Here is a 111,191-nt window from a genome sequence, read left to right as displayed (position 1 = left end):
TCAACGCCGGCCGCGGCAACCCGAACTGGACCGCCACCAGCCCCCGCGAGGCCTTCCACGCGCTCGGCTACTTCGCGCTCTCCGAGTCCCGCCGGGTGTGGACCGCCGACGACCTCGGCGGCATGCCCGAACTGAAGGGCTCCGGCGCCCGCTTCGACACCTTCGTACGGCAGCACCCCGACCTGCCCGGCATCGAACTCCTCCAGAAGTCGGTCGAGTACGCCGTCGAGCGCTTCGGCTTCGACAAGGACGCCTTCGTCCACGAGCTCACCGACAGCTCCATCGGCGACAACTACCCGGTGCCGGACCGGATCCTCACCCACACCGAGCAGGTCGTCCGCGGCTACGTCGAGGACGAGATGTTCGACCGTCGGCCGCCCGAGGGGAACGTCTCGTACTTCGCCACCGAGGGCGGCACCGCCGCCATGTGCTACGTCTTCGACTCCCTGATGAAGAACGGGATCCTCGAGAAGGGCGACCGGATCGCCCTGATGGTGCCGGTGTTCACCCCGTACATCGAGATCCCCGAGCTCGACACGTACGAGTTCGACGTCGTCCACGTCAACGCCTCGCTCTTCGCCGAGACCGGCGTCCGCGAATGGCGCTACCCGGAGGAGGAGGTCGCCAAGCTGGAGGACCCGTCGGTCAAGCTGCTCTGCCTGGTCAACCCCTCCAACCCGCCGTCCCTCGCGCTGAGCCGGCGGGTCGCGAACCAGCTCAAGGACATCGTCGCCGAGAAGAACCCGAACCTGGTGATCGTCACCGACGACGTCTACGGCACCTTCGTCCCCGGCTTCCGCTCGGTCGCCGCCGACCTGCCGCGGAACACGCTCCTCGTGTACTCGTACTCCAAGCACTACGGCGCCACCGGATGGCGGCTCGGCGTCATCGGGCTCAACGACGACAACGTCATCGACCGGATGATCGCCGACCTGCCCCCCGCCGAGAAGGAACGGCTGAACAAGCGGTACGGGACGCTCTCCCTGGACCCGGAGAAGATCAAGTTCATCGACCGGCTGGTCGCCGACTCCCGGCAGGTCGCCCTCAACCACACCGCGGGCCTGTCGCTGCCGCAGCAGGTCATGATGACGCTGTTCTCGCTCTTCGACATGCTCCCCGAGGGCCAGGCGTACAAGGAGCGGCTGCGGGCGATCGTCGGGCAGCGGCTCGACCTGCTCCTCGAAGGCGCCCGGATGAAGATCGCCGAGGACGACAAGCGGGCCGGGTACTACATCGAGCTCGACCTGCTCGCGGAGGCCCAGCGCGTCCACGGCCAGGACTTCGCCGACTTCCTGGAGAAGGAGTACGAGCCCGTCGACCCGCTGTTCCGGCTCGCCGAGCAGACCGGCGTCGTCCTCCTCAACGGCGGCGGCTTCGACGGCCCCGAGTGGTCGGTCCGCGTCTCGCTGGCCAACCTGGACGACCTCGACTACCTGAAGATCGGCCACCACCTGCGGGCGATCTTCGACGACTACGCCCAGGAGTGGAGGACCTCCCAGGGGGTCTGACGCGTCCGACGTACGGAGGAAGCGTGCCCCGGCCGGAGGTGGGGTGGTCCGGCCGGGGCACGCGGTGTGGGGGGACAGGGCGGCCTACTTGTAGGCGGCGAACGCCTTCGTGAAGGCCAGCGGCTGCTGGAGGATCGAGGAGCAGGTGGCGTCCGCGTGGTTCACGGCGCCGGCCGCGCACTGCTTGTCCCGGGTCGAGGACCACATCGACAGCCAGCCGATCCCCTTGGACCTGGCGAAGTCGACCAGCTGGGCGGCGTCGTCGACCGTGAAGACCTCGGTCGTGACGTCGTTCACGCCGATCATGGGAGTGATCGCGACCGTCTTCCAGGCGGCGGCGTCGGAGAGGCCGAGGACGCCCTTGATCTGCGCCTGGGTGGCGGTGGCGGCCTGGATCGCGTACGTGCCCATGTCGGCGCTGTAGGCCGGGCCGTAGTCCATCGCCATGATGTTGACCGCGTCGACCCGGACGCCGTTCCGCTTCGCGTCGGCGAGCAGGCTCACTCCGGGCTGGGTGAGGCCCTCGGGCATCACCGGCAGGGTGAAGGAGACGTTCAGTCCGGGGTGCTTCTGCTGGAGCTGGGCGATGGCCCGGGAGCGGCGGGTGTTGGCGGCCGTGTCGGGCAGCGCGGCGCCCTCGATGTCGAAGTCGACCTTGGTGAGCCCGTACCGGTCGACGACCTTGCCGTACGCCTTCGCCAGGTCGGCGGCGGTCGCGCAGTTCAGCGCCAGCTCGTGGCCGGCCGCGCCGCCGAAGGAGACCCGCACGTCGCCGCCCTTGGCGCGCAGGGCGCCGATCTGGGCGGCCACCTTGTCGTTCGCGAGGTCGGTGACGCCGCCCCACAGGGGGGCGCAGGAGCCGCCGGAGGTGATGAAGGCGAGGTTGAACTCCTTCACCCCGGTGGCGTCGGCGGTGGCGAGCAGGTCGTACGCCGGGTAGAGCGAGGTGTCGACGTAGGGGGCGTACCTGGCGGCGGTGACGGGGGCCCCGGTGCCGGTGGGGGTGGGCGTCGGCGTCGGGGTCGGGGTCGGGGTCGGGGTCGGCTTCGGGGTCGGCTTCGGGGGCGCGGTGGTGGTCGCCGTGGCCGTGGGGGTCGGCTTCGGGGGCGCGGTGGCGGTGGCGGTCGGCTTCGGGCTCGCGGTGGCGGTCGGGGTCGCCGTGGCGGTGGGCTGGTCGGTGGGGCGGCCGCTGGGGGTGGGGGCGGGGCCGCCGGCCGAGCAGGCGGCCTTGTTGATGAGGCAGCCGGCCGGGTCCCCGGCCTGTCCGGCCGCCGAGGTCACGAAACCGACGGTGACGGACCGGCCGGGGGCGAGCTGCCGGTTCCAGCTCGCGGGCTTCACGGTGACGTGCCGGCCCGAGACCGTGTGGTCGCCGTTCCACAGGGAGCCGATCGTGGTCCCGGCGGGCAGGTCGAACTCCAGCGTCCAGTCGGACTGGGCGGCGGACGTCTCGTTGGTGATCACGTACTGGCCGGTGTAGCCGCCGGTCCAGGAGGAGGTCCTGGTGTAGGCGGCGCCGACGGCGGCGGCCTGGGCGGTGCCCGTGAGGGCGAGGACCGTGCCTCCGGTGACGGCCGCCGCGACGACCGCGCCGACGGCCTTCGTACGGCCGCTGGTCCTGCGCCGGTGCCCGTTGCTGCCCATGCGTGCTGCCTCCGTGGTGCGGGGGTAGGGGGTGGGGGTGGGGGTGCGGTGTGGGGGTGCGGGCAGCACGCTAGCGCCGGGGATTCAGACAAATGCCTTGATACGGGCCGAGGTTGGGTTTCTTAGGCTCCGCTTAAGGCGGCCATCACCACGGGCAAAGGTTCAGCGCCCGGCGGCCTTGCGGCGGCCGGGCGGGCGGGGCGAGCGGCGGCCTCCGGAGCCGTCGGCGCGGTGGCCGGCGAGCCCGATCCAGACGCGTACCTCCGTGCCGCCGAGGACCGAGCGGCCGAGACGGACGTCACCGCCGGTGCTCTCGGCCATGCGGCGCACGATGTCGAGGCCGAGGCCCGTGGAGCCGGCCCGGGTGCCGCTGTTGCCGCGGGCGAGCGCGGCGTCCGGGTCGGCGATGCCGGGCCCGGCGTCGGAGACGAGGACGATGACCGCGTCGTCGCCGTTGTGGACGTCGACGGAGAAGGCGGTGCCCTCCGGGGTGTGCCGGAAGACGTTGCCGAGCAGGGCGTCGAGGGCGGCGGCGAGCTCGGGGCGCGCCACCGGGATCCGTACCGGACGCTCGACCCCGGCGAGGCGGACGAGCCGCCCCTCGTCCTCGGCGAGCGCGGACCAGAACTCCATCCGCTCGCGCACCACTTCGGCGGCGTCGCAGCCCGCGCCGGGACCGGTCGGCGCGGTGGTCTGCGGCTTGGCCTCGCGGGCGGTGCGGATGATGGTGTCGACCTCGCGCTCCAGCTGCTCGACGGCCGCCCGGGTCTGGTCGGCGGCGGGGCCCGAGCCGAGCGAGGCGGCGTTGAGGCGGAGCACGGTGAGCGGGGTGCGGAGCCGGTGGGAGAGGTCGGCGGCGAGCTCGCGCTCGTTGGCGAGGAGCTGGACGACCTGGTCGGCCATGGAGTTGAAGGCGACGGCGGCCGACTTGAGTTCGGGCGGGCCCTCCTCGGCGACCCGGGCGCCGAGCCGGCCCTCGCCGAGCTCGTGGGCGGCGCGGGCGAGGCGCTGCGCGGGGCGGACCATGCGGACGCCGAGCCGGTCGGCGACGGCGAGGGAGCCGACGATCAGGGCGACGCCGACCCCGGCGAGGACCAGCCAGGCGGTGGCGACGCCGTTGGTCACCTCGCCCTCGGGGACGAAGAGTTCGACGACCGCGACCTGCCCGGAGCTGATCGCGGTCGGCTGGAGCAGGGCGTAGCCGCCGGGCACCTCGGCGATCGAGGCGCGGCCGAGGGTGCGGGTGGCGGTCAGCTCCTCGGCTCCGGCCCGCCGGGTGCCGATCTCCAGGGCCTGGCCGTCGGGCGTGGCGGGCGGGACGTGCACGGCGAGCCGGCCGGCGGCGCCGTCCTCGGTGGTGGCGACGGCCTTCTCCAGCTCCGTCCGGTCGGTGGTGATCGCGAGGACCGGGGCGAGGCCGGCGCCGCGCCGCTCGGCGTTGGAGAAGGCCCGGTCGCGGGCCATCTCCTCGACGACGAGGCCGAGGGGGACGGCGAAGGCGATGACGACCATGGCGGTGACGGCCAGCGACACCTTCACGAGGGCCCATCTCACGGCCGGCGCTCCCGTGTCACCGCTGCTCTTCTCCGGGCGGTTCCAGCTTCACGCCGACGCCGCGCAGGGTGTGGAGGTAGCGGGGCCGGGCGGCCGTCTCGCCCAGCTTGCGCCGCAGCCACGACAGGTGGACGTCGATGGTCTGGTCGTCCCCGTAGGCCTGCTGCCACACCTCGGCGAGCAGTTCCTTGCGCGGGACGACGACGCCGGGCCGGCCGGCGAGGAAGGCGAGCAGGTCGAACTCGCGCCGGGTCAGGTCGAGCGGGACGCCGTCGAGTTCGGCCTGGCGGCGCAGCGGGTCGATGGCGAGCCCGCCGACCCGGATCTCGGTGGTCGGCGCGGGCTCCCCGGAGACGGCCCGGGAGCGGCGCAGCACGGCGGCCATGCGGGCGGTGAGGTGCTCGACGGAGAACGGTTTCACCAGGTAGTCGTCGGCCCCCGCGTGCAGCAGCCGGACGATCTCCGCCTCGTCGTCGCGGGCGGTCGCGATGATCACCGGTACGTCGGTGATGCCGCGCAGCATCTTCAGCGCCTCGGACCCGTCCAGATCGGGCAGACCGAGGTCGAGGACGACCACGTCGAAGCGGAGATGGGCGACCTCGCGCAGCGCCTCCAGGGCCGTACCGACGCTCCGCACCGTGTAGGAGGCTTCCGTCAGCTGCCGGATGAGGGCGGAGCGCACGAACTGGTCGTCCTCGACCACGAGCACACTTGCCATGGCCCGCACCGTACGCCATTCGGGGGACGCCGAAGCCACTCCGCACCTTCCGGTCCGCGCCGGACGGGCGTGGTGCACTATGGCCCGGATGCGAAGAGGACTCCTTCACGCCCTGGCCTGGGCGCTCGCCACCGGCGCGGCGGTCACGCTCTCCTGGTGGGGAGTGCACACCGTGCTGTCCGGCACGGTCTACGACCCGCCGCGCGCCCTGCCGCTGCCCGTCGGCTCGCCGGAGGACCTGGTGCCGGCCGAGACGGCGATCGGCGACCCGGTGACGGCCTCGACGCGCCGCCCGTCCCCTCCCTCCGCTCCCCCGTCGCCACCGTCGTCCTCGGCCTCCTCGTCGCCGTCCTCGCCGAGGACGGCCGCCGCGCCGTCCCCCCGGCCCGCGGCCCCGCCGCGGAGCACTCCGCCGCCGGCCACGGCCGCCTCGTCCCTGAGGACCACGACGGTGGACGGCGGCCGGGTCACCTTCGACCTGGGCGAGAGCTCCGCCGAGCTGGTCTCGGCGACCCCGGCCGCGGGCTGGCGGATGCAGGTGTGGAAGCAGCCGGCGTGGATCCGGGTGACCTTCACGCAGGGCGACCGCGAGGTGTCGGTCTTCTGCGTGTGGCACGACTCGGCGCCCCGGGTGGAGGTCGACGACCGCACGGAGTGACCGGCCTACCGGAAGACGGACGGCGGGGGTGCGGGTGAGGCCTTCGCGGTGGCGTCGGTGACGGCGGTGGCGCCGCCGGTGAAGTCGGCGAGGGCGCGGCCGTGTTCGACGCGGCCGGGGTGCGGGTCGGTGGCGACCCGGCGGGTGAGGTCGGCGACGGGGAGTTCGCGGCCCGAGGCGACGAGGACCGCGTTGCCGAAGCGGCGGCCGCGCAGCACGGTCGGGTCGGCGATCAGGGCGAGTTCGGGGAAGACGCCGGCGGCGGTGGCGATCTGGCCGCGGAGGTGGGCGAGCGGCGGGCCGTCGGCGAGGTTGGCGGCGTACGTGCCTCCGGGCCGCAGCGCGCGCCGCACCTCGTCGAGGAACTCGGTGCTGGTGAGGTGGGCGGGGGTGCGGGCGCCGCGGAAGACGTCCGCGATGATCAGGTCGGCCCAGCCGTCGGGGACCTTGGCGAGACCGGCGCGGGCGTCGACGGCGCGGACCCGGATCCGGGCGCCGGGGTCGAGCGGCAGTTCGCGGCGGACGAAGCGGACGAGGGGTTCGTCGAGCTCGACGACCTGCTGGGTGGAGCGGGGCCGGGTCGCGGCGACGTACCGGGCGAGGGTGAAGGCGCCGCCGCCGAGGTGGACGGCCTGGAGGGGGCGGCCGGGCGGGGCGGCGAGGTCGGCGACGTGGCCGAGCCGCCGCTGGTACTCGAAGGTGAGCGCGGCGGGGTCGTCGAGGTCCACGTGGGACTGCGGGGCGCCGTCGAGGAGCAGCGTCCAGGCGCGGGGGCGGTCGCGGTCGGGTATCAGTTCGGCGAGCCCGCCGTCGACGGTCTCGGAGACGGTGCCGGCCGCCGCCCGTTCGCTCTGCTTCTTCCTGGCCATCCGTCCATTATCGGCGCGTCCGGCGCGCGGCGTTCAGTGACAGCCGTCGGCCGCCTCGATGAGGCGGGCGGCCTCGCCGAGGGCGCGGCGCAGCACGGCGGGGTCGGTGACCGGGCCGGTGTCGCCGGGGGGCAGCAGCCAGCCGGCCGGGCGGGGCGCGTCCCCGGCGGGCTCGGGCAGTTCGGGGAGCTCGGGGAGGCGCAGGCCGCGCCCGGAGGTGCGGGTGCAGGCGCTGCCGGGGAGGTCCCAGGCAGCGGCGGTGCCGGGCGGGACGAGGAAGCCGAGGGTGTCGCAGGCGCCGTCGTGGAGGACGGGCCCGACGGCGGGGACGCCCCGGCGGCGAAGGATGTCGACGGCCTCCAGGCCCTGCCGGGCGGGCACGGTCACCAGGTCGCAGGGCTCGACGTCTCCGGTGCCGGCCGAGGTCGCGGCGGGCGCGGCGGGCGTCGCCGTCGTGGTCGCCGTCGTGGTCGTGGTCGTCTCGAAAGGCGCTGCGTTCTCGGACATGGACCCCTCCTCGCTTCCCAGAGGAGACACGTTCCGTCTCTCCCATACGGTTCAACGCCCGTGCGCGTCAACGGCTACGGCGGCACGCCGCCGCAAAGGATGGCAGTTCATGGCAGATCGCAGGCGAGATATCCGATTTGTAGCCAAACTCAGCGTACGCATCCGGTCACAGCAGGTACGTTCATGCCGCCGGAACACCCGGCAGCACCAGGAGAGGGCTCGGCCATGGCCATGTCACGGGCAGTTCCCAATCTCGCCTTCCGACGGCTCCGTGGGCAGCACTCCCCGGCGGAGTTCGCCGCCACGGTCCGCCGGGCGGCACGGGAGATCGGCGAACAGGTCGCGTGCGACGCCCGCTACATCGGGCGCGTGGAGGCGGGTGAGATCCGCTGCCCGAACTACGCGTACGAGCGGGTCTTCCTGCACATGTTCCCCGGCCTCACCCTCGCCGACCTGGGATTCTCTGCGCGGGAGGCGGTACGCGGCCGACGGCAGGCCGCCCCGGCCGGGGCCTCGGAGCCCCCCGCCCCCGCCCTCCCGACCCGGAACGATGAGGAGAGCGACGTGCTGCGTCGCGCATTCATGACGAGCGGCACCGCCACCCTGGCGGCCGCCTCCTGGGGACTCGGCTCCACCGCCGTCGCGATCCCCAGCCCCCGCGGCACCCACCGCATCGGCGAGGCCGAGGTGCGCGCCGTCGAGGAAGCCGTGCGGCAGATCCGCCTGCTGGACGACCGGCACGGCGCCGACGGCCTCTACAAGTGCGCCGCCCAGCCGCTCCGCAGCGCCTACCGCCTGCTCGACCAGGGCACCGCCGCCCGCCGCTCCACCGAGGACCGGCTGCTCGCCGGCGCGGGCGAACTGTCCCTCTCCGTCGGCTGGCTCGCCCACGACTCGGGCCGCCACGAGGACGCCCGCTCCCACTACGCCGAGGCCCTCGCCACCGCCCGGGTCTCCGGGGACGCGGCCCTGGAGGCGCACGCCTTCTGCAACACCTCCTTCCTCGCCCGCGACACCGGCCGCTACCGCGAGGCCGTCCGCGCCGCCCAGGCCGGACTGCGCGCCGCGGGGCCGCTCGACTCCCCCCGGCTGCTCGCCCTGCTCTCCCTGCGCGAGGCCGCCGCCTGGGCCGGACTCGGCGACCGCTCGGCCACCGAGGAGTGCCTCGGCCGCGCCCACGGCCACTTCGCCCGCGGCCACGCCGAACAGGACCCCGAATGGATGTCGTTCTTCGGCGAACCCGAACTGGAAGCCCTCGAAGCCCACTCCTGGGCCGCCCTCGGCGACTGGAGCCGCGCCGCCCGCCACTCGTACCGCGCCACCGTCCTCCAGCACCCCCGCTTCGCCCGCAACCTCGCCCTCTACCGCGCCCAGCTCGCCGGCAACCTCGCCCGCGCCGGCCGCCGCGACGAGGCGGAGGCGGAGGCGCGTCGGGTGGCGGAATCGCTGGACGGGATCGCGTCGGCGCGGATCAGGGGGCTGCTGGCCGAAACCCGACTCATCCTTGCGGGTGGGTGAGGGCGGCGTACTCAGCCCTCCAGGTGCCCCGTGTCGTTCCAGCGCTCGATCGCCGGGGCGCCGTACGCCCAGCCCAGGACCGACAGGCTCGTCGGGTCGAGGCGGATGCGGGAGGCGAAGGAGACAGGCTCGCCGAGCCAGCGGGCGCCGATGGAGCGGAGGATGTGGCCGTGGGCGAAGACCAGGACGTCGCGGTCGGCGGAGCGGGCCCACTCCACGATCTCGTCGGCGCGGGCCGACAGCTGGTCGAGGGACTCGCCGTCGGGGACGGCGTCGCGCCAGATCAGCCAGCCGGGGCGGAGCTCCTGGATCTGGGCCGGGGTGAGGCCCTCGTAGGCGCCGTAGTCCCACTCCATCAGGGCGTCCCAGGGTTCGGCGCGGTCGCCGAAGCCGGCGAGGGCGCAGGTCTCGCTCGCGCGGACCAGGGGGCTGGTGCGCACCTCGACGTCGGGCAGGCCCTGCCAGGGGCCCCGGTGGAGGCGCTCGCCGAGCAGCTTGGCGCCGCGTCGGCCCTCGTCGAGCAGCGGGATGTCGGTCCTGCCGGTGTGTCGGCCGAGGAGCGACCACTCGGTCTGGCCGTGTCGGGCGAGCAGGATGCGCGGTGCCATGGGCGGGACTCTCCAGAGATTGCGCGGATACGGGGGGGGACGGGCGCTCGCCGTCGGGCGCCCTGGAGGGTCTCTCCATCATCCCGCAGGTGTCGTCGGCGCGAACTCCCGGTGTCCCCGGGGCGGAAGCCGCCCGCGTTGTCGGTGCCGGATGGGAGACTTCCGCGGGTGAGCGCATCCCTGGACGACGGCGGGTCACGGCCGCCGCAGACGACCGACCCCGTGCCGACCCCGGCGAGCCGGCGCAGGACGCGGGAGAGACTCGCCGAGCTGCGCGGCCCGGCGGTCCCGCCGCGCCCGCTGGACGCGCGTGCGCTGGCCGCGCTCGCGGCGAACCCGGGGTGCAGGCGCCGCGCGCTGCTCGACGGCGCGGGGGTCGACAAGGGGGCGCTGGCGTCGAGGCTGGGTTCGCCGGCGCCGTTCGGGCAGTCGCAGTTCGCGATCGTGCGGGGCAACAGCTTCGAGGCGAAGGTGAAGGCGGACGGCGGGCGCGAGCTGCTGCGGCTGCTCGGTGTCGAGGACCCGGGGGCCGTCTCCGTACCGGATCTGTCGGCGTCCGGGCCCGAGGGGCGGACCGCGCGGACGGCGCTCGCGCTGCGCGAGGCGACGGCGGGCGACGGGTGGACGCTGCTCGACCATCCGCTGCTCACGCTCGAGGTGGCGGGCTCGCCCGTGCATCTGGAGCCGGACGCGGTGGTGGTGGATCCGGCCGGGCGGTGGACGGTCGTGGAGATCAAGTCGTTCCCGATGATCGACGGGGCGGCGGACGCGGCGAAGGTCGGCGCGGCGGCCCGGCAGGCCGCCGTCTACGTGCTCGCGCTCGAACGGGTGGCGGCGCTCACCGAGGGGGCCGAGGTCGGGCACTCGGTGCTGCTGGTCTGCCCGAAGGACTTCTCGAACCTGCCGACGGCCTCCGTGGTCGACGTGCGCAGGCAGCGGGCGGTGACCCGGCGGCAGCTGGGGCGGCTGACCCGGATCGACGAGATCGCCGACGCGCTGCCGGAGGGGCTGAGCTTCGATGTGAAGGGCTGTTCGGCGGAGGAGCTGTCGGCGGCCGTGGAGGCGGTCCCGCACGCCTACGCGCCGGAGTGCCTGGCCGCCTGCGAGCTCGGTTTCCACTGCCGGTCGCGGGCCCGGGAGGCGGAGGCGGTGCAGACCCTGGGCCGTTCGGTGCGGGGCGAGCTGGGCGGGCTGACCACGATCGGCGCGGTGCTCGCCGCCGCGCGCGGTGAGGAGGGCGAGCCGAAGGACCCGGCGGTGGCCGCGCTGCGCCGGGCGCAGGCCCTGCGGCAGGAGGCCCTGGCCGAGGCGGAGGCCGCCGCATGTCGCTGATCTCGCACCTGGCCCGGATGGAGGCCGTGCAGGCGGGCCGCGCGCAGCCGCTGGCGACCGTCCGGCACCGGCACCTCGCCGAGCGGCCGCTGGTCCTCGTGCCACTGACCACAGCGGGCGAGGCGGGCGCCCCGCTCGGCGCGCTGGTCGGCACCGACCCGGAGGAGCCGCGGCTGCTCGTGGTGGCGCAGCCGCGCGACCGGGAGCTGCGGTTCGCGTTCCTCGCCGAGCTGGCCGAGGAGGTGCTGCCGTACGTCGACGGGTTCGCGGACGCCGTCGAGCCGGTGGAGCGGAAGGACTCCGCGACCGGGGAGAAGGTCCAGGTCGAGCTGTGCCTGGACGCGCCGCAGCTGATCGTGCCGAGCCGGGCGGGGATCGAGTACGTACGGCTCCTGGGGCGGTCGACGCGGTTCCGGCGCACCGCCGAGCAGGACCCGGACGCGCCGTATCCGGCGCCGCCGCGCGTGCCGCTGCTCGGGCGCTGGCTGACGCATTACGGGGAGCGGGCCCGGGTGCCGGGCTCCTCGCTGCTGCTGGCGGCGACCGACCTGCTGAACCGGCACTGGGCGACCGGGCAGTCGTCCCTGGAGGACCAGCACCTGGGGGCGCTGCTCGCCTGGATCGACCCGCCGGAGGGCGAGTCCGGCGCCCGCGCGGCGTACCGGGCCGAGCTGGGGCGGGACGAGCGGGGGCAGCTGCTCTGCCCGCCGGCCGGGCCCGCGACCGACCCGGCGTTCGACAACCAGCTGCTGGCGCCGGCCGTCGAGGCGTACGACCGGGCCCGGCTGGCGGTCGGCGCCGCCGAGGACGGCGAGACGGCCGAGGCGGCCCTCGCCTTCCTGCACCGGGCCGAGCGCGAGGTGCGGCGGCTCGTCGTCTCGCAGCTGAAGCCGACGTGGGACGCGACGTGGCGGGCGCTCGGGCTGCTGCGGGGACTGCCGGAGGGGGCGCGGGTCGAGGACCGGTGGACGCGGGACCGGTGGTCGTTCACCGCGCACCGGGACCGGATCGCCGCCGGGGAGCCGCCGCAGCCGCGCCGCGACGACGCGGTGACCGCCGCCGCGAAGCTCGCGGCGCGCGAGCAGGCGCAGGGGCAGCTGGACGCGCAGGAGGCCCTGGACGATCCGCTGGTGCTCGCCGGGCGGCGGCTGTCCGGAGAGGCGTTCACCACCGAGGTCGCCGAGGTGGTGATGGCGTGGACGGAGTCGAAGCGGCCCGCGCCGCGCCCGCTGCTGACGGTCCGCACCGAGGACCGGCCGCACCTGGACCCGGGCGTGAAGGTGTACCGCTCGCTGGACGGGAAGCCGCAGTCGGCGGAGTTCGTGGGCCGCGAGGAGGACGGTGCGCTGGTGCTGCGGCTCCTCGACAAGATGGGCCGGTCGAGGGAGCCCGCGGAGGGCACGGTGCCGGAGAAGGGCGAGCGGATCGCCTGGACACTCTTCGAGCACGACACGCGCGTGGGGCCGAGGCTGCCCGACCCGGAGGAGACGCCGTGGACCCACGGCGGCCCGCCGCGCCACGCCGACACCGCCGAACTGCCCGACGCCGTGACCCCCGAGGACCTGCTGTGACCGTGTACGACCCCGCCGTGCTCGACCCGGCCGCGGCCGCCGCGCGGGCGACGGCGGAGATCCTGGAGTCCACGCTGCACGGCACCGCCCGGGGCGTCGTCGTCGACTCGCCGCCGGGCGCCGGGAAGTCGACGCTCGTCGTGCGGGCGGCGCTCGAACTGGCCGCCGCCGGGCGCCCCTTGATGGTGGTCGCGCAGACCAACGCGCAGGTCGACGACCTGGTGCTGCGGCTCGCCGAGAAGGAGCCCGGCCTGGAGGTGGGCCGGCTGCACTCCAGCGACGCGGACCCGTACGACAAGGCGCTCGACGCGCTGGAACACGTACGGAAGTCGGCGAAGGCCGGGGACCTCGCCGGGCTGCCGGTGGTGGTGTCGACGGCCGCGAAGTGGGCGCACGTGAAGAACGTGGAGCCGTGGGCGCACGCGATCGTGGACGAGGCGTACCAGATGCGTTCGGACGCGCTCCTCGCCGTGGCGGGACTCTTCGAGCGGGCCCTGTTCGTGGGCGATCCGGGGCAGTTGGATCCGTTCTCGGTGGTCGGCGCGGACCAGTGGGCGGGGCTGTCGTACGACCCCTCGGCGTCGGCCGTGTCGACGCTGCTCGCACACAATCCGGAGCTTCCGCAGCACCGGCTGCCGGTGTCCTGGCGGCTGCCGGCGTCGGCGGCGCCGCTGGTGTCGGACGCCTTCTACCCGTACACGCCGTTCCGCTCGGGCACCGGCCACGGCGACCGCCGGCTCTCCTTCGGCGTCGCCTCGGACGGCTCGGCGCCCGACCGGGTCCTGGACGAGGCCGCCGCCTCGGGCTGGGGCCTGCTCGAACTCCCCGCCCGGCACACCCCGCGCACCGACCCGGAGGCCGTGCACGCGGTCGCGCTGGTCGTGCGGCGCCTCCTGGACCGGGGCGGCGCGGCGGTCAGCGAGCGGTCCGACACGCCGGCGCCGCTGACCGCCGGCCGGATCGCGGTGGGCACCGCCCACCGGGACCAGGCGGCGGCCGTCCGCGCGGCGCTCGCCGCGCTCGGCGTGTCGGGGGTGACGGTCGACACGGCCAACCGCCTCCAGGGACGCGAGTACGACGTGACGGTCGTCCTGCACCCGCTGTCGGGCCGCCCCGACGCGACCGCCTTCCACCTGGAGACCGGCCGCCTCTGCGTCCTCGCCTCCCGCCACCGCCACGCCTGCGTCGTCGTCTGCCGCGCCGGCGTGACGGACCTCCTCGACGAACACCCCTCCACGGAACCCGTCCAACTCGGCGTCACGGTCAAGTTCCCCGACGGCTGGGAGGCGAACCACGCCGTGCTGTCGCACCTGGCGGAGCACCGGGTGCGCTGGAGGACCTGACCCGCCGGCCCCGAACAGCCGGACGGAGTCCGGCGCGCCGCCGCAGGCGGCCAGGGAATACAGCCCCCGACGACTGGGAGGCCAACCACGCCGTGCTGTCGCACCTGGCCGAGCACCGGGTGCGCTGGAGGGCCTGACCGTCAGGGGCGGTGGGCGGCGGCGCGGAGGACGGAGGCGCCGACGGGGGTCAGGGTGTGCAGGACGGTCGCGGCGTGGCGGCTGCTGGTGATGAGGCCCGCGTCGCGCAGGGCCGTGGCGTGGCGGCTGGCGGAGGCCGCGGAGACGCCCGCCGCGCGGGCGATCTCACCGGTCGTCGCGCCGGTGGCGGCGGCGCGCAGGGCAGCCGCGCGGGTGCGGCCGAGGAGGACCGTCAGGGGGGCGGAGGGCGCGTCGGCGAGGGGGTGGCCGGGCGGCGGGGCCGTGGCGTCCCGGCGCACCGGGTAGCAGACGACGGGCGGGAGGGCCGGGTCGGCGAGGCTGGTCGGGGTGCGCCAGCAGAAGTACGTGGGAAGCAGGGTCAATCCGCGACCGTCCAGGCGCAGTTCGCGGTCGGCGGGCGGGAAGTCCACCTGTAAGGACGGCGGTCGCCAGCGGATCGTGGGCCCGGCGCCGCCGAGCAGCCCGTGGACGCCGCCGTCGAGGAACCCGCGGCCGAGCACGGCCCGTTCGGCGTCGAAGCGGGAGCGGACGGCCTCCTCGTACGGGGCGATGACGGCGTCGTGGTACGCGCGCAGCACCCGCACGAGCTCCCTGCGGTCCTCCAGGCCGGTGAGCCGCGCGGTCCACGGGGGCGCGCCGACCGTGCGGTCGAGCCGGGCCAGCTCCTTCGCCACCCGCCGCGGGCAGGTCTCCAGGATCGCGTCGCACCCGGCGGCGAGGCCGTCGACGCCCCGCCCGGGGGTCAGGAAGTCGGGGAAGTAGGCGGCCCGGGGGAAGAGCGGCAGGAGGACGGTGCGCAGGGCCCGTTCGAGCCCCTTCTCCCGGAGCCGGAGCCGTACGGCCCTGAGCCAGCCCGCGTACGCCCAGCGGCCGTCGCGGGTCTGGAAGCGGTGCAGGCTGGTGGCGATCTCCCAGAACGGGTTGGGCGCGGCGGCGACCCGCACGGCGGCGAGGTCGGCGTCCCCGAAGTGGATGCGGAGCATCTCGTTCCCCCCGATGAGCTCGGCTTTTTCGGTCAGCCGCAACAGCATCGCCGGGGTGCGCCGGAATCCGTCATGGTTGGCCAACGGCGCAGGACCGTGGGCGTGTCCTCGCCGCGGAAACCACGAAACGGGAGGAAGAACCATGCGAACTCTCAAGAGCCGTACGGCAGTCACCCTCACCACGGGGGCCCTGGCACTCGCCGGGATCCTGGGCACGGCGGGCACCGCCAACGCCGCACCGACCCCGACCCCGGCCCCGGCCCCGCAGACGCAGCAGGTCGGCGAGGCCGGCCAGGTCCAGCCGCTCGCCACCTACAGCCGCAAGGTCTGGAAGACCGTCAACCTCCGGACCGGGCCGTCCAGGTCCTACGCGATCATCGGCAAGCTGTACGGGGGCACCTACTACACGGTCAGCTGCTGGAAGTACGGCGAGACCGTGACCGCCGAGGGCACCACCAACAACGTGTGGATCCGCGCGTACACCAACGGCCGCTGGGGCTACGCCAGCGCGATCTACTTCTCCGGCAACAAGTACGGGAACCTGCCCTCCAGCGCGCGGTGCTAGGACAGGCCCTGGTCCCCCGCCCGTGAGGCCGCCGCCGCCGCGAGGGCGAGGAGTTCGTCGACCGACCACTGGTCGTCGATGTGCTCTCCGTACTTCGCGGCGGCGATCCGCCCGTCCGGGGCGACGAGGAAGTCCGCGGGAAGGCCGGTCCGGCCGCCGGGCTGGGCGGCGGCCGGGAGCCGACCGCGGCCCCGGAACAGTTCCACGGCGCTCGCGCAGACGCCCCGGACGATGCCCGGCCAGCCCCGCGGGTCGAGCAGGGACCGGCGGTGCGCCTCGACGGCGAAGGCCGCGTACAGCTCCTTTCGGGGGTCGGCGACGACGGCGAAGGGGAGGTGGGCGACGTGCTCGCGCAGTTCCTCGGCGGGCGAGTGGAAGAACGCCACCTCCCGGATCCCGGCCCGCTCGATCTCCTCGTGGCGCCGGGCCACCGAGCGGAGGTGGAGGTGGCAGACGGGGCAGCCGGCGAAGCGCCGGAACTGCGCGTGGACGACGCGCCCGGGGTCCGGCACCACCAGCGACGGCCCGACGACCGGGGTGAGCGTCCGGACGGGGACGGTGTCGCCGGGCCTCAGTCGGGACCGGGCGGGGACGGGGGCGGGGACCGGCGTGGGGTCGTGTGCGGGGTCGGGGACCGGTGCCGTGTCGGGGGCGGGGGTCGGCCGGGGCGTGCGCATGGGTCACCTTCCGTGGGAGGGCTCGTAGGCGTACGACGTACTCCTAACGGTGTAGGCGTAGGGCGTACGCTGTCAAGCGCCATGCCACGACCCCGCTCCCTCACCCCCGAACGGCTCGCCGCCGCCGCGCTGGCCGTCGTCGACCGCGACGGCCTCGCGGCCCTCTCCATGCGCACCGCCGCCAAGGAGCTCGGCATGAGCCCGATGGGGCTCTACCGGTACGTCTCCGACCGCGAGGAGCTGGAACGGCTGGTCGTCGACCGGATCCTCGGGGCGGTCGACACGACCCCGCCGCCCCGCGACACGCCGTGGCGCGAACGGGTCGAGCTCATGACCGGGCGGCTGCGCGAGGCCGTCGCCCGCCATCCGGAGGCCGTCCCGCTCACCCTCACCCACCGCCACCGCTCCCCCGGCGGACTGCGCTGGTCGGAGACGGTGCTCGGCATCCTCACCGAGGCCGGGATCGACGGCCCCCGACGGGTGGTCGCACTGCGCGCGCTCCACGCGTACGTGACCGGGGCGATCCAGCTGGAGCACCGGGGCCCGCTGGCGGGGTCGGGTACGGAGACGATCGCCGGCCTGCCCGTCGACACCTTCCCGCTGCTGACGGCGACCGCCCGGGACGCCGGTGGCGTCACCCCCGACGAGGAGTTCTCCGGCGGGCTCCGGATGCTGCTGCGCGGCCTCGGGGGCTGACCCCGGAGGCGGTCTTGCGGGGCGCGGGAGAATGGGGGTGGTCCGGCGTCCCGGGCCTGTGCGGGTGCGAGGAGGAGCGGAAAGATGGCGGAACACCTGGAGCGGAGCGGACAGCGGCGGTTGCGGCCGGCGCCCCTGGTCTTCGAGCCTGCCGAGGCGACCGCCGATCCTGAGCACTTCTTCGACCTGGAGTCGATCGAGGACCCGAAGGAGCTGCTGGCCCGGGCGACCGAGCTGACCCTGGCGTTCCGGGCGGCGACGGACCGGGCGGTCGAGTTCCAGGCCGTGGCGGCGGCGCAGCTCGCCGATCCGAAGCGGTTCGACCGGCTGACGGCGGCGGACGTCGCCGAGCGGGCGGCGTGGACCGAGGACTACGCGCGGAAGATGATCGAGTTCGGGCGGGACCTGATCCGCGCGGAGGGGCGGCCCGCGGAGGACTGAGCCGCCCGGGGGAAGGGGAGAACGGGCGTTCGGCATATGCGTGAGGCCGTATGCGCCGGGCCTTATGCGGCGCGCACGATACTCCCCCGGGGTCGGCCCTGTCCGCCTTTTCGCGACTCCCGGCGTCCGGTCCGTCACCGGCGGTAGACCTGTTCCATGACGACGACGACCTGGCTGCGCGACGAGACCACCCCGTACACCCCGTACGGCGTCCTCCGCTTCCTGCGGGCGGGTGACGAGGACCGGCACCAGACGGCCCGGGTGACGGCGGACGGCGCCGCCTGGCTGGCGTCGGCGGCCGGCGGGGAGCCCGGGGCGGCGCTGGCGCGCTGGGAGGCGCGGCCGGAGTCGCCGGCGGTGCTGCCCTGCGGGACGGCCTTCGACGTCGTCAACGTGGACCCGGTCTTCGGGCGGCGGATGCTGGACCGGCTGTGGGAGGAGGGCCCGGGCTCGGGTCCGGTCGCCTCGCACCGGGGCCGGACGCTGCTCTTCGCCGCGCCGGGGACCGCCCAGCGGCTGCCCGCGCTCCTCGACTGGGAGGAGTGGGGGGAGGCCGTGCCGCGGCCGATCTGCCACGGGACGGGCGACGCGGTGACCGTGCCGCCGCTGGTGCCGGCCGGGGAGGAGTCCGCCGGGCCCCGGTGGCTGGTCGCCCCCGACACCCGCAGCCCGTGGCTGCCGGGGCCCGAGGTGGTGCTCTGGGCCTGCGTCCGGGCCGCCCGGACGGTTTCCGCGGCCGACGTGCGGGTATCGATTTTCGCTCCCGCGGGTGAGGGTGCTAATGTCTACGACGTCAGCAGGCGCCGCTAGCTCAGTTGGTTAGAGCAGCTGACTCTTAATCAGCGGGTCCGGGGTTCGAGTCCCTGGCGGCGCACAGACGGAGAAGGCCCCCTCGCGGAAGCGAGGGGGCCTTCTTGCATGTCCGCTTCAGTTCGCGCCCGGTGGGGTGATCTTCACCGTCCAGACGCCGGACCCGCTGCGGTCGGAGACCTCGACGCGGACGTCCGTGCCGGGCACGGTGAGCGTCTCGCCGACCTCCAGGGGGGCGTCCGCGAGCGGCGGGTAGACCGAGCGCTCCCAGCAGGCCTCGGTGTCCGGGTGGGCGTCGACGACCTGGACCGGGCCCTCGCCGGAGGCCGCGCGGGCCTCGACCCGGTAGACGAGGACGCCCTCGGTGCAGGTGTCGGCGTCGTTGCCGGTGGCGGCGCGGGCCTCGATCGCGAGGACGCTGTCCCGGCCCGTGCGGACGACGGCGAGCCGGGTGGAGCGGGCCGCGGGGGTCGCGGGGGCGGCGGAGACGGGCTCCAGGGCGACCACGCGCGGCTCGCCGCCCTGGACGCAGGTCACCTGGGAGCGGTCGAGCCAGCCGAGCTTCCACTTGTGCCAGCCGAAGGGGTCGGGGGCGAGGCCGAACTGGCTGCCCATGACGTCCCAGTCGCCCACATGGGTGTCCCAGTCGCCCTTGCCGTCGACCGGGCGGCGGTAGAGGTCGGGCAGGTCGAAGACGTGGCCGGTCTCGTGGGCGAGGACGTTCCGGTCCGGCGGGTGCCGCTCGAAGACAGTGACGACCCGCCGGATCTTCGCCCCGTCGGCCTCCAGCGGGCGCTCCAGGTTGACCACCTTGGTGGCGTCCGAGTCGACGCCGGGCGCGTCCGGGTCGGCGACCAGGTAGACGATGTCGTACCGGGAGAAGTCCACGGAGTCGTCGACCGCGGCGACCGCGTCCCGCAGGTAGTCGGCCCGCTTCCCGGCGTCCCAGTCACGCCGTATGTCGTACTCCGTGGACGGGTGGGGCATCGGCGTCCAGGCGGCGCGGGGGTGCGGGCGCAGGGTGAAGCGGCCGTAGGAGGCCCGCCGGAAGAAGTCGGTGGTGGCCGGGAAGTGGTCGGCGGTCAGCTCCTCCGGGGTGGTCAGCGGGGTGGCGTCCGGGAACGACAGGAAGATCATGACCGCGTCGAGCGTGCGCTCGGGGCGCGGATAGGAGCCGTTCCAGCTGTCGAGGCCGAGCGAGTGGTGGACGGCGGCACGGGGCAGGGCGCAGGGGCCGGCCGAGGGCGCGGCCACGGCGGGCCCGGCGACCAGGCCGGTGGCCGCGAGCGCGGCGAGCGCCGTGAACGAGGCGGCTCCGGCGCGCAGCCGGGAGCGCTCCACTCCCCCGGGTGGCTGCTGACCCTCCACGTGGACCTCCGGTTCGCGAGTGCGGGACACCTCCCCCACCTTGTGATGGTTCGCGGTGTTTCGCATGTTTCCGCTGCCCCGGTCGGGTGAGAGCGTGGCGTCCGGTGGACGCGAGGCGATCGCAGTCCACCTCACTGACAGTCACATTCGGTCATCCCGACGACGCCGTGCGTCAGACCCGGAAGGAATCGGTCGAGGGGGCGGCGCCCGGTGTCCGGACTCACACCGTCCGCGCCCCCGCTCGCCCGCCCAGGAGCTGGAACGGCCCCCCGGGCTGCCTCTATGATCGGCAGACTTGTCCGGAGGCCGACCATCCTGACCACATGTGAACGGCCCCCCAGCACCACGGGAGCGAGCGGTGAGCGGAACCCCCGAAGGACCGGCACACCCAGAACCGCCCGGCATCCCGCCGGCCCGCCCGGCACTCACGGAGCGTGAACTCCGCGACTACCGGGCCGCCTTCCGCGCCTCCCGGCTCGCCATGGCCCTCGTGGACCGGGACGGCCTGGTCGTCGCCGCCAACGACTCCCTCGGCGCCCTCCTCGGCACCGACGGCGCCGCCCTGCGCGAGCAGGCCGCCGCCGACCTCGTGGACCTCGCCGCCGACGGACGCACCTGGCACGCCTACCGCGAGGTGCTGCGCGGCCGCCGCTCCCGCTTCCGCTGCACCCGCCGGCTCAAGCACCCCGACGGACGCAAGCTGTGGGCCGAGGTCACCGTCGCCCCGGTCCCCGACACCGGCCGGGTGCTGCTCTCCGTCGCCGACATCAGCGAGCGGCGCGAGCTCCAGGCCCGGCTGCGCCACCTCCAGATGCACGACCCGGTGACCCGGCTGCCCAACCGGGCGCTCTTCTTCGAGCGCCTCTCGGCCGCCCTGGAGTGCGCGGCGGCGGAGAGCGTCGAGGCGGCCACCGGCGCGGCCGGGCCGACCGAGCCGGCCGGCGCCCCGGAGCCGTACCGCTCCCCCCACTCGTACCGGTCGTACCGATCACACAGCCATGGCAGAACAGGGCGGATCGGCCTCTGCTACCTGGACCTCGACGGTTTCAAGGCGGTCAACGACACGCTCGGGCACCGGGTCGGCGACCGGCTGCTCGCCGCCGTCGCCGGGCGGCTCACCGAGTGCGCCGACAGCGCCGGCTACACCCGCAGCGGCGGCCACCTCGTGGCCCGGCTCGGCGGCGACGAGTTCGCCGTCCTGGTCGAGGACTCCACCGGTACGGAACAACTCGCCGACCTGGCCCGCTCGGTGCTCGCCGCCCTGGAGCGGCCCTTCGACCTCGGCGGGCAGCGGCTCTCCGTCTCGGCCTCCATCGGCGTCGTCGAGCGCGCCGCCCCCGGCACCACCGCCACCGGCCTGATGCAGGCCGCCGACACCACGCTGTACTGGGCGAAGGCCGACGGCAAGGCCCGGTGGACGCTCTTCGACCCGGAGCGCAACGCGCACCGGATGACAAGGCAGTCGCTCTCCTCCACCCTCCGCCCGGCGGTGGAGCGCGGGGAGTTCGCCCTGGAGTACCAGCCGCTGGTCGATCTGGCCGGCGGGGCGGTGCGCGGGGTGGAGGCGCTGGTGCGGTGGAACCACCCGCAGTTCGGGGTACTGCCGCCGAATCGGTTCGTCGCGATCGCCGAGGAGGACGGCTCGATCGTGGAGCTCGGGCGGTGGGTGCTGCGCACCGCCTGCGAGCAGGCCCGGCAGTGGCAGAAGGACCATCCGCGCGAGCGCCCGCTCTTCGTGAGCGTGAACGTGGCGGTCCGCCAGGTCTGGGACTCCGACCTGGTGGCGGACGTGGCGGGGATCCTCGCCGAGACCGGGCTCGCCCCGCACCTGCTCCAGCTGGAGCTGACCGAGTCCGCGGTGATGGGCTCGGCGGGCCGCCCGCTCCAGGCCCTCCAGGCCCTCAGCGACATGGGCGTGCGGATCGCCATCGACGACTTCGGCACCGGCTATTCGAACCTGGCGTATCTGAGCCGGCTGCCGGTCTCCGTCCTCAAGCTGGACGGCTCCTTCGTGCGCGGCTTCCAGGACCAGGAGCACGCCAACCCGGCGGACGAGCTGATCGTGGAGGCGCTGGTGCAGCTCGCCCACCGGCTCGGTCTGACGGTGACGGCCGAGTGCGTGGAGACCGCCGGGCAGGCGGCGCGGCTGCGGCGGATCGGCTGCGACACCGGGCAGGGCTGGCTCTACTCGCGGGCGGTGGCCCCGGAGCGCATCGCCGCGATGATCGAGGGCACGACGCCGCTGCGGGTCTGAATCCGGAGGGGAACGCGCGGGCATGGGACTGCCCCCGGCCGGAGGGACATTCCGGGCGGGGGCAGCGGTTCATGCGGTGTCGCGCGGTGCGGTGCCACGCGGTGGTGCGGTCAGGGCCTCAGCAGGCGCCGAGGTCCTGCCAGACGCCCCACTCGCCCGTGGTGCCGGGGGTCTCGTTCTGGGTCCACCACTTGGCCTTGTACGTGCGGCCGTTGTGGGAGACCACGTTGCCCGCGTTGTAGACCGTGCCGGCGACGTAGGCCGGGACCGAGCCGCAGCCGGCCGGGGGCTCCGTGGTCGGAGGCGTGGTCGGCGGGGTGGTGGTCGGAGGCGTGGTCGGCTCCGTCGTGGGCGGCGTGGTGGGCGGCGTGGTCGGCGGGACGGTGGTGCCGCCGAGCGCGGTGTTGATCTGCTTCAGCAGGGTGACGTTCTCGTCCAGGCCGAGGAGGGAGTACATCATCGCGCCGGCCAGGCCGCGCTGCTTGCCGTAGTTCACCCGCTCCTGGATGGACTTCTGGTTCAGGCCGGTGAAGAACTCGCCGTCCTTGTAGAAGTACGAGGACTTGGCCTGGTCGTCCCAGAAGGTGGTCGACGCGTTGTCGACGACGCCGCCCAGCTCCTTGTAGTGGGCGATGCCGGCCTGCTGGCTCAGCGGGCGGGCGTTGGAGCCGCCGGTGGCGGTCTGCGCGAGGCCGTTGGTGGTGCCGGCGGGCACGCCCTTCCAGCCGCGGTAGTAGAACTCGTAGCCCAGCGTCAGCTTGTTCGCGGGGAAGCCGCCGGTGATGCCGTAGGTCGGGTTGCCGTCGATCCAGGAGTCGATGGCGGCGTCGATCGAGTACTTCTCCTGGCCCGGCGCGATCACGTCGGTCGGGTCGTTCGAGCCGGAGTACAGCGGGGACTGGTGGTACGTCGGCCCGTCGCCGTCCCAGGCGCCGTGCATGTCGTACGTCATGATGTTCGCGTAGTCGAGGTACGCGCCGATCTTGTCCGTCTCGATGTACTTGATCTTGTCCTGGCCGGCCGGGAGGGCCGCGGTCAGCAGGTACTTCTTGCCGCCGTCGGCCGCGCCGTACGCGTCGAGCTGCTTGCGGAACTCGGCGAGGAGCAGGGTGAAGTTCTGCTTGTCCTCGGGGCCGTAGTGGTTGCCCAGGTGGCCGCCGGAGGAGCCGGGGTACTCCCAGTCGATGTCGATGCCGTCGAAGATGCCGGCCGCGGTGCCCGCGCCGCCGAAGCCGCCCTCGACCGGGAGGTTGCCCTTGATGTACTGGTCGATGCAGGAGGAGACGAGCTTCTTGCGGCTCGCGTCCGTCTTGGCCGCGTCGTGGAAGTACTTGGAGTAGGTCCAGCCGCCGAGCGAGATGTTGATCTTCAGGTGGGGGTACTTCGCCTTCAGTTCCTTGAACTGGTTGAAGACGCCCACGATCGGCTGGTCCCACTTGTCGGCGACGCCGTCGACGGAGTCGGCCGCGGAGAAGGACTTCTGGTAGTCGGCGTAGGAGTCGCCGGCGCCGTCGCCCGCGTTCGGGTTGTTGTCGTCACCCGCGGCCTTGTTGGCCATGAAACACGTGAGGTTCGTCGGGTGGATGTTGCCGAACGAGTAGTTGATGACGTCGAGCTGGCTCGCGATGCCCCGCGTGTCGAGGTGCTTCGGGTAGAACGCGTTGCCGTACACGCTCCACTGGTCGTAGTACGCGATGCGCACCCCGCCGGCGGAGGCGGTGGTCGAGGCGTCGGCGGCCTGGGCGGAGCCGAGGCCCGCGGTGGCGGCGAGGGCGCCGGCCGCGAGGGCCGAGCTGAGCAGCGCGGCGATCAATGACTTACGGGGGTGCACGAGCGTCCTCCGATGGGGGGTACTGGTGGTGCCGTACAGGAGTTGGAGAAGTGATAGCCCCCGCATCAACGGCGCGTCAATGGTCTGAACCAGATTGAGGACTAGACCAATTTGAGGGTGAAAGCCCTCGTCAGAGGCGTGCAGCACAAAACGAAACCGCTCGCCACCATGTGTGACGAGCGGTTTAAGGTTTCCTTAGGGAAGCCGGTGAGGTGGTTCGAAGGTGAACCAGTCGCTCATCCGGAATCCGGGATTCAGCCCGACTGAGGCATGTCGTAGGCGTCCGCGACGAGTTCGTAGCTCCGCAGCCGCGCCTCGCCGCCGTGCACGTTGGCGGTCAGCATCAGCTCGTCGGCGCCGGTCCGCTTCTGGAGCTCGTCCAGGCCCGCGCGGACCGCGTCCGGGGTGCCGTACACCACGTTCGCCAGCCAGCTGTCGGTGAACTCCCGCTCCACCGGGCTGAATCCGTACGCCTCCGCCTCCTCCGGCGTCGGGATCAGCCCCGGCCGGCCGGTGCGCAGCCGCAGCATCGACAGCGCGCCGGTGAGCACCTGGCGGTACGCCTCGCGCTCCTCGTCGGCGGCGAGGGCGCCGACGCCGATGAGGGCGTAGGGCGCGTCGAGCACGGCGGAGGGGCGGAAGGACTGCCGGTAGAGGTCGAGCGCCGGGATCGTGTGGCGGGCCGAGAAGTGGTGGGCGAAGGCGAAGGGCAGCCCGAGGAGTCCGGCGAGCCGGGCGCTGAAGCCGGAGGAGCCGAGCAGCCAGACCGGGGGGCGGCCCTTCGGGCCCTGCACGGGGCCCGGCACGGCGTGGATCCGGGCGTAGCGGTGGGCGTCGGGGAAGTCGTCGTCCAGGAACCGGGTCAGCTCGGCAAGCTGCTCGGGAAAGTCGTCGGCACCCTCGTTGGGAGTGTCGGTGCGGCGCAGGGCGGCGGCGGTGGCGCCGTCGGTGCCGGGGGCGCGGCCGAGGCCGAGGTCGATCCGGCCCGGGGCGAGCGCCTCCAGGGTGCCGAACTGCTCGGCGATCACCAGCGGGGCGTGGTTGGGGAGCATCACGCCGCCGGAGCCGAGCCGGATGCGGCTGGTGTGGGCGGCGAGGTGGGCGAGGATCACGGCCGGGGAGGAGGAGGCGACCCCGGGCATCGAGTGGTGCTCGGCCACCCAGTGCCGGTGGTAGCCGCGCCGCTCGGCGAGCCGGCTCAGCTCCACGCTGCCGGCGAGCGACCGGCTCGCGGTGGAGCCGCTGCCCACGGTCACCAGGTCGAGGACGGAGAGGGGTACGGGGGCGGAGCCCGGGGCCTCCCCGCGTATGGCGTCGCCCGTCGCGTCCGTGTCTGCCTGGCTGCCGGTCTCGCTCACCGTCCGGTCCTTCCTCCATCGGGTACGTCGTCCATCGGAGCGGCAACAGGGGTGCGGTGGCACTTATTCCATGCCGCCCGATTACGGGACGAAGGGTGTGATCCGGGTGGCGGGGGTCACATTCCGGCCACCGGAGGATCTGCGTCCGGGTCCGCTTCCCCGCAGAGAATCTTCGTCCGCCCGTCGCCCGAACGCCTGCGCGAGCGAGGGTCGGCGCCGCTCTGACCTCACCCTCTTCCTTTCACTCATGCCTATGTCATATGCCAGAGTGGTGCGCCCCTGTACAGGGCGGGGATCCTCCGCACGATTCTCGCCAACAGCCGCCCCGTAAACGGCCCTTGGCGGCTATCGTGGTACGGAAGCTTGCGGTCACAACCTGGTAGGGGGAAACCGTGGCGCTGAAGCCCGAGCCCACCGCGCCGTTCCACTCGGTGCAATACGCCCTGCGCGTCCTCGAGACGGTCTCGCGGCACGGCGGCGGGGTGTCGGACGTCCAGATCGCCCGGGAGGCCGGACTGCCCGTCCACCACCTCTCGTCACTGCTCCTCATGCTCCGGCGCGAGGGGTACGTCGAGCAGGTCTCCGACGGCGCGTACGTCATCGGGGACTCCCTGGTCCTCCTCGGCTCCGGCTCGACCCGCCGCGACGCCCTGGAGGCCAAGCTCCAGGAGACCCTCACCGAACTGCGCGACTCCGTCGGAGCCGCCGTCTACATCAGCCGGTACATCGACGGCGAGGTGAAGATCACCCAGTTCGCCGACGGCCCGCGCACGCCCAAGGTCAACGAGTGGGTGGACTTCCGCTCGGCGGCCCACGCCAGCGCGGTCGGCAAGTGCCTGCTCACCCAGCTCGACCTCAACGGCCGGCGCGACCACCTCTCCCGACACAAGATCGCCCGCCTCACCTCGCGGACGATCACCAACGAGAAGGTGCTCTTCTCCAAGCTGGACAGCCAGCCGCCGACCGTCCCGGTCCTCGACCTCCAGGAGTACGCGGTCGGCACGGTCTGCGCCGCGGTGCCGCTCACGGCCGGCTCCGCCGTGGGCTGCCTGGCGCTCTCGCTCCCGATCGAGCACGCCCACCGGCTGCGCTCGGCCGCCGACACGCTGAACCGGCGGGCGGCCCCGGTGGTGCTGTCGCTGGCGATCTGAGCCGCGGAGCACCGGGGTCCCGGCGGGGCGGTCACGAGCACCCGTCGGGACCAGGTAGTATTTTCTCTGTCAGCAGGCGCCGCTAGCTCAGTTGGTTAGAGCAGCTGACTCTTAATCAGCGGGTCCGGGGTTCGAGTCCCTGGCGGCGCACCGACAGGAAGAGGCCCCTCGCGAAAGCGAGGGGCCTCTTCTGCGTGCCCCGCTCCTCTAGCCTGGAGGTACGCGAGAACGGCGAGGACCTGCGGATGGATGCCGGGGATCAGCTCCCGCAGCTCGGCCAGAACCCGCCCCGTCTCCTCCTGCGCCCGCGCGAGCCGCTCGGCCGGCGGCCCGCCACGGCCGGGCCGCTGCTCGCGGCCGGGTTCCGGGCGGTGGCGCCGGACCACCACGGCGACGGCCACGTCTACGGCTACGGCTACGAGCCCGAGGGTTTCCTGTGCGTGCCGGAGCGGCCCCGGGACGTCGCCTTCGTCCTCGACCGGCTCGCCTCGGAGGGCCCGCTCGGGCCGGTCGGCGTGGCCGGGTTCTCGGCCGGCGGGTACCCGGCGGCCACGACCGCGGGCGCCCGGCTCCATGTGCCCGCCCTGGCTCGTCACGCCGGAGAGCCTGGCCCGGGTCCGCATGGCGTTCTTCGCCGAGCACCTGGCGCAGGGGCTGTCCGTCCTCCGGTCATGCCGGTTCGCGGCCGTGGCGGGTGTACTCCGCGCGGAGGGTCGCGAGGGCGGGGGCGGTGAGGGGTTCGTACGGGGAGGTGGGGGTCGGGCGCCACCAGACCGGGTCCGGGCAGAGGAAGGACGAGCGGCGGAGGGCCACGCGGTGGATCTTGTTGGTGGCGGTGAGGGGGAGGGCGGGGGTGATCCGGACGAAGCGCGGAGGCATCTTCGTGCCGAGGTCGGGCTGGGCGGCGAGGAAGGCGGCGAAGGCCGCCGGGTCGAAGTCCGTACCGGGCTGGAGGGTCAGGGCCGCCATGACCTGGTCGCCGGAGACCGGGTCGGGGACGGCGTAGACGGCGACGCCGGCCGCCCGGTGCCAGCGGGAGAGGATCGCCTCGATCATGGCGGCGGCGAGGTTCTCGCCGTCGACGCGGAGACGGTCGTCGGTGCGGCCCGCGAAGTAGAGGTAGCCGGCTTCGTCGCGGTGGAAGAGGTCTCCGGTCCAGTACCAGCCGGCGCGGCGGCGGGCGGCCTCGGCGGCGGGGTTGCGCCAGTAGCCCTCGAAGGTGCCGGTGCCGCCTCGGTTGACGAGTTCGCCGATGGCCGCGTCGGCGTTGAGGAGGCGGCCGGTGGGCGAGAAGCGGGACGGCGGGCATTCGCGGAGGGTCTCGGGGTCGACGACGGCCAGGTCGTCGCCGGGCGCGGCGCGGCCGATCGCGCCGGGCGGGGTGTCGGGGGTGCGCTGGATCGACGCGCCGCCCTCCGAGGAGCCGTACCCCTCGACCAGCGGCACCCCGAAGCGTTCGCGGAAGCGGGCCGCGTCGACGGCGCCCGCCTCGGTGCCGAAGCCGAGGCGGAGGCGGTGGTCGCGGTCGTCGGGCCTTGGCGCGGTGGCGAGGACGTACTGGATGGCGCGGCCCACGTAGGTGAAGTAGGTGGCGTCGTAGCGGCGGACGTCCGGGAGGAAGCGGGAGGCGGAGAAGCGGGCGCGCAGGGCGATCCCGGCGCCGGCGGCGAGGGCCGGGGCCCAGTCGGCGATGACGGCGTTGCCGTGGAACATCGGCATGCAGACGTAGTGGGTGTCGTCGGGCGTGACGGAGAACGCGCGGGCGAGCGAGGCGCCGGCCGAGGCCACCGCGCCCTGGCTGCGGAGCGCGGCCTTCGGGGTGCCGGTGGAGCCGGAGGTGAAGGTGAGGAGGTAGCGGGTGGCGGGGGTGACGGGGCCGAGGACGGCGTCGCCGGGGCGGGCGTCCGCGTAGGGCGCGAGGAGCTCCCCGTACGCCTCGGTGTCGGTGACCAGGACGCGCACGCCCGGCAGCGGCAGGCCGTCGAGGAGCGGCAGGTGGGCGCGCTGGGTGACGAGGACCCGGCAGGCGGTGTGGGTGATGTCGCGGGCCAGTTCGGCGCCGCGGCGGGTGGGGTTGAGGCCGGCGACGGCGGCCCCCGCGAGGGCCGCCGCGCCGAGCCAGAGCGGGTACTCCGGCGTGTTGTCGAGCAGCAGGCCGAGGTGCGGCTCGCCCCCCGGCCGGGGTGGCATCAGGTCCACGAGCAGGGCGGCCCGCGCGGCGGCGCCGGCGGCGGCCCGGTGGTGGCTGAGGGTGTGGTGCTCGTCCCTCAGCCCGGTCCGGTGGTCGCCCCAGCGGCACCGTACGAGCTCCGCGACGGTGTCCGCGCCCGCCCGTGTCCCGACCTTCCGAGTCCTGGCCGTCATGGCCGGGACTGTAACTGACAGGACGTCAGAACTGAACGTCCGAGCAGGCGTAGAAGGCGTTCGCGGTGTCCGCGATCGTCCACACCGCGAGGATCAGGTGCTTGCCGGTCTTGCCCGCCGGGAGGGTCCCGGAGTGCGAGAGCGTCGACGGCGGCTGCTGGCTGTTGTACGGGACGGTGAGGAACGGCTGGGGGTCGAGCTGGGCCCGGGTGAGCTTGCTGTTCGGGTTCCAGCCGTTCCTGGTGATGTAGTAGCGGAAGTCCGTGGTGCGGTGGCGGGCGGTGAACTGCCAGCGGAAGGTGTAGCTCTGGCCCGCCGTGACCCTCGTCGCCGGCCAGGCGCCGCCGCGCGGGTCGTCCAGCTGCGCGAAGCGGGAGTTCCCGCCGGCGCAGATGGTGCCGTCGGCGGGGCCGGCGGCCGGGAAGCCCTTGGGGCCCTCGACCGACTGCGGCTCCCACTGGATGGAGCCGCAGTTGGTCACCGTGCCGTTGGCGCAGAGCTTCTGGCGGCTGATCGGGGAGTCGGTGTAGCCGTGGCTGCTCGCGGTACCGGTCGCGAAGAGCGAGGCGGCCGTGACGCCCAGCGCCACGGCGGCCAGCCCTGTCTTTTTGCGCATGCTGTCGCTCCAGGGAGAACGTGGGGGAGTTCTGTGGTGCCCATGGGGCCCCGTAGGCCTCGGGGTCCCGTGGGCCGTGCTGCACGCGTGCGGGTTGTTCCTGTCGGACGATTCAGGTCTAGACCAAGTATCAAGGTAGGGACGGAAGTTGAACATGTCCATACCAACGGCGAGGGCGGCCGGGGAGACCCGACCGCCCTCGCCGCACCGACCCCGACCGGCCGGTCAGGCACCCTCCCCCGGGCCGCCGCGGCCCGTGTAGAACGCCACCGTCAGGTCCTTCACCAGCGCCTTCCGGTCGTAGTCGTCCAGCTCGACCAGACCACGACTGGTCAACCGGTGGACCACGTCGTCCACCGCGTCCACCACCGACGTCAGCACGCTGTCCCGGTGCTTCGCGTCGATCGCCGCGATCCGGCGGCGGCGCATCGCCTCCGCGACCTCGGGGGCGTACTCGATCCTCGTCGGCTGCGCCGAGAACACGTCAAGCCCGACCGGCGCGCACTCCGCCGACAGCATCCGGGTCAGCGCCTCGCCGACCGCCTCCGCGTCCCGGAGCGTCGGCGCGTCCTCGTGGAACGCGTCGGCCGGCAGCTGCGACAGCACCCGGGCCATCGCCGCCTCCACCTGCTCGCGCAGGTAGTCCTCGTGACCGTCGACCCCGAGCGCCGCGCGGACGGTGTCCCTGACCCGCCACACCACGAGGACCGTCACGTCCAGCGCGGTGCCCTTCGCGTCCACCGCCGGCAGCGGCTCGCTGCGCCAGTGGCGCAGCCGGACGTCCACCCGGCGGCGCAGCAGCAGCGGGCTCGCCCACACCAGTCCGGTCCGGCGGACGGTGCCGCGGTACTCGCCGAACAGCGTCAGCACCCACGCGTACCCGACCCGGCCCCGGCCGAGCCCGCCCACCGCGAACAGCAGCACCAGCACGCCGAGCGCCAGCAGCGCCCACTGGGCGAGGTGGATGCCGTGGTACGGGCGCGGGGGCAGGCCCAGCATGCGCGCGGCCCCGGCGGGCACGGCGCCCGCCCACCACACGACGGCCGCGCACCCCACGAGCGCGAGCAGCCCGCCCGCGATGCCGACCCAGCCCGGCAGCACCGCCGCCGGCCGCTCCACCAGCGCCGGATCGGCCGTCGGCGCGGGGCGCGCGGGGCCGGGGCGGGCGTGCTTGGTCGCGGGCCTCGGGATGACGGTCCTCTTCGCCTTCGGCGAGGCGGGCGGCGCCATGGCGACGGTGTCGGGCCCACCGTCGTCGCCGACGGCCCCACCGGGGCCGGCGCCCTCGCCGTTGCCGTTGCCGTTGCCGTCGCGGAAGAGGAGATGGACAGGAATCGACCCCGTGGTCTCCGCCCCGATGAGGTTCTTCCGCCGCGGCAACCGCCCCACGCCCGCGACCGGCACCGCGACCGACGCGACCCGCATCCCGGTGATCCGCCCGAAGTCGAGCAACTCCCGCTCCTCCTTGAACACACCGACCCCCGTACCGGCGGCTGCGGCCCCCGCCGGGCCACGGGCCGCGGCCGCCGCGGCGGCCGCGGCGGCCGCACGCGCGGGCACCGAACCCGGCCCGGTCGGAGCCTGCGTGCGGGCCGAAGACGATACGGGCCCCTCAGGCCCTGGGGTCGGACTCGGCGGAACGCCGGTTGTGCCCGGCGACTCCGTGCGGGCCGGGCCCGCCGGGGCACCGGCCGCGCTCGGCGCGGGCGGGGTCTGGCCGGACGGAACGGCGGCCTTCGGGCCCGCTGCGGCAGGAGCCCCCGCCGGCGCCTGGCCCGGCGGGACGCCGGGGGTGGCGGGCGGACCGGCCGGCGGGCGAGGGCCCTGCGCCGGGTCCGGGCCGGCCGGGGCCTCCGTGCGGGCCGCGCCCGCCGGGGCACCGGACGCGCCCGGCGCGGGCCCCATGCCTGTACGCGCCGGAGTCGCGTGCGAGGGAACGCCGGAGGCGGCGGGCGCCGCGTGCGGACCGGCCGGGGTGCGGACGCCCGGCGCCGGGACCGGCGCGGCCGGGGCCTCCGCGCCGGGCGCGGGCGGCGCGGGACGCGCACCGGCAGGCGTCGGGGGCGGGGCCTGGCCCGGCGGGACGGCGGCCGTACGTGCCACCGCACCCGCCTCGTGGGCGGCGGACGTCGGGGCGGGCCCTGCGGCCGCAGGCACCGGGGCCTGGTCCGGCAGGACACCGGAGGCGGCGGGCGCCGCGTGCGGACCGGCCGGCGTGCGGACGCCCGGCGCCGGGACCGGCGCGGCCGGGGCCTCCGCGCCGGGCGCGGGCGGCGCGGGACGCGCACCGGCAGGCGTCGGGGGCGGGGTCCGGCCCGGCGGGACGGCGGCCGCCTCCTGGGCGGCCATCTCCTGGGCGGCGGACGGCGGCGCCGGGGCGTCGGGCGCGGTCGCGGTCGCGGCCGGGGCGGCGGAGGCGGACGGTGCCGGTTCGGGGTCGTCGGAGGCGCGGACGGTGGAGGTCGGGGGCGGGTCGGCCGGGGTTTCCGGCCGGGGCGGGCCCTCCGGGGTGCCCGGGGCACCCGGGGCGGCCGGCTCGGGGGGCTCGGGGGTGGGAGGGCGGCGGGGGAGGGTGCCGTCGGTGAGGCGGCGGGCCGTGCGGGCGGCGTCTCGGGAGGCCGCCGCGCCGGAGTCGTTGGGGGGTGCTGCCGTCATTCGGGGTCCACCTCATGCTCTCGGGGTCATCGGAACAAACGCCGCCAGGTCTCCGGGCCCGGGTAGCCGTCGGCCGCTGCGCCGCGCCAGCCCTGTGCCCGCTGGAACGCCTCGACGTTGCGGCGGTCCGCCTCCGTCCAGCGCGGACCGGGTCCCGACAGGTAGTGCTTGCCGAAGCCCCGCTTCACCAGTTGTTTGCCCAGCTTCTCCACATATGCGTTGGATTGGCCCAGACGGAAGGAGCCACGCCCGGGGAACCCGTTCGCATCTGTGCTCGGGCCGCTCGAACCACTCGAACCGCCGATGTCCTTGCCCTGCCCCGAGACGAGCAGCATCCAGGTGTGCGGGCCCGGCAGCCCGTCCGCCTCCGCGCCCTTCCAGCCCTGGGCGCGCTGGAACGCCTGGGTCGCCCTGCGGTCGGCCTCGCTCCACCTCGGACCGGGGCCCGTCACGTAGAAGCGCCTGGCGCCGCGCTGGACCAGCATCCGGCCGAGCCGCGTGACGTGCGCGTTGTTCGCGCCGGGACCGAACTTCGCGCCGCCGGGGTACGCCGCCGTGCCCGTCGGCGGGGTCGTCGCGCCGCTGCCCGCGCCGCTGCCGCCGCCGGCCAGGCCCTTGTAGCGGTACGCCACGTACCGGGAGGAGTTCTCCCAGTACGCCATCGGCGTGGCCTGCTTCCGCGTGCGCGGCTTGGTCTGCTCGTACGCGACGTACGCCGTGTGGGTGTAGTCCGTCCAGCCGCCGAAGATCGTCACGTGCGAGCCGCGCGTCGGGTTGGCCGGGTTGTGGAAGAGCAGGATGTCGCCGGGCTGGAGCTCGGTCCGGTCGATGCGGACGGCGAAGCGGTCGAGGCTGCCGGTCCACTCGTTGCTGCGCAGGTTCCAGGCCATGGAGATGTAGCCGGAGCAGTCCTGGCGGTACCCGTCCGACCAGTACTTCTCCATCGAGTACGGCACCTGAACCGCGACCCACGTCTTGGCCCGGTTGATGATCTCCGTCCGGGTCGTCTTCCGCAGCGTCTCCGCCGAGATCTGACTGGTCGTCGGGACGGCGCCGGGGGTCGGCACCCCGTCGGCCTGCGCGGCCGGCGGGCCGTGCAGCGGGGCGCGGCCGCCCTGCGGGGTGTCGGTGCCCCGGGCGGCGCCCGCCGCGCCCGCCGCGTCGGCCGGGGCCGCGGGGGCGAGGGCGGTGGCGATGCCGGTCGCCCCTCCCCCGCCGAGGACCGCGCCCGCCGCCGTCACCAGGACCAGGGCCCGGCGGGCGCCGTGGGCCGCCGGGTGGCCGCCCGCGCGGACCGGCAGTCCCAGGGCGAGGTCGCGGCGGTGCCGGGCGCAGCCCGGGCAGCCACAGTCGGGCGCGGGTTCGAATTCCTCGAAGACCGGCACGCTGCTCATGTGATCCCCTCCACACTCGTCAAGATCCCTTTGGGCCTCGTTTCGGGCGCCAGTTTCTCAACTGTCTGGACAAATCGCATTTTGACGGATCAACGGCCTGATACGACCATCCGACAGGCCGGAGCGCGGTCACTCTTGGTTCGGAGCACCCCTGGAGGTCGGGTAGAGTTATCTCTGTCAGCAGGCGCCGCTAGCTCAGTTGGTTAGAGCAGCTGACTCTTAATCAGCGGGTCCGGGGTTCGAGTCCCTGGCGGCGCACCGACAGAGAAAGCCCCTCGCGAAAGCGAGGGGCTTTCTTGTTGCCGCGGGTCAACTACCGTGCGTTGCGGGCCAGTTCCAGGGCGTACGAGTCGAACCACTCCCCCGCCCTCGGGCCGCCCCGGCACTCCCTGTCCGACTCCCCCGGCCGCTTGATCCAGAGGAAGGCGCGGACCAGCGGGTCGCCCGTCCGCAGCGTCGGCGGCTCGCCGAGGGCGCGGCCCGGCGGGTTGCACCAGTTCTCCGCCGGGTCGCCCGCCGTGTAGGGGCCGTTTCCGTTCCGGCTGGTGTCGACGACGAAGGGCTTGCCGCCGACCAGGGCGGAGAGCTTGCGGCCGTACGCCACGCTCTCCTCGGTCGTGCGGAAGTTCGAGACGTTCACGGCGAAGCCGTCGGCGGCGGCGATGCCGGCCCGCCGGAGCGGTTCGGCCAGCTCCTCCGGGGCGGCCCAGCCGGCGTTGCCCGCGTCCAGGTGGACGGTGGTCAGCGGCTGCCGCCGGAGGCGCTCGACGGCGGCCTTGAGCAGGGCGTAGCGCTCCGCGTGGTGCTGGGCGGGGGCGCAGCCGTCGACCATGTGCATCACCGCGTCCGGCTCCAGGACCACCGTCGCACGCCGGGGGCCGATGCCCCGGGCGACGGCGTCCACCCAGGCGAGGTACGCCTTCCGGTCGGGCGCGCCGCCGGCCGAGTGGAGGCCGCAGTCGCGGTGCGGGATGTCGTAGAGGACGAGCAGCGAGGCCTGGCCGGCCTTCGTCGCGGCCTCGGTGAGGGCGCGGGTCTCCGCCTCGGGGCGGTCGGTGCCGATCCACTCCGCGACGGGGCGGGTCGCGATCCGGCTCAGCAGCGCGGCCTCGGCGGTGCGGCCGGCCGCGCGGTGGGCGGCGACGGCGCGGGCCGCCTTGCCGTCGGGGTTCACCCAGTAGGGCGCCTCTGGTGCCGGGGGCGGGGTGGGGGCGGCGGCCGTTACGGCGAGGAGGGCGAGGGTGGTGGCGGCGGCGGCTCGGGGTGCGGGCATGCGGGCCTCGGGCGCGGTCGGGGTGACGGAGCGGTGCCCATCGTGGCACGGCACCCCGCCGCCCCCCACGAGGCGCGGCCACCCCGCCACGGACATCCCCCCACCGCACCTCCCCCGCAGCCGGACGCACCCGGCACCCCGTGATGGCCCGGGCCCGCGCCCCGGCGCCTCCGTGCTTGGCGCGGACCCGTGCCCGACGCCCCCGGTCCGGGCCCGCGCCCGACGTCCCTGATCCGGGCTCGCACCCCGGCGCCCCCGTGCTGGCGCGGGCTCACGCCCGGCGTCCCTGGTCCGGGCCCGCGCCCAGCGTCCTGAGCCCGGGCCCAGCGTCCCTGACCCGGGCCCGCGCCCCGGCGCCCCCGTGCTGGCGGCCCGCGCCCGGCGTCCCTGTGGGCATACGTCCCGCAAGGGCGGGACGGGTGGGCACAGGGACGGCGCCCCCTGCCGCGCCTCGGCTTCCTGTGCCTGGACCCGCACCACGATGTACGGCTCCGTACCGGTGCGGGTTCAGGCGCATGTGCGGAGGCACCCGCAGAGGGTGCCGTTCCGTTGTGCCCACCCGTTCCGCCCCTTGCGGAACGCCTGCCCACAACAGAGCGACGGGGGGGAACCGCGGTGGCTGGTTAGGTCGTTGCTGTCAGGTAGGCCGAGACGACGACGTTTGCCGTGTAGAGGCCGGCCTTGGGGTCGAAGGTGCCGCCGCAGGTGATGAGGCGGAGTTCGGAGCGGGTGGGGTCGTGGGGGCCGTAGACCTTGCCGGGGTCGAAGGCGTCGCGGGGGACGACGGAGACGTCGTCGACGGTGAAGACCGCGACGGATCCGTCCGTCCGGGTGACGCGGACGGTCTCGCCGGGGCGGGTCGCGCTGAGGCCGTAGAAGACGGCGGGCCGGGTCTCGGTGTCGACGTGGCCGACGAGGAGCGCGGGGCCCGCCGCGCCGGGCGCGGTGCCGAGCCCGTACCAGCCGACGGTCTGCGGCAGCGAGTACGGCGGCGGGTCGACCGCCCCGGTGGCGTCGAGGCCCCGGGGGACGACGGGCGCGTCGATGCCGAGGGCGGGGATCTCGACCCGGCGGGGCGGGGCGGAGTCCGGTATCGGCGGGCGGGACGGCGGCAGGTCCACGCCCAGCGGACGGCCGACCGCCGCGATGTCGCCGTGCGTGGGGGCCGAGCTGCCGCCGGGGCCCCGGGCCGTGTCGTGGCCCCAGAGCCAGAGGCCGAGGAGCAGGACCGCCCAGGCCACGCCGGTGACCGGGCGGCTCGACGCGGCCACGCCTATTCCGTACGCCGGCGGCGGGAGCTGCGGAAGGCGACCGCGACGGCAGCGACGGCGGCCATGCCGAGGCCGAGCAGGGTGTACGGGGTGCCGAGGCCGTCCCCGCTCGCCGTCTGGGCGACGCCGGGCGCGGCGGGGGCCGCGAAGGCCGCGGTGCCGCCGCCGCCCGCGCGGACCGGGGCGACCGGGGTGACCGGGGCCGGGCGGTGGGTCGGCTGCTCGTGGTCGCGGCGGACGGTGAGGGTGCCGATGTCCGGGTGGTCGTGGCCGTCGCAGGTGATGGTGACCTTGTAGGTGCCGTCCTGAAGGCCCGTCCTGACGGTGGCGCCGCCGAAGATCGCGTAGGGGCCGCCGTCGCGGCCGGTGAGCTCGGCGTCCGCGACGAACGCCGGGGACTTGGCGGCGCCGGTGGTGCCCTCGCACCCCTGGGCGCGGACGTCGACGTCGGCTCCGGGCGCGGCGGTGGACGGGGTGACGGTGACGTGGACGCCGTCGTGGGCGAGGGCGGTGGCGGCGCCGGGAGCGAGCACCAGAGCCAGTGCCGCCCCTGCGGCACGGAGAGCGAGGGGACCTGAACGCATTGTGACCTCCTGGTACTGGCAGGGTCACCCGTTCTGGCGGGTTTCGCATCCGCAGGGGCGGCGGACCGGGCGCGCTACACGCGGTCGACGAGGTCCGCGATCGACTTCACGATCTTGGAGGGGCGGTAGGGGAAGCGGTCGATCTCGGCCTCGGAGGTCAGGCCGGTGAGGACGAGGAAGGTCTGCATGCCCGCTTCCAGGCCCGCCAGGATGTCGGTGTCCATCCGGTCGCCGATCATGGCGCTGGACTCGGAGTGGGCGCCGATGGCGTTGAGCCCGGTGCGCATCATCAGCGGGTTGGGCTTGCCGGCGAAGTACGGCTCCTTGCCGGTGGCCTTGGTGATGAGGGCGGCGACGGAGCCGGTGGCGGGGAGCGGGCCCTCCAGGGAGGGGCCGGTCTCGTCGGGGTTGGTGCAGATGAAGCGGGCGCCGTTGTTGATGAGCCGGACGGCCTTGGTCATGGCCTCGAAGGAGTACGTGCGGGTCTCGCCGAGGACCACGTAGTCGGGGTCGTGGTCGGTGAGGACGTAACCGATGTCGTGGAGGGCGGTGGTGAGGCCGGCCTCGCCGATGACGTACGCGGTGCCGCCGGGGCGCTGGTCGTCGAGGAACTTCGCGGTGGCGAGCGCGGAGGTCCAGATGTTCTCGACGGGGACCTCCAGGCCCATCCGGGCGAGGCGGGCGTGCAGGTCGCGGGCGGTGTAGATCGAGTTGTTGGTGAGGACCAGGAACGGCTTCCCGGTCTCCCGCAGCTTCCTGATGAACGCGTCGGCGCCGGGGATCGGGACACCCTCGTGGATGAGGACGCCGTCCATGTCGGTGAGCCAGGATTCGATCGGCTTGCGCTCTGCCATGGGTGCGGGACTCCTGCCGTACAAGTCGTGCGTGTGCTGGGGGCGACGCGACTGCGCTGTGGCGACGCCCCCAGCGTAGGTCAGGAAGTCGTGACGGCGACCCCGTCGATCGTCCCGTACCAGTCGTCGGAGCCGGCGCAGCGCTCGACGAGGGTGGGGGTGCCGCCGTGGAGCGCTCTCCTGGACGGGCTTGCCGTCGAGGCCCCGGGGCGGCCGGGGACGATGCCGAGCTGGCGGAAGACGGTGGCGGCGAGCACGGTGCGGCGGGGGACGCACGCCAACGCCCCTGATTCCTCAGGGGCGTTGGCCGAGGGGCCGTGCGGTGGACTCTCAGCTGCCGGTCGCGGACTTCCACGCGTCGACGCAGGAGGAGAGGTTCTCGTCGATGTCGGCCCAGTCGGGCTCGAAGATCTCGACGCCCTCGATCAGCTTCGCCAGCTCGATGGCGTCGGCGTCGGTGGCGTTGGCGTCGGTGGCCTTGACGTCCTTGCGGGCGGGGAAGCCGCCGCCGACGGCGCTGACCTCGCGCTGGGCGCCCTCGCTCAGCATGAAGTCGAGGAGCTTCCTGCCGTTCTCGGTGTGCGGGGCCTTGTCGACGAGGCCGGCGGTGTAGGGCAGGGCGAAGGTGGTGGGCTTGCCGCCCTCCTTGGCGGGGAACCGGATGGCGAGGTTCGGCATGGACTTGGCCTGGGCGAAGTTCATCTGCACGTCGCCGGTGGCCGACGAGGAGTTCGCCCTTGTCGACCTTGGGGGCGAGCTTGGAGGGTGACCTGCGGGTTCGAGGGCGCGTCGGCGGCTTTCGGCGGCGTGTCGGCAGCTGTCAGCGGCCTCTGAGGCGGCGTCCGGCGCGGACGAGGAGGGCGCCGGCGAGGGCGAGGGCCGCCGCCCAGGGGGCGAGGGGGACGACCTCTTCCCGGCCCGTGCGGGCGAGTTCGGGACGGGAGGGGGAGAGGGAGGGGGAGGTGGGGGCGGCCGGGTCGGCGACGGACGGCGGGGGGAGGGGGGAACGGTCGGGTACGGGGGTGGGGGCGGCGGACGCAGAGGGCGAGGGCTCGGCGGGGGCGGGCGGGCCGATCGTGAGGCGGTAGTCGTCGGAGCGTCCGACCCAGTCGCCGTCGGCGCCCCGGCGCTGGACGAGCGCGGCGTTGACGACGACCTCGTCGGGCACGGCGTCCGCGCGGAAGGCGAGCCGGACGGGAACGGTGACGGTACGGCGGGCGGGCACGGCGAAGCCGTCGAAGTCGCGGGAGGCGGCGGGGGTCCGGGTCCCGTCGGTACCGTCGGTACCGACGGTCTCATCGGTCTCGTCGGTCCCGTCGGTCCCTTCGGCCCCGTCGGCTCCGGTGAACGCGCCGACGCTCTCCGCCTCCTCGGTCGCCTCGAAGGCGACGGGCCGCCAGCGGGCGCCCTCCGCGTCGTAGAACTCCAGCCGGATCTGCTCGGGTCGCAGCACCCGCTTCTCGTCGGCGAGGACGAGCACCGGATGGACCTGCGTGCAGGCCCGCCCGGTGGTGTTGCGCACCTCCAGTTCCCAGCTCCGGAAGGCCCCGCCGGCGGGGTAGTCGGCGGAGCCGTCGTCCTGGATCCGGGTTTCGAGCGGGAAGCCGGAGTCGGAGTCGGCGCCGCAGACGGGCGGCGGAGCGGGGGCCGCAGAGGCGGCGGAAGCGGCGGAGGCGGAGGCGGGGAGCAGGGTGCCCGTCAGCGCGGCGGCCGCGGCGGCAAGAGCACGGGCACGGGCACGGGCGCTGCGCAGGGGCCGGGGGGCGGATGCCATGGGCGGTTGCCTTTGCTGCTCGCGGACGTACGTCTCGCCCGCGACGCTGCCACAGGGCGGCCCCGGAACCCCTCGGCGACACCGCCCGACCGGCCGGATCCGCCCGATCAGCGCATAGTCCGCTCTTCCGACGAATACGCCGGCAGGGTCAGGCCGAAGACCGGGGCGAGGACCAGCTGGGCGGCGCCGCGGGCCACGGCGTGCGGGGTGGCCGTCACCTCGACCGGGGTCGGGAGGCGCCGGTCGGCGAGGACGGCGGCGACCCCGTCCGCGAAGACCTCCGGCGCCCCCAGCACCACCCGGCCGCCGAGCAGGACCCGGTCGATGTCGAGGAGCCGGACCAGGTTGGCCGCGCCGGCGCCGAGGATCCGCGCGGCCTCGGGCAGCTCACCCCGCGCCACCGCCGCGAGGCACAGCACCTCCAGGCAGCCGCGGGCCCCGCAGTCGCAGCGGGGCCCGTCGAGCTGCACGGTCTGGTGCCCGAGCTCCCCCGCCCCGGTCCGCTCCCCCCGCAGCGGCACCCCGCCGACGACGAGCCCGGCACCGAGCCCCGTACCGAGATGGACGTACGCGAACGAGCGCGGCGCGCCGGGCCGGACGGCGAGGTCGAGTGCAGCGGCGTTCGTGTCCTTGTCGAGGACGACCGGCACACCGAGCCGACCCTCCACGGCCTCCCGCACCGGAAACCCGTCCCACACCGCCGCCCCGGTGACCCGCCCCGCCACCCCCTCCCGATGCCCCAGCGGCCCGGGCATCGCCACCCCGGCGCCGAGCACCCGGAGGCCCGGGTCCGCCATGAGGGCCCGCACGGCGTCCACCAGCGCCTCCAGGACCTGGGGCGGGCCGTCGGACAGGGTCACGGGGTGGTGGCGGACGGCGAGCGGGGTGCCGGTGAGGTCCGTGAGGGCGACGGTGAGTTCGTCGCGGTCGAGGTGGACGCCGATCGCGTGCGCGGCCTCCGGGGCCAGCCGCAGGACCGTACGGGGCTTGCCGCCGGTCGAGGCGCGGCGGCCGGCCTCCGCCGCCATCCCCTCCGCGCGCAGCCGGGCGGTGATCTTGCTGACGGCCTGCGGGGTGAGGCCGGTCCTGGCGGCCAGTTCGAGGCGGCTGATGCCCTCCTCGCCCGCCGTGCGCAGCAGGTCCAGGACGAGCGCCGCGTTGTGGCCGCGCAGCGCCGTCAGGTTGGCGCCGCCGCCGGGGTCTCTCCTCATCACCGTCACCGGCCCATTGTCCCCGCCTGTTTGCACTTCGGCAACAGTGTTGCTTAAGTGGCGCCCATGACGACCACCCCGCTCCCCCTCCGCGTCGGCCTCATCGGCTACGGCCTCGCGGGCTCCGTCTTCCACGCCCCGCTCATCGCCGCCACCCCCGGCCTGGCCCTCGCCGCCGTCACCACCGGCGACCCCGGGCGCGCCGACGAGGCGCGGGCCGCCCACCCCGGTGTCCGGGTGCTCGCCCGGCCGGAGGAGCTCTGGGCGGACGGGGCCCCCGACCTCGACCTGGTCGTGGTCGCCTCCCCCAACAAGACCCACGTCCCGCTCGCCGAGGCCGCCCTGGAGGCCGGGCTGCCCGTCGTGGTCGACAAGCCGCTCGCCCCGACCGCCGCCGAGGCCCGCGCCCTCGCGGCGCTCGCCGAGGAGCGGGGCCTGCTGCTCTCCGTCTTCCAGAACCGGCGCTGGGACAGCGACTTCCTCACCCTCCGCCGCCTCCTGGACGAGGGCGAGCTCGGCGAGGTCCAGCGCTTCGAGTCCCGCTTCGAGCGGTGGCGGCCGCGCCTGAAGGGCGGCTGGCGCGAGTCCGGCGCCCCCGAGGAGTTCGGCGGCCTGCTCTACGACCTCGGCAGCCACGTCGTCGACCAGGCCCTGGTCCTCTTCGGCCCGGCCGTCACCGTGTACGCCGAGTCCGACGTGCGCCGCCCGGACGCCGAGGCCGACGACGACACCTTCCTCGCGATCACCCACGCGAACGGCGTCCGCTCCCACCTGTACGTGAGCGCCACCGCCGCCCAGCTCGGCCCCCGCTTCCGGGTGCTCGGGCAGCGCGCCGGCTTCGTGACGTACGGCCTCGACCCGCAGGAGGCGGCGCTGCGCGAGGGGCTGCGGCCCGGCCCCGGCACCGCCTGGGGCATGGAGCCCGAGCCGCTGTGGGGCCGGATCGGCTCCGGGGAGTCCCCGCTGACCGGCGGCGGTACGCCGGTCGAGTCGGTGCCGGGGGACTACCCGGCGTACTACGCGGCCGTCGCCGCCGCCGTACGCGGCACCGGGCCGAACCCGGTCACCGCGTACGAGGCCGCCGCCGCCCTGGACGTCCTGGAGGCGGCACGGCGGTCGGCCCGCGAGGGCGTCACCGTCAGGCTGCGCCGCTCGACCGACGGCGCCGGCGGCTGACGGCGACGAGCACGCCGCCGCCGAGGGCGAGGCCGGCCGCCGTCACACCCATGACGATCTTCCCGGTGCCGGCCCCGGTCTCGGGGAGCTCACCGCCACCGTGGGGGGCGGGGTGGGGGCCGGGGCCGTGGTGGCCGCCGGTGGCGTCACCGTAACCGCCGTCGGACCCGCTGGTGCCGGACCCGCCTGTGTCATCGCCGTAGCCACCGTCGGACCCGCCGGTGTCGTCGCCGTAACCGCCGTCGGACCCGCCGCCGTCCGTGCCCCCGTCGGTCGTACCGCCGTCCGTCATGCCGCCGTCGGCGGAGTCGGTCGGACTGGGCGTGGGCTCGGTGGGCGTGGGCTCGGTGGGGGTCGGCTCGGTGGGGGTGGGGGTGGTCTCGGTCGGGGTCGGATCCGTCGGGGTGGGCTCCGTCGGAGTGGGAGTGGTCTCGGTCGGAGTCGGATCCGTGGGAGTCGGGTCCGTGGGCGTGGGCTCGGTCGGCGTGGGCTCGGTCGGGGTCGGGGTGGTGTCCGTGGGGGTCGGCGTCGTGGGGGTCGGCGTCGTGGGGGTGGGACCGTTCGTGTCGCAGTCCGGCAGGTCGCCGTTGAACGGGTAGTTGTGGATCTCCTGGCCGCCTCCCCCGCCCGGCTCGGACGCGTGCGTCAGGTTGCCGGTCGTGAAGAACCGGCCGTTCATGCCCGGCATGGTGATGGTCGCGGTGCTCGCCTGGTTGCCGACGAGGACGCTGCCCGCGAACTGCGCGGTGCCCTCGAACTTCACCCGGCTCGCGTCGGGGAAGTTCCACAGCAGCCGGTCGCGGAGCCCGGGCAGGCCGTTGATGTAGGTGTCGATGGTGCGGTCGTCGCCGAGGACGTTGACGAGGACCGTCGCGTCCGCGGGGATGTTCGCGAAGACGATGCCCTGCTGGCCCCCGTTCGCCGTCTCCAGGTCGAAGTCGACGTTGAAGACCTGGAGCGCGGAGGTGCCGTCGCCGGTGAAGACGGTCTCGGAGCCGTTGTTGACGGCCGTTCCGGTGGCGGTGCGGGAGGCCCCGTCGACGTACGCGTAGCACTGGCTGGCGTCGGTCAGCTGGTCGCGCAGCGCGAGGTACGGGGTGACGGCGGCGGCGTCCTTGACGGGCGTCGGGTTCACGGTGCCGGTGACGGTGCCCGCGTACAGCGTCTCGCCGCTGATCGCGCCCTCCTCGGTGAGGAGGCGCTGGCCGGTGGCGACGGTGATGTTCCCGCCGACGTTGAGGAAGGGTTCGTCGTCGTCGGGCACGACGCGCGAGCCGCCGCCGGCGATGCCGACGTTGTAGACCTGGGAGACGTCGGCGCGCTTGGACTGGTCGACGTTTCCGAGGACGACGACCTTGCCCTCGGCCTCGGCGGCGGCCTCCCGGACGAGGAAGTCGCCGCCGACGTAGATGTTGATGGCGTTGTCGCGCCACATGACGTCGTCGTTGTTGATGTCGGGGTACGTGGGCGGGCAGTTGCCCGGCTTGCAGGGGCCGAGGCCGCCGGGCAGCGGATCGGCGACGCCGGTGACGGCGAGCCCGCCGACGAGGGCGCCGGCGGCGAGGACCGCCGTCGCGGCGGAGAGGACGAGACGGGCTCTGCGGCGAGGGACGCGGTCGGTCTTCACGGGTTCCATACGCCGCAATATGCATAAAAAGGTACGAAAATGGCGGCATCCCACGCGGGATGCCGCCAGATTCGCCGAGCTCGCGGCCCGATGGCGCCTCGGAGACGACGACGGCCCGACGGCCCGTCAGGCGCCGTAGCCCGTCAGGCGCCGCAGTCCGTCAGGCGCCGCAGTCCGTCAGGCGCTCTTCAGCTCCTGCCGCTGGCGGCCGAGGCCCTCGATCTCCAGCTCGACGACGTCGCCGGGGCGGAGGTACGGCTTGGGCTCCGGCTGCCCCATGGCGACGCCGGCGGGCGTACCGGTGTTGATGATGTCGCCCGGATAGAGGGTCATGAACCGGCTCACGTACCGGACGACCTCGGCGACCGGGAAGATCTGGTCCGAGGTGTGGCCGTCCTGCTTCAGCTCGCCGTTCACCCAGAGGCGCAGGGTGAGGTCCTGCGGGTCGGGCACCTCGTCGGCGGTCACCAGCCAGGGCCCGAGCGGGTTGAAGGTCTCGCAGTTCTTGCCCTTGTCCCAGGTGCCGCCGCGCTCGATCTGGAACTCGCGCTCGGAGACGTCGTGCGCGAGCGCGTACCCGGCGACGTGCGCCAGGGCCTCCTCGTCGGTCTCCAGGTAGCGGGCGGTCCGGCCGATGACGATCGCCAGCTCGACCTCCCAGTCGGTCTTCACCGAGCCGCGCGGCACGAGCACGGTGTCGTCCGGGCCGACGACGGTGTCGGCGGCCTTGAGGAAGACGACCGGCTCGGCCGGGGTGGCCTGGCCGGTCTCCGCGGCGTGGCCGTGGTAGTTCAGCCCGATGCACACGACCTTGCCGATCCGGCCGACCGGCGGGCCGACGCGCAGCCCGGTGGCGTCACCGGAGCCGCCGAACGCGGGCAGCACGCCGGCCTCGGCGGCGGCGCGGATCCGGTCGAGCGTGGCGGTGTCGGAGAGCAGACCGCCGTCGACGTCGTCGGTGAAGGAGGACAGGTCCCGGAGGGTCCCGTCCCCGTCGAGGAGGGCGGGACGCTCGGCGCCCGGCGGGCCGACTCGCAGCAGCTTCATGGTCTTCTCCCTGTGGTCGAGGTGGGCCCGGGGAGGCCCTTCGGTGCCCCGGCCGATGGAGTGCGGCCATCGGAGGATCGTCCGATCCTCCAAGACTCCCGTTCAGCCCGCAAGACCCCGTTCAGCCTGCGGACCCTTACGCATGAGTAGCGCTCGCTCGACGACGGCCCAGGTGGTGCTGGTGACGAGGTAGAGCGCGACGGCGAGCGGCACGACGGCGACGGTCACGACGGTCCCGAAGGAGAGCAGGGGCAGGATCCGCCCGACGGCCGCGGCGGGCCCTCCCGACGGGGTCTGGGCGGGGGTGTGTCCCGTCTCCCGGCGGGTCCTGAGGTACTGGTACGCGGCGACGGCGAGGGCCACCGCGAAGAGGGCGAGGTAGACGAGCCCGGCGGGCCCGAAGGGTCCGCCGTCGCCGAGGGCCCCGGTCCAGCGGCCGTCGAGGGGCGCGGCGAACAGCCCGTGACCGCCCATCCGGTCGCCGGAGGAGAAGAGCGCGTACAGGAGGAGGAACGCGGGCACCTGCAGCAGGCTCGGCAGGATCCCCGCGAACGGCGAGACCTTCTCCTCGGCGTGCAGGTCCAGGATCGCCCGCTGGAGCCGCTCCGGCCGGCGCTTGTGCTTCTCCTGGAGCGCGGCGATCCGGGGCGCGAGCCGCACCCGGGCCTGCTGCCCCCGCACGGCGGCGCGGGAGAGCGGATGGACGGCGAGCCGGACGAGCACGGTGAAGAGGACGACGGCGAGGGCGGTCGAGGCGTCGGCGGCGAGCGGCTGGAGCAGGGCGGCGAGCCGGTCGACGAGCGCGGAGAAGGCGTCGAGGAGCGGGGACGGGAAGAAGGACAAGGGAACCCTCCGGGGTTCGTCGTGCCGGGGTGGAGTGGTGCGTGCGTCTCGGCATGACGGACCGCGCGAAGGCGTCTCGCGGGGATGCGGGTACGTGGGTACGTGGGTACGTCCGTACGCGTACGGGTACGGCGGCTTACGGGCACGGCGTACAGGTACGGCGTACAGGCACGGCGGCCGTACGGCCATGGCGTACGGGTACGGCGGCCGTACGGGTGCGGGAGCGCCTACGCGGTCGTCGGGAGGGAACGCCCCGGCGCCCGGGGTCGGCGGCGACCGGCCGCGTCGGGGTCGCGCTGCGGGAGGAAGGCCGTGCGGCGGGCCCGGTCGCGCAGCGCGGTGCGTATCCGCGTGGGCGGCACGGCCGGAGCCGTACGGACTCCGAGGAAGCCGCAGGCGACGGCGGAGATGGCGAGGACGACGGCGGAGCCGACGGAGCCGTCCGCGAGGACGAGCCCCGCGAAGGCGATCAGGAGCAGCACCGGAAGCAGAACGAGGGGCGCGACTCGGCGCAGGACCGGACTCCCGCTCATCACACCCCCCGCTCCCCGAACTTCACTGTCCGTCGAGTAGGACGAACGGTCGTACGAGAAGGTTCCCGGCGTCACCGGTGCACCGTCGGCTCCAGCGGCGTGAGCAGCCGGCGGGGCGCGAGGAGCGCCCGGGCGACGGGCTCGGCGGGGTCGGTGCCGCGGCCCGGCACCGGGCCGCGGCAGGCGGGGCACTCGCCGGACGGGCCCAGTTCCGTACCGCAGTCGGCGTGGTGGACGTCGCGCATGGGCAGGCTGCCGGGCTGCCGGGCACCCCGCCCCTCCCCCAGGCGCCGAGGGCCCACAGCGCCCGCCACGCCCGCCGTCACCGCCCTGGCCACCGGCGTCGCGCTCATGAACTACACGGCGCCGATGGCGACGCTCCCGGAGATGGCGGTGGAGTTCGGGACGCCGTCCTCGGCGCAGGCGTGGCTGCTCAACGGCACCCCGCTCGGCCTCTCCGTCCTGCTCCTGGTCGCGGGCGCGCTGGCCGACGCGCACGGCAGGCGGCGGGTGTTCCTGCTCGGGACGCTGGCGCTGGGCGCCTTCGCGGGCTCGACGGTGCTCTTCACGGCGGCGCGGATCGCGCAGGGCGCGGCGAGCACGACGGTCCTCGCGGGCAGCCTGGGCCCGCTGGCCGACGCGTACCCCTCGGGCCGCGACCGGATACGGGCCACGGGCGTCTGGGGCGCGTCGGTGAGCGGCGGGAACGCGCTCGGCCCGCTGCCGGCCGGGGCGCTCCCCCTGGTGGACTGGCGGTCGGCGTACACGGTGCTCGGCGCGGCGGCCCTGGCGACGGCGGCGCTCGGGGCCCGTACCCTCACGGCGATACGCCCCTCCGACGGCGGCCACCACCGCCCGCTACATCGGCTCAGCAACCCTGGCCCTGACCGGCGCCGCCCTCACCGTCGCAGGGTCGCCCAGACGATGAGCCGGTAGCGGGAGGTGAACTCGGGCGTGCAGGTGGTGAGGGTGAGGTAGGAGCCGGCCTCGGAGTACCCGTACGAGGGCTTGACGATCGACCGCGGCACCGGCTGGATGACGCCGGTGTCGCGCGGCGAGGTCACCGGCAGGATCCGGTCGACGAGATAGGTGTACGTCCCCTCCCGCGTCCGCAGCGTGATCTCGTCCCCCTTCCGCAACCGGTTCACGTACCGGAACGGCTCCCCGTGCGTGTTCCGGTGTCCGGCCAACGCCACGTTCCCGACCTCCCCGGGCGCGGCGGTACCCGGGTAGTGCCCCACGTACCCCTTGTCGAGGACCTTGCTCTTGGAGATCCCGGCGGCGACGGGCACGGTCAGTCCGATCCGAGGAATCCGCAGCACGGCGAAGGCGGAACCGGAGGGAGTACGGGAGGACACGGGCGCGGAAGGAGAAACGGACGGAGACCCCACCGCCGAACCCGAAGCCGCCCCGGAAGGCAGAGCAGAAGGAGAAGGAGACGGAGAAAGAGAAGGAGCAGCAGAAGAAGGAAAAGAAGGGGAAGAAGAGGCAGGAGAGGAAGGAGAGATCCCCCACTCCCCCTCCCACTCGCGCTCCAGCACCGACACCTGCTCACCGGCCTCGGCACGGGCCAACTGATTGGTCCACCACAACTGGTGCACCACCAGCAGCAGAATCAGAACCCCGCAGGTGACGACGGCCTCGGCCCCGCCCCACAGCACACGCACGAGCCCCCGGCGCCCGGACCGCCCCTGAACGACGACCGGCACCCGCTCCCGCGCTCCGCCTCCCCAGTCCCGCACGCCGGGCACGATAAGCGCTGCGGCAGCAACTCTCCAGGGCCGTACAGCAGTACGGTGGACGGCATGCGCCCCGACACGCCTGCCGCCCACACCGCCGAAGCCGAGCGTCTGCTGCGCACCGCCGAGCAGTACCCCGGCGACCGTGAACCGCTGCTGCTCCAGGCCGCCGCCCACCTGGAACTCGCGGACGACCGTCCCGGCGCGACGGCCCTCTACGACGACCTCCTGTCCGGCAGCCCGGCGGACCCCCACCTGATCCGCGCCCTGAAGGCGTCGAACCTGTGGGAGTACGGCCACGAGGCCGAAGCGCGAGCCATCATCGAAGGCGTACGCCGCTCACGCCCGACGGAAGCACCCCCCTGGGAGATCGCGGCGGAGACCCTGGAGGCCCACGACGAACTGGAGTCGGCCGAGGAAACCCTCACAGAAGCGGCAACGCTCCTGGCCGCCCATCCCACCCTGGAACTCCCCCACACCACCCACTCCCTCCTCGCCACCCGCCACCGCATCCGCCGCATGCTGGCCCGCCCCCACGACGACTGGGACACCCGCGCGGACCACCTCCACCAGGGCAAGATCCCCCTGGACGAACTCCACGACCCGAAGCGCCTCTGGTCCCTGGGCTCCTCCGACCCCACCGAACTCCAGGCCGAGATCGCCCGCCTCCGCTCCGAACTGGGCACCTACCGCACGGCCCTCTCCCGCCCCTTCCCGGTCGCGATCCTCCACTGGCCGGCCCAGGAACTCACGGAACTCCTCACGGCCTACCCGGAGCTCGAAACGGAGTACCCCACCTACCGGGCCCACCTGACAGACATCGAAGCCTCCCTCCGCGAACTGGCGACGGCCGGCACCCCCAACCTCGGCATCGTCCGAGCCACTGTCCCCTCCTACGAGGCCTTCGCCGCCTCCGAAGCCACCCACCCCTCCCAAGCAGCCCTCCTCCCCCAATACGCCACCACCCTCGCCGCCCGCTCCCGAGCCACCCCCTGGCCCCCACTCCGCACGGAGGCCTGCTGGTGCGGCGCGGAGAAGACGTACGGGGAGTGCCACGGGGCGGACTGAGCCGCGGGGGAACAGCAGCTCGCCAAGGGCTTGTCCGCGACACCTGGTACCCATGGGGGAGGTTGACCAGGGAGGGGAAGCAATGAGCGAGCTGTCGAGTCCCAGCGGACCGGTTTCAGGGCTCTACGAGCAGTTGGTGACCCTGCGACTCGAAGCACAGCTCAAGTCCCTCGCGAATCAGGGATGGCATGCGGTCGACGACGTCGTCGGCGCCGAGTCCGCTCCCCGCGTCCTCGCGAAGCACGTGGCCGACACGGTGCGCCGCATTCTGGAGGGGCTCCCTCCGTCCGAGCACGTCCATGTGGCCAACCACGTGCTCGAATCGATGAACACCATCGAGGGCGCTCGCGAATGGATCGAGCTCGTCGCCGACGGCCCGCGTCAGCTCCTCGCCATCGCCGAGCAGGAGAGCGAAGGCGCCTACCGCATCCGCCCGGTGACTCCCTTGGCGGAGGCCGCGCTCCTCACCAACGCCCCGGATGACCCCAGCCTGGGATTCGAGGTGCGCGCGGAGCTTGCCACGGCTGACCGCGTGGACCTCCTCTGCGCCTTCGTGAAGTGGCACGGCCTGCGGGTCATTGAGGACTCCCTGAAGGCAGCGCATGCCCGTGGCATCCCCATACGCGTCATCACCACGACCTACATCGGGGCCACCGAACGGCAGGCGCTCGACCGCCTCGTCCGGCAGTTCAACGCCGAGGTGAAGGTCAACTACGAGCTCCGCTCGACTCGCCTGCACGCCAAGGCGTGGCTCTTCCGCCGGGACAGCGGCTACGACACCGCGTACGTCGGCAGCTCCAACCTGTCGAAGGCGGCCCTCCTGGACGGGCTGGAGTGGAACGTGCGCCTGTCCTCCATCGCCACCCCCGACGTCATCCGCAAGTTCGAAGCCACCTTCGACGCCTACTGGAGCGATCCGGCCTTCGAGACGTACGACCCCGATCGCGACGGCGAGCGACTCAGCGAAGCGCTCCAGACCGCTGGGCACGGCAAGGGAGCGGGAGCCGACCAGCGCATCACCCTGTCCGGCCTTGAGGTGCGGCCCTACCCGCACCAGCGAGACATGCTGGAGCGCCTCCAGGTGGAGCGCGAGGTCCACGACCGGCACCGCAACCTCCTCGTGGCGGCCACCGGCACGGGTAAGACCGTCATGGCCGCGCTGGACTTCCAGCGCCTTCGGCAGCAGCACGGCCGTGACCTGCGCTTGCTGTTCGTGGCCCATCGGCAGGAGATCCTCCGCCAGTCGCTGCGCACCTACCAGGACGTGCTCGTGGACGCCAACTTCGGGGAGGAGTTGCACAGCGGACTCGTCCCCCACGGATGGAAGCACGTCTTCGCCAGCGTGCAGTCCCTGAGGCCGCAGCGGCTGGAGCAGCTTCCTCCCGACCACTTCGACGTCATCGTCATCGACGAGTTCCACCACGGCGTGTCGTCGACCTACCAGAAGATCATCGATCACTTCCGTCCTCTGGAGTTCCTGGGGCTCACCGCGACCCCGGAGCGCATGGACGGCCGCAACGTCCAGGACGAATTCTTCGGCGGCCGCATCGCAGCGGAAATGCGGCTGTGGGAGGCGTTGGAGAACGACCTCCTGAGCCCGTTCCACTACTTCGGCATCACCGACAACACCGACCTCAGCGCCATCGAGTGGAAGCGGGGGGCCTACGACTCGACGGCCCTCAGCGAGGTGTTCACTGGCAATGACGCCAGGGCGCGACTCGTCGTTCAGGCCGTCCGGGACAAGGTGGCAAACCCGGGCGCCATGCGCGCGCTCGGCTTCTGCGTCTCGGTCGCACACGCCACCTTCATGGCCGACTTCTTCCGGCGCGCCGGCGTCAGAGCCGTCGCGCTGTCGGGTGAGACGCCCCAGGAGGAGCGCAGGAACGCCTTGGCAGCCCTGCGCGCCGGCGAGATCCAAGTGATCTTCTCGGTCGATCTCTTCAACGAGGGCCTCGACATTCCGGACGTGGACACGCTCCTCCTGCTGCGCCCGACGTCCAGTGCCACGGTCTTCCTCCAGCAACTGGGCCGCGGGCTGCGCCGCACAGCGAACAAGGCGGTCCTCACCGTCTTGGACTTCATCGGCCAGCACCGCAAGGAGTTCCGCTTCGAAGAGCAGTTCCGCGCCTTGACCAACCTGACGCGCAACCGCCTCCTCACCAACATCGAGCAGGACTTCCCCCAGTTGCCGTCCGGCTGCCAGATCATCCTTGAGTCCAAGGCCAAGGAACTGATCATCGACAACATTCGCAGCCAGATCGGCGTGAACGTCACCCAGCTCACGCAGGAAGTCAGACGGTACGGCGTATCCGAACTCGCTGCGTATCTTCAGGAAAGCGGCCGCGAGCTGAAGGAGATCTACCGGGGGAACGGCAACTCCTGGACCGGTCTCCTCCGCCGTTCCGGCCTGCTCCCGAAGGACGGCCCGCAGGGCGAGGCAGCGCTTCTGAAGCGCATCTCGGCCTTTCACCATGCCGATGATCCCGAGCGGATCGCCGCCTACTCGAAGCTCGTCGAGGACGACGCCCCGCCCTACAGCGATCTGAGCAGCAGGGGCCAGGCGTTCGCCCGCATGCTCTATTTCTCGCTCTGGCCCCTCAGCGGCTTCTCGAGTTACGAGGAGGGGCTGGAGTCGCTCCGCGCCCAGCCGGCTGTCCGAAGCGAGCTGCGCCAGGTCCTGGACCACGCCTTGGAGCGCCTCGACCACTTCCCCATCAGCCTCGGAGGACCCCTCGCCCACGTCCCCCTGACCGTTCATGCCTCCTACAGTCGCGAGGAGATCCTTCCCGCACTGGGACAGGCCTTTGTGGACCGCGAACTCCCCGGCCACTTCCGCGAAGGCGTGAAATGGTGTGAAGACATCCAGACGGATGCACTGTTCGTCACGCTTGAAAAGGACGAAAAAGACTTCTCGCCGCAGACGCGTTATCGCGACTACGCGCTGAACGAGACCCTCTTCCACTGGGAGTCTCAGAACCGCACATCGGAGACGTCTTCGACGGGCCGCCGCTACCAGCGGCACCGGGCAAACGGCTCCCACGTGCTCCTCTTCGTCCGTCGCTACAAGAAGACCGACATCGGTGGTCCTCAGCCGTGGATGCTGCTCGGGCCGGCTGAGTACGTCGAACACAAGGGCAGCAAGCCCATGGGGATCACCTGGCGACTCGACCACGAGCTTCCCGCCGATGTGTGGACCTACACGACGATCGCCGCCAGCTAGCCCCGTACGCTCGAAGGACCACACGCTCCGACCGGAAGAAGGCCCCTCATGCCCCGCATCCCCACCCCCGCCATAGCCGCCGCCGGACTCGTCGGTGGTTACGCCGTCGCACGGTGGACCAAGAAGCGGCCGTTGGGTGGGGTGGTGCTGGCCGTGGCCGGTGGGGTGGCGGCGCGGGAGTGGCAGCGGGTGGGTGGGGTACAGGCGGCCGTGGGGCTGTCGGCCGCCTACGTGGCGGCGTTCGGGGGGTCTCATCCGCTGGCCAAGAAGATCGGGGCCTGGCCGGCGGTGTTCTCCGTGGCCGGGGCCATGGGGGTCGCTTCGTGGGCCGTCACGCGGGATCGGGGCTGAGGGTCACCCGCCCAGGGCGTGGCTGATCGTGTAGATCAGGAGGCCCGCCAGGGCGCCTACCACCGTGCCGTTGATGCGGATGAACTGGAGGTCTCGGCCGATGTTGGCCTCGATCTTCTTGGAGGTCTGGTCGGCGTCCCAGCCGGCGACCGTGTCCGTGATCAGGGAGGTGATCTCGGGGCGGTAGGTGGTGACCAGGTGGATGGTGGCCGTCTCCAGCCAGGTGTCGACCTTCTGCTGGAGGCGGGGGTCCGAGGCGAGGCGTTTGCCCAGGGAGATCAGGGAGGCGCGGGCGCGGAGGCGGAGCTGGCTCTGGTCGTCCTCGGCGGCGGCGATGATGAGGGCGCGGACGGAGGCCCAGGCCGAGGCGATGACGTCCTGGACCTCGGGGCGGGCGAGGAGGTCGGACTTGAGGCGTTCGACGCGGGCGCGGGTGTCCGTGTCGGCCTGGAGGTCGGCGGCGAAGTCGGTGAGGAAGCGGTCGATGGCGCCCCGGGCGGGGTGCGCCGGCATGTCGCGCATCTCCGTGACGAAGCGGAGGAGCTCCTTGTAGACGCGTTCGCCGACCTTGCGGTCGACGAAGCGGGGGGTCCAGCCGGGCGCGCCGCCCTGGACGGCGTCCATGACCGAGTCGCCGTGGGTGACGAGCCAGTCGTGGGCGCGGGTGCAGACCAGGTCGACGGCGCGGCGGTGGGCGCCGTCCGCGACCATGTGTTCGAGGGTCTTGCCGACGCCCGGTGCGATCTCCGCCTGTTCGGCGCGCCGGGTGATCGCCTCGCCGACCACCGCCTGCACGTCCGCGTCCCTGAGGACGGTGAGGGCGCCCCGGAGGGCCGTCGAGAGCTCCTCCGTGACGCGGTCGGCGTGTGCCGGTTCCGCGAGCCAGCCGCCGAGGCGGCGGGCGACGCCCAGGGCGCGCAGGCGGCCCCGTACGACGTCCGCGGAGAGGAAGTTCTCGCCGACGAAGGAGCCCAGCGAGGCGCCCAGCTGGTCCTTCTTGGTGGGGATGATCGCGGTGTGCGGGATGGGGAGGCCCAGCGGGTGGCGGAAGAGGGCCGTCACCGCGAACCAGTCCGCGAGCGCGCCGACCATGCCGGCCTCGGCCGCCGCGGCGACGTAGCCCGCCCAGGCGCCCGCGCCCGCGTTCTCCGCCCAGGTCGCCAGGGCGTAGACGACCGCGACGAGCGCCAGCAGCGCCGTCGCCAGGGCCTTCATGCGGCGGACGCCGCGGTTCCGTTCCTCGTCCGCCGCCGTGTACGTGAAGCTCACCATCCGCCAGACCTCCTCACATCCCCGTCTCAGGGACTCATCTCAGGGACTCCCGGCGCTCCTCGTGAGTTCCCCGGACGCTCCCCCGTACATCTTCGCGATGACGGACTCGATGTCCGGTTCCCGCACCGAGAGGTCGACCAGCGGGTACGCCGCCGCCACCGCCGCCACCAGGGGCGCGGCCGACGCGGCGGCCGGGAAGGCGAGGTACTGGCGCGGCCCTTCGGCCCGTACGAAGCGGGCGCCGGGCACGTCCTCGATCGGCGGGAGGTCGCGCGCCAGGTCGACGACGAGCATGCGTTCGCCGTCGCCGGCCTCGTGCAGGCCGGTGAGATCGCCGTCGTACATCAGCCGCCCGTGGTCGATGACCATGACCCGCGAGCAGAGCTGTTCGATGTCGGTGAGGTCGTGGGTGGTGAGGAGGACGGTCGTGCCGCGCGTCGCGTTCAGTTCGCGGAGGAAGCCGCGGACGCGGGACTTCGAGACGACGTCGAGGCCGATCGTCGGCTCGTCCAGGTACAGCACCTCCGGGTCGTGGAGGAGCGCGGCGGCGATGTCGCCGCGCATCCGCTGGCCGAGGGAGAGCTGGCGGACCGGGACGTCGAGCAGGTCGCCGAGGTCGAGGAGGTCCACGCAGCGGGCGAGGTTCTCGCGGTAGCGGTCGTCCGGGATCCGGTACATGCGGTGGACCAGGCGGTACGAGTCCCGCAGCGGCAGGTCCCACCAGAGGGTGGTGCGCTGCCCGAAGACGACGCCGATGCGGCGGGCCAGGCGGGTGCGCTCGCGATAGGGGCCTCCCCTGTTCGAGCGAAGCCGAGCACTTGGGGAAGGGTCGATGCCGGCGACGCGGAGGCGGCCGCCGCTGGGGGTGAGGATGCCGGTCAGCATCTTGATCGTGGTGGACTTCCCGGCGCCGTTCGGGCCGATGTAGCCGACCATCTCGCCCCGGTCCACGGTGAAGGAGATGCCGTCGACGGCCCGGACCTCCCGCCGCTCCCGCCTCAGCAGGCCCGTCTTGCGGCGGACGGTGAAGGTCTTCTCCAGGCCGTCGAGTTCGATCAGCGGTACTCCCATGGCGGGTCCTCAGCTTCCTGTCGATCGGTACGAGCGGACGCCCGCCCGCCACGCGAGGCCCGCGACCGCGCAGCAGACCAGGGCGACGAGCGGGGAGGCGAAGGCCGCCCAGGACGGCACCCCGGCCGGGGCGGGGCGCCCGAGGACGTACAGGGCGGGCAGCCAGTTCACGAAGGCCAGCGGGACCACGAACACCACGCCCTTCACCAGGTCCTGCGCGAAGACCGTCGGCGGGTACTGGAGCAGCGTGTTCCCGCCGTACGTGAACGAGTTGGTGACCTCGGCGGCGTCCTGGAGCCAGAACAGCGCGGACGCGCCGAGCACCATCACCGCCATGAAGATCACCGCCCCGCAGGCCACCATCCCGGGCACCATCAGGGCCGTCCCCCACGACCACGCCACCTCGTCGCGCAGCAGCACCAGGCTCCACACCAGCACCATCAGCCCCTGGAGCACCCGGCCGAGCCGCCGCAGCGCGAACTTGTCCGCCGCGACCTGCGCGAGCAGCGGCACCGGCCGCAGCAGGAACACGTCGAGCGAGCCGTCCCTGATCCGGCGCCCCATCCGCTGCAGCGAGCCCAGCGTCAGGTCGGCGAGCCCGAAGGCGGTGCCGGTGGTGCCGTACAGGAAGGCGACCTCCGCGAAGGAGAAGCCGCCGAGGCCCTGGACCTGCCCGAACATCAGCAGGATCACGACGAAGTCGAAGAAGGTGACGCAGAAGGACGTCACGAGGGTCAGGACGAAGGAGGTCCGGTACGTCATCGTGGACCGGATCCACATGGCGGCGACCAGGCGGTACGTCCGCAGGACCTCCGCCGCGCCCGAGCCGTGGGCCTCGTCCGTACGCAGCGGCTCACCCACCCTGCACCACCACCTTCCGCGTCGCCGCCGCCTGCGCCGTCCGCCCCGCCGCGAGGAGCAGCGCGAGCCAGCCGAGCTGGAAGCCGTACGCGCGGAGGAGGCCCCAGCCGTCCCCGTACCGGCCGAGGTAGACGTCCGCCGGGACCTGGAGCAGGGCCGCCCACGGCAGCGTGCGGGCCAGCTCGCCGAGGGCGCCGGGGAAGACGTTCAGCGGGAGCAGCATCCCGGAGAAGAACAGGCCGGTCAGCCAGGCCGCCTGGACCACGCCCTGCCCGTCGAGCAGCCAGAACGCGCTCATCGCGACCAGGTACCAGAGCGCGAACGACACGAACGAGCCGAGGGCCACGGCGAGCAGGAAGGCGGCCCAGCCGGCCGGATCGGCCGGAAGGGTGAACCCGAAGGCGAACGCGCCGATCAGCAGCGGGACGGCGCCGCGGCCGAGCAGCTGGTAGGCGGCGCGGCCCGCGTTGGCCGCGCACCACCAGGCCTGGAGGTCGGCGGGGCGGTAGAGGTCGACGGCGATGTCGCCGGTCCTGATCCGTTCGATCAGCTCGTCCTCGAAGCCGCCGCCCATCATGCCGCAGACGGTGATGAGGGCCTGGCCGATCCAGACGTAGGCGAGGGCGTCGGCCATGGAGTAGCCGCCGAGCGCGGGCCGTTCGGCCCACAGGGCGATGTAGGTGTACGAGAAGACGAAACCGAAGACCGTGTTGGTGAAGAGGCCCGCCAGCGTGGCCACCCGGTAGGTGGCGTGCCGCCGGAAGCCACCCGCGGCCACGGTCGCGTACAGCCGCAGCATGGAGCTTCCCTTCCGGTGAGGGGGATCAGGGATTCGGGGATGCAGGTATGTGGGACGTCAAAGATCGAAAGAGGACGAAGCGCACGACCCTAGTGGCCCCCGCACCCCACCGCGAGCGGTTTTCCCGGGCGATTTCCGCTCCCCCACCCCCCACCTTCGGGAGTTTCGCCCGCTTTATGTGCACTATGTGGTGCCATGTCCCCTTCTGTGCGTTCCGCTTCGCCCGCCGCGCCGCCACCGGACGATCCGGGCTGGGCACCGAGGGACCCCACCCTCCCCGCCCCGCGCGCCGGCGCGCGCCCCCGCGTCCCGCTCCCCCGCCGGCTCCTGCGCGCCGTCCTCTGGCTGTCCCTGCTCGGCGGGCTGCTCCTCGCCGGGGCCTTCACGGCCGGGTACCTGCTGGTGTCCATCCCGGCCGCCAACGCCGCCGCCGTCGCCCAGTCCAACCTGTACCTCTACCGCGACGGCACCGTCCTCGCCCGCGACGGCGAGGTGAACCGGGAGAACGTGCGCCTCGACCGGATCCCGCCGACCGTCCGGCAGGCCGTCCTCGCCGCCGAGGACCGCGACTTCCACACCTCCCGCGCGGTCGACCCCAAGGCCATGGTCCGCGCCGCCTGGAACACCGTCACCGGCAAGGGCCGCCAGTCCGGCTCCACCATCACCCAGCAGTACGTGAAGAACTACTACCTGGGCCAGGAGCAGACCCTCACCCGCAAGGCCAAGGAGTTCTTCATCGCGATCAAGCTGGAGCGCGAGAAGACCAAGGACGAGATCCTCCAGGGCTACCTCAACACCAGCTACTTCGGCCGCAACGCCTACGGCATCCAGGCCGCCGCGCACGCCTACTACGGCAAGGACGCCGCCCGCCTCGGCACCGCCGAGGGCGCCTACCTCGCCGCCCTCCTCAAGGCCCCCAGCGCCTACGACGTCACCACCCACCCCGAGAACCGCCCCGCCGTCCTCGCCCGCTGGGCGTACGTCCTCGACGGCATGGTCAAGGAAGGCTGGCTCACCGCCCGCGAGCGCGCCGCCCTCCGCTTCCCCGACCCGCGGACCGCCCGTCCCGCCACCGGCCTCTCCGGCCAGCGCGGCTACCTCGTGCAGGCCGTCGAGGAGTACCTCACCGGCCGCGGGATCGTCGACGAGAAGACCCTCGCCGGCGGCGGCTTCCGGATCGTCACCACCCTCGACCCCGCCCGCCAGGCCGCGCTCGTCCGCGCCGTCGAGGACCGCGTCACCCACCGCCTCGACCCGGCCGCGAACCCCGCCGACCGGTACGTACGGGCCGGGGCCGTCGCCGTCGAACCGGCCACCGGCCACGTGGTCGCCCTCTACGGCGGCGTCGACTACACCGAGCAGTACGTCAGCAACGCCACCCGCCGCGACTACCAGGTCGGCTCCACCTTCAAGCCCTTCGTCTTCACCGCCGCCGTGCAGAGCGGCGCGCAGACGCAGTACGGCGAGCCGATCACCCCGTACACCGTCTACGACGGCACCGACCGGCGGCCCGTCGAGGGCTGGCCGGGGACGCCGTACGACCCCGCCAACGAGGACGGCGAGAGCTACGGCGAGATCCCCGTGACCGCCGCCACCGACCTCTCCGTGAACGCCGTCTACGCCCAGATGGCCGTCGACGTCGGCCCCGCGCACGTGCGCCGCACCGCCGTCGCCCTCGGCCTGCCGGCCACCACCCCCGACCTCACCGCCTCCCCGTCCATCGCGCTCGGCCCGGCCACCGCCAGCGTCCTCGACATGGCCCAGGCGTACGCGACGCTCGCCGCGCACGGCCGGCGCGGCGAGCACACCCTCGTCGCCGCGCTCTCCCGGGACGGGGAGCCGCTGCCGCTGCCCGCCGCCGAGCCCCGGCAGGCCGTGGGCCGCGAGGCCGCCGACACCACGACCGCGGTGCTGCGGGGCGTCGTCGAGTCCGGTACGGGCACGGCCGCGCAGGCCGCCGGACGCCCGGCGGCCGGCAAGACGGGCACGGCGGAGGACGACAAGGCGGCCTGGTTCGCCGGCTACACCCCCGAACTCGCCACCGTCGTCGCCCTGATGGGCCAGGACCCCGAGTCCGGCGGCCAGGAGCCGCTGTACGGCGCGCTCGGCCTGCCCCGCGTCAACGGCGGCGGCCCCCCGGCCGAGATCTGGGCCCGCTTCACCCGCGAGGCCCTCGCGGACACTCCCGTACGCGACTTCGACCTGCGGCTGATGCCGGGCGCCGAACTCCCCGACGTACCGCCGACACCGGACGGGCCGGGGGACGGTGCGGAGGAGGAGTGGTACGAGCCGGGCGAGACGGGCGAGGCGGGCCCGGGACCGGCGAAGCGCCAGGGTGGAAGACGCGCCGGCCGTTAGTGCCCGGAGGTCGCCTTCAGCCCGACCACGGCGACGAGCAGCAGACAGACGAAGAAGATCCGGGCGGCGGTCGCCGGCTCGCCGAGCACCACCATGCCGAGCACCGCCGCGCCGGCCGCGCCGATGCCGACCCAGACGCCGTAGGCGGTACCGATGGGGAGGGTCTTCGCGGCCTGCGAAAGCAGCATCATCGAGGCGACGATCCCGGCCGCGGTGAAGACGCTGGGCCAGAGACGGGTGAAGCCCTCGGTGTACTTCATCCCGATCGACCAGCCGACTTCGAGCAGACCGGCGACGACGAGAAGAACCCAGGCCATGACGAGACACCTCCGCGAGACGGAACAGAAAGGTGCGTCGTCTTTTCCGATGACCCGGTACGGCGCGTCTCGTCGGGGTGGCTCCAGCCTAGCAAAGAACGGGCAAAGGCCCTGGTGACAACGGTCACCAGGGCCTTCGACCGGCCGCTCGCTACAGGTACAGCCCGGTCGAGTCCGAGCTCTGGAACCGGTCCGCCGCCACCGCGTGCAGATCCCGCTCCCGCATCAGTACGTAGGCGACGCCCCGCACCTCGACCTCGGCCCGGTCCTCGGGGTCGTACAGCACCCGGTCGCCGATCTCGACGGTCCGGACGTTCTGCCCGACCGCGACCACCTCGGCCCAGGCCAGGCGGCGGCCGACCGCGGCGGTCGCCGGGATCAGGATCCCGCCGCCGGAGCGCCGCTCCCCCTCCGGGGAGTCGGTGCGGACCAGGACCCGGTCGTGGAGCATCCGGATGGGCAGCTTGTCGTGGGTGTTCTCGCTCACGGGAACGAACCTACCGGCCCGGCTCAGCCCTTGTGCTTCCGGGACGAACTCAGGAGCAGTCCGACGACGGCGACGGCCACGAGGGCGGCCGGGACGACGCGCTCGAGTCGCGGGGCGCCCTCCTCGTCGGTGAAACGTGCCTTCACGTCGGAGACGACACGGTTCACGGCGACGAACGCCCGTCCGGCGGTCTCGTCCACGGTCGAGGCGACCCTGGCCTTGGCGTCCCCGATGATCGTCTTCGGATGCATCCGAATGCCGATCTCGTCGAGCGTGACGGCGAGTTGCTCGCGCCGGCGGACGATGTCCGCCTCGATCTGCGCAGGGGTCCTGGCGTCCGACACCGCGCTGCCTCCGTAGTCGTGATCCGGTCGTTGATGGACAGTCTGTCAGCTCCCGCGTCCGGGGGCCGCCCCCGACCCCCATTAGGCTCATCGCGTACGCGCACACCCCCGAGGAGAGCGAGCCATGAGCGAGCGACTGCAGCCCGGCGACACCGCCCCCGCCTTCACCCTGCCGGACGCGGACGGCAACGAGGTCTCCCTCGCGGAGCACAAGGGCCGCAAGGTCATCGTCTACTTCTACCCGGCCGCCCTCACCCCCGGCTGCACCAAGCAGGCCTGCGACTTCACCGACAACCTCGACGTGCTGGCCGCCGCCGGCTACGACGTCATCGGCGTCTCCCCCGACAAGCCGGAGAAGCTCGCGAAGTTCCGCGAGAAGGAGAACCTCAAGGTCACCCTGGTCGGCGACCCCGACAAGTCGACCCTGGAGGCATACGGCGCCTTCGGCGAGAAGAAGCTCTACGGCAAGGTCGTGACGGGCGTCATCCGCTCCACGATCGTCGTCGACGAGAAGGGCACGGTCGAACACGCCTTCTACAACGTCAAGGCGACGGGCCACGTAGCCAAGATCATCCGCGACCTCGGCATCTGACCCGCCCAGGCCCTTGCCGACAGGCCCGCACCCCTGCACCGGGGGCGCGGGCCCGTCCGCATTCCGCGCGCGATCGGCGTAGCCGTCCGACCACATCGACGGGAACCGGCTCGACAACCGCAGGGAGAACCTGCGCTACCCGTGCCCCAACTGCCACTCGATGACGGACACATGGTGACGGAGGAAGCAGCGGAATACCCCGCGATCCACTGCCAAGCGCCCGCTACCATGACTGTGCACGCGGCGGTGGTGCAATGGCCGACACAGCAGACTTAGGATCTGTGGCCCTTGATCGGGCTTGAGGGTTCGAATCCCTTCCGCCGCACCATGAACGGCCTGCGAATCAAAGGTCTGATTCGCAGGCCGTTTCTTTCGGGCGTCAGCCCAGCAGCTCCCGCACCACCGGCACCAGGGCCCGGAACGCCTTGCCGCGGTGGCTGATCGCGTTCTTCTCCGCCGGGGTCAGTTCCGCGCAGGTCACGGTGTGGCCGGCCGGCTGGAGGATGGGGTCGTAGCCGAAGCCGTTGGTGCCCACGGGCTCGTGGCGGAGGGTGCCTTCCAGGCGGCCTTCGACGACGCGTTCCGTGCCGTCGGGGAGGGCCAGGGCCGCGGCGCAGGCGAAGTGGGCGCCTCGGTGGGTGTCGGGGATGTCGGAGAGCTGGGCCAGGAGGAGGTTCAGGTTGGCCTTGTCGTCGCCGTGGGTGCCGGACCAGCGGGCGGAGAAGATGCCGGGGGCGCCGTTGAGGACGTCGACGCAGAGGCCGGAGTCGTCGGCGACCGCCGGGAGGCCCGTCGCCCGGGCCAGGGCGTGGGCCTTGAGGAGGGCGTTCTCCGCGAAGGTGACGCCCGTCTCCTTGACGTCGGGGATCTCGGGGTACGCGTCCGCGCCGACGAGTTCGAGGTCGAGGCCCGCGTCGGCGAGGATCGCGTGGAGTTCGGTGATCTTGCCCGCGTTGCGGGTGGCGAGGATCAGGCGCTGTCCGGTCATGCCCCCAGTATCTACGGGGTGCAGACCTTGCCGATCTCGCCGGCCGCGTCGGTGATCGGGGTGATGTCGGGGGTCGCGTCGCCGTCCTTGACCGCCGTGCGGACCGTTTCGACGCCCTTCGCCAGGTCGTCGACCGCCTTGGAGAGGTCGGCGTTGTCGGTGGTGTCCTTGAGGTTGCCGAGCTCCGTGGAGATGGAGTTCAGGGACTCCTCGATCTGCGCGACGTCGTTGGAGGCGTTGGAGACGGCCTGCTGGAGCTTGCCGACCGAGGTGGCGATCGCGTCGGCGGTCTTCACGCAGTCCATCGCCTTGTCGAGGGCTCCGCAGCCCGTCAGGAAGGTGGCGACTGCTGCCGCCGTGGCGACGGTGAGGGCTATGGTGCGGCGGCGCTTCACGGTTCGGGTCCTCCCCTGGCTGCGTACGTTCGACGGGGCGCACGGTACGGCCGCGCGGCCCTCGCCGTAAAGGACGCAGGTCGCCAGGGGAGAGTTCCTCCGAGGGGGCGGCTCAGAGCGTGGCGTCGAGCGCCTTGCGCTGGAGGTCGGCCAGGTCGGCGCAGCCGGCGGCGGCCAGGTCGAGGAGGGCGTTGAGCTCGGCGCGGTCGAAGGGCTCGGCCTCGGCGGTGCCCTGGACCTCGACGAAGCGGCCGTCGCCGGTGCAGACGACGTTCATGTCGGTGTCGGCGCGGACGTCCTCCTCGTAGCAGAGGTCGAGGAGCGGGACGCCGCCGACGATGCCGACGGAGACCGCGGAGACCGTGCCGGTGAGGGGCTTGCGGCCGGGCTTCACAAGGCGCTTGCTCTGCGCCCAGGCGACGGCGTCGGCGAGGGCGACGTACGCGCCGGTGATGGCGGCGGTGCGGGTGCCGCCGTCGGCCTGGAGGACGTCGCAGTCGAGGACGATGGTGTTCTCGCCGAGCGCCTTGTAGTCGATGACGGCGCGCAGGGAGCGGCCGATGAGGCGGGAGATCTCGTGGGTGCGGCCGCCGATCTTGCCGCGGACGGACTCGCGGTCGCCGCGGGTGTTGGTGGAGCGGGGGAGCATGGAGTACTCGCCGGTGACCCAGCCCTCGCCGCTGCCCTTGCGCCAGCGGGGGACGCCCTCGGTGACGGAGGCGGTGCAGAAGACCTTGGTGTCGCCGAAGGAGATGAGGACGGAGCCCTCGGCGTGCTTGCTCCAGCCGCGTTCGATGGTGACGGGGCGGAGCTGTTCGGGGGTACGGCCGTCGATGCGAGACATGGGACGAGCCTAGCCCCCTGGAGGGGAGGGACCGACCGGTCCCGGGGTGCGCACGAGGGCCCGTTCCCCTGCCGGAACGGGCCCTCGTCAGCTGGTGTCAGCTGCTCACATCATGTCTTCGATCTCGGCGGCGATCGGGTCCGCGTCGGTGCCGATGACGACCTGGATGGCGGTGCCCATCTTCACGACGCCGTGGGCGCCGGCGGCCTTGAGGGCGGCGTCGTCGACGAGGGCGGCGTCGGCGACCTCGGTGCGCAGGCGGGTGATGCAGCCCTCGACCTCTTCGATGTTGTCGATGCCGCCGAGCCCGGCGACGATCTTCTCAGCCTTGCTGGCCATGTGTTTCTCCCTGTCCGTCTCTGTTCGCGGGATACGCGAATCTCGGCGCACCGACGGTCCGCTGTGTCACGTTAACCCACGGTTGGCCCAACTTCGCGCGCGAGTGCCGCCGTTCTGCCGAATGATGACGATCACCGGCGGCCTGTCCTCAGTGGGCTCCCGGAGCCTACCGCAAGTGGTCTACACCAGTGTGCAACGAGACGCGGCCCCGGGTTGTTCCGGGACAGGGAGGTCGCCGATGAGTACCGACAGCGCAGCAGCCGGCTCCAGGAAGATCTCGTGGGGAGGTTTCTTCCAGGGGCTGCAGAAGATGGGCCGCAGCCTGCAGCTGCCCATCGCCGTGCTGCCCGCCGCGGGCATCATCAACCGGCTCGGGCAGCCGGACGTCTTCGGTGCCGACGGCCTCGGCTGGGACAACGTCGCCAAGGTGATGTCCGGCGCGGGCGGCGCGCTGCTCGACGGCAGTCTCGGTCTGCCGCTGCTGTTCTGCATCGGTGTCGCGATCGGCATGGCGAAGAAGGCGGACGGTTCGACCGCGCTCGCCGCGGTGGTCGGCTTCCTCGTCTACTACAACGTGCTGCGGCAGTTCCCGAAGACCTGCCCGGAGGGCACGAGGGACATCGGCGGCGGCTGCGTCGCCCCGGACGAGGCCTTCACGGAGTACACGTACCAGAACCCGGGGGTCTTCGGCGGCATCATCATGGGCCTGATGGCGGCCTATCTGTGGCAGCGGTACCACCGTACGAAGCTGGTCGACTGGCTCGGGTTCTTCAACGGCCGCCGGCTCGTGCCGATCATCATGGCCTTCGTCGGGATCCTCTTCGCCTCGCTGTGCGTGTGGGTGTGGCCGCCGATCGGTGACGCCCTGGAGAGCTTCAGCGACTGGCTGGTCGGGCTCGGCGCGTGGGGGTCGGGCATCTTCGGGGTGGCGAACCGGGCGCTGCTCGTCATCGGCCTGCACCAGTTCCTCAACGTGCCGATCTGGTTCCAGTTCGGTTCGTACACGAAGCCGGACGGCACGGTGGTGCACGGCGACATCACGATGTTCCTGGCGGGCGACCCGAACGCGGGTCAGTTCACCACCGGTTTCTTCCCGATCATGATGTTCGCACTGCCGGCGGCGGCGCTGGCGATCACGCACTGCGCGAAGCCGCACCGGCGGAAGGAGGTCGGCGGTCTGATGCTGTCGGTGGCGCTGACCTCGTTCGTCACGGGCATCACCGAGCCGATCGAGTACTCGTTCCTCTTCATCGCGCCGGTGCTGTACGCCATCCACGCGCTGCTGACCGGTGTGTCGATGGCGGTGACGTGGGCGCTGGGCGTGAAGGACGGCTTCAGCTTCTCGGCGGGCCTGATCGACTACGTGATCAACTGGAATCTGGCGACCAAGCCGTGGCTGATCATCCCGATCGGCCTCTGTTTCGCGGTCGTGTACTACGTGATCTTCCGGATCGCGATCACCAGGTTCAACCTGCCGACGCCGGGGCGCGAGCCCGAGGAGCTGGCGGAGGAGCTGGAGCGGGAGAACGTGAAGTAGACCCGCCCGTCCGGGCCCTTCGGGGCCCTCCGCGGAAGGCCGACAGGGCCCCTGGACCTCCTGGTCCGGGGGCCTTTTGTCACGCCTTCATCACTATGGCGCCGCACCGAAAATTCGCAGGTTCCTTATCTAAGTCTCACGTGCTACAACTGGTCTACACCACTCATTGGTGTAGACCACGCGGTCCAGACCACCGCGTTCCACGAGACGCCGCCGTCCCCCCGTATCACTGTCCTCTGGCGGCGCCTTGCCTACTGGAGGAAGTTGATGAGTACGGCCACCGCCCAGGCCGCCGCTCCCGCGAAGAAGCGCGGATCCGGCCTGTTCCAGGGCCTGCAGAAGGTCGGTCGCAGCCTGCAGCTGCCGATCGCCGTGCTGCCGGCCGCGGGTATTCTGCTCCGTCTCGGCCAGGACGACGTCTTCGGCAAGGACGGCCTCGGCTGGATCAAGGTCGCGAAGGTCTTCGCGACCGCCGGCGACGCGGTCTTCGCCAACCTGCCGCTGCTCTTCTGCGTCGGCATCGCCATCGGCTTCGCCAAGAAGGCCGACGGCTCCACCGCCCTCGCCGCGCTCGTCGGCTTCCTCGTCTACAAGAACGTCCTCACGGCGTTCCCCGTGACCGAGGGCGTGGTGAACACCACCGAGAACGGCGGTGTGGACGTCGCCGCCACCTACAACGACCCCAAGGTCCTCGGCGGCATCGTCATGGGTCTGCTGGCGGCCGTGATCTGGCAGCGCTACCACCGGACCAAGCTGGTCGACTGGCTCGGCTTCTTCAACGGCCGACGCCTCGTCCCCATCATCATGGCCTTCGTCGGCACGATCATGGGTGTCTTCTTCGGCCTCGTCTGGGAGCCGGTCGGCAACGTCATCACCGACTTCGGCGAGTGGATGACCAGCCTGGGCGCCGTCGGCGCGGGCATCTTCGGTGTCGTCAACCGCGGTCTGCTGCCGATCGGCATGCACCAGTTCGTCAACACGGTCGCCTGGCAGGAGATCGGCTCCTTCAAGGACTCCGCCGGTGCCGTCTGGCACGGCGACCTGCCGCGCTTCTTCCACGGCGACCCCACCGCCGGCCAGTTCATGTCGGGCTTCTTCCCGATCATGATGTTCGCCCTCCCGGCCGCCGCGCTCGCCATCACGCACTGCGCCCGCCCGGAGCGCCGCAAGGTCGTCGGCGGCATGATGATCTCCCTGGCGCTGACCTCCTTCGTCACCGGCATCACCGAGCCGATCGAGTTCGCGTTCATGTTCATCGCCCCGGTGCTCTACGCGATCCACGCGGTCCTCACCGCCGTCGCGATGGCCGTCACCTGGGCCCTCGGCGTGCACCACGGCTTCAGCTTCTCGGCCGGCGCGATCGACTACTTCCTGAACTGGGGCCTCGCGACCAAGCCGTGGATGATCATCCCGATCGGCCTCGTCTTCGCGGGCATCTACTACGTGCTCTTCCGCTTCGCCATCACCAAGTTCAACCTCCCCACCCCGGGCCGCGAGCCCGAGGAGGAGGTCGAGGACCTCACCAAGGCGTGAGCCTCGCACCGTACGGCGTGACAGAAACGGCGTGACAGGAAATCGGCCCCCGGGACTCCGGTCCCGGGGGCCGATTTCCTTTTGCCGGGCTGTGTCCGGAGCAGGAGCCGTGGAATCCGGAGTGGCACTTCTACGCGGTGCGCGACGGGATCGTGGGACGGCGGCCCGGCGCCGAGGAGGCCCGCGCCCTGTTCCTGCGCCTCCAGGCACTGCCGGCGCCCCCTCACACCTCGTAGACCGCGCCCGCCTTCGCCAGTTCCGCCGGGCCCTCGTACACCTCTCGGGCGTCCGCGAGGTTGCGCTCGCCGTCGGTCCACGGCGGGATGTGGGTGAGGACGAGGCGGCCCACCCGGGCCCGGTCCGCCTGCGCGCCGGCCTCGCGGCCGTTGAGGTGGAGCTCCGGGATGTCCTCCTTGCCGTGGGTGAAGGACGCCTCGCAGAGGAAGAGGTCCACGCCGTCGGCGAGCGCGTGCAGGGCGTCGCAGACGCCGGTGTCGCCGGAGTACGCGAGGGCGCGGCCGTCGTGCTCGACGCGGATGCCGTACGCCTCCACCGGGTGGCACACCTTCGCGGTGCGGATCGTGAAGGGGCCCAGCTCGAAGCTGCCGGTGGTCAGGGTGCGGAAGTCGAAGACCTCGCTCATCGCGGTCGGCGAGGGGGTGTCGGCGTACGCCGTGGTCAGGCGCTGCTCGGCGCCCTCGGGGGCGTACACCGGGAGGGCGTCGCAACGGCCGCCCTCGTGGCGGTAGTAGCGGGCGACGAAGTAGCCGCACATGTCGATGCAGTGGTCCGCGTGGAGATGGCTGAGGAAGATCGCGTCCAGGTCGTACAGGCCGATGTGGCGCTGCAGCTCGCCGAGGGCGCCGTTGCCCATGTCGAGGAGCAGCCGGAAGCCGTCGGCCTCGACGAGGTAGCTCGAACAGGCCGATTCCGCGGACGGGAACGACCCGGAGCAGCCGACGACGGTGAGCTTCATAGGAGCGTGAACCTCCGTGGACGGGTGCGGTCAGGCACGCAGAAGAGGGGAGGGGAGGCCGTGCGGTCAGACGAGAGTACGGCGCACGGAGGCCCGTCGCTCCTTCGTGGCGTCCCGTTGTGGGGCAACTCACGGGCTCTGTCACCGGTTCGGATGGACGGCGGGGCGCGGCGGCGCGGCCCGGTCGGCGCCGGTAACGTCATGGGGTATGGACACGTCGTGGTGGCCCGCGCTGGTCGCGGTCGTGGTGATCGCGCTGGTGGTGGCGGTCGCGGGTGGGAGGACGCGGTCGTCCGTACGGACCCGGCCGCCGGGACGGCCTTCGGGGAGGACCCGGCCGCCCGCGCGGAAGCCCGGCGTGCGGGAGCCGCGGGCGCGGGAGATCTGGTGGGCCGAGGTGCCCTTCGAGGACGGGCCCGGGTCGAAGGACCGGCCGTGTCTCGTGCTGTCCGTACGGCGGGACAGTGCGCTCGTCGCGAAGATCACCAGCAAGTACCACGACGAGCGGCCCGGGGTCATCGCGCTGCCGCCGGGGGCGGTGGGGGACGCGCGGGGGCGGGCCAGTTTTCTGGAGACGGACGAGCTTCGGGACGTGCCGCTCGGGGAGTTCCGGCGGCGGGTGGGTGAGGCGGACCCGGTCGTGTGGGACCAGGTCCGCCATCTCGCGCGTTAGCGGTCCGAACCCGCACCGCACGGCGCCCCGCACACCTCGGGGCGGGTCACGCCCAGAGCTGGCCCTGGACCGTGGCGATGGCCTCTTCCGTCGTCGCGGCCGTGTAGAGGCCCGTCGAGAGGTACTTCCAGCCGCCGTCGGCGACGACGAAGGCGATGTCGGCGGGCTCGCCGGCCTTGACGGCCTTGTTGCCGATGCCGATCGCGGCGTGGAGGGCCGCGCCGGTGGAGACGCCCGCGAAGATGCCCTCCTGCTGGAGGAGTTCGCGGGTGCGGGTGACGGCGTCGGCGGAGCCGACGGAGAAGCGGGTGGTGAGGACGGAGGCGTCGTACAGCTCGGGGACGAAGCCCTCGTCGAGGTTGCGGAGGCCGTAGACGAGGTCGTCGTAGCGGGGCTCCGCGGCGACGATCTTGACGTCGGGCTTGTGCTCGCGCAGGTAGCGGCCGACGCCCATGAGGGTGCCGGTCGTGCCGAGGCCCGCCACGAAGTGGGTGATGGACGGGAGGTCCGCGAGGATCTCCGGGCCCGTGGTGGCGTAGTGGGCGCCCGCGTTGTGCGCGTTGCCGTACTGGTAGAGCATCACCCAGGTCGGGTTCTCCGCGGCGAGCTCCTTGGCGACGCGCACCGCCGTGTTGGAGCCGCCCGCCGCGGGGGACGAGATGATCTCCGCGCCCCACATGGCGAGCAGCTGCCGACGCTCCTCGCTGGTGTTCTCGGGCATGACGCAGACGATGCGGTAGCCCTTGAGCTTGGCGGCCATGGCCAGCGAGATGCCGGTGTTGCCGCTGGTCGGCTCCAGGATGGTGCAGCCGGGGGTGAGCCGGCCGTCCTTCTCCGCCTGCTCGATCATGTGGAGCGCGGGGCGGTCCTTGACCGAGCCGGTCGGGTTGCGGTCCTCCAGCTTCGCCCAGACGCGGACGTCGTCCGAGGGCGAGAGCCGGGGGAGGCGGACGAGCGGCGTGTTGCCGACCGCCGCCAGCGGGGAGTCGTAGCGCATCGGATCAGACCATGCCGCCGGCGACGGCCGGCAGGATCGTGACGCTGTCGCCGTCGGCCAGCTTCGTCTCGATGCCGTCCAGGAAGCGGACGTCCTCGTCGTTGAGGTAGACGTTGACGAAGCGGCGGAGCTTGCCGCCGTCCACGATGCGGGCCTCGATGCCGGTGTGGCGGGTCTCCAGGTCGGCGAAGAGCTCGGCGAGGGTCGTCCCGCTGCCCTCGACGGCCTTCTCGCCGTCGGTGTAGGTGCGGAGGATGGTCGGGATGCGGACCTCGATGGCCATGGGCGTGGGCTCCTGTCGGAAGGACTCTTGCGTGACGTGGTGGGCGCGCTGCTGGGGCCCCCGCGCGGAGGGGGGTCGTACGGTGAGGTGCGCTCGGCCGGTCTGATCAGAGCGCGGCGCGGGACGTACAGATCGCGCCGGCGACACGGCACAGGTCGACGTGCAGGCGCGCCACGAGCAGCACCGTGCCCGGAGTCTCTTCGCTCACGTCGTGGGAAACCATGGGCTCATCGTATCGATTCCCGGTCCGGGTTCCGGAATGTGATCTCAGATGGTGGATACTTTCCGACCGCCTGTCGGACAGGACCCCCGGAGGGCCTCCCCGTACGCCTCCTCGTACGCCTCCTCGCACTCCTCCTCGCACTCCTACTCGTACGCCTCCACGACCTTGACCTCCTCCTCCGTCACGACGCCGTCGACGATCGTGTAGGAGCGGAACTGGAAGGGGCCGGCGGCGTCGGTGTCGGCCGTGGAGACCAGGACGTAGTGGGCGCCGGGCTCGTTGGCGTAGGTGATGTCGGTGCGGGAGGGGTACGCCTCGGTCGCCGTGTGCGAGTGGTAGATGATCACGGGCTCCTCGTCCCGGTCGTCCATCTCGCGGTAGAGCTTGAGGAGGTCGGCGGAGTCGAACTCGTAGAAGGTGGGCGAGCGCGCCGCGTTGAGCATCGGGATGAACCGCTCGGGGCGGCCGGAGCCGACCGGGCCCGCGACCACGCCGCAGGCCTCGTCGGGGTGGTCCGCCCGGGCGTGTTCCACGATCCGGTCGTACAGGTCTCGGGTGAGGGTCAGCATGCCGACAGGATAAGCAGACGGGCCGCCCCGTACCGAGGAGTGGTACGGAGCGGCCCGGATGCCGGGACGGCGCTGGTCAGGAGCGCTTGGCGAAGGCGGCGCCCTCGGGGTTGCGGGCCTTGAGGACCAGGTACGCGACGGCCAGCAGGAGGCCCCAGACGGGGGCGCCGTAGAGGGCGACGCGGTTGCCGGCGTCCAGGGTCATGGTGCCGATGACCACGGCGATGAACATCAGGGCGAAGGTGCTGGCCCAGACGCCGCCGGGGGCCTTGAAGGAGGACTGGGGCAGCAGCCCGCGGTCGGCCATGCGGCGGTAGCGGATCTGGCAGAACAGGATCATGATCCAGGCCCACATGCCGGAGATGGTGGCGAAGGAGACGACGTAGTTGAACGCCTCGCCGGGCCACTGGTAGTTGATCCAGACGCCGACCATCATCAGCGCGGCGGAGAAGGTGGTGCCGACGAGCGGGGTGCCACTCTTCGTCAGCCGGGTGAAGAGCTTCGGGCCCTGGCCGTTGAGCGCGAGGTCGCGCAGCATGCGGCCGGTGGAGTACATGCCCGAGTTGCAGGAGGAGAGGGCGGCGGTCAGGACGACGAAGTTCACGAGTGCGGCGCCCACTCCGAGACCCATCTTCTCGAAGGCGGCGACGAACGGCGAGACGCCCGGCTGGAACTCGGTCCACGGCACGACCGACAGGATCATGATCAGCGCGCCGACGTAGAAGACGGCGATGCGCCACGGCACGGTGTTGATGGCCTTGGGCAGGACGGTCTTCGGGTCCTTCGACTCGCCGGCGGTGACGCCGACCAGCTCGACCGCGAGGAAGGCGAACATGACCATCTGCAGGGTCATGAGGGTGGAGACGATGCCGTGCTCTCCGGCGAAGAAGCCGCCGAGGTCCCACAGGTGGGTGATCGAGGCGGTGTCACCGGCGTCGGAGAAGCCGAGGGTGAGGATGCCGGCGCAGATCAGGATCATGCCGACGATGGCGGTGACCTTGACCATGGAGAACCAGAACTCCAGCTCGCCGAAGAGCTTCACGGAGATCAGGTTGGCGCCGTACAGGACGACCGTGAAGACCAGGGCGGACAGCCACTGCGGGATGTCCCACCAATAGGTCATGTAGGTGGCCGCCGCGGTGACTTCGGTGATGCCGGTGACGACCCAGAAGAGCCAGTACGTCCAGCCGGTCACGAAGCCCGCGAAGGGGCCGAGGAACTCCCGCGCGTACTCCGAGAAGGAACCGGAGACGGGGCGGTACATGAGGAGCTCGCCGAGCGCCCGCATGATGAAGAAGATGACGAGGCCCGCGAGGGCGTACGCGAGGATCAGGCTGGGGCCCGCCTTGGAGATGCCCTTGCCCGCTCCGAGGAAGAGGCCCGTGCCGATGGCGCCGCCGATCGCGATCATCTGGATCTGGCGGGCGCCGAGTGCCCGGTGGTAACCCTCGCCGGAGGCGGAGTCCGCGGCCTCACTGCCGTCGTGCTGCTTGTCGACCCGCACTGAGGTCATGGTGGTGCGCCTTTCTCCATGCTGATCCCCCCGGATGTGGATGGAGTGCCACCGGCGGTCAGCCGGCCTGAGCGCCCTCGGGAACAGGGGTGGCGTGCCCGAGCGGTCGTGAAGATCTATCACGGGGTGAGGGGCGATCGACGGAGAAAAATGTGGCGCACGCCACAAAAAAATGAGAACAAAAGGGATTCAAGATGACGAGGTGCCCGCCCAGGTAACGAGTTCGTTATCCGGATTTGAGCGTCCGCTGAGCGAACACCCCGTGAGTCCGTCAGGACATCAGCGTCTCGACCAACGACTCCTGAAGAGCCCCCAGCCAGAGGTACGCCATCACCATCGGCTTGCGCGGATCGCTGTCCGGCAGCCGGTAGAGCCGCTCGCTCTCCTCGTCCTCGGTGATGTCCAGGCGGGTGGCGATGGTGAGGCGGAGGTCGTTGAGGGTGCCGAGCCAGGCGCGGGACTCGTCCGGGGTCAGCTTCAGGACCGCGGACCCCTCCTGGCCCTCGCCGGCCATCCCGTCCAGGGCGCGCACCACGGCGAGGGCGTCCTCGCGCTTGCGGGCCCGCAGGTCGTTCTCGGTGTAGCGGCGGAAGTCGGCCGCGGCCGCCCGCAGCTCCTCGGTGTCGTCCCCGTACGCGTCGGGGAAGAGCCGGCGCAGGGCGGGGTCGGAGGGCGGTTCGCTGGGGCCCTCGGCGAAGAGGGCGGCGAGCGGGTCGGCGTCCGCGCCGGGCTCGTCGCCCGGTCCGATCAGCTCCAGGAGCTGGACGGCGAGGGAGCGCAGGATGGAGACCTCGACCTCGTCGAGTGCGACGGCCGCTCCGCCGCCGGGCACGGTCTCGAAGTGGCCGGCCATCAGCCGCGGTCCTGGGTGAGGGTCGCCCACAGGCCGTAGCCGTGCATCGCCTGCACGTCCCGTTCCATCTCCTCGCGGGTGCCGCTGGAGACCACCGCGCGGCCCTTGTTGTGCACGTCGAGCATCAGCTTGTGCGCCTTGTCCTTGGAGTAGCCGAAGTACGCCTGGAAGACGTAACTGACATAGCTCATCAGGTTCACCGGGTCGTTGTGCACGAGGGTGACCCAGGGGACGTCGGGCTCGACGACCGCGGAGACCTCCTCGGCCGACTCGGTCCGTTCGATCTCGATAGGCGCGATGCTCACTTACCCCATGCTGCCACCCGAGGCCCCCTGTCGCACAAACGGGCACCGGAACAGGAGTATTCGTCAGACTGACGATTTCTGCGCTAGCATCGTCCCCATGAACGCTGCGGACCTTGGGCTCCCGGTGGACGTGCCGTCGACCGCGCTCTTCACCGACCAGTACGAGCTGACCATGCTCCAGGCGGCCCTCAGGGCCGGCACCGCCGACCGGCACTCCGTCTTCGAGGTGTTCACCCGGCGGCTGCCCGAGGGGCGGCGGTACGGCGTCCTCGCGGGCGTCGGCCGGGTCCTGGACGCCGTCGAGAACTTCCGCTTCGACCCGGCCGTCCTCGGCTTCCTGCGCGAGCGGGAGATCGTCGACGAGCCGACCCTGGAGTGGCTCGCCGGATACCGCTTCTCCGGCGACATCTGGGGCTACCCCGAGGGCGAGGTGTACTTCCCCGGCTCCCCCGTGCTGCGCGTCGAGGGCTCCTTCGCCGAGTGCGTGCTCCTGGAGACGGTCGTCCTCTCGATCCTCAACCACGACTCGGCGATCGCCGCGGCCGCCTCCCGGATGTCGGCCGCGGCCGGCGGACGGCGGCTCATCGAGATGGGCGCCCGCCGCACCCACGAGCTGGCCGCCGTCGCCGCCTCCCGCGCCGCCTACGTCGGCGGCTTCGAGGCCACCTCCGACCTCGCCGCCGGCTTCCGCTACAACATCCCGACCGTCGGCACCTCCGCCCACGCCTTCACCCTGCTGCACGACACCGAGCGGGACGCCTTCCGGGCCCAGGTCGACAGCCTGGGCCGGGGCACCACCCTCCTCGTCGACACCTACGACGTCGCCGAGGCGGTCCGCACCGCCGTCGAGCTCGCCGGCCCCGAGCTCGGAGCCGTCCGCATCGACTCCGGCGACCTGCTGCTCGTCGCCCACCGGGTGCGGGCGCAGCTGGACGATCTTGGCGCCCGGGACACCAAGATCGTGGTCACCTCCGACCTCGACGAGTACGCCATCGCCTCGCTGGCCGCCGCGCCGGTGGACGCGTACGGCGTCGGCACCCAGCTGGTCACCGGCAGCGGCCACCCGACCTGCTCGATGGTCTACAAGTTGGTCGCCCGTGCCGCGTCGGCCGACCCCAAGGCGCCCCTCGTGCCGGTCGCCAAGAAGTCCCTGGGCGGCAAGGCGTCCATCGGCGGCCGCAAGTGGGCCGCGCGCCGCAAGGACGCCCACGGGGTCGCCGAGGCCGAGGTCGTCGGCACCGGTCCCGTCCCGGACGCGCTCGCCGCCGACCAGCTCCTGGTCGAGCTGGTCAAGGGCGGCGAGGTGGTGGGCAGGGAGCCGCTGGAGACCGCCCGCACCCGGCACATCGCGGCCCGCGCCGGGCTGCCGATGTCCGCCGTCCAGCTGTCGCGCGGCGAGCCGGTGCTGCCGACCGAGTACGCGTAGCGGCCGCCCGCCGCGTGCGGCCGGGGCGCCGGACGCGTACATCTGGAGATACGTCCAGAGCCCGGGGCTTCCCCTCCCGGACCTGAGGGGAAGTCTCTAGGCTCGGCCCCACCTTCGAGCCCCACTTCGAGCACCACCTTCGAGCCCCACCTTCGAGCACCGCTCCCACCGCCCCGACCACCCGAGGACACCCGCCATGCACCGCGCATTGATCGTCGTGGACGTACAGAACGACTTCTGCGAGGGCGGCAGCCTCGCGGTGACGGGCGGCGCGGACGTCGCCGCCGCCATCACCGAGCTGGTGGGCGAGGCGGCGGGCTCCGCCTACCGGCACGTGGTCGCCACCCGCGACCACCACATCGACCCGGGAGCGCACTTCGCCCCGGCCGGTGAGGCGCCGGACTACGTCACCTCCTGGCCGCGGCACTGCGTGGCCGGCACCGAGGGCGTCGGCTTCCACCCGAACTTCGCCCCGGCGGTCGCCGGCGGCGCGGTGCAGGCCGTCTTCGACAAGGGCGCCTACGAGGCCGCGTACAGCGGCTTCGAGGGGCGCGACGAGAACGGCGGGACGCTGGCCGGGTGGCTGCGCGAGCGGGAGGTGACCGAGGTCGACGTGGTCGGCATCGCCACCGACCACTGCGTGCGGGCCACCGCCCTGGACGCGGCCCGCGAGGGCTTCCGCACCCGGGTCCTGCTCGACCTCACGGCGGGCGTCGCCCGCGAGACCACCGACCGGGCGCTCGCCGAGCTCCGCGAGGCGGGCGTCGAGCTCACCGGCGAGCCGGTCGTCGCCTGACCCGGATCGGCGCGTCCCGAGGGCCCCGGCTCAGGCCGCCGGGGCCTTCGGCAGCGCCCTGGCCGGGTGCCACAGCTCCTGGGCGACGCCCGGGGTGGACCTCCACAGCAGGCCGTCCGGGTGGTGGAGGACGGCGGTGATCTCGTCCCCGGTCGGCGGCTCGGCGTTCCCCCGCAGATAAACCGACCGCAGGCCCAGGTTTCGCAGCCTGGTCAGGGCGCGGGCGCGGTTCGCGGCGTGGACGAGGAAGCGCACGGTGGCGCCGTCGCCGGCCGGACTGGGCAGTCCTATCGCCACCACCACGCTGCCTCCCGGCAACTTGCAGAACCCGCCACCGGGCATGCGGAACCACTCCCCCGTGAGCCGACTGTCAATAAGAAGTTCCTGAGAACTCGGTCAGCTGCACCTAAACACGATCGGCCGCCGCCCGCTAGAGGGCGACGGCCGATCATGCTTTGACCTGCGGTTATACCGTGAAGCTAGTCGATCACTTGGTCGACGGGCCCACGCGGACCGTGATCGTCTGGCCGTTCCTCGGCTCCTTGACGACCTCGATCTTGGTGTTGGTGTCAGTGACCTTCACGCCGGCGCGCTCGGTCTCCTGGAACCAGTAGGTGCCCTTGCGGTCGTCGAAGACCCGGTTGCCCGGCTGCGAGCCGACCCAGGTGCGCTCACCCTTGAGGTGCAGCGGGAAAGCGTCCGTCCGGTACGTTCCGAAGGGGGAGTCGTACGACTGGACGCGGTTGCGCATCAGGGTGCCGTCGCGGAACTTCAGCGGGGTCGGGTGGGCGTCGATCGGGAGGATCAGACCCTGGCCCGGGTGCTGGGAGGTGTTGTTGTCCTTCTGGGACAGGTCCCACTTCCAGATGAGCAGACCGTTCTGGTACGGGTAGTGCTCGACCCAGCTCGCCTTGTCGCCGGTGAAGCCGAAGTTGTACGGGCCGACCTTGAGGGTGGCGTCGTACGAGACGTACTGGCGGTTCTCGGCGATGTAGTACTGCTCGTACTCCTTGGTGAAGCCCTTGCCCATCCGCGTGAAGCCCTTGGCCGTCCAGCCGTTGTCACCGTTCTCGGCGTCGTCCGAGAAGACGGTGGCACCGTCGGCGGTCAGCGTGATGGCGTCGGCCGCGAAGCCCTTGAGCGCGAGGCCGCCGTCCGTCTGGTAGCGGAAGCGGAGGTCGAACTTCTTGCCCGCGTACGCCGAGAGGTCGTACGCGAGCGACTTGTAGGCGCCGGAGACGCTGGAGAGCGCCGGGGTGCCGGCCGCGTCGCGGTCGATCGGCTTGCCGTCGGCCGTGCCGTCCAGGGCGGTCCAGTTGGCGCCGCCGTCCGTCGACACCTCGGTGTAGAGGTAGTCGTACTCGGCCTCGATGTCGTACCAGCCCTTGAGGTTCAGGGTGGCGGACGACTTGCCGGTGAGGTCGACCGGGCGGGTCAGGGTGTTCTTGAGGTCGTCGCCCATGCCGCTCCACCACTGCGTGGCGCCCTCGGCGGGCTCCACGATGTCGGTGGTGACGGCCTTCTTCGGCAGCTCGACGAGGAGCGCCTGCGGGTTCTTGGTGTTGTACGCGGCCACACCCAGCTTGTGGGTGGACTTCTCGGCGCGCTGCTCGTCGCTCACCTTGGTGTAGTTGAGCCAGCCGAGCTGGAGCTTGTCCCAGGCGTTCATGTCGCCGGGCAGGTCGCCGATGGAGTCCTTGCCCGTGCCCAGCCAGGAGCCGGAGGACATCAGCGTCCAGAAGCCGGTCGAGTTCTCGCCGCCGGCCGTGTCGTAGTGGTCCGGCAGACCGAGGTCGTGACCGTACTCGTGGGCGAAGACGCCGAGGCCGCCGTTCTCGGGCTGCATCGTGTAGTCGCCGACCCAGATGCCGGTGTCGCCGATCGGGGTGCCGCCGGCCTTGTTGCCCTCCGGGCCGGCCTTGCCCGCGCTGGTGCCGTAGGCGTACCAGCGGTGGGCCCACAGGGCGTCGCCGCCCTGGGCGCCGCCGCCGGCCGACTCGTCCTCGCCCGCGTGGACGATCTGGAAGTGGTCGATGTAGCCGTCGGCCTCGTTGAAGTTGCCGTCACCGTCGAAGTCGTAGCGGTCCCACTGGTCGTAGGCGGCCAGCTCGGACTTGATCTCGGCGTCGGTCTTGCCCTTGGCCTTCTGGTCGGCGACCCAGGCGGTGACGCCGTCGCGGACGGTGTCCCACACGTTGGCGCAGTTGCTCTGGCCGCAGTAGTTGGAGCCGTAGCGGGCCTCGTTGTACGGGACCTTGACCCAGTCCGAGACCGCGCCGTCGACCGAGTAGCGGCCGGACGAGGTGCGCTCGTAGTAGGTCTTCAGGGACTGCTTCGGCTGGCCGGTCTTCTTGTCCTTGCCGGTGCCGAAGTACAGGTCCTGGAAGTGCTGCTGGTCGTAGTCGGCCTGCCACGCGGTCGAGTTGTCCTTCGACCGGTCCGGCTCGGCTATCTGGTTGTGCAGCGGGCCGGGCTGGCCGCCGAACTTCGGCTTCAGCTCGTCCGTGTCGTCGTCCTTGCGGTCGACGAGGGTGGTGGTGTCCACCTGGTCGCCGAACTCGACCAGGATGGTGAAGATCTTGTCGGTCTTCTCGCGGCCGAGCTCGACGTACTTCTTCGCGCCCAGCTTCACGACCTTGGAGCCGCCGCGGCGCTCTACCTTGGCGTCTCCGCTGAGCACGGCCTTCAGGGCGGCCTCGCGCTGCTGCGCCTGCTGCTTGCTGAAGGGGCCGTCCAGGTCGTGGTCGACCGTGGTCTTGTCCTGGCCGTGGTCGTGGCCCGGAGCCGGGTCGTGGCGGACGTCCGCCGCCGCGATCCTGCCGTCCTCGTTCGCCCACGCGGTGCTGAAGGTCGAGGCGGTGGCGGCCGTGGCCGCGAGCGCCACGACCACCGCGGACGCCCGAATCGCCCGTCGTCTGTTGGTCACTTGGTGTCGTTCCTCCCCGGCGCCCACGCCCTCGGACCAGGAAGGTGGGGTGTCCGTCCGGGCGGGGTCGCGCGTCACAAGTGACGACATTCGACCGGAGAGAACGCAGAAAAGACAGATCTTGACTTGCACACACCAAGTGCACTATGCGGGTGTCGGAATCCGATATGCGGACGGTCAGGGAGGGAAAAAGTAGCGGAAGTTCACGGTTTGAGGCCCCGTTCGTGCCACCCGTGCGCCCCCCGTGCTCCGGAGACGTGGGTCAGGTCACGCTTACCTGCCACCCCCCGCGGGCATCGAGCGTCGTAGAGTCGTCGACCGGGAGTCCGGAGGGGCGGTATCCGTCATGCAGCGTCCGAACGCAGCGCAGTACGCCTACGGTTCGGCCGTCGTGGTCCTCGCGACCGCCGCGCTCCTGCTCCTGACCGGTGCCACCGGTCCGCCGGCCGTCGCCGCGGCCTGTCTCGCCGGACTGGTGCTCGGCGTGCTCGTGGCGGTGACGATGCCCTCGGCGGCGCGGCCCGTCAAGACCCCCGACGGCACGGCGCCGGTCTCCGGGAACGACGCGGTCCGGGTACCGGCCGCGCAGCTGGGCGCGGGAGCCGATACCCGGACCGGTCGGTGAGTCCGTCCGTTCCGCCGGTGACGAGGACGGCGGCTACTGCGGCACGGTGACGACCACCGTCTTCGCCGCCTTGTCGTGCAGGCCCTGCTTGTAGGGCTTGTCGACCAGGATGAGGATCAGGATGAGCAGCGGCCACAGGCAGGCGCAGCAGATCAGCGCCGGCAGCCAGAGCACGACGGCCCGCAGCAGCGACTGGCTCATCGGGGGCGTGGAGCCGTCGTTGAGCATGGCGACGCGCAGCTTCATCAGCCGCTTGCCGAGGGTCTGCCCGTTCTTCGCCGTGAGCACGGTGTCGTACGTGACGTACGCGACGATCGTCAGGAGCTGGAAGACCAGCTGCCCGCCGCCGGTCCAGGTGGCCTGGAAGTCGTCGCCGTCGACCGTCGCCCGGTCGTAGATGTCGAAGGGGATGCCGATGATCGCGAGCGGCACCGCGATGATCACCCAGTCGACGAGCCGCGCCAGGACCCGGCGCCCGGTCTCGGCGAGCGGCGGCATCCCGGAGAGCGGGTCGGTGCCGCCGTAACCCCCGCCGTAACCGCCGTACGGGGGTGGCGGCGGGTACGGCGAGTCGTACGGGCTCCCGGGCGGCGGAGGCCCCGGCGGCGGGCCCTGGGGCGGCTCCCTGGGCGGCTCCTGGGGCCGCTTGGCGAACGGGTCGTCGTCGGGGGGCGGGCCGGGCGGCGGCTGGTCGGTGCTCATGGGGGCATCGCATCCCGGCGGCCGGGGGGCCGCAACGGATGGGCCCCCGTTCGGGGGACCGCCGCCCGCCCCCGGGTCAGGCCTTCGCGAGGAAGGTGCCGGCCGCCTTGTCGTGCCAGCACTGGCGCCACGGACGGTCGAAGACGCACCAGACCACGTTGAGGACGCCGATCACCAGCAGGCCCAGGAAGGTGTACAGGAACCAGCGGCGCAGGGACCGCCCGAAGGACGGCGGCTCGTGCGCCTCGATGTCCCTGACCTGGACGCCGCACAGCTTCTTGCCGAGCGTGCGGCCCCACTTGGCGGTGGGCAGCGCCTCGTACAGCACGCCGAGGACGAGGAACAGGCCGAGCGCGATGCCGAACTGGACGGACGTGGTGCCGTCGACCAGCCACACCTGCACGGTGACGCCGGAGCGCTCGGCCGCGTCGATCTTGGCCTGGATGTGGTCCAGGGCGGCGGTGACGAAGGGGAAGCCGGCGCCGGCCGTCATCGCGCCGAGCAGCAGGGTGTCGATCACCCGGGCGAACAGCCGGCGCCCGAGCCCGGCCGGCGGCGCGGAGGACTGCTCCCGGACGGCGGCGAGGAAGGGGTCCTCGACCGGCGGCTTCCACGGGACCACGGGCTGCTGGGGCTGCTGAGGCTGGTGTGCCTGCGGCTGCGGCTGCGGCTGCAACTGCGCCGGCTGGGGGTGGGGGTGGGCCCAGGAGGGCGCGGCGGGCGCGGGCGCGGGAGCCGGTGCGGGAGCCGGGGCCGGTGCCTGCGCCTGTGCCTGTGCCTGCGCCGGGGCCTGTACGGGGGTGGGCTGGGGCTGCGGCTGTACGGGCGCGGGGGCCGGGGCTTCGTGGACGGGCGCCGGGGGCTCGGGGGCCGGGGCCGGGGCCGGGGTGACGGGCATGCCGCCGAGGCGGGCGGGGGCGCTCGGGACGCGGGGGTCGGCGGCGGGCGCCTCGGCCTGCGCGGGGGCGGTCGGCCACTCGACCGGGGAGCGCGGGTCGGGCACGGCGGCCGCGGGGGCCTCCCAGGCGTCCGGCTCCTCGTCGAAGAAGACGGGCCCGGTCTCGTCGACGGCGGCCCGCGCGGGGGCCGCGGCCGCCGGGGCGGGCTCGGGGACGGGCGTCGGGGCGGGCGCCGGGACGGGCTCGGGCGCCGCGGCCCGGTCGGGCACGGCCGGCGCGGGCGCGGGGCTCGGCGCGAGGACCGGCCCGGCCGGCATGGCCGAGGCGGGCGGCACCGGCGCGCCCTCACCGTCCTTGGGGGCGGGCCGGCTCGTGCCGGGCACCCAGGAGCCGCCGTTCCAGTACCGGATGTATCCGGGGATCGACGGGTCCGGGTAGTACCCCGCCTGCGGTACCTCGCCGCCGCCTCCGGGAGGAGTAGCCACTGCCCCGACTCCGTTCAGTCACAACGTTCCGTCACCACACTAAGGAGGCACAGTAACGAAGAACCTCCGCGAGGGAGGAAAGAGCCCGCGAGAAAGCCCGCCTTCACGCGAAGGAGGACGGAATCGCTCACTCCCCGTGAGGTTCGGGCCCGGGACCGGGGTGCCGTGGGAGGTCGGAAAAAAACTTCCCGAAAAAACTTCCCGAAGTCGCGTAATGAACCGCGGGGACCGCGCTCTCTCCAGGTGAAGGCCCGTCCGGGGCCCCCACGCGAGAGGCAGCAGTCATGCGGAACAACACCGAGCACACCACCGTCGAGCGCGAGCTGGAGCTGAAGCTGGTCCTGTCCCCCGAGCGCTCGGTCCCGGTGCCCGCCCGGCTCGCCTACCGCACCGACGACCCGTACGCCGTCCACATGACCTTCCACATCGGCTCCGAGCACCCGGTGAACTGGACCTTCGCCCGCGAGCTGCTCGTCGAGGGCGTCTTCCGGGCCTGCGGCCACGGGGACGTGCGGATCTGGCCGACGAAGGTCGACGGCCGCAGCGTCATCCTGATGGCCCTCTCCTCCCCCGACGGCGACGCGCTCCTGGAGGCCCCGTCGGCGCAGGTGTCCGCCTGGCTGGAGCGGACCCTGCGCACGGTGCCGCCGGGCACGGAGTCGGAGCGGCTCGGCATCGACGACGGGCTCGCGGAGCTGCTCGCGACCACCGTGGTCGGCGACGACCTGTGGCTGCGGGACCCCTGGGGGTCGGACGAGGCGCAGGACGGCGAGCTGTGACGTCGTACCGGCGGGCTCAGAAGAGCTTTCCGGGGTTGAGGAGGCCCAGCGGGTCGAAGACGCGCTTGATCTCCCGCTGGAGTTCGAGGCCGACCGGTCCGAGCTCGCGCGCCAGCCACTCCTTCTTCAGGACGCCGACGCCGTGTTCGCCGGTGATGGTGCCGCCGAGGGAGAGGCCGAGCGCCATGATCGCGTCGAAGGACTCGCGGGCGCGCCGGGACTCGTCCTCGTCGGTGTGGTCGAAGCAGACGACGGGGTGGGTGTTGCCGTCGCCCGCGTGCGCGCAGACGCCGATGGTGAGGGCGTACTTCTCAGCGATGGCGGTGGTGCCGGCGAGCATCTCGGCGAGCCGGGTGCGGGGCACGCAGACGTCGTCGATCATCGTGGCCGGCTTGAGGGTCTCCAGGGCGGTGAGGGAGAGCCGGCGGGCCTGGAGGAGGAGTTCGGACTCGGCGGCGTCGGCGGCGGGGACGACCTCGGTGGCCCCGGCGGCGGTGCAGAGCGCGCCGACGGCGGCGAGGTCGGCGGCCGGGTCCGGGGTGTCGAAGGCGCACAGGAGGAGCGCCTCGGTGGTCTCGGGGAGGCCCATCCGCGCCATCCGGTTGACGGCCTGGACGGTGGTGCGGTCCATGAGTTCGAGGAGCGAGGGGGTGTGGCCGCGCTCCATGATCGCGCAGACGGCGGCGCAGGCGGCGTCCGTGGAGGGGAACTCGGCGGCGAGGGCGAGCTGGGCGGGCGGCCGCGGCTTGAGCGCGAGGACGGCCTTCACGACGACGCCGAGGCTGCCCTCGGAGCCGACGAAGAGCCGGGTGAGGTCGTATCCGGCGACGCCCTTGGCGGTGCGGCGCCCGGTGGTGAGGAGCCGCCCGTCGGCGAGCACGACCTCCAGGCCGAGGACGTACTCGGCGGTGACGCCGTACTTGACGCAGCACAGACCTCCGGAGGCGGTGCCGATGTTGCCGCCGATGGTGCACGACTCCCAACTGGAGGGATCCGGCGGGTAGTACAGGCCGTGTTCGTGCACGGCGCGGGACAGGACCGCGTTGACAAGGCCGGGCTCCACCACGGCGACGCGGTCGACCGGGTCGATCTCCAGGATCCGGTCCATCTTGACGAGGGAGAGCACGACGCAGCCCTCGGAGGCGTTGGCGCCCCCGGAGAGTCCGGTGCGGGCGCCCTGCGGCACGACCGGGACGCGGTGCGCGGTCGCCGTCCGCATGACGTGCTGGACCTGTTCGACGGTGCGCGGCAGCACGACGACGGCGGGGGTGCCGGCCGCGCAGAAGCTCGCCATGTCGTGGGCGTAGGAGGCCGTCACGTCCGGGTCGGTGAGGACGGCGTCGGCGGGGAGCCCGGCGCGGAGGTCCGCGAGGAGCGTCTGGAGATCGTCCATGGTTCCAGCGTGGCACCCGCCGCCAACGGTGTGAACCCGCCGGGACGGGCGGCTCGTGTGCTCTTCGTACGAGCGCGGGCGGGCGCACAGTGAGGCGCATGAGCGCGATGAAGAGCCAGAACGTGTCGCGGGCGGTGCTCGCCTCCGGGGTGGCGGCGGTGCTCGCGGCGACGGCGCTGCTGTACCTGCCGGAGCTGCTCGGCGGGGACGCGCCGCCGCGCCCGCCGGGGCCCGCCGAGCGGGCGGCGAGCGCCGCGCACGCGGGGGCGCCGGCGGCGCTGCCGGACCTCGTGGCGCTGATCGGCGACCGGGAGAAGTGGCTGGCGGAGCACCCGGACGACGCCGCGTCGTGGGCGGTGCTCGGCGCGGCCTACACGGAGCGGGGTGCCCGGCTCGGGGACGTACGGGACCTGCCGAGGGCCGAGCGGGCGCTGAACCGCTCGCTGGCGGAGCTGCCGGCGGGGCGGGGGAACGTGGACGCGCAGCTGGGGCTCGGGGCGCTCGCGGGCGCGCGGGGCGACTGGAAGGGCGCCAAGGAGTGGGGCGAGCGGGCCAGGAAGGCGGCGCCGAAGCGGTGGAACACGTACCCGCTCCTCATCGACGCGTACAGCGGCCTCGGCGACTACCCGGCGGCCCGCAAGGCGATGGAACGGCTGGAGGAGCTGCACGGCGGGGCGGTGGTGCGGGGCCGGGCCGCGCAGAGCTACCGGGACCGGGGCTGGCGGGAGGACGCCGACGCCACGGCACTGGACGCGGCGGCGCTGGCGGCGACGGACGCGGAGAAGGCGGAGGCGTACGCACGCCTCGGGCGCTTCTCGTGGGAGCGGGGCGAGCCGGCCGAGGCCCTGGAGCGGTACGGGACGGCGCTGCGGTTCGTACGGGACCACGGGCCGGCGCTCGCGGGCCGGGCGCGGGCGCTCGCGGCACTCGGCCGGGCCGACGAGGCGCAGCGGGACTGGCGGGCGGCGCTGGCCCGTCAGCCGCTGCCCGAGTACGTCCTGGAGTCCGGGGAGCTGGCGGAGTCGCTGGGCCTGGACGGGGACGCGCGGGCGGCGTACCGGCGGCTGCGGGAGGGGAGTTGGGCGGACCCCGGCGTCGTCCTGGGCCTGCTCGACGCCGACCACGGCGATCCGGCGGCGGCGGTGACCCGGCTGAAGGGCGTCTGGGCGAAGGGCCACCGCTCGGTGGCGGTGGCGGACGCGCTCGGCTGGGCGCTGCACCGGGCGGGCGAGCCGGAGGAGGCGCTGCCGTACGCCCGCGCGGCCACCGACGAGGGGCTGCGGAGCGCCTCGTTCACGTACCACCTGGGCGAGATCGAGCGGGCGCTCGGGCGGACGGGCCAGGCGCGGCGGCACCTGGAGGAGGCGCTGCGGATCCACCCGTCGTTCTCGCCGCTGCACGCGCCGCGCGCGGCGGCGGCGCTGGCGGAGCTGGGCGAGCCGGACCCGGAGGCGGTGCCGAAGGACGCGCTGCCGGCGAAGGAAGCGCTGCGGGTGAAGGAAGCGCGGCCGGTGAAGGACGCGCGGCCGGTGGAGCCCGGGAAACCGATGGAGCCCGGGAAACCGGCGTAGCGTCCGAGGGGTTGACCGCGCGTCCGGGACGGGCCCCGTGCCCCGTCCCGGACGCGCCGGCCGGTCTACAGGTTGCCGCGCTTGTCCTGCTCGCGCTCGATGGCCTCGAAGAGGGCCTTGAAGTTGCCCTTGCCGAAGCCCATGGAGCCGTGGCGCTCGATCATCTCGAAGAAGACGGTCGGGCGGTCCTGGACCGGCTTGGTGAAGATCTGCAGCAGGTAGCCGTCCTCGTCGCGGTCGGCGAGGATCTTCAGCTCGCGCAGCTCGTCGATCGGCACGCGGGTGTCGCCGACCCACTCGCCGAGGGTGTCGTAGTAGGTGTCCGGGACGGACAGGAACTGGACGCCGGCGGCGCGCATCGCGCGCACGGTGGCGACGATGTCGTTGGTGGCGAGGGCGATGTGCTGGACGCCGGGGCCGTTGTAGAACTCGAGGTACTCGTCGATCTGCGACTTCTTCTTCGCGATCGCCGGCTCGTTGATCGGGAACTTCACCTTCTTGGTGCCGTCCGCGACGACCTTCGACATGAGGGCGGAGTACTCGGTGGCGATGTCGTCGCCCACGAACTCCTTCATGTTGGTGAAGCCCATGACGTCGTTGTAGAACGTCACCCACTCGTTCATCCTGCCGAGCTCGACGTTGCCGACGCAGTGGTCGATCGCCTGGAAGGTGCGCTTGGCCGGCGGCTCGACGATCGGGGCGGCGGCGGTGTACCCGGGGAGGTACGGGCCGGTGTAGCCCGAGCGCTCGACGAGGGTGTGGCGGGTCTGGCCGTAGGTGGCGATGGCGGCGAGGACGACGGTGCCGTGCTCGTCCTCGAGCTCGTACGGCTCCACCAGGCCGGTGGCGCCCTGCGCGACGGCGTGGGCGTACGCGGCGCGGGCGTCGGGGACCTCGATGGCCAGGTCGATCACGCCGTCGCCGTGCTCGGCGACGTGCGCGTCGAGGAAGCGGCCCCAGTCGGTGCTCGCCTTGATGACGGAGGTGAACACGAAACGGGCGTTGCCGTTGGTGAGGACGTAACTGGCGGTCTCCCGGCTGCCGTTCTCCGGTCCGGAGTAGGCGACCAGCTTCATGCCGAAGGCGGTGGAGTAGTAGTGCGCGGCCTGCTTGGCGTTGCCCACGGCGAAGACGACCGCGTCCATGCCCTTCACCGGGAAGGGGTCGGCCTCACGCGCGGTGGAAGGGGTGTGGTCAAGGGTCTCAGTCATGGCCTCAGCGTCCCGCCGCCTCGCAAGGTGCGCAATAGTTCGCTGGAGGGCTGGGCAATCTGTACAGCGACCCGGGAGTATGGGCGGGCGACTTGTACATCGTGACCACTCGGAGGGTGTCGTGGCGATCGATCATTTGGACGGCCGGCTGATCGTGCTCCTGGCGCGCGAGCCGCGCATCGGCGTCCTGGAGGCGTCGAGGCGGCTCGGGGTGGCCCGCGGCACCGTCCAGGCGCGCCTCGACCGCCTCCAGGCGAGCGGGGTGATCCGCGGCTTCGGCCCGCAGGTGGACCCGGCGGCGCTGGGCTACCCGGTGACGGCCTTCGCGACGCTGGAGATCAAGCAGGGCCAGGGCGCGGACGTACGGGAGCACCTGGCGACCGTGCCGGAGGTCCTCGAACTGCACACGACGACCGGACACGGGGACATGCTGTGCCGGCTGGTGGCGCGGTCGAACGCGGACCTCCAGCGGGTGATCGACAAGGTGGTCGCCTTCGAGGGGATCGTGCGGGCGTCGACGGCGATCGTGATGGAGAACGCGGTGCCGTTGCGGATCATCCCGCTGGTGGAGCAGGCGGCGGGCGGGGAGCCGGAGTAGTACGCGCGAAGGACTTCTCGACGCGAGCGTGTCGACGCAAGGGAGTTGATGCAAGGGAGTTGACGCAAAGAAGTGGATGCAAAGAAACCCTTGCAAGAGTTTCTTTGCATCCCTACGCTCAGGGCATGCCCGAGCCCGAGAAGGTCCCCCAGCAGCACGTCACCCGGGCGCTCGACCCGCGCTCCCTGCGCGGACTCGCCCACCCCCTCCGCATGCAGCTCCTCCGCACCCTGCGCCACCACGGCCCCGCCACCGCCTCCCGACTCGCCGAACGCCTCGGCGAGTCCAGCGGCGCCACCAGCTACCACCTCCGCCAGCTCGCCGCCCACGGCTTCGTCGAGGACGACCCGAGCCTCGGGAAGGGCCGGGAGCGGTGGTGGAAGGCCGCGCAGCAGGGCGTCAGCTGGGACGAGTCCCTGGTCGGGAACTCCGACCCCGAAGTGCGGGGCGCCGCCGACCTCCTGCTGCACGAGGTCGCCACCAACCACACCCAGGAGCTGTCGACCTGGATCGCCACCCGGCACGAATGGCCCGCCTGGGCCGGAGCGTCCGACATGAGCGACTACACCCTGCGGCTGCCGCCCTCCGCCGCGCGCGAGCTCGGGGAGCGGCTGCACGCACTGATCGACGAGTACCGGGACTCGCCCGAGGCCGACGCGCCGGACGCCGCGCGCGTACGACTCCACCTGCACGCCTTCCCGCAGCACGAGGACTGACCGGGGCGGGGCCGCCGCTCGGGCTCCTCCCCCACGCCCCCAGGCGTGGGGGAGTTCGAGGACGCGGCCGAAGGCCACAGGGGGCCCGGGGCGGAGCCCCGGTTCCGAGGAGGGCCGGGGTGTGGGGCGCAGGCCCCGCGCGGCGGCCCGGCCCGCACCACGCCGCCCCGTTCCGGCATCCGCACCGCCCCACCCCCGCCACCGCCGCCCGACCCACCGGCACCACCCACGGAAGGGACCCCGAGCCATGCACCCCGACATTCACCTCCTCCTGCACCGGACGAACGCCGGCGAAGCGCACCGGAAGGCCGCCGCGGCGCCCCGCCCCGAGCCGCTCCGGGAGCGACGCGGACGGCGGCTCGCCGTCCGGTGGGTCCGGCGGTCCGGGCCCACCGACCTCACCGTCACCCTCGCCGCATGAGCGCCGAACAGCGCGACAGGCGCCCCTTGTTCGCCGTCCTCTCCGCCAACGCCATCTCCATCAGCGGCAATTCGCTCACCCTCATCGGCGTCCCGTGGTTCACCCTGGAGACCACCGGAAGCGCCGGCAAGGCTGGTCTGGTCGCCTTCTGCGCCGCCGTGCCCGTGGTCGTCTCCGCCATCGCGGGCGGTCCGGTCATCGACCGGATAGGCCGCCGCCGGGTCTCCGTCGCCTCCGACCTGATCTGCGCCCTCGCGCTCGCCGCGATCCCCCTGCTCAGCCAGGCCGGTCTGCTGCGGTTCTGGATGCTGTGCGCGTTGATGGCCGTCACCGGCCTCTTCCACGCGCCCGGCGAGACCTCGCGCCATGTCCTCGTCCCCGAGCTCGCCCGGCGCGCGGGCACCCCGCTGTCCCGCGCCGCCAGCCTCTACGACGCCGTCTCGCGCGGCGCCCGGATGACCGGCGCCGCCGTCGGCGGCCTGCTGGTGGCGGTGATAGGCGCCGACACGGTGCTCTACGCGGACGCCGGCACGTTCCTGCTCTCCGCGCTGCTCGCCCTGGTGGGCCTGCGCGGCGTCCCCGCCGCCGAACCCCTGCGCAACGCACCGGCGTTGAACCTCGCCGTCTACCGCACCGACCTGCGCGAGGGCTACTCCTTCCTGCTGCGCACCCGGCTGCTGCTCGCCGTCGACCTCATGGTGATGGTCACCAACGGGCTCGCCCTGAGCTGGAGCGCGGTGCTGCTGCCGATCCACGCCCGCGAGGAGCTCGGCGGCTCCGCCGCGCAGGGCCTGCTGGTCGCCGTCTTCGGCGGCAGCGCCCTCATCGGCGCGCTGCTCCATGGCGCGGTGGGCCACCGCTTCCCGCGCCGGCCGGTCTTCACCGTCGGCTTCCTGATATCGGCCGCGCCGATCCTCACGGCCGCGTTCACCCACACCGTCGCCCCGATGGTGGTGGCGGCGGTGTTCGGCGGGCTCGGCGCCGGGGTGCTCAACCCCATCCTCACCACCGCCTTCTACGAGGTGGTGCCCGAGGAGCTGCGCAGCCGGGTGGGCGGCGCCAGCACGGCGGCCGTGCTGCTCGTCACCCCGCTCGGCGGCCTGGCCGCCGGCTTCCTGGTCGAGCGCGTGGGCATCACGGGGGCGCTGCTCACGGTCGGCGGGGCGTTCGTCCTGGCCACCCTGTCGCCGCTGTTCTTCCCCGTCTGGCGCGAGCTGGACGCCCCGGTCGAGCCGCCTGGCGGGGCCGGGGAGACCGCCGACGCCGGTAGGACCGCCCCGGGGGCGGGGACAGGCCCTAGCAGCGCGGGACCCGCGACTCCTGCTTCTGCCCCAGCGCCCGCAGCGAGTCCACCGCGCCGCTGAGGGTGTCGACGGGGACGAGCCGCATCCCGTCCGGCAGTTCGGCCTCCGCGTCGGAGCACTCGTCCCGGGGGACCAGGAAGACGGTGGCGCCGTCGCGGGAGGCGGCCTGGGTCTTGAGGGAGACGCCGCCGACCGCCCCGACCTTCCCGTCGGGCGCGATCGTGCCCGTACCGGCGACGACCTTGCCTCCGGTGAGCTCGCCGCCGTCCCCGTCGCCGTCGAGCTTGTCGACGATGCCGAGGGCGAAGAGCAGGCCTGCGCTGGGCCCGCCGACGTCGGCGAGGTGCAGTTCCACCTTCACCTTCGCCGGGTCCAGCTCCAGGTGGTTCAGGGCGGCGGCGGTGGCGGCGTCCTGGGACTCCTTCATCTGCCCGAGGTTCCGCTTCTCGATCTCCGCGTCGGACTTCCCCGGCGGGTAGACGGAGTCGTGCGGCAGCACCGCGCGGTCGGCGCGGAACCAGGCGTCGGCGACGTCCCCGAGGTCGACGTCCGTGCCGGGGCCGGTGGCGAGGATGGTCGTCATGCGCAGCTGACCGGTGGTGGGCCGGACCGGGGCGCCGGTGATCGTGATGATCTCCCGCCCCTGGTCCTTGCCGAGGACGTCGGCGGTGGTCCCGGGCTGGGCGATGGCGAACGGCAGCGGCGCCAGCCCCGCCACGGCGACCAGCGCGACGACGGGCACGGCGCACGCCGCGAGCACACGGGACCGGGGCATACGGGAGAGACGCGAGAGCACGCGTCCAATCTACTGGGCGGGCGCCGGTCCCCGGGCGCCCGCCGGTCCGGGTTCAGCGGCGGAGGCCGCGGAGGCCTCGGGGGCCGCCCAGCTCCCGGCCGAAGAAGCCGCGCAGCTCCCGGCGGACGGTCGCGAAGGACGCCGCCGCGTCGCCGGGGCCGACGAGCCCGTCCCGTACGGCGTCGGGGACGAGCCCGGCGGCGTGCAGCCGGGGGACGATCGCCGCGTGGTCGGTGAAGACCCAGTGGTTCGCGGCGCGCAGGGTACGGCGGCGGGCCCGCAGGCCCGCCCAGGAGCGTTCGATCCGCCCGGCGCCCTCGAAGCCGTCGGTGCGGAGCAGGAGCAGCGGACGGTCGCCCGGCCAGGGCTCCAGGTCGAGGTAGCCCTCCAGGTTGGCCACGGCCCGGACGCGGGGGTCGCGGGCGGCGAGCAGGGCGGCGGCGGTGCCGCCTGCGGAGTGCCCGTAGACCCCGGTCCGGCGCAGGTCCATGAAGGCGGTGGCGGCGTACGGCAGCCCGTCGAGCCGATCGGGCCGGTCGAGCCGGTCGAGGACGAGGCGGAGGTCGGCGACGCGGGTCTCGACCATGGTGCGGAAGGTCGCCGGGTCCGGCGGCCCGTGGAGCACGGTCTCCCGGACCGTGCCGTCGGGCAGCTCCACCTGGCTCGCCTCACCGGGGTGGTCGACGAGGACGACGACCGTCCCGTGGCTCGCCAGCCCCTCGGCGAGGCCGGTGCCGAGGGTGCGGGCGTCGCCGCCGCCGGGCGTGTACAGGACGACCGGGCGGCGGCCCGGCAGCGGGGGCGCGCCGGCGTGCGCGTGGGTGAGCGTCCCGGCCCAGTCGACCCCGGCGGCGGGCAGCCCCCGCACCAGCGGCGCGAGCGTCCCGAAGGTGCCGGCCTCGCCGGGCGTGAGCTGCGGGGCGCGCGGGTACCCGATGACGCTCCGGGCCGGGTACACGATCCCGACGACGACCTGCCGGGCCCCGAGCGCCGGGTCCCACGGGTCGGTGCGGGCCGGGTCGGTGAACGCGTGCCGGACGACCCCGACGGGGTGCGGCCCGGTCGGCGCCGGCAGCACGGGCACGAGCCCGGCCGAGGCCCGCGCCGCGGCCCGCGCCGCGGCCTGTGCCGAGGCCTGTGCCGGGAAGCCGGGGAAGCCGGTGAGGCCGACGGAGGCGGCAGCGCCGAGGACCGCGGCGCCGAGGAGGGTCCGGCGGGAGGGCGTGCGGGGCGAGTGGGTGCGAGCCGAGTGGGTGCGAGGCGGGTAAGTGCTCATGCCGGGCATGCTGGTTCCCGGCCCCGCCGCCCGGCGAGCCTTTCGGCCGAGCCCGAAAGGCTCGCGTTCGGCGGCGTCACCCGGGGCCGGCGGACAGGGGACGGCAGGCAGGGGGCGGCGTGGTGCGGGTTCACTTCTCGGTGGAGGACTGGGGGCGGTTGCGGTTCGCGCCGCGGCCCTCGCCCGTGCCCGAGCTGCACGCGGCGCTGCTGATGCTGGGCGCGCCGCACGAGGGGCTGCTCTTCGGGCGGTGGCGGGCCAGGACGGCGCGGGCCCTTCCGGCGGGCGCGGAGCCGCTCGCGGACCTGGTGCCGGCCGGTTCGGCGCCCGTCTTCCTGGACGTGCTGGGCGAGACCCGGCAGGAGGGGTTCGCGGCGATGCAGGCGACGGCGCCGGAGCTCGTACGGTCCGAACTGGAGCGGGTGTACGCGGGTCACGGCGGGCCGGCTCCGGCGTGGGTGCGGTCGCTGCACGCGGGCGGACCGGAGGGCTGGCGGACGCTCGCGGGCGCGCAGCGGGCGGCGTACGAGACGGTCCTGGCGCCGGTGTGGGGGCTCGTGCAGGACCTGCACCGGGCGGAGTTCGCCCGGCACGCGCTGGCGCTCGCGGAGGACGGGCCCGCGGCGGCGCTGACGGCCCTGGCACCGGGTTCGGTCGTGGAGGGCGGGGTGTGGACCTGGCCGGCCGGGTCCGGCGGCGGGGACGTACGGCTCGGGGGGCGGGGGCTCGTGCTGCTGCCGACCTTCCACTGGCGGGGCGGGCCGCTGGTACAGGACCGGCCTGACCAGCCGGACCGGCCGGTGGTCCTCGCGTATCCGGCGGGCCCGGGTCTGCCTCCCGTACCGGAGGCCCCCGGCGGCCCCGAGGAGCCGCTGGCGGGCGTCCTGGGCACGACGAGAGCGGCGCTGCTGCGCGCCCTGCCCACACCACGGACGACGACCGAACTGGCCAGGACGCTGGGCGTCTCGGCGGCCACCGTCTCGGGCCACACGACGGCCCTCCGCACGGCGGGCCTCCTGACCACGACCCGCACGGGCCGCTCGGTCCACCACACCCGCACGGCGATCACGGAACTACTGCTCCGCCATGACCCGTCCGGCACCTCAGACACACGCCCCCGACCATGATCCGCCGGAGACCGCCCCAGGGGGCCGTACGAGCGCCGGAGGGGCCTGTACACGTGCCCCCGCCGGGCGCGAGCCGAGAGCGGCACCCGTCCAGGGCCTGTACGCGCAAGTGGTGCGTGCGGCACCCGTCCAGGGCCCGTACGCGCACGCCGAGGCGCGGTGGCCGTACGGGTACCCGACCGCACGCACGTCGAGGGGTGGTGGCCGTACCGGTACCCGCCCGGACGCGCTCCGGGGGTACCCGGGTACCCGTGGTCGGGTACCGGGTACCCGTGGTCGGGTACCGGGTACCCGTGGTCGGGTACCGGGTACCCGTGGTCGGGTACCGGGTACCCGTGGTCGGGTACCGGGTACCCGTGGTCGGGTACCGGGTACCCCACATCTGGTGACGGCGGGGCGCGCGCTAGCGCAGCGCGTCCGCGACCTCCCTCGCCGCGTCGACGACGCGGGGGCCCACGCGCTCCGGTACGGCGTCCGCGAGCATGACGACGCCGACGCTGCCCTCTATGCCGGTGACGCCGACGAGCGGCGCCGCCGCGCCGCTGGCGCCGGCCTCCAGCTCGCCGTGGGTGAGGGTGAAGCCGGGTTCGATGAGGGTGCCCTGGCGGGCGGCGAGGATGGCGCGGCCCGCGGCACCCCGGTCCAGCGGGTGGCGGAAGCCGGCCCGGTAGGCCACGTGGTAGTCCGTCCAGGTGGGCTCGACGACGGCGACGGCGAGCGCCTCCGCCCCGTCGACGAGCGTCAGGTGCGCGGTCGCGCCGATGTCCTCGGCGAGCGAGCGCAGGGCGGGCAGGGCCGCCTCCCGCACCAGGGGGTGGACCTGGCGGCCGAGGCGCAGCACGCCGAGGCCGACGCGGGCCCGGCCGCCGAGGTCGCGGCGGACGAGGGCGTGCTGCTCCAGCGTGGCCAGCAGACGGTAGACGACGGTCCGGTTGACGCCGAGTTTGTTGGACAACTCGGTGACGGTCAGGCCGTGGTCGGTGTCGGCGAGCAGTTTGAGGACTCTGAGTCCCCGGTCGAGCGTCTGGGAGGTCTCCGCGGTCACGACGCCCTCTCCTTCGGAAAGTGAGTGGCGGCGGCTCCCACGGGGGTCGCGGCGCCGGTCCCGTCGGCGACGCACGTCAGAGGCCGCCGGCAGGAAGGGGTACACCGGCTGCGCTCCGCGGCGGCGCTGCCACGGGGCGATTGCTTTTGAGCCGGGACAGTAGCGACCCGCTCCGCTCAGCGGAAGACCTCGTCCAGAATCCGGGCGCGGGCGACCGGATACGGACGGTTCAGGACTTTCGTCGGCCCTCCTCGGGACTTTGGCTGACAAGAACGGCTATGTCGCGCTCGTAGCGTGGAGGGTGCCGGATGGCCGTCCGTGGGGGCCGGCCCCGGGGCCGTTCCGCCGCGCGCGGGACGGCGGAGAGGCCCGTACGACCGCCGTCGTACGGGCCTCTCCCATGACCTGGGGGCCCGGGCTCACCGCATCCGGGTGGCCCACTCCTGGACCTTCTTGATCCGCTCGCGGATCTGTCCGGCGGTGGCCTCGGCACTCGGCGGGCCGCCGCAGACGCGCCGCAGCTCGGTGTGGATCACGCCGTGCGGCTTGCCGCTCTGGTGGACGTACGCGCCGACCATGGTGTTGAGCTGCTTGCGCAGTTCGAGGAGCTCCTTGTGGGAAACGACGGGCCGCCGCTCGGCCGGAAGCTCCAGGAGGTCGGCCTCCTCGTCCGGTCGCTTGCGGCTGTGCGCGATCTGCCGGGCCTGCCGCTTCTGGAGGAGGAGCTGCACCTGGTCGGGTTCGAGGAGACCGGGGATGCCCAGGTAGTCCTGCTCCTCCTCGCTGCCGGGGTGGGCCTGCATGCCGAACTCGGCGGCGTTGTAGAGGACGCGGTCGAAGACGGCGTCGGACTCCAGCGCCTCGAAGGGCAGCATGTCCTGCTCGCCGGTGTCCTCGTCCTGCTGCTTCTCCGCCTCCGCCAGCTCCTTCTCGGACTCGGCGTACGGGTCCTCGTCCTCGCCCGCCTTCTTCGGCTTGTCGAGGACGTGGTCGCGCTCGACCTCCATCTCGGTGGCGAAGCCGAGGAGGCTGGGGATGGTGGGAAGGAACACGGAGGCGGTCTCGCCGCGCCTGCGGGATCGCACGAAACGGCCGACGGCCTGCGCGAAGAACAGCGGCGTGGAGATGGTGGTGGCGTACACGCCGACGGCGAGGCGGGGCACGTCGACGCCCTCGGACACCATGCGGACGGCGACCATCCAGCGGTCGGTGGACTCGCTGAACTCGTCGATGCGGTCGGAGGAGGACGCCTCGTCGGAGAGGACGAGGGTGGCCTTGGTGCCGGTGATCTCGCGGATCAGCTTGGCGTAGGCGCGGGCCGAGTCCTGGTCGGAGGCGATGACGAGGCCGCCCGCGTCCGGGATGGACTTCCGGACCTCGGTGAGGCGCTGGTCGGCGGCGCGCAGCACGTTCGGCATCCAGTCGCCGCGCGGGTCGAGCGCGGTGCGCCAGGCCTGCGAGATCGCGTCCTTGGTCATCGGCTCGCCGAGCCGGGCGGCGATCTCGTCGCCGGCCTTGGTCCGCCAGCGCATGTTGCCGCTGTAGGAGAGGAAGATGACCGGCCGGACGACGCCGTCGCCGAGCGCGTTCCCGTATCCGTAGGTGTAGTCGGCGGAGGAGCGGCGGATGCCGTCGTTCCCCTCCTCGTACGTCACGAAGGGGATCGGGTTGGTGTCGGAGCGGAAGGGGGTGCCGGTGAGGGCGAGCCGGCGGGTGGCCGGGTCGAACGCCTCCAGGCACGCCTCGCCCCAGGACTTCGAGTCACCGGCGTGGTGGATCTCGTCGAGGATGACGAGGGTCTTGCGCTGCTCGCAGCGGTTGCGGTGGAGCATGGGCCGCACGCCGACGCCGGCGTAGGTGAGGGCGACGCCGTCGTACTCCTTGCTGAGCGGACCGGCGCTGTACTCCGGGTCCAGCTTGATCCCTATCCGCGCCGCGGCGGCCGCCCACTGCTTCTTCAGGTGCTCGGTGGGGGCGACGACGGTGATCTGCTGCACGACGTGGTGGTGCAGCAGCCAGGACGCGAGGGTCAGGGCGAAGGTGGTCTTGCCGGCGCCGGGCGTGGCGACGGCGAGGAAGTCACGAGGCTGTTCCTGGATGTACTTCTCCATCGCGCCCTGCTGCCAGGCTCGCAGCTTGTTGGCGGTACCCCAGGGGGCACGGCCGGGGAAGGCGGGAGAGAGGTGATGAGAGGAGGTGGCGGTGGTGGTAGTCACGATCTCCGGTCACGGTTCGACGCTCGTCCAGACGCTCGTCCAGATATGACAACCGGGCCACCTTACCGGCGGGGCGGACGGAACCTCGATCGAACACGGAACGGCCGATGCTCTGACCTCGGTCCGTGCGGCGAGGGTCACATCCGGGGGGCGGGGCCGGGGGGCATGGCGCGGGCTGAGGGCATGACGGGGGTCGGGGGCATGACGGGGCCCGGCCCCGGTTCAACATCGGCTCAGCGCGCGAACCTCGGAAGCTGCGCGGCGATCTTGGGGACGTCGAGGGCCCCCTGGCAGACGTCGAGGACGAACGCCTCGGCCTCGTCCACGTCGAAGTCCGCGTCGAGCGGGTGCCCGTTCATGTGCAGGAAGACCCAGGTCGCGTACCAGGCGATGCGTTTGTTGCCGTCCACGAGGCCGTAATTGCGGGCCAGTGACTCCATGAGCGCGGCGGCCTTCTGCCACACGTCGGGATAGGCGTCCTGTCCGAACACGCTGGACTGCGGGCGCGCCAGGGCGGAATCGAGCAGACCGTAGTCCCGCACCTCGTCCGCGCCCAGCCTGGCCGCGAGGTTCAGCAGTTCGGGGAGGGTGAGGTAGTACGTCACGCGAGCCTCCGGTTCAGCTCCTCACTGGCCTTCAGCACGTGCTCGGCCGCCTCGTCGAAGAGGCGGGAGTGTTCGTTTATGGCCCGGATCACGGCGTCGTGGGCGAAGGATTGCATGCTGCGCCCCTCGGCCTCCGCCCGCTCGCGCAGGGCGTCCAGCTCTTCCTCGGTGAACCTGACATTCAGACCGGCCATACTTCACGGTACCGCGTGGTACCACATGGTGTCACCGGCCTTCCGGCGCCGCCCGCAGCCGCGTCGCCACCCACGCCCCCACCGCCGCGACCCCCGCCATCGGCAGGAAGACGACGGCGAAGGCACCGGGGTGGGAGGCCCCGGACGCGGCGGACGCGGCCGAGGCGACCGCGTGCCCGACCGCCCCGCCACCGAGCGCCGCGAAGGCCGCGCCACCAGCGGCGAGCAGCAGGACATTGGACAACCCGTCGGAGATCTGGAGCGCGGCGGAGTTCGCGCCCGCCTCCTCCGGCGGGGACAGCTTCATCAGCAGCACGCTCGTCGAGGCGATCACCACGCCCATGCCGAGGCAGCCGAAGCCCCACGCGACGGCGACCACCCACACCGGCACGCCCGGCAGCAGCACGCTCGGAGCGGCGGCGATGGCCAGGGCGACCAGCAGCATCCCGAGCACGACCAGCCGCTCCCGGTACGGCTCCGTCCACGGCCGCGACTGGATCCACGAGCCGAGCGCCCAGGTCAGACCGCCGAGGGCGAGCGAGAGCCCGGCGAGGGTCGGACTGAGCCCCCGCTGGGTGACGAGCATCAGCGGCACGAACGACTCGGCCGCGATGAAGGACCCGGCGGCCACACCCCGCAGCAGCACCACGGCCGGCAGCCCGCGCGCGGCCCGCACCGTGCCGCGCGGCAGCAGCCCCCGCACGGCCGGCACGAGCAGCGCCGCACCCAAGGCCGCCGGCCATAGCGACGGCCACCGCAGCTCCTGCCCCGCGTACTGGAGCAGCCCGGCGCCCGCCGATATCGCGAGCGCCAGCAGAATCCGGCGACGGTCCCAGGCCGCGACGGGCGCCGACGGATCGGCGGGCCCGGAGGCGGTCCGCCGGATCGCGGGAAGCGCGAGGGCGAGCGGCCCCACGACGAGCACCGGGATCCCGACAAAGACCCACCGCCACCCCAGCTGCTCGGTGATCGTCCCGGCGGCGAGCGGCCCGACCACCGACGGCACGACCCAGCTCGCCGCGAAGGCCGCCATGATCGCGGGCCGCAGGTGCTCGTCGTACGCCCGGCTGACCACCACGTACAACGCGACGATCACCAGCCCACCCCCCAGCCCCTGCACGGCCCGCCCGAGAATGAACACCCACATCACCCCGGCCGTCCCCGACAGCAACAACCCGGCCGCGAAGGCACTGATCCCGGCAGTCAGCGGCACCAGCGGCCCGTTCCGGTCGGACCACTGCCCGGCGACGACCATCCCGAAGAGGCTGGTCGTGAAGTACGCGGAGAACGCGAACGCGTACACGGCTACCCCGTCCAGCTCCCGCGCGGCCACGGGCATCGCCGTCCCGACGGCGGTCGCCTCGAAGGCGATGAGCAGCACGACGGACACGATCCCGACGCTGAGCGCCCGATGGGCGGAGTCGAGAACGGACCCGCGAGGGGCACGAGGAGAGTCGAGGGCAGGACCGACGGCGGTCTCGGCCTCGCCGGGTTCAAGGGCGCTCATCCCCCCAGAGTAAGAGGTGCAGCCCTATATGACCCCTGTCAGGAGACCGGTCCCCCCTCGGTCCTGGGACCTACACCCGGCGGCCGACGCCCGACGCCCGACCGTGAACGGCGTGCGGCGTACTCCGGGGCACGCCCGCCAACCCGAGCCTGACCGAAGGGGCTCTTAACGGTGCTCAGCCGAGCAGGCGACGCTCACGCAACCGAACGCAACCGAGTAGTCGGGGAGCAAGGTCATGGCTCTACTTGTTCTTCGGCAAGGACCTCAACAGCAACGGCGACAACTGCCCCAGCGTGTGGGTGGACGAGACGTCGGCGGATCTTGTCCTTCAGGGCTGGAAGGCCGACGAGGCGACGGAAGCGGAATGCCTCAAGAGGGGCTGCATCCCCGAGACCGAGGGCGTGTTCCGCATCCCGGCGAGCATGGTGGATCAGATCAGGAAGGCGTGTGATGAAGCCGAGCAGCGTGCCTCCGTTCAGTGAGCTGATCGCGGGGTGCCGGAGGTCGGCCGTCCACCTGGAGCTGCGCGACTCGTACGGCATCGCCTCGGAGGACGAGGACTTTGCCGAGTGGCGGGAGTTGGGAGAGATCAGCCCCGCGTCCGTCGAGCGTCGCCGCGACTGGCTCGACCTGGTGAAGGAGACCGTGGGCCGTGGCGTCGTCATACGCCGCGCCCGCGTCGTGTCCGTGCCGGTCAGTGAGTACATCCGGTACGAGCACGCGGGCACGCACCTGAACGTCGAGGCCGGGGAGTCGGTCCGCTGGCTCCCTCGTCCCGAGGCCGCCACACTCGCCCTGCCCGGGGCCGACTTCTGGCTGCTCGATGATCGCCTGATCCGCTTCGGCCACTTCGCCGGGGACGGAGCGTTCGTCGGCCACGAGCTGAACAACGACCCCGAGGTGGTCAAGCTCTGCGCCGACGCCTTCGAGTCGGTATGGACCCGCGCCACGCCCCACGAGAGGTTCACGGTCTGATCCGCTCCAGCGGTACGCCACCAGCTCATGCCCACTTACCAGTCATCCAGTGTCGAAGCCGCTCGCAAGAACGTCGCCGCACGTCTACGGGAGGTCCGCCGCGACTCCGGGCTGAAGGGGCATGAACTGGCGGCGTTCTGTGGGTGGAACAAGTCCAAGATCTCCCGGATCGAGAACGCGATCACGCCGCCGTCCGACGCGGACACCCGCGCCTGGTGTGCCGGCTGCGGTGCGGACGACCAGGCCCCGGACATCATCGCCGCATCTCGCACGGCTGACTCCATGTACCTGGAGTGGAAGCGGCTCCAGCGCACCGGCCTGCGACGGCTGCAAGAGTCTCGCGTCCCCCTTTACGAGCAGACCAAGCTTCACCGGGGCTACGCCTCGCACGTCATGCCGGGCCTGTTCCAGACACCGGCGTACGCGTCCGCCCTGCTAAAGGCGGTAGGGCGGTTTCACCGGACGCCGAAGGACACGGCCGAAGCGGTGGAAGCCCGGACAGCCCGAGCCGACGTGCTTCGGAAGCCGGGGCACCGCTTCACCTTCCTGCTGGAGGAAGCCGTCCTGCGGTACCAGCTCGGTGACACCGAGTGCATGGCCGGCCAGCTCGGACACCTGCTGTCGGTCATGTCGCTCCCCGCCGTCTCGGTCGGCATCATCCCGTTCGCGGCCCGAGACCGGGGCATGTGGACCCTGGAGACGTTCGACGTCTTCGACGGCCAGCGGGTACATGTGGAACTTCTGACGGCCCAGGTGACACTTACCACACCGGGCGAAGTCGCCATGTACGTACGGGCCTTCGAGGATCTCCGAGGCCTTGCGGTGTACGGCGCCGAGGCACGCGCGTGCGTGGCTGACGCCCTGGCCGCACTGGGCTGAGAACTCGCATGCAACCACGTAGAACTTCCTTGGGTCCGGTGCCACCGCATCCCTAGCGTTGCCGCAGTACCGGCGACGCGAAGGCGCGAGCATGACCTCACTGCCCCGTCCGAATCCTTGGCCACGAACGAACCTTGCTCAAGCACGGTGTAGAGCCGCCCCTCTTCCCGAAGCGCGGCCACAGCCTTCTGAACCGTGGAGGGCGCCACGTCCAGTTCTCCCGCGAGGTCGACCACGGCGGGGAACCGACTGCCCGGCTCATACTTCTCGGCGTCCAGACGTCTGCGCAGTTCGGAGGCCACCTGAGGCCATACGGGCTTGCTGCGGTCGAGATTCATAACCATCAGCGTCCGCGTATCTGCGCAATCACGCGACCGCGTATGCACGTATACGCGTGTGCTCTGCATGAGCTAGTGCTCAGCAGCAAGACCCACACCACAGCAGAAGACCCCGGCGAGGTGTCCAGACCTCCCGGGGCATGGCCGTTCACCCAAGGAGTGACCGACGTGCGAAGCGTACTTGCCCTCTTCTTCGCGTGGCTCATGCCCTCCACCGGAAGGCGTCGCGCCTGCGAGACCCAACCAACTCAGCCTGCACCGACACAGCACACCCCCGCGGTCTTCCCGATGCGCCGACTCCTGATCACGCGTAAGCCGATCGGTGTCGGCCTCGGCTCTCCCCGTTCCCTGCGAGAGCCGGACTACCTGTGCGGCGAAGACGTGAAACTGATCCGCCCGTACTACGCCCGGCACATCCAGGAACAGGAACGGCTTCTCCAGCGGGACCGCCGTACAGCCCTGCTCCTCGCCGCCGTCGGCATCGACTTCCAGGGGGTACCGGCATGAGCCAAACCGCGCGACACCACACCGCCCCCGTGCGCATGTGCGCGGACTGTGAGCGGATCACCGATCGGCCGATGCTGATCCGATCCGTCGAGCAGGGGTCGGGACCGGGCTGGAGCCTCTACGCCTACCCTGGCTGCGCTCCGCGCCACCTGACCCCCGACGAGGCACGCTGCCTGTGGATCGAGCACGTCGAGGGGTGCGCCCCCTGCACGACCGGGGAGTGTCCGGTCGGCTCGGCGCGGACGGTTCGTTCCGGAACCCGAGACCCCATGACGGCACCGCCACAACGGAAGAAACAAACCAGGCGCACCGGCTGCGCCGAGGGGCTGCCCAACCTCGTCGAGTGGCTGGACAGCATCTCCACCACCTGCGGGGCGTGTGCCGGGCACCGAACGGTCTGGTGCCCCGACTGCGCCGGGTTCATGGGCTGCGAGACGTGCAGTCACACATACAAGGTCGCATGCCCCCAGTGCGCCGGCGGCAAGCGCGAAGGCTGGCGCCCCTGGTGACGCGTCCGGCCTGACACAACGGCGGGGGTGGACATGTCCCACGCCACCCCCGCCGCCGTTCATTACGACACTCGTCGGCTACTTCTCGAAGGCCAAAGACCCTGGCGGCACCTCGGAATTCTTGGCGAGCGCTGGTTTCACCACCGGATCAACCTTCAACGGCTCGTTCTCGCATCCCAGAGCTTCCGTCACACGGCGCGACATCAGATAGACGAAGGACAGGTGTTGCCGCATCGCCTCGTCGGTTCCCTTCCGTTCCGAGTGTGACGTATTCGATGCGCGAGCGCGGAGCAATGCATGCCTGGAAGGGCGACGCAGATCGCCGGGCAGAACGCACTTGAAATACAGCATTGAGTAGTTTCCGGCACTCTCGCCCGAAGTGCCGTTGATGTCGAACCGCTTGACCGTCTCGGGTCGCTGATCTGCCCTTGCCTCCCCGCTGCCGGAAGGCGCCCAGGAGAAACTCGTTCGCACCCCTCCTTCCTCCCGACTCGAGGATGAAGCAAAGAAGCATACATAGACAGACGACGTATCCTTCTCACCACTCCACTTCCGTAGAGCAGTCTTCAGGGTTTCCTCTACATCCGATGTCGAGTTGAGAACGCTCGACTTGTACGTTCCAGCTTCGAGGAGCTCCTCCAGCAACTGCTGCTCAGTGGACGCATCCACGAGGGCGCAAGGATTTTCACTCCGAGCCTCACGCTCCCCTTTCGCGCACGATGCAACTGACATCACGGCACAGGCAGTCAGGATCGCGAGGCGCCTTGCCCCACGAGAGCTGGCCTTAATGGAGGTGCGACGCGGCTGCTCCACGTCCTGCGGTGTAGCCGTCGCGCATCTGGTCTTGCGCCACGTCAAAGGCATTGAGGTTCTCAACCTTCCGTTCCTTGGCCCATGTCTCAAGCAGCAGGTTCGCCCCGTCCATGCCTTTCGCGTAGTTCTTACTCGATTCTTGCTTTCCCTGCTCCTCGGCAGCCTCGGTGACATCCTTGACCCAGTCATACTTGACGGTGTCGATCAGCGCCCCGCCCGCAGTGCCGACGACTGGGATCTCTCCGATGAGACCATTTGCGCTGATAGCCGTATATTCCGCTGTATCCTCAGCCCATTCGATTCGATCGTCTTCCCTGTCCTTGTATACGTCAGCACCAACACCGTTGAGAGCCCCCAGCGCCGCTCCGATGTCGGACGAACGACTATTCCAGTCAGCGCTCTCGCCATGCAGACGATCCCCATCGAAGGTCGGAGCAACCGCCATCTGATCAGCGGCGTACGATCGCTCGGCTTCATAAAGGAGAGCAAACGCCGGACCGTCATCAGCAATGCCACGCGCAACGCGTACCAGGCTCCCCTGCCCCACAGCGATATGCGCCTCTTCACCGGCCCCATAAATGGCATCGCTACCACCGATACCGCCGTAGTCGGTCTTCTGGCCGTTAAAGATCACATGCGTATCCGCCACATAGTCCACCATCGCCTTGGCCATGGGCTGGCGCAGGTTCTCCAAGTGCTCCGGGAACTCGTCGCCGCCCATCTCGTTGTCGAGCAGCCGGATGGCGTTGTGCATCACGCGCGCCTGGCCCTCGGTGTGAGGACCGGGCGGGCCGAGCTTCTCGCCGGGCTCGTGTCCGGTGGCCGCGGCCTGGATGGCGGCGCCCAGGCCCTCCGCCTTGGGCGTGCCCTCAAGCTCGTGCGGCGGGCCGTACAGCGGCGCCATGTAGGAGTAGTCGTCCCACTCGCGCTCGGTGAGCAGGTACTTGAGGTGGTCGTTCTTGTTCCCCTCGGCGGCCGGATCGAGGAAGTACTCGGCCGCCTTCGGGTCCTCGCTCATGGTCTTGAGCAGTGCGTCCAGCGGGTCGACCACGATGTTCGGGCGCTTGGGGTCGTAGGCGTGCGACCAGTTCGTGCCGTCCTTCTCGGCCTCGATGATGCCGTTGCCCAGGTCGTTGAGGAACTCCTTGCCGTAGCCGTCACCGTTGGCCATCAGTGTCGTGAGGACCTGATAGCCGTGCACCGGCAGGAGTTTGTCCAACGAGTCGTCGCCGAAGTCCTTGAGTCCTTCGACGAATGGCTTGTAAGCGTAGCTGTTCGGGTCCTTGGTGCCCGACGCGATCGTTGCGGCGAGGCTCGTGGTGATGGACTCGTAGAGTTTCTTGTCGCCCGCCGAGACGTCGCGGCCGTTGGCCGCGATATTCATCTGGTCGGCGAGTCGCACCAGATCCTCCGCACCCAGTGCGTGCAGATATGCCTCGCTGAAGTGCTTGTCGTCGGCGTTCTGGCGCAGCAGTTCCTGGTAGTGCTTGAGTTCTTCGGGTGATGCCTTGCCCGAACGGATCTTGTCCGTGAGGGCCAGGGCCTCCACCGCCTCGACGTCGCCGACCGGCTTCGAGTTGAACCCGAACGGCCAGCCGCCGTCCGCGCCCGAAGCGTTCAGCAGAGCGCGCTTCACGTCCTCGTCGTACTCGTTGACCGCCTTCACCGCGTTCGTGATGTTGCGGGTGTAGGAATGCTCGACGTCGGGGAGGTTCGGGTCGTGGCGGACGGTCTTGGCGGCGGCGGCGTCGACTCTGCTGAAGTCGTAGCTCGCGACGCCGCCGTCCGAGACCTTCATCCCCGCGTCGACGGCGTCCGCGACCGCCGACTTCACGGCCGACTTGAGTTCGACGAACCTGGCATGAGCGTCACGGAGGAGTGACTCCATGGCGCGCGCTTCCTTCTGCGCGGCGTCGTACTCCTGTCGCGTCACCGCGAAGGACTGGGCCGACGCGTTGGCGCTCTCCCCGGTCCAGCCGCTTCCGGTCGAGACGCTCTGCACCTCTCTCGCGAAGGTGTCCTCGAGAGTCTTGAACTTGGCTGCCATGTTCTTCCAGCCGTCCGCGGCACCGGTGAGGGCGGCGAAGTCCATTTCCATGATCTGCTGATAGGTCGGCACCGTTCTCCTCCTACCGGTCCAGGCCCGAAAGACCGGACTTCACGGAGTGGACCGTCAGACCTGCCGTGGCATCGGTTCCCGTCAGGGTGGTGACCGCGCTCCGCAAGCCCACCTTGTGCGAACTCAGCCGCCCCATCAGGCGCTTCACCTGGTCGTCCCACTTCTCGTGAGACTTCTTGAGGCCCACGGCCGTGTCCCAGCCCGTGAAGGCCCTGACAGCCGAGGTCGTCGGCTCGTCGGCGACGTCCGCCGCCTTCCGCGTACCGGGCTCCAGCACGGTCTCGATGGTGTTGGCGGCCTTCTTCTTCTTCGCCGGCACGCTTCCCAGAACACCGGCCCCACCGGCACCGCTGTGAGCTCCGGCGCCTCCGTCGGCTTCATTCAGCCGCATCTGTGCCGACTGCCGCTCAGCGGCTTCACCCTTGAGCTGTTCCCATTCGTCCCAGGCCATCAGGCAGCCCCTCCCCGTGGACAGGTATGACCGGCTGTCACCCTATCGACAGGTGCGGATACTCTGCGCGACCATGGGCGTGGATCGGCCATATTCCGGTTGGTCGCCGCCACCGCCGCCTGCGGCCGGATCGGCAGGCGGTCGACCGGGCGGCCGGTGGCCGCGCGGACCGCTGCCGGGACCGCCGCCGGGGAGGTGACGACGGGGACGGCGCTCGCCGCCTTCGCCCCCGAAGGGGGGCGCCGACGTCTCGTTCCTCGACCAGTAGCAGCCGCGTTCGCAGAGCATCCTTCACGGCGTCGAACTCGGCCCCGTGATCGCGGGTCCCCCTCCGCGATCCGCTCACGGAGGGAGTCCAAGGAGAAGTCAGGCCCTGGCCGTCGTTCGGACAGCTCTTCCTGCGGTCAGCCCCGCCGGCCGGAGCAGACGTCGCAGGGGCCGGCCCAGACCCTCGCTTGCCATGCCGCCACCGTACGCCGCCCCCTCCCCCGGGAATCGGGCTTCGGGGCTACATGCGCTTGGGCTTGAGGAAGGAGCCTCCCCGTGATGCGGATCGGGCCCATCGGCGCCCGCCCGAACAGTGCGTCTCCGGCACTGGCCGGGCGTGCACGGCGGTGCCGGCCTCCTTCGGGCGGACAGCGGACAGAGGATCCGTCATGTCGCCCTCGCGGCACCGCCCTCACCCACCCTCCGCCATCGTGGCCAAGGCCCGCTCCGTGTGGACACAGCCCCCATGTCCCTATGTGGGCCCGCCCGGCCGGTCACCTCGCGGGAGCGACACCGGTGCAGCCGAACTGCTTGCCGACCGACTCGACGAAATCCCGGAACAGTACGTGGTCCTTGACCCGACCGGCAGATTCCATGGTCTTCAGGTATTGGCTTCCGAGCGCCATGGCGAAGTACGTCTGTGTTCCGCCGCAGTTCGCCACGATGTGCCGACCGTCCACACCCGTGACCGGCCAACCAGGGATCGGACTGCTTGTGGAGTAGTCCGCCGACTTCTTGATACCGGCGATGATGAGGGGATCCCTCGTCACGGAATACGTGAGATATCCAGACCGCTCCACGGAAGGTGCACTTCGGTTCTTCAGCCGTACCGTACACGCCCATGTGCCGCTTCCGGCACCAGGCTCATGGGCGACCTCGGAAACGTCCGTATCCGGTCCGCGGTACAGAAATCCGTCAACGCCGCACTGCCGCGCCTTGTCCGTCTTCCGCTCCTTCGGGATCGGCGCGAGTTCGGTCGGCGCGGACTGGTCCGACTGCGCGCACCCCGCGGCCCGCACACTGCGGTTGGCCGCTTCGACCAGAATGCGCGAGAGCGCGAGAGGGTTGTCCACGCCTCCCGGCATCCGCCCTTCGACGATCCGCGGCTCGCCATCCCAGCAGGATTCCGGGAGCATGACCCATCCGTGGTCACCCGACACAGCACCCGTGGCCCCCTGCGAGAAGAAAGCCATTTCTTCCGGCTTGGGCCAGCGCCCCTCCGTGAAGGGGAACTCTGCCGCTTCGCTCGTGCCCTGCACGTGAAGTTGCTCGTCGCGCGACGGGAGCATTGACGAGCTTTCGACAATGCAGTCGAAATCGAGTTCACCGCTTCCGGTCGCTCGCGGCCCTTCCCTCTCGGAGAGCCTGCCCGGTCGGGCGAAAGCAGTTGCGGCCGAATCAGCCGAGAGAGCGCCCCCGCAGAAGCTACCCTCCCCGAACGCATTCGTGTTGAAATAGAGATGCACGCCACCCGCAAAAAGGGCAGCCACAACACACGAGGCGATGACTTTCCATATTCTCATGCGCTTTACTTTCGTCGTCATGCCATCCTATTTCAACGTCCGCAGCGCATCGTATGCCTCGCTACGCCCACCGATATAGCTCTGCCGAGACTCTCCCTTTGCGTGCTCAAGAGCGACAGTGCCCTTCGCGTCACGGGATTCGCCCCACTCGTCGATGAGCTTATAGGTGCCGGTGATACCCTTTGCCGCCTCTTCGCTGACCTTGCCCCGGGCAGCGTCCTCGTGCTCGGCCGCAACATCCTTGGACCACTCGTAAGTGATCGCGTCGACGATTCGCTGGGCCGCATCACCGAAAACCGGGAGGGGGGTCAGCGCTCCGCCGATCCCGTGGTAGGCATATCGAGCAACGTCATTCATCCTGCCGATCTTGGTATCGCGATCGTCAAGGATCATGTCGGATCCGATGGCATTCATGGCCCCAGACACCATAGCTACATCACGAGCCTTGTTGTCCCAGTCGCCGACCACACTCTTGATGTTTCCAGTGGAGGCATCTGCCGCAGTGCTCAGATACTCTGCCGCATATCCGCGCTGGGCTTCATAGAGGAGGTCGAATACACGCACCGGATCACCATCCGATGTTTCACCAAGGACCCCGTCAGAGACTCCTCGCATGACTCGAATGAGGCTGTCCTTGCTATTCGCAATAGACGCCTCAGATCCCTTACCGGAGATATTTTCTGAGCCCAGGGGTTCATCACCGCTGATGATTTCATGCGCATCAACGGTGTAATCCGCCAGGGCCCGCCCGAGGGGAACCTTGAGGTTCTCGGGCACGCTGTCGCCCTTGTCTTCCCGGTCGAGCAGCTCAATGGTTTCATGCATGATCCTGGCCTGGCCCTCGTCATGGAGGCCCGCGGGGCCTGCCGGATCGTTGGGGTCTCGGCCTGTGGTGGCCGCCTCCAGAGCGGCACCGAATCCAATTCGGGCATCAGAGTCCTCCGTCGGCCGGCCGTACCCGACCTGGGAAGTCTCGGTATTGGCCCCCCACTCGGAGTACTCGGGAACGATCCCGTTCCAGTCGCGCTCCTTGAGGAGGTACTCCAGCCTGGAGCCCTCTGTCTTGCCGCCCGGGTCGAGGAACCTGGTCGCCTCGTCCGGGTGGTGGCTCAGCATGCCGAGTGCGCTGTCCAGCGGGTCATTGACGAACCAGGAGGATTCCTCCTGCCGGTACAGCTGGTTGATGTCCCAGACGTTGCCCTTGCTGTCCTTCTCGACATCATAGATGTCGTTCGCCAGACCGCTGAGGAACTTGGCGTCGAAGCTTTCGGGGTCGCCAGCGCTTACCAGGCCCATGACAGCCTGGTACCCGCGGATCTTCCCTTCAGACCCCTTGGCCGGCGCCCCTTCACCGCGGGGGCCGTCGAACTCCCTGGTGCCCACCGCCTTGATGCCCTCGCGCCACTTCGCGGCGAACTCCGAGTCCTTGGTGGCGTGGGCCAGGGTGTCAGCGAAGCCGTTCTTGATGCCGAGGTATGCGGTCTTGTTGCCCTTGTCGTCGAGATATGCCAGGGCGTCCAGCGATGTCGACAGCTTGACCGTGCCAGCGGCACCCAGACTGTTCAGGAACGTCTGACTGAACGTCCGATCGTTGAAGTCTGGACGCGTATTGTCCCGGAACGCGCGCTGGAGTTCCTGGAGTTCGGACACCGAGACCTTCTCGCCGCTGTTGAGTCTGGTCGCGATATCCAGGGCGTTCTCGGCCTCGTACACCTCGACGTCACCCTTGGCCCGGCGGTTGAAGCCGTTCATCGTACCGTCGAGCAAGTCGGAGTCGACGACAACGGCATTGAGTGCGATCCTGACTCCGTCATCGGCGTCGGTGACCGCCTTCACAGCCGCCTGGATGTGTTCGGTCCACGACCGTTCGGTGTCCGCGAAGCCAGGGTCGTGGCGGATCGCGTGCGCTTCCTGCGCAGTGACTTTCGAGAAGTCGTAGTGACAGACTCCCTGATCGGAGACCTTCATGCCGGCCGCGACAGCGTCGGCTCGCGCGGCTTGCACCTTCCCTCGGAGGTCCACGAACTGGGTGTGCGCATCACGCAACAGCCCAGCTATGGACTTCGCTTCCTGCTGGGCTCCCTGGAGCTCCCCGAGCGTCGTGTCGAAATGCTGTTTGGCCGCATTGGCGCTGAGGCCCACCCACGAGCCGTCCGCAGAGGCTCCGTGAACATCCCGCCTGTACTGATCTTCGAGCTTCTTGAACTCACCTGCCATCGATTCCCACTTACCGGCAGCGGTGGTGAGGGTCGACAGGTCCGTTTGCATCACTTCATGGTAAGTCGGCACAGTAAACCTCTGGAATAAGTCAGCAGCCACTTATGTTCGACTTCAACTCCACCCGCGTGGCGAAGTCGATGTCGACACCTCGAAGGGTGAGTCCCGCGTCCGCCAGACCGTTCTTCTCAAACGTCAGACGGCCGACCAGCGCCTTCACCTGCTTCTCCCACGCCGCATGCGCCTTCTTCAGGGCAGCGGCGGTATCCCAACCCTCACCGTCTCTTGGGCCGAACTCCTTCACCGCCGACGCCGTGCTTTCTTCCGCGTCTTTGCCGTGAGTCCTGACGCCGGGCTCCAGATCGTTTCCGATCGCGTTTGCCGCCGCTTTCTTGCGCGAGACGCAGGAGGACAGATTCGCGGTACCACCCCCTCCCCCAGCAGAGGTGAGTTGGTTCAGCTGCATGGCAGCGGGCCCAGGCTCAGCCACTCCGGCCTTGATCTGTTCCCACTCGTCCCAAGCCATCATGTCTCCCCGTTCATCCCGTTCCGGCTCCGCTGTCGAGGGCCGTCGGCGCCGTGCGGTATCGAGGCCGGTCCCGAGTCGACCGCCCTCGGTTCCCGCTCCTCTCCCGACATCCCGCGCCCCCGTGCGGGTGAGTCCCGTTCGTCACCCTATCCAGCCGCGCCAACACGGCTTACCCCCAGGGGAGCGTCTCGTTCACCTACGCGTTCCCGGTCGCCGCCACCGCCGCCTGTGGGCGGATCGGGAGGCGGTTGACCGGGCGGCCGGTGGCCGCGCGGACGGCTGCGGCGACCGCCGCGGGGGAGGTGACGACGGGGACGGCGCTGGCCGCCTTGGCGCCGAAGGGGGCGACGACGTCGCGTTCCTCGACCAGTTTGACGATGCGGATGTCGGGGGCGTCCAGGGAGGTCGGCAGGGCGTAGCCGGTGAGGTCGGGGTGGCGGATCAGGCCTCGGGCGGTGCGGAGGTTCTCGGTGAGGGCCGCGCCTACGCCCTGGGTGACGCCGGCCTCGATGCGGGCGGCGAGTTGGGCGGGGTTGAGGACGCGGCCGACGTCCTGGGCCACCGCCATTTCCACGACCCTCACCGAGCCGAGTTCGATGTCGACGTCGACGACGGCGCGGATCGCGCAGAAGGCGAGGCCGACGAAGGCGTCGCCCTGGCCGGACTCGTCGAGCGGCTCGGTGGGGTGCGGGCGGCACTGGGCGGTGGCCCACAGCTCCTTGCCGTTCATCTCCTCGGCGACGGTGGTGGAGAGGACGCCGTCGTACGAGGTGATCTTGCCGTCGCTGATCTGGAGCAGCTCGGTCGACATGCCGAACTTGTGGGCCAGCGGCTGGAGGAGCTGGGTGCGGACCATCTTGGCGGCGCGTTCGACGGCGCCGCCGGAGACCCAGGTGTGGCGGCCGTGGGTGGCGGCGCCGGCCGGGGGCTGGTCGGTGTCGACGGGGGCGACGTGGACCTCGTCGACGCCGAGGGTCTCCTGGACGATCTGGCGGGCGAGGGTGGAGAAGCCCGAACCGGTGTCCACCGCCGAGCAGATGACGGTCGCGACGCCGTCGAGGACCCGGACGGTGGCGGTGGAGACCTCGTCGGTGCCCTCGGCGCCGAGCATGTGCACCATGCCGAGCGCGTAGCCCACGCCCCGCCGCACGGCGCCGGGTTCGCCCGCGCCCTCCGGGCCGCCGGGCAGCAGCCAGTCCTCCTCGGGGGTGTCCTTGGGGAGGGCGGGGAGGGGGAAGTCGCTTACGGCGGCGAGGAGTTCGGCCACCGGGGCCGGGCAGGTCACCGTCTGGCCGGTGGGGAGGAGGTCGCCCGTGGACATGACGTTGCGCATGCGCAGTTCGGCGGGGTCGATGCCGATCCGGCCCGCGAGCTTGTCCATCTGCGCCTCGTACGCGGCGCACACCTGCATCGCGCCCTCGCCCCGGACATGGCCGGAGGGCGGGTTGTTCGTACGGACCGCCCAGCCCTCGACGAAGGCGTGCGGGACGACGTACGGGCCGCAGGCGAAGGCGACGGCCGCCGCCAGGGACTCGGAGGAGGAGTCGGCGTACGCGCCCGCGTCGAGGAGGATCTGCGCCTCCACCTTCACCAGGCGGCCCTCGGCGTCGGCGTGGTGGCGGTAGCGCAGCAGGGTGGGGTGGCGGTGGGCGTGGCCGAGGAAGGACTCCTCGCGGGTGGCGGTGAGCTTCACCGGGCAGCCGGTGCGCAGCGCGAGCAGGCCGAGCGGGATCTGGAAGCCGGGGTCCTCGCGGTCGCCGGTGGCACCCGGGACGCCGGTGACGACGACCTTGACCTGGTCGGGGGTGAGGCCGAAGCAGGCGGCGGCGAGGTCGCGGTCGGTGTGCGGGTCGGTGGAGGCGGTGTACAGCTCGACGCCGCCGTCGGGGCGGGGCACGGCGAGTCCGGCCTCGGCGCCGATCGGCGCGGGGTCCTGGCGGCCGACCCGGTACAGGCCCTCGACGACGACCTCGCCGGTGGCCTCGGGGTCGCCGAAGGAGAGCGGGATGTGCCGGATCAGGTTGCCGTCGGGGTGGAGGGGTTCGGCCTCGAAGGCCTTCTCCGGGTCGGTGACGGGCTCCAGGAGCTCGTACTCGACGACGATGGCGGCGGTGGCGAGCCGGGCGGTGTCGGGGTGGTCGGCGGCGATGGCGGCGATCGCCTCGCCGTGGTGGCGGACCAGTCCGTCGGCGAAGACGGGACGGTCGGCGACGCGCCGGCCGTAGGTGGCCGCGCCGGGCACGTCGGCGGCCGTCACCACGGCCCGTACGCCGGGCATGGCCTCGGCGGCGGAGGTGTCGACCGAGACGATCCGGGCGTGGGCGTGCGGGGAGCGCAGGATCGCGGCCCACAGCAGGCCCTCGGCCCACAGGTCGGAGGCGTACGGGAAGGTGCCCTCGGCCTTGGCCCGCGCGTCGGCCTGCGGGAGGGAGGCGCCGAGCCCCTGGCGCGGGGTCTCGGACTCCGGCGCGGCCCCGGCGGCCTCCGCGAAGGGGAGGGTGGGGATGGCGGTCGTCGCGTCGCTGCTCACGCCGAGCCTCCGTCGTGCTGGTGCGGGATACGGGCGGTGGCGTCGTCCTCGCCCGCGGTGGCGTGCTCGGCGGCGGTGGCGGCGCGCTCGGCGACGAGGTCCTCGACGGCCTGGAGCACGCCCTTGTAGCCGGAGCAGCGGCAGAGGTTGCCGGCGAGGGCCTGGCGCGTCTCCAGCGGGGTGGGCGCGTGGTTGCCTTCGAGCAGGTCGTGCACGGTCATGCACATGCCCGGGATGCAAAAGCCGCACTGGACGGTGCCGCAGCGGGAGAGCGCCCGCTGCACGTCGGACGGCTCGCCGTCGGCCGCGAGCCCCTCGACGGTCCGCACCTCGGACCCGGCGGCGGTCGCGGCCGGCACCAGGCAGGAGGCGACGAGCCGCCCGTCGACCTGCACGTTGCACGCCCCGCACTCGCCCTGCGAGCAGCCGTCCTTGGCCCCGGCAAGCCCGAGCCGCTCGCGGAGCACGTAGAGCAGCGACTCCCCGATCCAGGAGTCGGTGACGGGCCGGTCGGCGCCGTTGACGCGCAGCACGTAGGAGGTGTGCGGGTGCTCGTCGCTGTCGACGGAGGTGTACGAGGGCACCGCCGCGTCCGCCTCCGGCGCGGGCGCGGTGTCGTCGACGAGCTCGGGCTCGGGTGCCGGTTCCGGTTCCGGCTCGGGTGCCGGTTCCGGCTCGCGTACCGGCTCCTGCTCCGGCTCTTCGACGAGCTCGGGCTCCGGCACGGCCTCGGTCACGGCCTCGGTCACGGCCTCGGATACGGGCTCCGCCACCGCGTCCGGCACCGCCCACGGCGCCGGGGCGCCGCCCGGCAGGGTCGGCGGGGCCTGCTCGTACGCGACGGGCGCGACGGGCTCGGACGCGACCGGCCCGGGCACGACCGGCTCGGGCACGACCGGCTCGGCCGGAAACTCCTGAAGCCCCTCCCCCGGGAACTCCTGAAGCCCCTCCGCCGGAACCTCCCACTGCCCCGTCGCGCCGAAGTGCCACTCCGCCGTCGCGTGCGGGTCGTGCTCCATGTACGGCCGGGCCACCGGCGCGCCCGCGCCGTCCACGCCGTACCC

General features: G+C 72.4%; 102 protein-coding genes, 4 tRNA genes, 5 pseudogenes and 1 riboswitch (2 of these 112 cut by a window edge). Of the genes and pseudogenes, 41 read left to right on the top strand and 70 right to left on the bottom strand.

Features of this window, described 5'->3' with window-relative positions:
• Positions 1-1,508, top strand: the 3' portion of a protein-coding gene (locus HHL19_RS00765) for a bifunctional aspartate transaminase/aspartate 4-decarboxylase (protein ID WP_169084490.1). Its footprint begins 145 nt before the window's first position; 1,508 of the gene's 1,653 nt are visible here — the last part of the coding sequence; the start codon falls outside the window, past its left edge; the stop codon is at positions 1,506-1,508.
• Positions 1,509-1,592: 84 nt separating this feature from the next.
• On the opposite strand, the gene HHL19_RS00760 is transcribed toward HHL19_RS00765, so the two are convergent.
• The 3 genes from HHL19_RS00760 to HHL19_RS00750 form a co-directional block, all read right to left on the bottom strand.
• Positions 1,593-3,152 carry a cellulose binding domain-containing protein gene (locus HHL19_RS00760; protein ID WP_169084488.1) on the bottom strand — a complete coding sequence of 520 codons (1,560 nt, stop codon included), beginning with the start codon at positions 3,150-3,152 and terminating at the stop codon, positions 1,593-1,595.
• 162 nt (positions 3,153-3,314) lie between these two features.
• Positions 3,315-4,706, bottom strand: coding sequence for a HAMP domain-containing sensor histidine kinase (locus tag HHL19_RS00755; protein WP_169084475.1), 1,392 nt, complete (start codon positions 4,704-4,706; stop codon positions 3,315-3,317).
• 16 nt (positions 4,707-4,722) lie between these two features.
• Positions 4,723-5,424: a response regulator transcription factor gene (locus HHL19_RS00750; RefSeq protein WP_169084473.1), complete on the bottom strand. Its 702-nt coding sequence runs from the start codon at positions 5,422-5,424 to the stop codon at positions 4,723-4,725.
• 88 nt (positions 5,425-5,512) lie between these two features.
• On the opposite strand from HHL19_RS00750, the gene HHL19_RS00745 reads away from it, so the two are divergent.
• The gene (locus tag HHL19_RS00745) at positions 5,513-6,082 is read left to right on the top strand and encodes a hypothetical protein (protein WP_169084471.1); all 570 of its coding nucleotides are present in this window, start codon (positions 5,513-5,515) and stop codon (positions 6,080-6,082) included.
• A 5-nt stretch (positions 6,083-6,087) separates the two neighbouring features.
• Here the strand turns inward: HHL19_RS00745 and HHL19_RS00740 are convergent, their stop codons facing one another.
• Complete coding sequence (locus HHL19_RS00740; protein ID WP_169084469.1) at positions 6,088-6,951, bottom strand: fused MFS/spermidine synthase; 864 nt, start codon at positions 6,949-6,951, stop codon at positions 6,088-6,090.
• Positions 6,952-6,984: 33 nt separating this feature from the next.
• Positions 6,985-7,458, bottom strand: a complete 474-nt coding sequence (locus HHL19_RS00735; protein WP_169084467.1) for a hypothetical protein — start codon at positions 7,456-7,458, stop codon at positions 6,985-6,987.
• Positions 7,459-7,683: 225 nt separating this feature from the next.
• Here HHL19_RS00735 and HHL19_RS00730 point away from each other — a divergent pair, with 225 nt between their 5' ends.
• Positions 7,684-8,976 carry a tetratricopeptide repeat protein gene (locus tag HHL19_RS00730; RefSeq protein WP_169084465.1) on the top strand — a complete coding sequence of 431 codons (1,293 nt, stop codon included), beginning with the start codon at positions 7,684-7,686 and terminating at the stop codon, positions 8,974-8,976.
• An 11-nt stretch (positions 8,977-8,987) separates the two neighbouring features.
• On the opposite strand, the gene HHL19_RS00725 is transcribed toward HHL19_RS00730, so the two are convergent.
• Positions 8,988-9,584 carry a histidine phosphatase family protein gene (locus tag HHL19_RS00725; RefSeq protein ID WP_169084463.1) on the bottom strand — a complete coding sequence of 199 codons (597 nt, stop codon included), beginning with the start codon at positions 9,582-9,584 and terminating at the stop codon, positions 8,988-8,990.
• Positions 9,585-9,806: 222 nt separating this feature from the next.
• Here HHL19_RS00725 and HHL19_RS00720 point away from each other — a divergent pair, with 222 nt between their 5' ends.
• From HHL19_RS00720 to HHL19_RS00710, 3 genes are read left to right on the top strand one after another with little or no spacing between them, the layout of a single operon-like run.
• A complete protein-coding gene (locus HHL19_RS00720) occupies positions 9,807-10,916 on the top strand; it encodes a hypothetical protein (RefSeq protein ID WP_346768259.1) in 1,110 nt (369 codons plus the stop codon).
• Positions 10,907-12,487, top strand: a complete 1,581-nt coding sequence (locus HHL19_RS00715) for a hypothetical protein (protein WP_169084459.1) — start codon at positions 10,907-10,909, stop codon at positions 12,485-12,487. Before HHL19_RS00720 ends, HHL19_RS00715 begins: the two co-directional genes overlap by 10 nt.
• Positions 12,484-13,830, top strand: a complete 1,347-nt coding sequence (locus tag HHL19_RS00710; protein ID WP_346768219.1) for an AAA domain-containing protein — start codon at positions 12,484-12,486, stop codon at positions 13,828-13,830. The genes HHL19_RS00715 and HHL19_RS00710 overlap by 4 nt, the downstream gene beginning before the upstream one ends.
• A gap of 140 nt (positions 13,831-13,970) precedes the next feature.
• On the opposite strand, the gene HHL19_RS00705 is transcribed toward HHL19_RS00710, so the two are convergent.
• Positions 13,971-14,972, bottom strand: a complete 1,002-nt coding sequence (locus tag HHL19_RS00705; protein ID WP_169086160.1) for a helix-turn-helix domain-containing protein — start codon at positions 14,970-14,972, stop codon at positions 13,971-13,973.
• Positions 14,973-15,114: 142 nt separating this feature from the next.
• Here HHL19_RS00705 and HHL19_RS00700 point away from each other — a divergent pair, with 142 nt between their 5' ends.
• Complete coding sequence (locus HHL19_RS00700) at positions 15,115-15,537, top strand: SH3 domain-containing protein (RefSeq protein ID WP_169084457.1); 423 nt, start codon at positions 15,115-15,117, stop codon at positions 15,535-15,537.
• Here the strand turns inward: HHL19_RS00700 and HHL19_RS00695 are convergent.
• The gene (locus tag HHL19_RS00695; RefSeq protein ID WP_169084455.1) at positions 15,534-16,214 is read right to left on the bottom strand and encodes an AhpC/TSA family protein; all 681 of its coding nucleotides are present in this window, start codon (positions 16,212-16,214) and stop codon (positions 15,534-15,536) included. The genes HHL19_RS00700 and HHL19_RS00695 overlap by 4 nt on opposite strands.
• Before the next feature lie 81 nt (positions 16,215-16,295).
• Here HHL19_RS00695 and HHL19_RS00690 point away from each other — a divergent pair, with 81 nt between their 5' ends.
• From HHL19_RS00690 to HHL19_RS00675, 4 genes are all read left to right on the top strand, one after another.
• Complete coding sequence (locus tag HHL19_RS00690) at positions 16,296-16,910, top strand: TetR/AcrR family transcriptional regulator C-terminal domain-containing protein (protein ID WP_169084453.1); 615 nt, start codon at positions 16,296-16,298, stop codon at positions 16,908-16,910.
• 84 nt (positions 16,911-16,994) lie between these two features.
• Positions 16,995-17,351, top strand: a complete 357-nt coding sequence (locus tag HHL19_RS00685; RefSeq protein WP_169084451.1) for a hypothetical protein — start codon at positions 16,995-16,997, stop codon at positions 17,349-17,351.
• Between the two features lie 156 nt (positions 17,352-17,507).
• Positions 17,508-18,161: a hypothetical protein gene (locus HHL19_RS00680; protein WP_169084449.1), complete on the top strand. Its 654-nt coding sequence runs from the start codon at positions 17,508-17,510 to the stop codon at positions 18,159-18,161.
• A tRNA-Lys gene (locus HHL19_RS00675) sits at positions 18,152-18,225 on the top strand. The genes HHL19_RS00680 and HHL19_RS00675 overlap by 10 nt, the downstream gene beginning before the upstream one ends.
• Positions 18,226-18,278: 53 nt before the next feature.
• Here the strand turns inward: HHL19_RS00675 and HHL19_RS00670 are convergent.
• Positions 18,279-19,529, bottom strand: a complete 1,251-nt coding sequence (locus HHL19_RS00670) for a M6 family metalloprotease domain-containing protein (RefSeq protein WP_346768258.1) — start codon at positions 19,527-19,529, stop codon at positions 18,279-18,281.
• A 481-nt stretch (positions 19,530-20,010) separates the two neighbouring features.
• Here HHL19_RS00670 and HHL19_RS00665 point away from each other — a divergent pair, with 481 nt between their 5' ends.
• On the top strand, positions 20,011-21,783 hold the full coding sequence (locus HHL19_RS00665; RefSeq protein ID WP_206324542.1) for an EAL domain-containing protein: 1,773 nt from the start codon (positions 20,011-20,013) through the stop codon (positions 21,781-21,783).
• A 118-nt stretch (positions 21,784-21,901) separates the two neighbouring features.
• Here the strand turns inward: HHL19_RS00665 and HHL19_RS00660 are convergent, their stop codons facing one another.
• Both HHL19_RS00660 and HHL19_RS00655 read right to left on the bottom strand, forming a co-directional pair.
• The gene (locus tag HHL19_RS00660; RefSeq protein WP_169084444.1) at positions 21,902-23,614 is read right to left on the bottom strand and encodes a glycosyl hydrolase family 18 protein; all 1,713 of its coding nucleotides are present in this window, start codon (positions 23,612-23,614) and stop codon (positions 21,902-21,904) included.
• 254 nt (positions 23,615-23,868) lie between these two features.
• A complete protein-coding gene (locus HHL19_RS00655; protein WP_169084442.1) occupies positions 23,869-24,972 on the bottom strand; it encodes an LLM class flavin-dependent oxidoreductase in 1,104 nt (367 codons plus the stop codon).
• A gap of 392 nt (positions 24,973-25,364) precedes the next feature.
• Here HHL19_RS00655 and HHL19_RS00650 point away from each other — a divergent pair, with 392 nt between their 5' ends.
• Entirely contained in the window at positions 25,365-26,123 is a 759-nt protein-coding gene (locus HHL19_RS00650) for an IclR family transcriptional regulator C-terminal domain-containing protein (RefSeq protein ID WP_169084440.1), read from the top strand.
• Between the two features lie 76 nt (positions 26,124-26,199).
• A tRNA-Lys gene (locus HHL19_RS00645) sits at positions 26,200-26,273 on the top strand.
• Between the two features lie 519 nt (positions 26,274-26,792).
• Here the strand turns inward: HHL19_RS00645 and HHL19_RS00640 are convergent.
• From HHL19_RS00640 to HHL19_RS00625, 4 genes are all read right to left on the bottom strand, one after another.
• Positions 26,793-28,487, bottom strand: coding sequence for an AMP-binding protein (locus HHL19_RS00640; RefSeq protein WP_169084438.1), 1,695 nt, complete (start codon positions 28,485-28,487; stop codon positions 26,793-26,795).
• A gap of 25 nt (positions 28,488-28,512) precedes the next feature.
• Complete coding sequence (locus HHL19_RS00635) at positions 28,513-29,103, bottom strand: lytic polysaccharide monooxygenase (protein ID WP_169084436.1); 591 nt, start codon at positions 29,101-29,103, stop codon at positions 28,513-28,515.
• Positions 29,104-29,328: 225 nt separating this feature from the next.
• On the bottom strand, positions 29,329-31,758 hold the full coding sequence (locus HHL19_RS36940) for an SPFH domain-containing protein (protein WP_240981368.1): 2,430 nt from the start codon (positions 31,756-31,758) through the stop codon (positions 29,329-29,331).
• A gap of 26 nt (positions 31,759-31,784) precedes the next feature.
• On the bottom strand, positions 31,785-33,152 hold the full coding sequence (locus tag HHL19_RS00625; RefSeq protein WP_169084434.1) for a peptidoglycan-binding protein: 1,368 nt from the start codon (positions 33,150-33,152) through the stop codon (positions 31,785-31,787).
• 184 nt (positions 33,153-33,336) lie between these two features.
• Here HHL19_RS00625 and HHL19_RS00620 point away from each other — a divergent pair.
• Positions 33,337-33,410, top strand: a tRNA-Lys gene (locus HHL19_RS00620).
• 55 nt (positions 33,411-33,465) lie between these two features.
• On the opposite strand, the gene HHL19_RS00615 is transcribed toward HHL19_RS00620, so the two are convergent.
• The 8 genes and pseudogenes from HHL19_RS00615 to HHL19_RS00580 all read right to left on the bottom strand — a co-directional run bounded on the left by HHL19_RS00615 (position 33,466) and on the right by HHL19_RS00580 (position 40,119).
• Complete coding sequence (locus HHL19_RS00615; protein ID WP_169084432.1) at positions 33,466-34,425, bottom strand: glycoside hydrolase family 6 protein; 960 nt, start codon at positions 34,423-34,425, stop codon at positions 33,466-33,468.
• A 623-nt stretch (positions 34,426-35,048) separates the two neighbouring features.
• Complete coding sequence (locus tag HHL19_RS00610; RefSeq protein ID WP_346768218.1) at positions 35,049-35,696, bottom strand: class F sortase; 648 nt, start codon at positions 35,694-35,696, stop codon at positions 35,049-35,051.
• 2 nt (positions 35,697-35,698) lie between these two features.
• Positions 35,699-36,280 (bottom strand): hypothetical protein, encoded by a 582-nt coding sequence (locus HHL19_RS00605; RefSeq protein WP_169084430.1) that lies wholly within the window; start codon positions 36,278-36,280, stop codon positions 35,699-35,701.
• Positions 36,281-36,354: 74 nt separating this feature from the next.
• Positions 36,355-37,134 (bottom strand): HAD-IIA family hydrolase, encoded by a 780-nt coding sequence (locus HHL19_RS00600; protein ID WP_169084429.1) that lies wholly within the window; start codon positions 37,132-37,134, stop codon positions 36,355-36,357.
• Positions 37,135-37,214: 80 nt separating this feature from the next.
• Positions 37,215-37,415, bottom strand: a complete 201-nt coding sequence (locus tag HHL19_RS00595; protein ID WP_169084427.1) for a hypothetical protein — start codon at positions 37,413-37,415, stop codon at positions 37,215-37,217.
• Between the two features lie 49 nt (positions 37,416-37,464).
• A pseudogene (locus HHL19_RS00590) lies at positions 37,465-37,894 on the bottom strand (extracellular solute-binding protein); the annotation flags it as partial.
• Between the two features lie 60 nt (positions 37,895-37,954).
• Positions 37,955-38,908: a hypothetical protein gene (locus HHL19_RS00585; protein ID WP_169084425.1), complete on the bottom strand. Its 954-nt coding sequence runs from the start codon at positions 38,906-38,908 to the stop codon at positions 37,955-37,957.
• Between the two features lie 107 nt (positions 38,909-39,015).
• Positions 39,016-40,119, bottom strand: coding sequence for an ROK family transcriptional regulator (locus tag HHL19_RS00580; protein ID WP_169086156.1), 1,104 nt, complete (start codon positions 40,117-40,119; stop codon positions 39,016-39,018).
• A gap of 66 nt (positions 40,120-40,185) precedes the next feature.
• On the opposite strand from HHL19_RS00580, the gene HHL19_RS00575 reads away from it, so the two are divergent.
• Positions 40,186-41,295 (top strand): Gfo/Idh/MocA family oxidoreductase, encoded by a 1,110-nt coding sequence (locus HHL19_RS00575; RefSeq protein ID WP_169084423.1) that lies wholly within the window; start codon positions 40,186-40,188, stop codon positions 41,293-41,295.
• Here HHL19_RS00575 and HHL19_RS00570 read toward each other — a convergent pair.
• From HHL19_RS00570 to HHL19_RS00550, 5 genes and pseudogenes are all read right to left on the bottom strand, one after another.
• A complete protein-coding gene (locus HHL19_RS00570) occupies positions 41,258-42,931 on the bottom strand; it encodes a choice-of-anchor A family protein (RefSeq protein WP_169084421.1) in 1,674 nt (557 codons plus the stop codon). The two genes, HHL19_RS00575 and HHL19_RS00570, sit on opposite strands and share 38 nt — an antisense overlap.
• Positions 42,932-43,099: 168 nt before the next feature.
• On the bottom strand, positions 43,100-43,969 hold the full coding sequence (locus HHL19_RS00565; RefSeq protein ID WP_169084419.1) for a fumarylacetoacetate hydrolase family protein: 870 nt from the start codon (positions 43,967-43,969) through the stop codon (positions 43,100-43,102).
• A 102-nt stretch (positions 43,970-44,071) separates the two neighbouring features.
• Positions 44,072-44,812, bottom strand: a complete 741-nt coding sequence (gene yidC / locus HHL19_RS00560) for a membrane protein insertase YidC (protein WP_240981367.1) — start codon at positions 44,810-44,812, stop codon at positions 44,072-44,074.
• A gap of 227 nt (positions 44,813-45,039) precedes the next feature.
• The gene (locus HHL19_RS00555; RefSeq protein ID WP_169084416.1) at positions 45,040-45,345 is read right to left on the bottom strand and encodes a DUF6412 domain-containing protein; all 306 of its coding nucleotides are present in this window, start codon (positions 45,343-45,345) and stop codon (positions 45,040-45,042) included.
• Positions 45,346-45,416: 71 nt separating this feature from the next.
• Positions 45,417-45,575: pseudogene (locus HHL19_RS00550) on the bottom strand (transcriptional regulator); the annotation flags it as partial.
• Between the two features lie 13 nt (positions 45,576-45,588).
• Here HHL19_RS00550 and HHL19_RS00545 point away from each other — a divergent pair.
• Positions 45,589-46,167, top strand: a pseudogene (locus HHL19_RS00545) (MFS transporter); the annotation flags it as partial.
• Between the two features lie 77 nt (positions 46,168-46,244).
• Here HHL19_RS00545 and HHL19_RS00540 read toward each other — a convergent pair.
• Positions 46,245-46,946 (bottom strand): class E sortase, encoded by a 702-nt coding sequence (locus HHL19_RS00540; protein ID WP_346768257.1) that lies wholly within the window; start codon positions 46,944-46,946, stop codon positions 46,245-46,247.
• Between the two features lie 204 nt (positions 46,947-47,150).
• Between HHL19_RS00540 and HHL19_RS00535 the strand changes: the two genes are divergently transcribed.
• The 3 genes from HHL19_RS00535 (at position 47,151) to HHL19_RS00525 (ending at position 51,723) form a co-directional block, all read left to right on the top strand.
• On the top strand, positions 47,151-48,152 hold the full coding sequence (locus HHL19_RS00535; protein WP_169084410.1) for an SEC-C domain-containing protein: 1,002 nt from the start codon (positions 47,151-47,153) through the stop codon (positions 48,150-48,152).
• 82 nt (positions 48,153-48,234) lie between these two features.
• On the top strand, positions 48,235-51,372 hold the full coding sequence (locus HHL19_RS00530; RefSeq protein ID WP_169084408.1) for a DEAD/DEAH box helicase: 3,138 nt from the start codon (positions 48,235-48,237) through the stop codon (positions 51,370-51,372).
• Between the two features lie 48 nt (positions 51,373-51,420).
• Positions 51,421-51,723, top strand: coding sequence for a hypothetical protein (locus HHL19_RS00525; RefSeq protein ID WP_169084406.1), 303 nt, complete (start codon positions 51,421-51,423; stop codon positions 51,721-51,723).
• 3 nt (positions 51,724-51,726) lie between these two features.
• Here HHL19_RS00525 and HHL19_RS00520 read toward each other — a convergent pair whose 3' ends face one another.
• The 4 genes from HHL19_RS00520 to HHL19_RS00505 form a co-directional block, all read right to left on the bottom strand.
• Positions 51,727-52,995, bottom strand: coding sequence for a DUF445 domain-containing protein (locus HHL19_RS00520; RefSeq protein WP_169084404.1), 1,269 nt, complete (start codon positions 52,993-52,995; stop codon positions 51,727-51,729).
• 39 nt (positions 52,996-53,034) lie between these two features.
• Positions 53,035-54,066, bottom strand: a complete 1,032-nt coding sequence (locus tag HHL19_RS00515) for an ATP-binding cassette domain-containing protein (protein WP_169084402.1) — start codon at positions 54,064-54,066, stop codon at positions 53,035-53,037.
• Positions 54,067-54,075: 9 nt separating this feature from the next.
• On the bottom strand, positions 54,076-54,846 hold the full coding sequence (locus HHL19_RS00510) for an ABC transporter permease (protein ID WP_169086154.1): 771 nt from the start codon (positions 54,844-54,846) through the stop codon (positions 54,076-54,078).
• A gap of 73 nt (positions 54,847-54,919) precedes the next feature.
• On the bottom strand, positions 54,920-55,723 hold the full coding sequence (locus tag HHL19_RS00505; RefSeq protein WP_169086152.1) for an ABC-2 family transporter protein: 804 nt from the start codon (positions 55,721-55,723) through the stop codon (positions 54,920-54,922).
• 198 nt (positions 55,724-55,921) lie between these two features.
• On the opposite strand from HHL19_RS00505, the gene HHL19_RS00500 reads away from it, so the two are divergent.
• Complete coding sequence (locus HHL19_RS00500; RefSeq protein ID WP_169084400.1) at positions 55,922-58,084, top strand: transglycosylase domain-containing protein; 2,163 nt, start codon at positions 55,922-55,924, stop codon at positions 58,082-58,084.
• On the opposite strand, the gene HHL19_RS00495 is transcribed toward HHL19_RS00500, so the two are convergent.
• The 3 genes from HHL19_RS00495 to HHL19_RS00485 form a co-directional block, all read right to left on the bottom strand.
• The gene (locus HHL19_RS00495; RefSeq protein ID WP_169084398.1) at positions 58,081-58,401 is read right to left on the bottom strand and encodes a multidrug efflux SMR transporter; all 321 of its coding nucleotides are present in this window, start codon (positions 58,399-58,401) and stop codon (positions 58,081-58,083) included. The genes HHL19_RS00500 and HHL19_RS00495 overlap by 4 nt on opposite strands.
• Before the next feature lie 31 nt (positions 58,402-58,432).
• Positions 58,433-58,495: riboswitch (guanidine-III (ykkC-III) riboswitch) on the bottom strand.
• A gap of 57 nt (positions 58,496-58,552) precedes the next feature.
• Entirely contained in the window at positions 58,553-58,888 is a 336-nt protein-coding gene (locus tag HHL19_RS00490; protein ID WP_031011657.1) for a co-chaperone GroES, read from the bottom strand.
• A gap of 23 nt (positions 58,889-58,911) precedes the next feature.
• Positions 58,912-59,232: a DUF3618 domain-containing protein gene (locus HHL19_RS00485; protein ID WP_169084396.1), complete on the bottom strand. Its 321-nt coding sequence runs from the start codon at positions 59,230-59,232 to the stop codon at positions 58,912-58,914.
• Between the two features lie 124 nt (positions 59,233-59,356).
• Here HHL19_RS00485 and bcp point away from each other — a divergent pair, with 124 nt between their 5' ends.
• The 3 genes and pseudogenes from bcp (at position 59,357) to HHL19_RS00470 (ending at position 60,152) form a co-directional block, all read left to right on the top strand.
• A complete protein-coding gene (gene bcp / locus HHL19_RS00480; RefSeq protein WP_169084394.1) occupies positions 59,357-59,824 on the top strand; it encodes a thioredoxin-dependent thiol peroxidase in 468 nt (155 codons plus the stop codon).
• Positions 59,825-59,912: 88 nt separating this feature from the next.
• Positions 59,913-60,002, top strand: a pseudogene (locus tag HHL19_RS38380) (HNH endonuclease); the annotation flags it as partial.
• A gap of 62 nt (positions 60,003-60,064) precedes the next feature.
• A tRNA-Leu gene (locus tag HHL19_RS00470) sits at positions 60,065-60,152 on the top strand.
• 51 nt (positions 60,153-60,203) lie between these two features.
• Here the strand turns inward: HHL19_RS00470 and rdgB are convergent.
• The 4 genes from rdgB to HHL19_RS00450 all read right to left on the bottom strand — a co-directional run bounded on the left by rdgB (position 60,204) and on the right by HHL19_RS00450 (position 62,423).
• Positions 60,204-60,812 (bottom strand): RdgB/HAM1 family non-canonical purine NTP pyrophosphatase, encoded by a 609-nt coding sequence (rdgB, locus tag HHL19_RS00465; RefSeq protein WP_169084392.1) that lies wholly within the window; start codon positions 60,810-60,812, stop codon positions 60,204-60,206.
• A gap of 11 nt (positions 60,813-60,823) precedes the next feature.
• Positions 60,824-61,189, bottom strand: a complete 366-nt coding sequence (locus HHL19_RS00460) for a hypothetical protein (RefSeq protein ID WP_346768256.1) — start codon at positions 61,187-61,189, stop codon at positions 60,824-60,826.
• 130 nt (positions 61,190-61,319) lie between these two features.
• Positions 61,320-62,051 carry a ribonuclease PH gene (gene rph / locus HHL19_RS00455; protein WP_169084388.1) on the bottom strand — a complete coding sequence of 244 codons (732 nt, stop codon included), beginning with the start codon at positions 62,049-62,051 and terminating at the stop codon, positions 61,320-61,322.
• A gap of 105 nt (positions 62,052-62,156) precedes the next feature.
• Complete coding sequence (locus tag HHL19_RS00450) at positions 62,157-62,423, bottom strand: glucose PTS transporter subunit EIIB (protein ID WP_346768255.1); 267 nt, start codon at positions 62,421-62,423, stop codon at positions 62,157-62,159.
• Positions 62,424-62,628: 205 nt separating this feature from the next.
• On the opposite strand from HHL19_RS00450, the gene HHL19_RS00445 reads away from it, so the two are divergent.
• Positions 62,629-63,927, top strand: coding sequence for a PTS transporter subunit EIIC (locus HHL19_RS00445; RefSeq protein WP_169084384.1), 1,299 nt, complete (start codon positions 62,629-62,631; stop codon positions 63,925-63,927).
• Positions 63,928-64,194: 267 nt separating this feature from the next.
• The gene (locus HHL19_RS00440; RefSeq protein WP_169084383.1) at positions 64,195-65,460 is read left to right on the top strand and encodes a PTS transporter subunit EIIC; all 1,266 of its coding nucleotides are present in this window, start codon (positions 64,195-64,197) and stop codon (positions 65,458-65,460) included.
• Between the two features lie 223 nt (positions 65,461-65,683).
• On the opposite strand, the gene HHL19_RS00435 is transcribed toward HHL19_RS00440, so the two are convergent.
• Positions 65,684-66,436: an MBL fold metallo-hydrolase gene (locus HHL19_RS00435; RefSeq protein WP_169084381.1), complete on the bottom strand. Its 753-nt coding sequence runs from the start codon at positions 66,434-66,436 to the stop codon at positions 65,684-65,686.
• A gap of 208 nt (positions 66,437-66,644) precedes the next feature.
• On the opposite strand from HHL19_RS00435, the gene HHL19_RS00430 reads away from it, so the two are divergent.
• Positions 66,645-67,109 (top strand): type II toxin-antitoxin system PemK/MazF family toxin, encoded by a 465-nt coding sequence (locus HHL19_RS00430; RefSeq protein ID WP_169084379.1) that lies wholly within the window; start codon positions 66,645-66,647, stop codon positions 67,107-67,109.
• Positions 67,110-67,155: 46 nt separating this feature from the next.
• Here the strand turns inward: HHL19_RS00430 and HHL19_RS00425 are convergent, their stop codons facing one another.
• From HHL19_RS00425 to clpS, 7 genes are all read right to left on the bottom strand, one after another.
• On the bottom strand, positions 67,156-68,106 hold the full coding sequence (locus tag HHL19_RS00425) for a cysteine synthase (protein WP_169084377.1): 951 nt from the start codon (positions 68,104-68,106) through the stop codon (positions 67,156-67,158).
• Between the two features lie 4 nt (positions 68,107-68,110).
• Complete coding sequence (locus HHL19_RS00420) at positions 68,111-68,389, bottom strand: MoaD/ThiS family protein (RefSeq protein WP_169084376.1); 279 nt, start codon at positions 68,387-68,389, stop codon at positions 68,111-68,113.
• A 106-nt stretch (positions 68,390-68,495) separates the two neighbouring features.
• Complete coding sequence (locus HHL19_RS38375) at positions 68,496-68,612, bottom strand: putative leader peptide (RefSeq protein WP_346768217.1); 117 nt, start codon at positions 68,610-68,612, stop codon at positions 68,496-68,498.
• 143 nt (positions 68,613-68,755) lie between these two features.
• On the bottom strand, positions 68,756-69,181 hold the full coding sequence (locus HHL19_RS00415; protein WP_169084374.1) for a M67 family metallopeptidase: 426 nt from the start codon (positions 69,179-69,181) through the stop codon (positions 68,756-68,758).
• Positions 69,182-69,257: 76 nt separating this feature from the next.
• Positions 69,258-70,694, bottom strand: a complete 1,437-nt coding sequence (locus HHL19_RS00410) for an amino acid permease (protein WP_169084373.1) — start codon at positions 70,692-70,694, stop codon at positions 69,258-69,260.
• A 271-nt stretch (positions 70,695-70,965) separates the two neighbouring features.
• On the bottom strand, positions 70,966-71,547 hold the full coding sequence (locus tag HHL19_RS00405; protein WP_169084371.1) for a DUF2017 domain-containing protein: 582 nt from the start codon (positions 71,545-71,547) through the stop codon (positions 70,966-70,968).
• Positions 71,547-71,852, bottom strand: coding sequence for an ATP-dependent Clp protease adapter ClpS (gene clpS / locus HHL19_RS00400; RefSeq protein WP_169084369.1), 306 nt, complete (start codon positions 71,850-71,852; stop codon positions 71,547-71,549). The genes HHL19_RS00405 and clpS overlap by 1 nt, the downstream gene beginning before the upstream one ends.
• A gap of 97 nt (positions 71,853-71,949) precedes the next feature.
• Between clpS and HHL19_RS00395 the strand changes: the two genes are divergently transcribed.
• Both HHL19_RS00395 and HHL19_RS00390 read left to right on the top strand, forming a co-directional pair.
• A complete protein-coding gene (locus HHL19_RS00395; protein ID WP_169084367.1) occupies positions 71,950-73,278 on the top strand; it encodes a nicotinate phosphoribosyltransferase in 1,329 nt (442 codons plus the stop codon).
• A gap of 196 nt (positions 73,279-73,474) precedes the next feature.
• A complete protein-coding gene (locus HHL19_RS00390) occupies positions 73,475-74,074 on the top strand; it encodes a nicotinamidase (RefSeq protein ID WP_169084365.1) in 600 nt (199 codons plus the stop codon).
• 30 nt (positions 74,075-74,104) lie between these two features.
• Here the strand turns inward: HHL19_RS00390 and HHL19_RS00385 are convergent, their stop codons facing one another.
• Both HHL19_RS00385 and HHL19_RS00380 read right to left on the bottom strand, forming a co-directional pair.
• Positions 74,105-74,416, bottom strand: a complete 312-nt coding sequence (locus HHL19_RS00385) for a hypothetical protein (RefSeq protein ID WP_169084363.1) — start codon at positions 74,414-74,416, stop codon at positions 74,105-74,107.
• Between the two features lie 145 nt (positions 74,417-74,561).
• Positions 74,562-77,000, bottom strand: coding sequence for an immune inhibitor A domain-containing protein (locus HHL19_RS00380; RefSeq protein WP_169084361.1), 2,439 nt, complete (start codon positions 76,998-77,000; stop codon positions 74,562-74,564).
• A gap of 346 nt (positions 77,001-77,346) precedes the next feature.
• On the opposite strand from HHL19_RS00380, the gene HHL19_RS00375 reads away from it, so the two are divergent.
• On the top strand, positions 77,347-77,625 hold the full coding sequence (locus HHL19_RS00375) for a hypothetical protein (RefSeq protein WP_169084359.1): 279 nt from the start codon (positions 77,347-77,349) through the stop codon (positions 77,623-77,625).
• A 33-nt stretch (positions 77,626-77,658) separates the two neighbouring features.
• On the opposite strand, the gene HHL19_RS00370 is transcribed toward HHL19_RS00375, so the two are convergent.
• Together HHL19_RS00370 and HHL19_RS00365 are read right to left on the bottom strand one after the other, a co-directional pair.
• Positions 77,659-78,327 (bottom strand): RDD family protein, encoded by a 669-nt coding sequence (locus tag HHL19_RS00370; RefSeq protein WP_169084357.1) that lies wholly within the window; start codon positions 78,325-78,327, stop codon positions 77,659-77,661.
• Positions 78,328-78,403: 76 nt separating this feature from the next.
• Positions 78,404-79,711, bottom strand: a complete 1,308-nt coding sequence (locus HHL19_RS00365) for an RDD family protein (RefSeq protein ID WP_169084355.1) — start codon at positions 79,709-79,711, stop codon at positions 78,404-78,406.
• Between the two features lie 284 nt (positions 79,712-79,995).
• On the opposite strand from HHL19_RS00365, the gene HHL19_RS00360 reads away from it, so the two are divergent.
• Positions 79,996-80,490 (top strand): SsgA family sporulation/cell division regulator, encoded by a 495-nt coding sequence (locus HHL19_RS00360; RefSeq protein ID WP_169084353.1) that lies wholly within the window; start codon positions 79,996-79,998, stop codon positions 80,488-80,490.
• A gap of 16 nt (positions 80,491-80,506) precedes the next feature.
• Here HHL19_RS00360 and HHL19_RS00355 read toward each other — a convergent pair whose 3' ends face one another.
• Positions 80,507-81,883: an FAD-linked oxidase C-terminal domain-containing protein gene (locus HHL19_RS00355; RefSeq protein WP_169084351.1), complete on the bottom strand. Its 1,377-nt coding sequence runs from the start codon at positions 81,881-81,883 to the stop codon at positions 80,507-80,509.
• A gap of 98 nt (positions 81,884-81,981) precedes the next feature.
• On the opposite strand from HHL19_RS00355, the gene HHL19_RS00350 reads away from it, so the two are divergent.
• On the top strand, positions 81,982-83,454 hold the full coding sequence (locus HHL19_RS00350) for a tetratricopeptide repeat protein (RefSeq protein WP_169084349.1): 1,473 nt from the start codon (positions 81,982-81,984) through the stop codon (positions 83,452-83,454).
• 65 nt (positions 83,455-83,519) lie between these two features.
• Here HHL19_RS00350 and hppD read toward each other — a convergent pair whose 3' ends face one another.
• On the bottom strand, positions 83,520-84,665 hold the full coding sequence (gene hppD / locus HHL19_RS00345) for a 4-hydroxyphenylpyruvate dioxygenase (RefSeq protein WP_169084347.1): 1,146 nt from the start codon (positions 84,663-84,665) through the stop codon (positions 83,520-83,522).
• Between the two features lie 121 nt (positions 84,666-84,786).
• On the opposite strand from hppD, the gene HHL19_RS00340 reads away from it, so the two are divergent.
• The 4 genes from HHL19_RS00340 to HHL19_RS00325 all read left to right on the top strand — a co-directional run bounded on the left by HHL19_RS00340 (position 84,787) and on the right by HHL19_RS00325 (position 87,764).
• On the top strand, positions 84,787-85,263 hold the full coding sequence (locus HHL19_RS00340) for an Lrp/AsnC family transcriptional regulator (protein WP_043228120.1): 477 nt from the start codon (positions 84,787-84,789) through the stop codon (positions 85,261-85,263).
• A 125-nt stretch (positions 85,264-85,388) separates the two neighbouring features.
• Positions 85,389-85,979, top strand: a complete 591-nt coding sequence (locus HHL19_RS00335) for a helix-turn-helix domain-containing protein (RefSeq protein ID WP_169084345.1) — start codon at positions 85,389-85,391, stop codon at positions 85,977-85,979.
• 247 nt (positions 85,980-86,226) lie between these two features.
• A complete protein-coding gene (locus HHL19_RS00330; RefSeq protein ID WP_169084343.1) occupies positions 86,227-86,400 on the top strand; it encodes a hypothetical protein in 174 nt (57 codons plus the stop codon).
• Complete coding sequence (locus tag HHL19_RS00325) at positions 86,397-87,764, top strand: MFS transporter (RefSeq protein ID WP_169084341.1); 1,368 nt, start codon at positions 86,397-86,399, stop codon at positions 87,762-87,764. The genes HHL19_RS00330 and HHL19_RS00325 overlap by 4 nt, the downstream gene beginning before the upstream one ends.
• Here HHL19_RS00325 and HHL19_RS00320 read toward each other — a convergent pair.
• Together HHL19_RS00320 and HHL19_RS00315 are read right to left on the bottom strand one after the other, a co-directional pair.
• Positions 87,697-88,479, bottom strand: a complete 783-nt coding sequence (locus HHL19_RS00320; protein WP_169086148.1) for a S16 family serine protease — start codon at positions 88,477-88,479, stop codon at positions 87,697-87,699. The genes HHL19_RS00325 and HHL19_RS00320 overlap by 68 nt on opposite strands.
• 73 nt (positions 88,480-88,552) lie before the next feature.
• Positions 88,553-89,776, bottom strand: a complete 1,224-nt coding sequence (locus HHL19_RS00315) for an acetylhydrolase (RefSeq protein WP_169084339.1) — start codon at positions 89,774-89,776, stop codon at positions 88,553-88,555.
• A 119-nt stretch (positions 89,777-89,895) separates the two neighbouring features.
• Between HHL19_RS00315 and HHL19_RS00310 the strand changes: the two genes are divergently transcribed.
• Positions 89,896-90,903: a helix-turn-helix domain-containing protein gene (locus HHL19_RS00310; protein ID WP_169084337.1), complete on the top strand. Its 1,008-nt coding sequence runs from the start codon at positions 89,896-89,898 to the stop codon at positions 90,901-90,903.
• A 403-nt stretch (positions 90,904-91,306) separates the two neighbouring features.
• Here the strand turns inward: HHL19_RS00310 and HHL19_RS00305 are convergent, their stop codons facing one another.
• The 5 genes from HHL19_RS00305 to HHL19_RS00285 all read right to left on the bottom strand — a co-directional run bounded on the left by HHL19_RS00305 (position 91,307) and on the right by HHL19_RS00285 (position 96,470).
• Entirely contained in the window at positions 91,307-91,948 is a 642-nt protein-coding gene (locus HHL19_RS00305; RefSeq protein ID WP_169084335.1) for a helix-turn-helix domain-containing protein, read from the bottom strand.
• Positions 91,949-92,367: 419 nt separating this feature from the next.
• A complete protein-coding gene (locus HHL19_RS00300) occupies positions 92,368-94,164 on the bottom strand; it encodes a DEAD/DEAH box helicase (RefSeq protein ID WP_169084333.1) in 1,797 nt (598 codons plus the stop codon).
• 233 nt (positions 94,165-94,397) lie between these two features.
• A complete protein-coding gene (locus HHL19_RS00295; RefSeq protein WP_169084331.1) occupies positions 94,398-94,769 on the bottom strand; it encodes a Fic family protein in 372 nt (123 codons plus the stop codon).
• Complete coding sequence (locus HHL19_RS00290) at positions 94,766-94,963, bottom strand: Arc family DNA-binding protein (protein WP_169084329.1); 198 nt, start codon at positions 94,961-94,963, stop codon at positions 94,766-94,768. Before HHL19_RS00290 ends, HHL19_RS00295 begins: the two co-directional genes overlap by 4 nt.
• A gap of 31 nt (positions 94,964-94,994) precedes the next feature.
• Positions 94,995-96,470 carry an MFS transporter gene (locus tag HHL19_RS00285; protein ID WP_169084327.1) on the bottom strand — a complete coding sequence of 492 codons (1,476 nt, stop codon included), beginning with the start codon at positions 96,468-96,470 and terminating at the stop codon, positions 94,995-94,997.
• A gap of 245 nt (positions 96,471-96,715) precedes the next feature.
• Between HHL19_RS00285 and HHL19_RS00280 the strand changes: the two genes are divergently transcribed.
• The 3 genes from HHL19_RS00280 to HHL19_RS00270 are packed head-to-tail and all read left to right on the top strand — an operon-like array spanning position 96,716 to position 98,324.
• Positions 96,716-96,952 carry a hypothetical protein gene (locus HHL19_RS00280; RefSeq protein WP_169084325.1) on the top strand — a complete coding sequence of 79 codons (237 nt, stop codon included), beginning with the start codon at positions 96,716-96,718 and terminating at the stop codon, positions 96,950-96,952.
• The gene (locus HHL19_RS00275) at positions 96,921-97,445 is read left to right on the top strand and encodes a DUF6879 family protein (protein ID WP_169084323.1); all 525 of its coding nucleotides are present in this window, start codon (positions 96,921-96,923) and stop codon (positions 97,443-97,445) included. The genes HHL19_RS00280 and HHL19_RS00275 overlap by 32 nt, the downstream gene beginning before the upstream one ends.
• A gap of 27 nt (positions 97,446-97,472) precedes the next feature.
• Positions 97,473-98,324 carry a helix-turn-helix transcriptional regulator gene (locus tag HHL19_RS00270; protein WP_169084321.1) on the top strand — a complete coding sequence of 284 codons (852 nt, stop codon included), beginning with the start codon at positions 97,473-97,475 and terminating at the stop codon, positions 98,322-98,324.
• Positions 98,325-98,458: 134 nt separating this feature from the next.
• Here the strand turns inward: HHL19_RS00270 and HHL19_RS00265 are convergent.
• A pseudogene (locus HHL19_RS00265) lies at positions 98,459-98,662 on the bottom strand (GntR family transcriptional regulator); the annotation flags it as partial.
• Between the two features lie 168 nt (positions 98,663-98,830).
• On the opposite strand from HHL19_RS00265, the gene HHL19_RS00260 reads away from it, so the two are divergent.
• Positions 98,831-99,169 (top strand): hypothetical protein, encoded by a 339-nt coding sequence (locus tag HHL19_RS00260; RefSeq protein ID WP_169084319.1) that lies wholly within the window; start codon positions 98,831-98,833, stop codon positions 99,167-99,169.
• A gap of 587 nt (positions 99,170-99,756) precedes the next feature.
• Here the strand turns inward: HHL19_RS00260 and HHL19_RS00255 are convergent.
• The 8 genes from HHL19_RS00255 to HHL19_RS00220 form a co-directional block, all read right to left on the bottom strand.
• On the bottom strand, positions 99,757-100,347 hold the full coding sequence (locus HHL19_RS00255; RefSeq protein ID WP_169084317.1) for a hypothetical protein: 591 nt from the start codon (positions 100,345-100,347) through the stop codon (positions 99,757-99,759).
• A gap of 115 nt (positions 100,348-100,462) precedes the next feature.
• Positions 100,463-102,610 (bottom strand): DUF6571 family protein, encoded by a 2,148-nt coding sequence (locus HHL19_RS00250; protein ID WP_169084315.1) that lies wholly within the window; start codon positions 102,608-102,610, stop codon positions 100,463-100,465.
• 10 nt (positions 102,611-102,620) lie between these two features.
• Positions 102,621-103,061, bottom strand: a complete 441-nt coding sequence (locus tag HHL19_RS00245; protein ID WP_169084313.1) for a hypothetical protein — start codon at positions 103,059-103,061, stop codon at positions 102,621-102,623.
• Between the two features lie 761 nt (positions 103,062-103,822).
• Positions 103,823-104,872, bottom strand: coding sequence for a hypothetical protein (locus tag HHL19_RS00240; protein WP_169084311.1), 1,050 nt, complete (start codon positions 104,870-104,872; stop codon positions 103,823-103,825).
• A 6-nt stretch (positions 104,873-104,878) separates the two neighbouring features.
• Positions 104,879-107,119 (bottom strand): hypothetical protein, encoded by a 2,241-nt coding sequence (locus HHL19_RS00235; RefSeq protein ID WP_206324452.1) that lies wholly within the window; start codon positions 107,117-107,119, stop codon positions 104,879-104,881.
• A 40-nt stretch (positions 107,120-107,159) separates the two neighbouring features.
• Positions 107,160-107,597, bottom strand: a complete 438-nt coding sequence (locus HHL19_RS00230; RefSeq protein WP_240981366.1) for a hypothetical protein — start codon at positions 107,595-107,597, stop codon at positions 107,160-107,162.
• A gap of 196 nt (positions 107,598-107,793) precedes the next feature.
• Entirely contained in the window at positions 107,794-110,127 is a 2,334-nt protein-coding gene (locus HHL19_RS00225) for a xanthine dehydrogenase family protein molybdopterin-binding subunit (RefSeq protein ID WP_169084309.1), read from the bottom strand.
• Positions 110,124-111,191, bottom strand: partial view of a (2Fe-2S)-binding protein gene (locus HHL19_RS00220; protein ID WP_169084307.1) — the 3' portion only. It continues 294 nt past the right edge of the window; only the last 1,068 of its 1,362 coding nucleotides appear in the window; the start codon falls outside the window, past its right edge; the stop codon is at positions 110,124-110,126. Before HHL19_RS00220 ends, HHL19_RS00225 begins: the two co-directional genes overlap by 4 nt.

This window comes from Streptomyces sp. R302 (assembly GCF_012927245.1).
In the GTDB taxonomy this organism is placed as follows: Bacteria; Actinomycetota; Actinomycetes; order Streptomycetales; family Streptomycetaceae; genus Streptomyces.
Note: the sequence above shows the minus strand (reverse complement) of the source record. Positions and strands in the feature narration are given on the sequence as shown.

Excerpts from the sequence above, each read along its gene's own strand:
- HHL19_RS00370 (WP_169084357.1), bottom strand. The coding sequence starts at position 78,327 with ATGAGCACCGACCAGCCGCCGCCCGGCCCGCCCCCCGACGACGACCCG.
- HHL19_RS00410 (WP_169084373.1), bottom strand. The coding sequence starts at position 70,694 with ATGACCTCAGTGCGGGTCGACAAGCAGCACGACGGCAGTGAGGCCGCG.
- HHL19_RS00730 (WP_169084465.1), top strand. The coding sequence starts at position 7,684 with ATGGCCATGTCACGGGCAGTTCCCAATCTCGCCTTCCGACGGCTCCGT.
- HHL19_RS00375 (WP_169084359.1), top strand. The coding sequence starts at position 77,347 with ATGCAGCGTCCGAACGCAGCGCAGTACGCCTACGGTTCGGCCGTCGTG.
- HHL19_RS00705 (WP_169086160.1), bottom strand. The coding sequence starts at position 14,972 with ATGCTCCGCATCCACTTCGGGGACGCCGACCTCGCCGCCGTGCGGGTC.
- HHL19_RS00230 (WP_240981366.1), bottom strand. The coding sequence starts at position 107,597 with ATGATGGCTTGGGACGAGTGGGAACAGATCAAGGCCGGAGTGGCTGAG.
- HHL19_RS00740 (WP_169084469.1), bottom strand. The coding sequence starts at position 6,951 with ATGGCCAGGAAGAAGCAGAGCGAACGGGCGGCGGCCGGCACCGTCTCC.
- HHL19_RS36940 (WP_240981368.1), bottom strand. The coding sequence starts at position 31,758 with ATGACGGCAGCACCCCCCAACGACTCCGGCGCGGCGGCCTCCCGAGAC.
- HHL19_RS00390 (WP_169084365.1), top strand. The coding sequence starts at position 73,475 with ATGCACCGCGCATTGATCGTCGTGGACGTACAGAACGACTTCTGCGAG.
- HHL19_RS00575 (WP_169084423.1), top strand. The coding sequence starts at position 40,186 with ATGACGACCACCCCGCTCCCCCTCCGCGTCGGCCTCATCGGCTACGGC.
- HHL19_RS00585 (WP_169084425.1), bottom strand. The coding sequence starts at position 38,908 with ATGGCATCCGCCCCCCGGCCCCTGCGCAGCGCCCGTGCCCGTGCCCGT.
- HHL19_RS00330 (WP_169084343.1), top strand. The coding sequence starts at position 86,227 with ATGCACCCCGACATTCACCTCCTCCTGCACCGGACGAACGCCGGCGAA.
- HHL19_RS00290 (WP_169084329.1), bottom strand. The coding sequence starts at position 94,963 with ATGGCCGGTCTGAATGTCAGGTTCACCGAGGAAGAGCTGGACGCCCTG.
- HHL19_RS00335 (WP_169084345.1), top strand. The coding sequence starts at position 85,389 with ATGCCCGAGCCCGAGAAGGTCCCCCAGCAGCACGTCACCCGGGCGCTC.
- HHL19_RS00535 (WP_169084410.1), top strand. The coding sequence starts at position 47,151 with ATGCGCCCCGACACGCCTGCCGCCCACACCGCCGAAGCCGAGCGTCTG.
- HHL19_RS00725 (WP_169084463.1), bottom strand. The coding sequence starts at position 9,584 with ATGGCACCGCGCATCCTGCTCGCCCGACACGGCCAGACCGAGTGGTCG.
- HHL19_RS00530 (WP_169084408.1), top strand. The coding sequence starts at position 48,235 with ATGAGCGAGCTGTCGAGTCCCAGCGGACCGGTTTCAGGGCTCTACGAG.
- bcp (WP_169084394.1), top strand. The coding sequence starts at position 59,357 with ATGAGCGAGCGACTGCAGCCCGGCGACACCGCCCCCGCCTTCACCCTG.
- HHL19_RS00315 (WP_169084339.1), bottom strand. The coding sequence starts at position 89,776 with ATGAGCACTTACCCGCCTCGCACCCACTCGGCTCGCACCCACTCGCCC.
- HHL19_RS00275 (WP_169084323.1), top strand. The coding sequence starts at position 96,921 with ATGAAGCCGAGCAGCGTGCCTCCGTTCAGTGAGCTGATCGCGGGGTGC.
- HHL19_RS00320 (WP_169086148.1), bottom strand. The coding sequence starts at position 88,479 with ATGCCCCGGTCCCGTGTGCTCGCGGCGTGCGCCGTGCCCGTCGTCGCG.
- HHL19_RS00555 (WP_169084416.1), bottom strand. The coding sequence starts at position 45,345 with ATGAGCGGGAGTCCGGTCCTGCGCCGAGTCGCGCCCCTCGTTCTGCTT.
- HHL19_RS00625 (WP_169084434.1), bottom strand. The coding sequence starts at position 33,152 with ATGAGCAGCGTGCCGGTCTTCGAGGAATTCGAACCCGCGCCCGACTGT.
- HHL19_RS00665 (WP_206324542.1), top strand. The coding sequence starts at position 20,011 with ATGGCCCTCGTGGACCGGGACGGCCTGGTCGTCGCCGCCAACGACTCC.
- HHL19_RS00495 (WP_169084398.1), bottom strand. The coding sequence starts at position 58,401 with ATGGCCTGGGTTCTTCTCGTCGTCGCCGGTCTGCTCGAAGTCGGCTGG.
- HHL19_RS00760 (WP_169084488.1), bottom strand. The coding sequence starts at position 3,152 with ATGGGCAGCAACGGGCACCGGCGCAGGACCAGCGGCCGTACGAAGGCC.
- HHL19_RS00395 (WP_169084367.1), top strand. The coding sequence starts at position 71,950 with ATGAACGCTGCGGACCTTGGGCTCCCGGTGGACGTGCCGTCGACCGCG.
- HHL19_RS00605 (WP_169084430.1), bottom strand. The coding sequence starts at position 36,280 with ATGCGTTCAGGTCCCCTCGCTCTCCGTGCCGCAGGGGCGGCACTGGCT.
- HHL19_RS00715 (WP_169084459.1), top strand. The coding sequence starts at position 10,907 with ATGTCGCTGATCTCGCACCTGGCCCGGATGGAGGCCGTGCAGGCGGGC.
- HHL19_RS00735 (WP_169084467.1), bottom strand. The coding sequence starts at position 7,458 with ATGTCCGAGAACGCAGCGCCTTTCGAGACGACCACGACCACGACGGCG.
- HHL19_RS00685 (WP_169084451.1), top strand. The coding sequence starts at position 16,995 with ATGGCGGAACACCTGGAGCGGAGCGGACAGCGGCGGTTGCGGCCGGCG.
- HHL19_RS00565 (WP_169084419.1), bottom strand. The coding sequence starts at position 43,969 with ATGAAGCTGCTGCGAGTCGGCCCGCCGGGCGCCGAGCGTCCCGCCCTC.
- HHL19_RS00285 (WP_169084327.1), bottom strand. The coding sequence starts at position 96,470 with ATGAGCGCCCTTGAACCCGGCGAGGCCGAGACCGCCGTCGGTCCTGCC.
- HHL19_RS00520 (WP_169084404.1), bottom strand. The coding sequence starts at position 52,995 with ATGGTGAGCTTCACGTACACGGCGGCGGACGAGGAACGGAACCGCGGC.
- HHL19_RS00430 (WP_169084379.1), top strand. The coding sequence starts at position 66,645 with ATGGACACGTCGTGGTGGCCCGCGCTGGTCGCGGTCGTGGTGATCGCG.
- HHL19_RS00525 (WP_169084406.1), top strand. The coding sequence starts at position 51,421 with ATGCCCCGCATCCCCACCCCCGCCATAGCCGCCGCCGGACTCGTCGGT.
- HHL19_RS00640 (WP_169084438.1), bottom strand. The coding sequence starts at position 28,487 with ATGACGGCCAGGACTCGGAAGGTCGGGACACGGGCGGGCGCGGACACC.
- HHL19_RS38375 (WP_346768217.1), bottom strand. The coding sequence starts at position 68,612 with ATGGTTTCCCACGACGTGAGCGAAGAGACTCCGGGCACGGTGCTGCTC.
- rph (WP_169084388.1), bottom strand. The coding sequence starts at position 62,051 with ATGTCTCGCATCGACGGCCGTACCCCCGAACAGCTCCGCCCCGTCACC.
- rdgB (WP_169084392.1), bottom strand. The coding sequence starts at position 60,812 with ATGACCGGACAGCGCCTGATCCTCGCCACCCGCAACGCGGGCAAGATC.
- HHL19_RS00690 (WP_169084453.1), top strand. The coding sequence starts at position 16,296 with ATGCCACGACCCCGCTCCCTCACCCCCGAACGGCTCGCCGCCGCCGCG.
- HHL19_RS00500 (WP_169084400.1), top strand. The coding sequence starts at position 55,922 with ATGTCCCCTTCTGTGCGTTCCGCTTCGCCCGCCGCGCCGCCACCGGAC.
- HHL19_RS00515 (WP_169084402.1), bottom strand. The coding sequence starts at position 54,066 with ATGGGAGTACCGCTGATCGAACTCGACGGCCTGGAGAAGACCTTCACC.
- HHL19_RS00325 (WP_169084341.1), top strand. The coding sequence starts at position 86,397 with ATGAGCGCCGAACAGCGCGACAGGCGCCCCTTGTTCGCCGTCCTCTCC.
- HHL19_RS00440 (WP_169084383.1), top strand. The coding sequence starts at position 64,195 with ATGAGTACGGCCACCGCCCAGGCCGCCGCTCCCGCGAAGAAGCGCGGA.
- HHL19_RS00635 (WP_169084436.1), bottom strand. The coding sequence starts at position 29,103 with ATGCGCAAAAAGACAGGGCTGGCCGCCGTGGCGCTGGGCGTCACGGCC.
- HHL19_RS00580 (WP_169086156.1), bottom strand. The coding sequence starts at position 40,119 with ATGAGGAGAGACCCCGGCGGCGGCGCCAACCTGACGGCGCTGCGCGGC.
- HHL19_RS00435 (WP_169084381.1), bottom strand. The coding sequence starts at position 66,436 with ATGAAGCTCACCGTCGTCGGCTGCTCCGGGTCGTTCCCGTCCGCGGAA.
- HHL19_RS00350 (WP_169084349.1), top strand. The coding sequence starts at position 81,982 with ATGAGCGCGATGAAGAGCCAGAACGTGTCGCGGGCGGTGCTCGCCTCC.
- HHL19_RS00695 (WP_169084455.1), bottom strand. The coding sequence starts at position 16,214 with ATGCGCACGCCCCGGCCGACCCCCGCCCCCGACACGGCACCGGTCCCC.
- HHL19_RS00360 (WP_169084353.1), top strand. The coding sequence starts at position 79,996 with ATGCGGAACAACACCGAGCACACCACCGTCGAGCGCGAGCTGGAGCTG.
- HHL19_RS00425 (WP_169084377.1), bottom strand. The coding sequence starts at position 68,106 with ATGCGCTACGACTCCCCGCTGGCGGCGGTCGGCAACACGCCGCTCGTC.
- HHL19_RS00420 (WP_169084376.1), bottom strand. The coding sequence starts at position 68,389 with ATGGCCATCGAGGTCCGCATCCCGACCATCCTCCGCACCTACACCGAC.
- HHL19_RS00240 (WP_169084311.1), bottom strand. The coding sequence starts at position 104,872 with ATGACGACGAAAGTAAAGCGCATGAGAATATGGAAAGTCATCGCCTCG.
- HHL19_RS00445 (WP_169084384.1), top strand. The coding sequence starts at position 62,629 with ATGAGTACCGACAGCGCAGCAGCCGGCTCCAGGAAGATCTCGTGGGGA.
- HHL19_RS00750 (WP_169084473.1), bottom strand. The coding sequence starts at position 5,424 with ATGGCAAGTGTGCTCGTGGTCGAGGACGACCAGTTCGTGCGCTCCGCC.
- HHL19_RS00415 (WP_169084374.1), bottom strand. The coding sequence starts at position 69,181 with ATGCTGACCCTCACCCGAGACCTGTACGACCGGATCGTGGAACACGCC.
- HHL19_RS00700 (WP_169084457.1), top strand. The coding sequence starts at position 15,115 with ATGCGAACTCTCAAGAGCCGTACGGCAGTCACCCTCACCACGGGGGCC.
- HHL19_RS00355 (WP_169084351.1), bottom strand. The coding sequence starts at position 81,883 with ATGGACGATCTCCAGACGCTCCTCGCGGACCTCCGCGCCGGGCTCCCC.
- HHL19_RS00510 (WP_169086154.1), bottom strand. The coding sequence starts at position 54,846 with ATGTGGATCCGGTCCACGATGACGTACCGGACCTCCTTCGTCCTGACC.
- HHL19_RS00270 (WP_169084321.1), top strand. The coding sequence starts at position 97,473 with ATGCCCACTTACCAGTCATCCAGTGTCGAAGCCGCTCGCAAGAACGTC.
- HHL19_RS00745 (WP_169084471.1), top strand. The coding sequence starts at position 5,513 with ATGCGAAGAGGACTCCTTCACGCCCTGGCCTGGGCGCTCGCCACCGGC.
- HHL19_RS00405 (WP_169084371.1), bottom strand. The coding sequence starts at position 71,547 with ATGGCCGGCCACTTCGAGACCGTGCCCGGCGGCGGAGCGGCCGTCGCA.
- HHL19_RS00235 (WP_206324452.1), bottom strand. The coding sequence starts at position 107,119 with ATGCAAACGGACCTGTCGACCCTCACCACCGCTGCCGGTAAGTGGGAA.
- hppD (WP_169084347.1), bottom strand. The coding sequence starts at position 84,665 with ATGACTGAGACCCTTGACCACACCCCTTCCACCGCGCGTGAGGCCGAC.
- HHL19_RS00600 (WP_169084429.1), bottom strand. The coding sequence starts at position 37,134 with ATGGCAGAGCGCAAGCCGATCGAATCCTGGCTCACCGACATGGACGGC.
- HHL19_RS00385 (WP_169084363.1), bottom strand. The coding sequence starts at position 74,416 with ATGCCCGGTGGCGGGTTCTGCAAGTTGCCGGGAGGCAGCGTGGTGGTG.
- HHL19_RS00570 (WP_169084421.1), bottom strand. The coding sequence starts at position 42,931 with ATGGAACCCGTGAAGACCGACCGCGTCCCTCGCCGCAGAGCCCGTCTC.
- HHL19_RS00245 (WP_169084313.1), bottom strand. The coding sequence starts at position 103,061 with ATGGCCTGGGACGAATGGGAACAGCTCAAGGGTGAAGCCGCTGAGCGG.
- HHL19_RS00615 (WP_169084432.1), bottom strand. The coding sequence starts at position 34,425 with ATGCCCGCACCCCGAGCCGCCGCCGCCACCACCCTCGCCCTCCTCGCC.
- HHL19_RS00680 (WP_169084449.1), top strand. The coding sequence starts at position 17,508 with ATGACGACGACGACCTGGCTGCGCGACGAGACCACCCCGTACACCCCG.